Origin of the sequence: Gordonia hydrophobica NBRC 16057 (assembly GCF_001592365.1) — a bacterium.
Classification (GTDB): domain Bacteria; phylum Actinomycetota; class Actinomycetes; order Mycobacteriales; family Mycobacteriaceae; genus Gordonia; species Gordonia hydrophobica.
Genome location: NZ_BCWU01000001.1, coordinates 1 through 115,343, shown reverse-complemented (window position 1 = coordinate 115,343; position 115,343 = coordinate 1). Strand labels below are relative to the sequence as shown.

Genomic DNA, 115,343 nt, shown 5'->3' with positions numbered 1-115,343 from the left:
GATGTAGTCGCCGTTGCGGGCAGCCACCTGCATCACCAGATCGCTGCGGAACAAGGAGCCGACGAGCTGTTCGAAGACGATGTTCGTCACGAACAACAGTTGGCACCAATCGCCGATCGCGGTGAGGCGCTCGACGGCTTCACGCGTCGGCTGCCATTCGACGGCGTTCTGCCACACCTCTTTGTGCGCCGCGCCGTCGAAGTCCGGCATTTCGTCGGCCAGGTCCAGATTGAACAAGGCGAGGTCTTGCGCAAACCGCATCTTGTGTGCCGCGTTGACGGCCACCGCCGTGTTGATCATGTTCGTCGGTCCGGACCGCTGGATCGAGGTGAACACGTGCAACGCGAGACCGTTCTCGGCGTGCATCCAGGCACCGAGGTTGCGTTCGATGAACTTCAGCCACGGCCGGTTCCAGCCACCGTAGGCATGGGCGCGTTTGGCGTTGCGCAGACACAGCTCCACCTGATGAACGACTGCCGAGTTGTTCCGGTAGATGGTCTGGTCCCACTCCTCGTTGGGGTCGAGGAATTCGTGCCAGTTGCTCGAGCGCGCCTGCGTCCACTCGTGGGGGTATCCCCCGGGTCCGGTGCCGAATCCGTAGATCCAGCCCTGCGTCAGGTGGCGGGCCGGGTCTGGCTGAACGTCGACGGTGACTTCCTCATACATCGTCGCGCGCTTCTTCGATGGTTCGAAGTAGCTGAACTTTCGGCTCTTCGAGCTCGGAAATTCCAGGGCGCCGGCTTCAGCATCCGTGAATTCGATGCTCGGGAAGCTTCTTTCCCGTGGTGCGCTTGGTGCGGACATGCTGGGTGTTCCTCTCTGCAGCGGCCAGGTCGGCCTGTACAAGGGCTGGGTAGCTCAGCGGCGTGGACGATCAGTCGAACGCCGGGCTGGTGAACTTGTCGTAGAAGACTTGGTCCTTCGGGACGAGCTTGGAGTCGGCGAGCGCGAGCGCGGCGTCGACCATCGGCGGCGGGCCGCAGAGATACACCTCGGTGCGGCCGAGTTCGGCTTCGTTCCGGTCGACGACGTCGGTGACGTTGCCCTGCTCCACTCGAACTCCCGCGGGCAGGTCGTCGAGCGACTCCGAGAGACAGGCGATGAACTCGAAATCGGCGAGTTGTGCACCGAGAGCGGCGATCTCGTCGAGGTAGAACAGATCCGACGCCGTACGCGCTCCGTAGTAGAAGCGCATCGGACGTTCCAGTCCGATTTCGCTGGCGTGCCGAAGCAGCGAGAGCACGGGGGCCATGCCTGCGCCGCCACCGACCAGAATGATCGGCAAGACCCGTCCGTCTTTGATGGTGAACGACCCATAGGGCCCGGTGAGGTCGAGATCGGCGCCGACCTCGAGCCCGTCGTCCAGCAGCCCTGCGAAAAGACCGCCGGGATACTTCTTGATGAGGAATTCGAAATGTTTCGGGTCAGCCTGGGTGGTTGCCAACGAGAACGATCTCGTGACGCCTTCATGGCCGGGCACGTGAATGTCCACGAACTGTCCCGATTTGAATTCGAATTCAGCCGGCTCCACCGCTTCCAATTGCAGGGAGACGATGTCGGCAGTCTTCGGCTCGATCGCGACGATCTTCGTCCGAATGTCTTGAATCGGCGCTCCTCCGAGAAGTTCGTCTTCGTCGAAGTTCAACAGTTCGATCTCGCAGTCGTCATACGCCCACGTCCGACAGAGAAGGACATAGCCCTCCTCGACTTCGGCATCGTTACACGCGAATGTCGAGTAATCGTCCATCTGGACGTCGCCGTCGAGAACCATGGATTTGCACGCGGAGCAGCGTCCTTCACGACACCCGTGCATGAGGTGTATGCCTTGGCGGAACGCGGCGTCGAGGATCGTCTCGTCCTCGCCGACTTCCATCTCGATGTCCACGGGCACGAAGTTGATGCGGTGAGTGTCGGACACAATGACTCCTCGGTGAAGCAGAATGGTGAAGTTTAGGAAGGGTGGTGGACCGCCCCGACGATTCCGTCGGGGCGACCCACCGGTGATGACGAGTCAGTTGGCGGCGTAGTACGCCGCAGCAACCGTGTCTGCCCGGTAGTCGGCGAGATGCTTCTCGCGTTCGGCGTCAGACATCTCGTTCAACACCACATTGGGACTGTTGAACTGAATGCCGCGGACATCGTCGAGAGTCCACAGCTTCTTCGGGTCGTCGAGATGCAGGTGCGGCTGGCCGATCAACGTCTTACCGTCGTCGCGGACGTAGCCGAGGTTCTGCACGATGTCGGCGAGATCGCCGCCGTGATGCAACGTCTCCCACTCACGGAATCCGGTGAGACGCCCCATATTCGGCGTCTCGCGGCCCTCGTACTCACCGCGGAATGCGGTGACGTCGGTCCAGTGGCAGGTCTCCGAGCAGTAGGTACGCCACTGTCCGTCGACCTTGTCGTCGACCATGTCCTCACGGATGAGGCACGGAACCATGCACGTCCAGCAACGGTGCGGATACTGGTATCCGACCTCCTCGAACGCGATCGGCTTGTTCCGACCCGGGTAGGCCAGACGGTTGTAGTTCTCCCACCACTTGCCGAACTTGTTGTACCAACCGGGGTACTTCTCTTCGAACCATTCGAAGTCGGTGTCGGTCATCGCATCGATGCGCCAGTAGTTGACCGGCCAACCGGTGGCGAAGAACCGTGCGACCTCGTGCACGTAGTGCTTGTCGACGATGCGCTTCCAGGCTTCCTCGACCAGGTCGTGCGGAATCGTCAGACCGTACTTCTCCAGCGGGAGCAGGTAGCTGCGGTAGTAGTCGTCGTAGATCCACCGACGCCACATCTCGGCGTAGCTCTCGCGATCCTTCCGACGGTCCTTGGTCCCGTACTCGATGAAGGTGCCGATCGCCGCGTCCACCACGCAGTGGTTGTTCCACCAGGCGTAACGCAGGTCCCGTTCCAGCAACGGCCGGTTGCGTTCATCGGCGAGTGCCATCAAGAGAATGGAGTAGCCGTTCGAGATGTGGCGCGACTCGTCCGACTGCACCGAGTGGAAGACCGTCGGCAACAGGTAGTCGCCATTGGCCGCCGCCTCGTCCGGCATGGCGACGAACAAGGTGTTCGTGAAGGCGGTCTCCGCGACCACGGTCAAATAGATGTTGGCCGCGGTGATCGCGTCACCGGTGATGAATCCCTCGCCGAACTGGCGGCCGATCGTGCCCGCGTAGTTGTTCGCGAACGCCTTCTCCGTGATGTCGAAGCCGGCCGGGTCGATGTAGTTGTTCATGTACAGCTTCTTCAGATTCATCTGAATCGTCGAGTGCCGTACTTCGTCGATCATCTGTACCGCGAGTCCGTTGTGAATCTCGGGGTTCGGCACCGCGTCGATCGCCATCGGCATGGCGCGGGCCGCGGAGATCTCCGGGAAGGGAATGATCGACAGAAACAGCTTTTGCCATTCGAGCCACCGCTCCTGAACCTGTCGGAACATGTTGCCGCGAATGGCGCCGTCCATCGCGCCGTAGACGCGGTTGTCCTTCTCCTCCTCCATGGGGAAATACGACCGCATGATCTGCTTGAGCGGATCCTTCTTGGGAGCCTTCTCAAACGTGTAGTCGGTACCGAACCGAGTCGCCGGAGTGGCGAATGTTGGTTCCCACGACAATTCCGTGATCTTTGCATGCGCCTTGGTAAGGCTCTGCCTACTCAAAATTTGCCTCCTAGTCGGAGAGTCGGCTGTGTGTCGACTCTTGGCTGACGTGGTAGAAGCAATTCAAGTGCGCTCAGCGCGATGCGACCGTCTCACTATGAGATACGGATCACATTGTCCTTGCAGTGAGATGGAAGACGCATTCGACGTGTGTGCGGACAGGATGCAAAAATCTGCCCGAGCAGCACTCTCCGACGGAACATTGCCGACGGAGAGTGCTGCTCGGGCAGATCTTTTCGCTAAGCGGACGGAGGCGGGGACCCGGCGGCGCGGATCTACCTCGGGAACGCGGGCCGCAGCCAGCGAGGCGGTGTGAACGGCGTGAGTCGGCCCGCGGGTTGGGCGAGTCGATCGGCGACGCCCCACACGGCCGCCAGATTGTGCCCGAATCCGAGGTGCGAGCTCACGACCTCGATGTTCTCGCTGAGCTCAGTCGGCTGGTCGCGACATGTCTGCCAGGCGACGACCCCGTCGTACCGGCTGTAGAAAGCGGTCGACGGCATCGCCAGCGGCGGCGCGTCGGCCTCCAGCGGGACGCCGAGCGGCCGAGCGTGAAACGGCGACATCAGATCGAACGCAGGCTTCGCGCGGCTCTGCTCCTCCGTCTCCATCCGGAACGGACTGCCGAGGGTGATCACCTGCCGCACCTTCTCCGGCGTCTCTCGCGCGAGCTCCCGAGCGAAGATGCCGCCCAGGCTCCACCCGACCAGGCTCACCGGCTGCCCGTGCTCGTCGTAGACTTCGTCGAGCCTGCGCCGCATGCCGCGCAGGATTCGTCGGCTCGGCCCGATGTTGACGCCCAGACCCCAGCCGTACGTCGGATAGCCGAGGGCCTTGAGCGTGGTGCGCAGCGGCAGCGTTGTCATATCCGGGGTGGTGAACCCGGGCAGCACCAGCACCGGCTGCGTATCGTCGCTGATCGGTGCGGACACCATCGTCGGCCACATCCATGCGTACGCGCCGAGCTCCCAGACGGCCCGCGTGAAGTCAGTCGATGTCAGAGCCAGACTCGGCTTGTGTGCGGGACGCCGGGTCACGGCGGTCGGGTCTGACCTCGTCGGGGCCGCGGTCATCAGTTCGTCAGCATTCCGCCGTCGACCGGGATGGTGAGCCCGGACATGTAACTGCTGGCGTCACTGGCGAGGAAGACGAGCGCCGAGTCGAGCTCCCCGGCGTTGCCGAGGCGACCGAACAGAGTCCGCGGCACCACGCGGCTCTCGAGCACGCCCTCGGCGAACTCGCCGGTCATCTCCGACTCGAAGTAGCCTGGCGCCAGCGCATTGACGCGGATCCCCTTGCGCGGAGTCCACTGCTGCGCCAGGTCGCGTGTGAGACCGATGACGGCCGACTTGCTGGCCGAATAGCCTGCCTGCGGCATCAGCACGCTCGTGATGCCCAGGATGCTGGCGATGTTGATGATCGCGCTTCCCGGCTGCATCACCCGCGCGCACGCCTGCGCCATCCAGTAGGTGCCGTTGAGGTTGACGTCCATCACCTTGCGGAACTCGTCGGGGTCCTGCCGCAGTGCGGGGACCGAGTCCGCGATGCCCGCGTTGTTGACGAGGACGTCGAGCCGCCCGAACTCGGCCATCGCCGCCTCCACGGCCGCCGTGCACTGGTCGGGATCGGCCACATCGGTGGTGACGGCGAGCGCACGACGACCCATCGCCTCGATCGCAGCTTTGGTGTCAGCGAGGCGATCGGTGCGCCGTGCCGCCAGCACGACGTCGGCGCCGACGTCGGCGAGGGCCTTCGCGAAGCCGACGCCGAGGCCGCTCGATGCACCGGTCACGAGCGCGACCTTGCCGTCGAGGCGAAAGGTGTCGAGGATTGTTGACATTTCTGTTGTATCTCCTGATCGAAAGTCTGAAGGGAACGGGTGAGGCAGGTCAGCCGAGGGCGTCGACGACGCCGATCGCCTCGAGCGTGTCGAGGCCCGCACGCGCGTAGTGCGCGAGGACGATGAGGTCGTGGAGCTCCCCGTCGCGGTCGCGGATGTGATCGCGGAGCAGGGCTTCACCGGTGAATCCGAGACTGGAGAACAACTCGATCACCCGCTCTTGACCGGCCGCGAGCTCGATGACGATCTTCTCCAGGCCCGCGCCGAAGCCGCCGCGGAGAGCCTGTTTGGTGAGGTCTCGGCCGAGGCCCGCGCCCCGGGCCTGCGGGACCACGACGATCCGCAGTTCACCGACGTGATTCGACCAGCCGGGGAGCCGATTGACCGTCGCCCAGCCGACGATGTCGTCACCGTCGACGACCACCCATCGCAGGTCGGGCGAGGCGGCCATCTCCGCGACGTGCTCGGGGTTCTGCAGATCCTCGCGGATCAGGGTCAGGTCCAGGTCCGAGAGCCGCCCGAACATGGCGTTCAGTCCAGCCACGTCGGAGGTGCTGAGACCTCGAATTTCAGCAGGCATGTGCTACTTCTCCTCGCTCTGCTTCTGGAGGAATTCGATGATGGTGGGAACCGTGGTCTTCGCGGCCGTGCGGCCGACGACCAGCCCGATGTGACCGCCTGTGAGCCGCAGTTCCGTCTTCTGTTCTGAGCCGATCAGGTCCAGGACGGGCGACGCCGCGTCGGCGGGCACGATGTGGTCCTTCTCCCCGAACACCGCCATGAAGGGCACGGTGATCGATTTCAGACTCACTCGGTCGCCGCCGAGGACCAGGTCGTCCTCGACGAATCCGTTCTTCTCGACGAGCATCGTCGAGATCTGCCGCGCGAGTTCGCCGGCCATGGGCACGTGATCCGACGCCCAACCGTTCATGGCCTGGTAGGCCTGCACGTAGTCGTCGTTCCACAGTTTCTCCAGGAGATCGACGTACCCGGTGATGTCGGCGGTCGGCTTCAGCGAACGGAACGCCGAGAAGACGACGTCGGCGGGGACGTTGCCGTCGTCGCCGAGGATGGTTTCCAGGTCGTCGCCGCCGGTCATCGCCAGCGCGAGCGGCATCCGGGCGTAGTCGACCGGGCACGCCATCACCGTGTGCGAGCGGATCGGCGCGTCCGGATGGTGGGCCCCGTGCAGCAGGGTGAGGACGCCGCCGAAGCAGTAGCCGATCAGGCTGACCTCGTCGACCTTCGACCGCTTGCAGACTTCCCGGACGGCGGCGGGGATCGCGCCGTCGACGTAGTACTCGAACCCGTTGCGGGCGTCGCGCTCGTCGGCCTCGCCCCACTCGAGGAGGTAGACGTCGAACCCGCCGGCGAGCAGGTGCTCGACGAAGCTGTTCCCGGGCGTGAGGTCCAGGATGTACGCCTTGGACACCACGCTGAACACGACCAACAGCGGCGGACGGTAGCGGACATCGTCGTTGCGGTAGCGATACAACGCTGCACGTCCGTTCTGCCAGACGCGATCGCGCGGAGTGAGTCCGGTCTGGACGCTGGAGATCCCAGCGGCCATCTTGATGCCGTTACGGGCGCGCAGTGCGTTGCGTTCCACCTCGCGGCGCACGCTCTCGACGATGCTCACTTCTCCGACTCCCGTTCGGCGTCACGCGCGGCCAACTCCAGACGCAACTGCCGGACCTCGTAGTCGAGTTCGCCGATCTGACGACGAAGCTTCTTCACATCGGTGCCTGCCGGCAGGTTCACCATGTGCAGCATTGATGCGACGACGCCTCCCACTCTGCGGCCCACCGCGCGCTGCACACCCCCGGCCACCTGATTCGCCGTTCTGAACTCCCCGGAGTGCACGACGTCCTCGACGACCGGCGTGACTCTTCGCTCGACGGCGTCGTACAGCGCGCGCAAGGACAGGTCCATCAACTCGCCTTCCGAAACGTTGCCGGATCGGCCGGTGCGCCGAGCATGGCTGCGCATGCTTGACGCACTTTGACCGCATCGGGCTCTTCGCCCGTGATGAGGTTCGCATACACGAAGGTCTCGGTGATTCGGACCAGAATCAATGCCAGATCGTCCAGCGGCAACGACGGAACAAGAGCGCCCGCCGTCACCTGCTCGGTGAGGAAGTCGCGAACTCGACCAACGATGCGCGGCTGCACTCCCCCGCTCCACGTGGTCATGATCTTGAATGCCCGCTCCGGTTCGTGCGCGAGGAAGCGGCGAAAGGCGACGTCCCGGTTCGAGATCGCCGCGAACTCGCCGAGCATCTCGGCGATCTTCACCGCGCCCACACCGGCAGCCCGTCGGTGGGCCGTATTGAGCGCAAGGTCGGCCATCGACCAGATGACCTCGGCCAACAGACCGTCACGGCCGTTGAACCGACGGTAGATTGTGCTTCGGTTGACCCCGACAGTTTGCGCGAGTTCACCCACTTCGATTCGACCGCGAGTGATGAACGTATCTCGAGCCGTATCCAGCACGGCGTCGTAGTCGATCATCTGATCAGGTCCTTTGCCAGTCGTGACTACCTGTAATTCTGCACCATTTCAGCAAAATGGTGCAGATTTGCCCGTAATCGGGAACACTATCTCAGTGGGTCCATGATGTGGCCCTCGTTTGAGAAATCCCGGTGGCACCTCACATGTGCGACGACTTCGAAGGAGAGAGCATGATCGAGACGACAATGCAGCACGGGGATATGCGTATCGCCGACCTAGTCGAGTACAGCCGCCGAGTGTTTCCGGAAGCGAAGATCGTCACGTGGACCGGCGAGGGCACACGAGAAGCGACCTTCGCGCAGATCGGCGACCAGGCCGCTCAGATCGCGAACGCCCTCGCGGGCCTCGGCGTGGCCGAAGGCGACCGGGTCGCGACCTTCATGTGGAACAACAACGAACATCAAGCCGTCTACGCGGGCGTGCCGTCGATGGGCGCCATCCTGCACACGCTGAACCTGCGACTGTCCCCCGAGCAGGCCGTCTTCATCATCAACCACGCCGACGACAAGGTGATCTTCGTCGACGCCACCGTCGCTGGGATGCTGTCCCAATACCTGACGGGGACGCCGAACGTGCAGCATGTCGTCGTCTGCAACGGCCCCGCCGACGCGATCACCGCGCCCGAGGGCGTCACCGTCCACACCTACGACGACCTGCTCGCCGGTCAGCCGACCACCTACGCCTGGCCGGAACTGGACGAGAACACCGCCGCCGTGATGTGTTACACCTCCGGCACCACCGGCGACCCGAAGGGCGTCGTCTATTCGCACCGCAGCATCTACCTGCACTCCACGATGGTCACCACCACGATGGGCATGGGCCTGTCGAACGCCGACTCGATGCTGGCGATCGTCCCCATGTTCCACGTCATGTCGTGGGGCATCCCCTACGCCGCGATGATGGCGGGCGCAACGTTGATCATGCCCGACCGCTTCCTGCAGCCGGAGCCGCTGCTGGCCATGATGGCCGAGACCCGGCCGACGCTCGCCGCGGCCGTCCCCACCATCTGGCAGGGCGTCTCGGCCCTCCTCGACGCCAAGCCGCAGGACATCACCCACCTGCGCAGTGTCGTCGTCGGCGGCGCCGCCGTTCCGCCGTCCATGATCAAGAAATTCGACGGTTACGGCGTCACCATCGTCCATGCCTGGGGCATGACCGAGACGTCGCCGTTGGGCAGCGTCGCACATCCACCGGCCGGACTCACCGACGAGGACGAGATCTTCTCCTACCGCGTCACCCAGGGCCGATTCCCCGCCATGGTCCGCGCCCGCATCATCGGCGACGACGGCGTGGAACAGCCGTGGGACGGCGAGTCGCGCGGCGAGCTCGAGGTCGCGGGTCCGTGGATCACCGCCTCGTACTTCCAGCCGGACGGCAACGTGACCGACCCCGGCAAGTTCGACGACGGGTGGCTGCGCACCGGCGACGTCGTCACCGTGACCCCGAACGGGTTCATGACGATCGTCGACCGTGCCAAGGACATCATCAAGACCGGTGGCGAGTGGATCTCATCGGTGGAGCTCGAGAACGTCATCGCGTCGAATCCCGCCATCGTCGAGGCCACCGTCATCGGCGTCCCGGACGCGAAATGGGATGAGCGCCCGTTCGTTCTCGCCGTGGTCCGCAGTGAGGACGACGCCGACGTCGACGCACACAAAGCGTACTTGGCCGAGCGTCTGCCGAAGTGGCAGATCCCCGAGCGCTGGTCGTTCGTGACCGAGGTGCCCAAGACCTCGGTCGGCAAGTTCGACAAGAAGCGCGTCCGCCAGTCGTATGCGGAAGGCGATTACACGGTCCTCGGGGCTCCCGAAGCCTGATCACCTCCGCTTCGCCGGGAAGGCCCGGTCGCCCCACGCGGGCGGCCGGGCCTTCGGCGATTCCGGTCGGTCGAGCGGTTTACACTCGCTGCGTGAGCCGCACGAAGAAACTGACGCTGGCTGCGCTGGGGGTGATCATCGCGCTGGTCATCGGCTCCACCGTGTGGATCCTCGTCGCCTCCGACTTCGGACTGCACGAAGAACGCGTCACGCTCGAAGGACCGCGCGGGGAGTTGAATGCGGTCCTCTCCACGCCGGCCGACGGCGACGGACCGTTCGGTCTCGTCGTCTTCGTCCACGGCGACGGTCCCGCCGACGCCGGCCGTGATGACACGTACAAGCCGCTGTGGAGCGCCTATGCGAAGGCCGGGTTCGCGACTCTCTCCTGGGACAAGCCCGGCGTGAACGGCGCCCCCGGCGATTGGCTCGACCAGTCCATGCACGACCGCACCGCCGAAGTCGAGTCCGCGATCTCGTGGGCTTACACCCGCCCCGACCTCGACACCACCCGCCTCGGGATCTGGGGCATCGGCCAGGCCGGCTGGGTGGTGCCCCGGGTCCTGGCCGCCCGCAACGACATCGGCTTCGCCGTCCTGGTGGGACCCGCGATCAATTGGCTGCGCCAGGAGGAGTTCCGTCTGCGCGCCGATCTCGCCGCCCGCAACGTCGCGCCGACAGACGTCGACGGCACACTCGATCGCCACGCGCGAGAGGTCTCACTCCTCGAGTCCGGTGCCGACTACGCCACCTACCTGAAGGCGCGGACCGATCCGCATCCGATGTCGAAGGAACGGTGGTCCTTCGTCGAACGGAATTGCCGATCAGATGCCACCGCCTCGCTCAGCCGAATCTCCACGCCGTTGCTCCTGGTCCTCGGCACCAGGGACCGGACCGTGGACGTCGACGAGACGGAGACGGTGTACCGGCAGAAGGTCCGGTCTGATCTGTTGACCGTCACCCGCTTCGACGACGCCACGCACCGCATCACCCGGAAGGACATCGAGTATCGCGACGACTTCCGGGTATCGGCCCGTGAGATCTTCGCGCCGTCGACCGTCTACGCACCCGGGTATCTGGACGCACTCCGGATCTTCGCGACACGCAATACTTAACGACCGGGTACGGTGGTTCACGTACCTCCCATTCAGTAGAGAAAGGTGGTTTCCCGATGGATTCTGCACTGTGGGCAACCCTGACCGACAACCCCCAGCTCTTCGAGCTTTTGAAGTCCGTGTTCTCGGGCGTCCAGTAGACCTCGACCGATGGCAGCGCCTCGCCCGATTCGGGCGAGGCGCTTTTCGTTGGTCGACGGGCGGCTCGGTCAACGCGCGCCGACCGGCTGCCGTCGGTAGTCGTCGGTCGACAGCGCGTTGACAGCCGATCGGTGCCACGCGCCGCGGTCGTGGCTCTTGGCCTCAAGCACCACCGGACCGTGGACCGCGACCCGATACGCCCAGTCTTTCGGGGTGTGCAACGCCTCTGCCGGATACCGCGCTGCGACACTCTGCAAGTATGCGTCGCCGGCCCGTGTCCGGCCGAAACGCGAGCGGAGGATGCCGGCGGCCAACAGCACCCCGACGATCAAGACGAGCGGCACCACGACGTCCACGCCCCCGCCGTCGAGCACAATCGCGATCGACACCACGATCAGCAAGGCAAGGACCACGCCGAGAGGCGCCAGCGCCAGCCGACGATCACGCGCGCTCGCGAGCAGATTGCGCCCGATCAGGTAGTCGGTCATCTCGGTGAGTCGGTCGTGGGTCGCCTCGCTCACCGCCGCGACGGTCGGGCTCGTCAGTACGCGCCCGCGGCGCGCCACGTAGGCGGTGTAGGCGTCGCCGCCCACCTCTTCGGCTGACCGATGACCGTGTTCGTCAGCCGACTCGTCGAGCCACAGCAGCGCGACGGCGACCGCGTAACGGTGCCCGAACAGTCCGCCGACCTCGGTCGGCGTCAGTTCGCGCCCCGGTGTCGGCACGCTCTTTCGCCACAGCAGAAACTGTCTCCACACAAACGTCATGCACACGATGAGCAACACCGCGATGTAGAGACGACTCAACGATTCTGGGTTCCCGACAAAGCCCATCGCACCAGCGTGTCATATCGCCCCATCAAACGACAGTGGTCTGCTCAGATCCTCAGGATCAGGGCGTGATGCCGTCGACGGCGCGCACGAAGTCACCGCTGACCTGCACAGCCGGGCTGGAGCTGTCTCCCCCGACGACGAGGGTCGCGAACGCGAGGTCGCCGACCACGCCGGTGAACCACCCGTGCGCGTGCTTGCCGTCGCCGAACTCCGCGGTGCCGGTCTTACCGCCGAGGCCGCGAACGTCGCGCAACGCGGTCGCGGTACCCGCCGTGACGGTCTCCCGCATCATCGAGCGCAGCGCGTCGACGACGTCGGCGGGAATGTCCTGCGGCGTCGCGTTCTCACCCGTGCTCTGCCCCTGGATCAGGGTGGGTGTCACGGTTCGCCGCGCGGCAAGGCTCGCCTCGACCATCGCCATGCCGAACGGTGACGCGGTGACCGTTCCCTGTCCGATGCCGTTCTCCACCTTCTGCGTCTCGCTCTTCGCCGCAGGCACCGATCCGGTGATCGTCGTGACGCCGGGGATCGTGTAGTCCACGCCGAGGCCGAACATCCGGGCGGTGTCCGTCAGTGCGGTGTCGTCGAGTCTGGTCGACAGCGCGGCCATGGTGGTGTTGCACGACCGCGCGAAGGCGGTGTGCAGCGGCACCGTGCCGAGGTCGAACTCGTCGTCGTTCGGAATCACCCGGTCGCCGAACCGCTGCTTGCCCGGGCAGGGCAGCATCGAGTCGGGTTTCGCGATGCCCTCGCGCAACGCCGCCGCGGTCGTGATGGTCTTGAACGTCGAGCCGGGCGGATACAGGCCGGTGAGCGCGATCGGTCCCTGCTTGTCAGCGGCCGAGTTCTGCGCGACGGCCAGGATTCCGCCGGTCGACGGCCGGATCGCCACGAGCATCGTCGGTCGCTTCTCCTTCGCGACCGCGGCGTCGGCGGCGCGCATCAGCGACACGTCGAGGGTGGTCTCGACCGTGGTGGGGGTGCGGCCGTCGAAGGTCTGCACCTGGCCCGTCGGCTTTCCCGCCGCGTCGACGAGGAGGACGGTCGCGCCCGCGGCGTCGTCGATCGAGGCGCGCCATTTCTCCTCCAGTCCCGACACGACCGGCGAGTTCAGGTCCTTGGTCGCTGTGAGGAGTCGTCCCTCGGTCCGCGTGGTGACGCCGGCGATACCGTCGAGCCGACCGACCTTCTTCGCGTCGGCCGCACGCAGCGAGACGACCGTGACGGGCGTCTTCGCATCCTGCAGGTCGGCGCGGATCGACGCCGCGGTGATCGACTGCGTCACCGGCGTCAGCTTCGCCGCCACCTCGCGCGCCGAATCAGCATGAGCGGGGTCCAGGGTGACGACGGTGACCTCCTGCCAGGTCATCACCGGCTTGCCCTTGCGGTCGACGACGGGCACGTCGTAGGTCTTGTCGTCGCTGTAGAGCAACCGTCCGCCTGCGGTCAGCTTCGGGTGGATCAGCGTCGGGCTCCAGCGGACCGCGCCGTCGGCTTCGGTGATCGATGTGTCGTATTCGACGGTCCGGTCGTGCGGCAGCTTCCAGGTCCACGACAGCCCGCTGTCTTCGTCGCCGGTGACGCTCACCTGCAGTTTCGCGTCGCCCATGCCGTCGAAGGTGCCGGTGAACGCCTTCGTCGCGGCGGTCGGATCGGAGGTGGCGTCCGCGGCCGCCGCGGCGTTTTTACTCGTCAGTGCCTCGGCGAGGCGCTGCGCCGGCGACGGCTCAGAGCCACAGGCGACGGCGACCGCCGCGAGGAGAACGAGCACGACGGCGAGGACGAGACGGCGCATGCCATCCAGTCAACCGATGCGGCGGCACGGCTGCAAACACCGGACGTCTGGATGCGGATCGGGAACCGAGACTGTCGTTCGGTGCCACCTGGTGACACCGAACGACAGTCGTCACCCGCTCGACAACGAAAAGGCCCCCTGCCGGTGTGGCAGGGGGCCTCAAGTGGAGCCGCCGGGAATTGAACCCGGGTCCTCCGTCACTTCAGCGGGGCTTCTCCGTGTGCAGTCCGCTCTGTCTCTACTTGGATCTCCCGGTCTCACGAACTAGCCGGGATGACGATCCCAGTCGCTGTTTGTTGTCCTGTCACCGCCCGCGACCGACGGTGACAGTAAGTTCCCTAGCTGATGCCGGCATCCGGTTCCGGGAACGGAGAACCGGGCCGACAGACTAGCTTCGCTGATTAGGCAGCGAGAGCGTAGTCGCGCTGATTGGTATCGGCGCTTAATTGTTTGCTACGACGCTTACGGTGGTCTCTAGCCTGCACCGACACGCTTCCCCCGCCTCGATGCACGTAGTCGAAACCGATCGGCCCCGAGGGGGTTGCCCACTGATTTCTCAGTGGACACCCTATTCTAACCAACCCGACCGACAGAATCATCCCAATAGTCGCGAGTACCGTGTCTCCGCAGGTCAGCCGATGCGCAGCAACGCGGTGTCCGCGGCGGGAACCCGGATCGTGAGGGCGCCGCCACTGGCCTTGATCCGTCGTCCGGTCCAGACATCCCGCGCGGGGACGAGGTCGTCGCCCGCAAGGCCGAGGTCGATGACGTGGACCGACATCTCCCGCGCCGCGCCGCCGCGGTTGACGAGCGAGACCAACAGCCCCTTCTCGCCGATCGCGCGGGAGAAGACGTCCGGCGCATCGAGGACCGGGGCGCCCGGTGCATCGCGGCTGTCGCGCACGAAGCCGGTCACCTCGGGGTTCGTCAACGCCGCGACCGTCGCGGGCGCGAGCGTCGCGAGGTCGGCCGAAGCCAGGAGCGGTTCGGCGTCGATCACGCGATGGGTCACCGCGGTCCGCACCTGCGCGGTGGTGCCGCGTGCCACGTCGATCGCCGCCGCTCGTTCGGCGGCGTCGGGGAAGTCGAGGTGGAGGCCGAGCTCGGCGAGGTGGTCAGAGAGCCGGTTGTCTGCGCGGTACCGGTGTCGGTCGGTGCCGTCGCAGTCGACGAAGACGGTCCGGAAGCCCGCATCGCGCAATCCGGTCTGCACCAGATGGTCGGCTTGCGCGCGGATCTGATCGGCGTCGGCCGCACACGGTGTCGCCGCCACCAGCCATCCGATCGCGGGCAGCGGCCGCGACTGCTCCGGTTCGGAGTCCACACACGCGGTCAGCACGGCAAGGCAAGCGACGACGGCCAGCGCCGTCGCCCCCAGCTTCCGCAGCACCGCCAACCGCTACATTCCCTTGACGCGTCGGCCGACGATCCGTTCCACTTCACGCTTCGCCGTCCGCTCGGCGATGTCGCGCCGCTTGTCGTGGGCCTGCTTGCCCTTGGCGAGCGCGAGTTCGACCTTCGCGTATCCGTCGGAGAAGTACATCGACAACGGAACCAGCGTCAGATTGCCGTCGCGCAGTTTGCCGATCAGACCGTCGATCTCCCGGCGGTGCATCAGCAGTTTGCGCTTACGGCGCGGCGGATGGTTGGTCCAGGTGCCGCTGCCGTACTCGGCGATGTGGACGGCATTGAGCCACACCTCGCCGTCGTCGACGGTGGCGAAGGCATCCACCAGCGAGGCCTTGCCCTCGCGCAACGCCTTGACCTCGGTCCCCTGCAGGACCATTCCGGCCTCGTACGTGTCGAGGATCGTGTAGTTGTGCCGAGCCTTGCGGTTCGTCGCGATCACCGACTTACCCTTCTCCCTGGGCACGGCAGACCTCCACATCTTCCCTATCAGCCAAGTCTTCTCTATCAGCCAAATCTTCTCTATCAGCACTGATTCTGTCGATCAGCGGCTGTCATTCACGAACATAGACGCGCAGCGTTCCGTACGCGGTGACGCCGGCGAGCACGATGCCCGACACCACCAGCCACGGCGAGACGAACCACACGTCCGCAGACGTGATGCGCGCCAAGATGTTCACACCGTAAAGGTCTTCGAGCGCTTTGTCGAAGAAGAATATCTTCGCCAGGAACAGGCCGCCGATCGCCAGTAGCGCGCCCACGACGGCAGCGATCACCGCCTCCAGGAGGAACGGCAACTGCGTGTACCACCGAGTGGCGCCGACCAGCCTCATGATCGACACCTCCGTGCGTCGTGTGTACGCCGCTATCTGCACCGTGTTGACGATCAGCAGGATCGCGGCCACAGCGAGCACCGCGGCGATCGCGAATGCCGCGTTGCGGGCGCCGTCGAGCACGCTGAAGATCCGTTTCACCAGTTCGCGTTGATCCAGGACGCCGTCGACGCCCTCGGCGCGCGAGAACTTGTCGAGCACCGCGCCGAACCGGTCCGGGTCGGCCATCCGGACGCGCAGCGCGCCCTGGTAGGCCTCCTTGCGAATGAAGTCCGCCAGCTCGGGCGACTCCTTCTCCCATGACTGCTTGGCGGTCTCGAAGGCCTGCTCCTGGCTGATGAACGTCACCGAGGCGACGCCCTGCTCGGACTCCAGGTCGCTGCGCAGCGTGGTGCACGGCGCTTCCAGGCAGTTGGGATCCTTCGCGGTGACCGCGTCGTTGATGAAGAACTGCATCTCGACGCGGTCGAGGAAGATCTTCTGGCTCTTGTCCGCCATCTGAATGACGAGGAGACCGCCGCCGAGCATGCCGAGGGTGATCGCCGTGGTGAGCACCATCGCGACGGTCATGGTGATGTTGCGGCGGAAGCCGTTGAGGACTTCGCCGAGAATGAAGTTCAGACGCATGAGGTGCTTTCAGCCGATTCCGTAGACGCCGTGCTCGTCGTTGCGCACGAGCTTCCCGTTGTCGAATTCCAAGACGCGTCGGCGCATGGCGTCGACGATGTGGCGGTCGTGCGTAGCCATGACCACCGTGGTGCCGCCGCGGTTCACTCGGTCGAGGACTTCGACGATCTCCTCGCTGGTGTCCGGGTCGAGGTTGCCGGTGGGCTCGTCGGCCAGCAGCAGCGCCGGGCGATTGACGACGGCGCGGGCGATCGCGACGCGCTGCATCTCGCCGCCGGACAACTCATGCGGCATGCGGTCGGCCTTGCCGGACAGCCCCACGTACTCCAGGGTCTGCGGAACGGCTTCGCGGATGGTCGACGCCGGTTTGCCGATCACCTCGAGCGCGAACGCCACGTTGTCGGCGACTGTCTTCTGCTGCAGCAGCCGGAAGTCCTGGAACACGCAGCCGATGGACTGCCGCAGTTTCGGGACGTCGCGATTACGCAGGGCGTTGACGTGGAAGGCACCCACGTGGACCTCGCCCTTCGTGGGCTTGTCCTCTTTCAGTAGCAGCCGGAAGAACGTCGACTTGCCCGAGCCCGAAGGCCCGATCAGGAAGGCGAACTCCTCCTTCTCGACTTCGAGGGACAGCTCGTCGAGCGCGGGTCGCGAAGACGCCGCATACTGCATCGTCACGTTCGTCAGCTTGATCACGACGACCCAGTGTACTGACGAGTCGGGGTCACGGTCGGTTGCTGGAGCCGGGTGTCTGGGTCTGTTCGATCGTCGTCTCCGCAGTCGGAATCCGCTGCTCGAACACATTCGGGGGAGTCGAGGACTGTGAGGGCTCTGTCGTCTCCACGCCGGTTTGCGGCGTTCCGGTGTCGGTCGACGTCGGCGTCTCGTCGGTGGTCTGTGGCTCTTCGGTCGTCGGTTCCTGATACGTGGTCGACGGCTGCCGGGTCTGTTGCACCTTGGTGACGGTGGTGTTCTCGTCCGGCGAGTAGTGCTGCGAGGTGAAGCTGTACAGGACCCAGAGGCCCAGGAAGGCGACGATCAGCACCACCGTCGTGGTCCGCACGCGCGTCTTGTAGATGTGCCGCATTCGGTGCGCCAGTGTGAGCAGCGCCGAACGCTCGGGAACCTCGGACTCCTGATCGTCGCGGGGTGTCGGCTCGGTATTCACGATTCACTCCGCTCAGACTGCTCGCCCACTGCTGCTTCGCCCACGGTGGTGCCGGTGTTCCGCGGCACGGCTTGGACGAAGATGCCGTGACGTGCGAGACCGTAGACCACGTCGCCGCGCAGGGCCCGACCGACCTCGAACTGCTGACCGGGAAGGGTCCGGGCCACCACCCGCACGGTCGCCGAGTCGAGTTCGAGACTGGTGATGCCCAACGGCGTGGGGGCGTCGAGCAGCAGTCGCTTCCACTTCGGGTTGTCGTAGAACGACTGCCCCACTTCCCGCAGCGCCGCGTTGACCTCGTTGATGTCGGCGTCGAGCGGGATCGGCACGTCGACGACGGCACGCGCCCAGTCCTTGGACAGGTTGGTGGCCTTGATCATCTGCCCGTTCGGGACGATGATCAGCTCGCCCTCACTGTTGCGCAGCCGCGTGACACGCAGGGTCACGTCTTCGACGGTGCCTTCGGCCTCCAGGCCGCCGGTCACCGACAGGTTCACCACGTCGCCGTACCCGTACTGGTGCTCAGCGATGATGAAAAAGCCGGCGAGCAGATCCTGGACCACGCGCTGAGCACCGAAACCGAGTGCGGCGCCGACCACCGCGGTGAGCCCGACCAGACTGCTGCGCGGAACCCACAGACTCAACAGGTGCAGCACGACGATCGCCGCGGTGAGGGCGATCAACGACCAGGTCACCACCTCGACCAGCGCACGCCGGTGCTTCATGTTCTCGGACTGAACGATCTCGTCGCTCGACTCGAACTGTCGCAGCACGCGCGTGCTGTACCGCGTCGCTCCCCATCGGAGCAGACGGGCCACCAGCATGCCGCCGATGACCCACATCAGGATGCTGACGAAGTCGACGGCGAGCCACGCCTCCACCGGCCGCAGGAACGACGGCAGCCCGAGGTCGTCGACCAGGTAGGTCACGTCCATCGCGGTGCGGTCACTGATCCTCGTCCATGCGCCAGCGGATGCCCGCCTCGATGAACTGATCCAGGTCGCCGTCGAGGACCGCCGACGGGTTGTTGCTCTCGACGTTGGTACGCAGGTCCTTGACCATCTGATACGGGTGCAGAACGTACGAGCGCATCTGGTTTCCCCAGCTCGCGCCGGTATCGCTCTTGAGCGCATCCATCTGCGCGCGCTCCTCGATCCGCTTGCGTTCCAGCAGTTTGGCCTGCAGCACGCGCATCGCGGAGACCTTGTTCTGCAGCTGACTCTTCTCGTTCTGACAGGTCACGACGATGCCGGTCGGGACGTGCGTCAGCCGGACCGCCGAGTCGGTGGTGTTGACCGACTGTCCGCCCGGACCGGACGAGCGGTACACGTCCACCTTGAGGTCGTTCTCATCGATGTCGATGTGGTCGGTGGTCTCGACGACCGGCAGCACCTCCACCTCGGCGAACGAGGTCTGGCGGCGTCCCTGGTTGTCGAACGGGCTGATCCGCACCAGGCGGTGGGTGCCCTGCTCCACCGAGAGAGTGCCGTACATATAGGGCGCCTTGACCGCGAACGTCGCGGACTTGAGGCCCGCCTCTTCCGCGTACGAGGTGTCGTAGATCTCCACCTTGTGGTCGTGGTGCTCGGCCCAGCGGACGTACATGCGCATCAGCATCTGCGCCCAGTCGGCGGCGTCCACACCGCCCGCTCCGGACCGGATGTTGACGAGCGCTTCGCGCTGGTCGTATTCGCCCGCGAGCATCGTCTTGACTTCCATCGCCTCGATGTCGCGACGGAGCTCCTCGCGCTCGGCGTCCGCATCGGCGGCGGCGGAGACCGCGGCGTCGCCCTCCTCGGCCTCGACGAGCTCGTACAGCACCGGCAGGTCGTCGAGCCGCGAACGCAACGCCGTCACGCGGCGCAGCTCGGACTGCGCGTGCGACAACTCCGAGGTCACCTGCTGCGCGTGATCCTGGTCGTTCCACAGGTCGGGGTCGGACGCCTGCATCTCGAGCTCGTCGATCCGACGACGGAGCTCGTCGAGGTCCATCACCTTCTCCACGGTCGTCAGAGTGGCGTCGAGCGATTCGAGGTCGGCGGAAACTTCAGGCTGCACGGAATACGAGGTTACCCGAGGGCGCCGAACCGCCAGGACGACTCCACCTTGCCGGGCCGGTAGACGACCGGGAGATCAGTGCCGACGCCGGGCGAGGGTTCCGTCGCACCGAGGACCAGATGACCGTAGACGTCGGTCGGCGCGGTCTGCGGACCGAGGATGGTGCCGGAGACAGTGCAGTAGCGTCGCCCGTCCTTGTCGGCCGCGCCCTCGGCGCCCACGCCCGTGACGGTCAGCGTGCCGTCGACGAAACCCGAGGCCGCGTCGATGCTGCCGAATCCGCGACCGCCACCGCGCCGCATCAGGATCGCGACGATGGACGTCACTACGAGCAGGACGAACACCACGGTGATCCAGACAGGCATGGCAGGAGTCTACCTGGCGAATATCTTCCCCATCCTTGGACTTTCGACGTCACCGCCGCCGGGCGGTAACCTCGTGGTTCGTGGCTACTGACTCCGACGCCGGACGCGGCACCGATCTGCAACTGGCCCTCGCTCTGGCCGACGCCGCCGACCGCCTCACGACCAGCCGCTTCGGAGCGGTGGACCTGGTCGTCGACTCGAAACCCGACCTCACCCCGGTGTCCGACGCCGACCTCGCGTGCGAGCGACTGCTGCGCTCCACGATCGCGCAGGCGCATCCCGACGACGCCGTGCTCGGCGAGGAGTTCGGCGGCGACCCGGTCCTGACGGGCAGACAGTGGGTGATCGATCCGATCGACGGCACCAAGAACTTCGTCCGCGGCGTGCCGGTCTGGGCCACGCTGATCGCGCTGTTGGAGGACGGCGTCCCGGTCGTCGGTGTGGTGAGCGCACCCGCGCTCGACCGCCGCTGGTGGGCCGCCGACGGGATGGGCGCCTTCGCCTCGCATCGCGGCGCCGACGTCCGACCGATCACGGTGTCGAAGGTCGACGAACTCGGTTCGGCGTCCTTGGCCTTCTCCAGTCTGTCCGGCTGGGCCGACCGCGGCATCCGGGACCAGTTCATCGGCCTGACCGACGACGTGTGGCGCGTCCGGGGATACGGTGACTTCTACAACTACTGCCTGGTGGCCGAAGGCGCCGTCGACATCGCCGCCGAACCGGAGGTCTCGCTGTGGGATCTCGCCGCCCTCGACATCGTGGTTCGCGAGGCGGGCGGGCAGTTCACCGGACTCGACGGAGCGGCCGGTCCCGGTCGCGGCAGTGCCGTCGCGACCAACGGGCTCCTGCACCGCGACGTCCTGAACGCGCTGCAACCCTGACCGACCGCGACAACCCTGACGGCCCAACGACGTCAGGCACGATTCGCGACGCCTGACACACCCCGCGAGTAGTGTCCGTTTCGGGTACGACCACCGGGTCGTCGACTCAGATGCGGAGAAGTCAATGAGCAATGAAGTGAAGATGATCGTCCTGTCGACGGACAACCTCGACGAGTCGATCGAGTTCTACAGCGGGACGCTCGGCATGGCGTTGAAGTTCCGCGACGGAGCCCATTTCGCCGCCCTCGACGGCGGGAATATCACCGTGGCCCTCGCCACGTCCGTCGACCACCCGATCCACGGCCAGGTGGTCGTCGGAGTCAAGACGGACGACGTCGACGCCGCGGCGAAAGCCGTGGAGGCGAGCGGTGGCGGCATCGTCACGCAGGCCTACAACGACGCGCACGAGCGCCGCGCCGTCGTCTACGACAACAAGGGCAACGGCCTGGTCTTCTACAGTCCGCTCCCGAAGTAGAAGTAGGCGCCTACAACTCCGTCGCGACTCCCTCCTGAAGGACCGTGAACGACGTCCCCTCGGGCTTCATCTCGTCGAGCCGCGCATTGTGGATGGCGCGCCCGGACGGGGATTGGATGGCCTGATGGATGGGGAACGCGACGCGGGGCGCCACTGACCGCAGATAGTCGACGGGTTCACTGAGTTTGAGCCACGGCGCCGCCGCCGGAATCGCCAAGACGTCGATGCGCTCGAACGGAATGTAGAGACTGTCGCCGGGATGCATGAACGCACCGACGCGGTCGGCGGTGTCGACGACGTACGAGATGTTGTCGACCACGGGCAGGTCCGGGTGGATCACCGCGTGTCGGCCGCCGGTCCCGCGGACGGTCAGCGTCCCGATCGTCACCTTCTCGCCCGGCCCCATCACCGCCCACGTGCCCGCATCACCGCGGTCGGCGAGTTGCGCCGCCGTCTGCGGATCGGCGTAGCGGACCGCGTCGGGGTTGGCGGCGACCAGCGCGGGCAGCGTCGCCGGATCGGCGTGATCGGCATGCTGATGAGTGATCAGGACGGCGTCGAGGCCGGTCAGCGATTCGAAGCCGGACGACAGATTTCCCGGGTCGAAGAGGATCCGAGAGCCGTCGTGCTCGATCAGTACGCACGAGTGTCCGAAGTGTGTGATGCGCATGTCTTCACGTTAGTTGAGCCACATGCGTGACAACGTTCTTACCGAGGAGTAAGGTTCATTCTTACTACGGAGTAAGAACTCCTCCGATCCCTTCCGCTTCGAGAATCTGGTGAGGACATGACCACGAACACCGAACCCCGCGACACCTCTTCCATCGGCGCACAGCCGCACAAGCGAAGCGCGATCGGCACCGCGATGCGCCTGCTGACCACTATCACCGGCTCGGACATCGCCGAGAAGTACAACCTACGCGAGCCGATCAACCGCGTCGCCTACGAAGCCACCAAGACCGGTTTCAAGACGCTCGGCGCTGCGAACCGCGCCTTCTCGCAGGTCGCTGGAAGCGGCACGCCGCAGCGACCGGCGACCGCGTCGAAGGGCTACTTCAACCTGAACCCCGACGAGGAGCAGGAGATGATCGCGGAGACCGTCCGCGACTTCTCCACCGAGATCCTGCGCCCCGCCGCGTACGACGCCGACCACGCCGCGTCGACGCCCGAGGACATCCGGAAACGCTCCGCCGAACTCGGGATCACCATGATCAATGTGCCGGAGGCCTTCGACGGCGCCGCCTCCGAACGCGGCGTCGTCACCAACGCGCTGGTCGCTGAAGCGATGGCCTACGGCGACATGGGCTTGGCCCTGCCACTGTTGGCGCCGAGCGGCGTCGCCACCACGCTCACCAATTTCGGCAGCGACAGTCAGCAGCGCACCTACCTCCCCGACTACGCCGGCGAGAACGTTCCCACCTCGTCGGTCGTCATCGCCGAGCCCCGTCCGCTGTTCGACGCCTTCAACCTGCAGACCAAGGCCACGCGCGTGCCGAGCGGATACCGTCTCACCGGCGTGAAGTCGTTCGTCCCCGCCGCAGGCAGCTCCGAACTGTTCATCGTCGGCGCCCAGCTCGACGGCCGCCCCGCACTGTTCATCGTCGAGTCCGACACCCGTGGCCTCGTCGTCGAGGCCGACCCGGGCATGGGGCTGCGCGCGGCGGGTATGGGCCGCCTACTGCTCGAGAACGTCTCGGTCCCTGCGTCGGCGCTGCTCGGCGAGGTGGACGGCGACGGCGCGGGCGGGCTGAACGACGACGCCGCGGCCGCCTACCGCGACGTGGTTCGCCTGTCGCGTCTGGGCTGGTCGGCGCTCGCCGCGGGCACCGGCAAGGCGATGCTCGACTACGTGATCCCCTATGTGAACGAACGTGAGGCGTTCGGCGAGCCGATCTCGAACCGCCAGGCCGTCGCGTTCATGGTCGCCAACATGGCGACCGAGCTCGACGGACTGCGGCTGGTGACCTTGCGCGGCGCCTCGCGTGCCGAGCAGGGCCTCTCGTTCGCTCGCGAAGCCGCCCTGGCTCGCAAACTGACCATCGACAAGGGCTTGCAGATCGGCCTCGACGGCGTGCAACTGCTCGGCGGACACGGGTTCACCAAGGAGCATCCGGTGGAGCGGTGGTACCGCGATCTGCGCGGTGCGGGCATCGGCGAAGGCATCGTCGTCCTCTAAGGGGAGACGACGAGTTTCAGGAGAAGCACCATGGCTATCAATCTCGAACTGCCCAAGAAGCTGCACACGACGATCGATCAGGCGCGCGACGCCGCACTGGAGATCTTCCGTCCCATCTCGCGCAAGTACGACCTCGCCGAACACGAGTACCCGGTCGAGCTCGACACTCTCGCCTACCTCTACAACGGCCTCGCTGCCGCGGGGCAGGCCGGCGCGGGCGCCGCCGGCGGTCGTGGCGACGCCAACAAGGACCGCCCCGAGGGCTACAACGCCAACGGCGGCAACATGCAGTCGGTCCTCAACGCGATGTGGGCGTCGTACGGCGACGTCGGCCTCATGCTGTCGATCCCGTACCAGGGACTCGGCAACGCCGCGATCGCCGCCGTCGCCACCGACGAGCAGCTCGAGGCGATGGGCGGTGAGGTGTGGGCGTCCATGGCGATCACCGAGCCGAGTTTCGGCTCCGACTCGGCGGCCGTCACCACGACCGCGACACGCGACGGCGACGAGTACGTGATCAACGGCGAGAAGATCTTCGTGACCGCCGGGTCGCGTGCCAGCCACATCGTGGTGTGGGCCTCGGTGGACCGCAGCCTCGGCCGCGCGGCCATCAAGAGCTTCGTGGTCCCGCGTGAGCACCCGGGCGTGACGATCGTCCGTCTGGAGCACAAGCTCGGCATCAAGGCGTCCGACACCGCGGTCATCCGCTTCGAGGACTGCCGCATTCCGGCGACGTTCCTACTCGGCTCGCCGGAGGTCGACGTCCAGAAGGGCTTCGGCGGCGTGATGCAGACCTTCGACAACACGCGTCCGATGGTGGCCGCCATGGCCGTCGGCGTCACGCGTGCAGCGTTGGAGGAGTTGCGCACACTGCTCGAGAGCGCCGGATTGGAGATCGATTACGATCGACCTGCTGCAGACCAGCCCGCCGCCGTCGCCGAGTTCATCCGCATGGAATCGGATTACGAAGCCGCGTATCTGCTCGCGATCCGCGCGGCGTGGATGGCCGACAACAAGATGCCGAACTCGCTCGAGGCCTCGATGTCGAAGGCGAAGGCGGGCCGGACCGGCACCGACGTCACCAACAAGGCCGTCGAGCTGGCGTCGTCGTACGGCTACTCCGAGCGGTCGTTGCTCGAGAAGTGGGCTCGTGACTCCAAGATCCTCGACATCTTCGAGGGCACGCAGCAGATTCAGCAGCTGATCATCGCCCGCCGCGTGCTCGGCAAGAGCAGCGCCGAATTGAAGTAGGCGCCGGGCGATAGCCTGGATGTGTGACTGAACCGAGGACGTATCGAGGCCGATCGGTGCAGGACCGTCGTCGTGACCGACGGCGACGGTTCTGCGAATCCGGCATCGAGCTCTTCGGCACGCGCGGATATGCGGCGACGTCGGTCGCTGCGGTCTGCAAGCATGCGGCACTCTCGTCGCGGCAGTTCTACGAGGAGTTCGAGGATCGCGAGCACCTGCTGCGCACGATCTACGACGAGGCCGAGGACGCCGCGTCCGCCGCGGTGGTTCAGGCCGTGGGCGAGGCGTTCCCGGTCGCGTCGAGCATCGACACCGTGCTGGAGGCGGGTATCGCGGCCTTCGTCGATCGCTTCAGCACCGATCCGCGCCTCACTCGGATCTGCTTCGTCGAAGCCGTCGGAGTGAGTCCCGCGTTCGAGAGGCATCGTGCGCAGCGACGGGTGCGGTGGGGCGAGTCGCTGGCCGGGATCGCGAGCGCGGGCATCGAGCGGGGGCTGATCTCCGCGGGCAGCGATCCCCTGTTGTGGACCGGGTTCATCGGGGCGGTGAACGCGGTGATCGTCGAACAGGTGAATTCCGACGTCCTGACGGCCAACGACACCCTGCGCGTGATGCGCGCACTCCTGCGGCACGGCGTCCTCGGCTGAGCCGACAGTCGCATTCATCGCACAAGCGACTCGAAACCTCCCTAAACTGGGCGAATGGCCCCCTCCCAGCGGTTGTGGCGCGCGCTGCTCGCCTGTGCCGCGATCGCACTCGGCGTTCTGCTCCTCCTCCGTCCCTTCGATTCGGTGCCGTGGGCGGCCGCGGCATTGGCGTTCGGCTTGATCATCGGCGGCGCCGCTGAACTGTTCGACGACGACGTCCGCGCCAGTCGTGCGCGCCTGGCCGTCGCAATCGTGATGCCGATCGTCGGCGTCGCGCTCCTGGTGTGGCGCGGTCTGTCGATCTTCGGGATCGCCGTCGCAGCCGCGGTGGCGCTCGTCGCGTGGGCGATCGGCCGCTGGGCGCACGCGGCGCAGCGTGGCCGCGGGTGGGTCGCGGACACCCTCCTCGGCATCGGCGCGGTCGCGGCCGCCGTACTCGCCGTCTCGTGGCCGGGGGTGAGTGTGTTCCTGGTGATGAGTGCGCTCGGCATCGCACTGATCTGGCGCGGTGTCGGATTCGGGCTGGCCCTGTTCCGCAGCCCCGACCGAGCCCCGCGTACGCACCTGACGCTGCGGACGATCGGAGCCGTCCTCGCCGTCGTCGTCACCATCCCGCTCGTCGTCGCCACCTTCGCGATGCGCGGCACCGCTCCCGAACCCGGCGACTTCTACGCTGCCGATCTGCCGCCCGACGCCGCACCGGGCACGCTGGTGAAGTTCGAACCCACCACCGAGGGTGTGCCCGACCACGCGCGGGCGTGGAAGATCCTCTACACCACGATCCGCGACGACCGCCCCGCCTTGGCCAGCGGCGTCGTCCTGGCTCCCACGGCGCCCGCCGCCGCTCCCCGTCCGGTGATCGCGTGGGCGCACGGCACCAGCGGCATCGCCGAGAACTGTGCGCCGTCGATGAACTCCACTCCCTTCGCACACATTCCGGGTTTGACCCAGGTGGTGGCCAACGGGTGGGTGCTGGTCGCGACCGACTACGTCGGCATGGGCACTCCCGGGCCGTCGCCGTATGTGATCGGCGACGGCGAAGCCCGCTCCGTGCTGGACTCGATTCGCGCCGCGCGGCGCCTTCCCGGCATCGAGATGGGGACGCAGACCGTGGTGTGGGGTCATTCTCAGGGCGGGCACGCCGCCCTGTGGACCGAATTGCTCGCACCGTCGTACGCGCCGGACACCGGCGTGATCGCGACCGCCGCTCTGGCTCCGGCCTCCGATCTGAGCGCCCTCGCCACCAGCCTCGAGACGATGCCCGCTGGAGCGCTGCTCGCGGCGTACGTCCTGGACGCGTACGTCGCGGCGTACCCCGACGTGCACTACGACGAGTACGTGAAACTCCAGGCGCGACTGCCGATCCGCGGCATCGCCGCGCGCTGTCTGTGGTCGCGCGCCGTCCCGGTCTCGCTCACCGAGGCGCTGATCCTCGGGACCGATTTCTATCGGCAGGATCCGACGGCCGGGCCGCTCGGCGAACGACTCGCCCAGAACACGCCGACCGACCGCCTCCCGGTCCCCACGTTCATCGCCCAGGGGCTCGCCGACGACGTCATCGCACCGTCGTCCCAGGACGCCTACGCCGCTCGGCAATGCGGCACCGGCAGCACCCTGGACTATCAGACATATCCGGGGCTCGGTCACATGACGCTGATCGACGACGACTCCCCGGCGGTGTCCACGCTGCTGTCGTGGACCACGGCCCGGTTCGCAGGTGGGGCGCCCACCCAGACCTGCACGGGCTGAGGGTCCTCCGATCAGCCGACGGTCCGGCATGTCGACCGGCATCCATCCGGCGAACATCTAAAATCGGCGAATGTCGCCATTCCGCCTCAGTCGCGCAATTCTCGCGGCGGGCGCAGTCGTCGTGGGTGCGGTCCTGATCCTTCGCCCGTTCGCCACGCCCACCTCGCTCGCCGTGACGCTCGGCGTCGGTCTCGCCCTCGTGGGCCTCGGCGAGATCCTGCGAGCACAAGAGCATTCCAGTCGTGTCGCGAGCATTGCGGGCTGCCTGATCCTCGCCGCCGCGATGATCACCGCGGCATGGCCAGGCCTGCCGCTGCCATCGGTCGGCATCGTCGTCGCCGCAGGCCTGGCGGTGTTCGGCATCGCCCGCATCGTCGACGCCGTCCGCGCGAGCGGCGCCGGCCGCGTCGCCGATCTGCTCGTCGGCGTCGCGGGAGTGAGCCTGGCGGTGATCGCCGCGGCCGATCCCGACCTCAGTCTGTTCACCGTGTGCCTGCTGCTCGGCGCGACGCTGGTCTGGTCCGGTGTCGCCGGACTGTTCTATGCGATCGGTCGACGGGCCGGAGTCGACCGCCCGCGGGCGCCGCGCATCGTCGGCGGCGTGATCGCGGTGGTCATCAGCGTCCCGCTGGCGGTCTTCGCGGTCGAGGCGTATCCGACCGCCCCGACCCCGGACGCCTTCTACCAGGCGTCCGCCGACGGCGAGCCCGGCACGCTGCTGCGCGTCGAACCGCACACCGCGGGCGTCCCCGCTGGGGCACGCGCCTGGCGAATCCTCTACACCACGGAGAACGAGGCGGGCCGCCCCGCCGTGGCCGGCGGCCTGGTGGTGGCGGCCGCACAGCAGTCGACGACACCCGTCCCGGTGATCGCCTGGGCGCATGCGACGACCGGGGTGGCGCAAGGCTGCGCGCCCTCCCTGATGCGCGATCCGTTCGGCGCGGACAGCATGCCCGCGCTGTCCCGCGCGCTGGCCGCCGGATGGGCGGTCGTCGCCCCCGACTACATCGGCCTCGGCACCGCGGGGCCGCACCCGTATCTGATCGGCCGCAGCGAAGCGCGATCCGTGCTCGACGCCGTGCGCGCGGCCCGGTCCGTCGACCAACTCAACCTCTCGCATCAGACGGTCCTCTGGGGTCGATCGCAGGGCGGACACGCCGCACTGTGGGCCGACGTCGTCGGAGCGCAGTACGCGCCGGACGTTCCGCTGGCCGGGGTCGCTGCCGCGGCGCCGACCGCCGACCTGCGTGCACTGGCCGAGACGCTCGACTCGTCGTCGGGCGATCCGACGATGGGCGCCTATCTCCTCGACGCCTACACGTCCGTGTACTCCGACGTCCACGCCGACGACTACGTCCGACTGCAGGCTCGGCTGCCGATGCAGCGACTGGCCCACCGGTGCCGTGCCGACACCGGCCACGGGTACGGCCTGATCCGTGCGCTGGCCGTGGGGACCGACCCGTTCCAGACCGCGCTGAACAGCGGCGCTCTGGGACGACGACTGTCGGAGAACACCCCGATCGGCGCCACGGCGACGCCGCTGCTGGTGATGCAGGGCGACGACGACCGCGTGGCCGTCCCCGCCGCCCAGACCGGTTATGTGGAACGCCGTCGCGCCCTGGGCGCCAACGTGGAGTACCGCACGTACCCGGGGCGCGACCACGACTCGCTGCTCGCCGACGGCTCCCCCGCCGTCGACGAACTCCTCACCTGGACCCGCGATCGATTGAGCTGATCGCGAGTCCGGGCGGCTCCGGGTCAGTGGCCGAGTTGTTCCACCAGCGCTTCCAACACCGCCATGTCCTCGATCGTCGAGGGCACCGAGTACTCCTCGCCATCGACGATCTGCCGCATCGTCTTGCGGAGGATCTTGCCCGACCGCGTCTTCGGCAGCGCCTCGACGACGGTCACGTCGCGGAAGGTCGCCACGGCGCCGATCGCCTCGCGCACCATCGCCACCAGGTCGGCGCGGAGCTGATCCTCCTCGATCTGCGCACCCGACTTCAACACCACGTAGCCGCTGGGCCGCTGTCCCTTGAGGTCGTCGTGGATCCCGACGACGGCGCATTCGGCGACGTCCGGGTGGGCCGCGACCACCGCCTCGATGCTGCCGGTGGACAGTCGGTGGCCCGCCACGTTGATCACATCGTCGGAGCGCCCCAGGATGAAGACGTAGCCGTCGCCGTCGATGTAGCCCGAGTCGCCGGTCAGGTAGAAGCCGGGGAACGCGTTCAGGTACGACGACCGGAAGCGCTCCTCGTCCTGCCAGAGACCTGCGAGCGTGCCGGGCGGCATCGGCAGCCGGACGACGATGTTGCCTTCGGCGTCGGCGCCCAACCGGGTGCCCTCGGCGTCGACCACCTGCACGTCGTAGCCGGGAACGGGCACGGTCGCGGTACCGGGCTTGAGCGGCATCGGCTCGAGGCCTCGGAGGTTGGCGACGATCGCCCATCCGGTCTCGGTCTGCCACCAGTGGTCGACCACCGGCACGCCGAGCTTCTCGCCCGCCCAGGCGAAGGTGTCGGGGTCCAGTCGCTCGCCTGCGGCGAACAGGGTGGAGAAACTCGACATGTCGTACTTGGCGAGTTCCGCGGCGTCCGGGTCCGCCTTGCGGATGGCGCGGATGGCGGTCGGCGCCGTGAACAGCGCTGACGCCCCGTGCTCGGAGATGACCCGCCAGAAGGCGCCGGCGTCGGGGGTGCCGACCGGTTTGCCCTCGTACATGATCGTCGTCGCACCGAGCAGCAGCGGTCCGTAGACGATGTACGAGTGGCCCACAACCCAGCCCACATCGGACGCCGTCCACCAGACGTCGTCGGGGTCGACGCCGTAGACGTTCCGCATGGACCACACCAGCGCGACCGCGTGCCCGCCGTTGTCGCGGACCACGCCCTTCGGCTTTCCAGTGGTGCCGGAGGTGTAGAGGATGTACAGCGGATCGGTCGCGGCGACCGGCACCGGGCCCACGGGCTCTGCTGCGGCGATCTGTCGGTCCCAGTCCAGCCACCCGTAGTCGGCGGCCGAGCCAGGCACCTGCGCGCGGTCCTTGACGATCACGGTCTCGGGGGCCGACGCCGCCAGGGCGAGAGCGTCGCGGACCATCGGCAGATACTCCACCGTGCGGCCCGGTTCCAGACCGCCCGACGCGGTGACGACCGCGACCGGCTGCGCGTCGTCGATCCGGGTGGCGAGTTCGGGCGCCGCGAATCCGCCGAACACCACCGAGTGCACCGCGCCGATGCGTGCACACGCGAGCATCGCGATCGCGGCCTCGGGGATCATCGGCATGTAGATGATGACGCGATCCCCCTTCGTCACCCCCTGCGCGGTGAGCACTCCGGCGAATCGCGCCACCTCGTCGAGCAGTTGCGCATAGGTGTAGGTCCGCTTCTCGTCGGCCATCGCCGAGTCCCAGATCAGGGCCGCGCGGTCGCCCCGTCCGGCGGCCACGTGGCGATCGAGGGCGTTGGCCGAGGTATTGAGCGAGGCGTCGGGGAACCATCGGTAGATCGGAGCCGCGGAGTCGTCGAGCGCACGGGTCGGCGGGGTGATCCAGTCGATCGCCTCGGCGGCTTGGAGCCAGAAACCGTCGGGATCAGCGATGCTGCGTGCGAACACGTCTGCGTAGGTGGCCATACCGGTAACGCTAGCGACGAGAGGGGTGACGGACGCCACTTTTCGCACGTGGCTCCGCTCACAATTCGCATATTTTTGATCACGGAAAGATAACGGCAAGATTAACACTCTCACCTGCAAATTCTCTGTGAATTACACGCTTGCAAGAGTCGGCACAGTGTGTCGGCGGCCACTTTTCCCGGCGTGACCTTTGGTTTTAGGACCCGTAGTGTCGCTCCAGTCCACGAACGCAGTCCCGGATACGAGGGTCTGCGCCCAAGGAGGAAACAGCTTTATGAGCATCAAGAAGCTCGCCACCCGCGCCGCCATCGTCGGTGCACTGTCCATCGCCCCGCTGAGCATCGCTGCCGGCGTCGCCTCGGCCGACACCGGCCACAACTGGGACGCTGTCGCACAGTGCGAGAGCGGCGGCAACTGGGCCATCAACACCGGCAACGGCTACTACGGCGGTCTGCAGTTCTCGCAGTCCACCTGGGAGGCCAACGGCGGTACCGGAATCGCTTCCAACGCCACCCGCGAAGAGCAGATCCGCGTCGCCGAGAACGTGCTCGTGACCCAGGGTCCCGGCGCGTGGCCGGTCTGCGGCGCGTACCTGTAATACGCCCCGCTTCCCGTCCGGGAATCGTGCTTCGAGTGAGGCCGGTCGCTGACTCAGCGACCGGCCTCACTCGCATTCGGCGACCCCGTGACCCGAATCCGTCTTAGTGTCGACAGGTAACGACTAAGGAAGCGGAGTCACATGTCGACCCTTTCGTTCACCAGCCTCGGTGCGGCGGGCACGGTCACCGGGTCCAAACATCTGCTGGAACGCGACGGCCGCACGATCCTCGTCGACTGCGGACTGTTCCAAGGCATCAAGAATCTCCGCGAGGCCAACTGGCGGCCGTTGCCGATCGACCCGGCGGCGCTCGACGCCGTGGTCCTCACGCACGCTCATCTCGATCACACCGGGTACCTGCCGCGGTTGATCCGTGACGGCTTCCGCGGCCCGATCTACGCCACCCCGGCGACGCGCGACGTCGCCGAGATCATTCTCCGCGACTCCGCTCATCTTCAGGAACGCGAAGCCGCCCTCGCCAACAAGCGTCGATCGTCGCGCCACGATCCCGCACGACCGCTCTACGACGTGGTCGATGTGGAACAGACGCTCGACCAGTTTCGCACCAGTCGTACCGGCAAATGGTTCTCACCGACGCACGGCGCTCGCGCGCTGTACCGCGGCGCAGGCCACATCCTCGGCGCGGCCACGGTCGAGATCGACTGGGACGGGACCACCGTCGCCTTCACCGGCGATCTGGGCCGCTACGACGACCCGTTGATGTACGACCCCGAGCCGATCCCCCGCGCCGACTATCTGATCTCCGAATCGACCTACGGCGATCGGGTGCGCGAGCACGCCGACCCGGCGGCCGAACTGCTCCGCATCATCACCAGCACCGTCGAGCGAGGCGGCACCGTCGTCATCCCCGCGTTCGCCGTCGGCCGCACTCAGGCGATTCTGTATCACCTCTGGACGTTGAAGCGCGACGGACTGCTCCCCGACGTCCCGATCTACGTCGACAGCCCCATGGCGATCAACGCCGGCGAACTCATGCGCGCCCACCCTGCCGCGCATCGGCTCGACGCGGCGCGCACCGACGAGATGTTCGCGGTTGCGGAGTACGTGCGAGAAGCCGAGGCGTCCAAGGCCGTGTCGGCCGATCGGCGACCCAAGATCGTGCTGTCGGCCAGCGGAATGGCGACCGGGGGACGGATCCTGCACCACTTGGCGGCCTTCGCGCCCGGCGCCCAGAACACCATCGTGTTGGTCGGCTATCAGGCCGTCGGGACGCGCGGCCGCTCCCTGGGCGACGGCGCCCGTCACCTCAAACTGTTCGGCGAGTGGGTCCCGGTCCAGGCGCGGGTGGAGAACTTGCACATGCTGTCCGCTCACGCCGACGCCGACGAGTTGATCCGCTGGATGCAGGGCTTCCAGGAGGCGCCGCGCCGCGTCTTCCTGGTGCACGGCGAGCCGAATGCGGCGGAATCGCTGCGGCACCGGATCGACCACGACCTCGGATGGCGCGCGGTGATCCCGACACAGAACCAGACGTTCGACCTGAGCTGAGCGTCGGCTCAACCCCAGCTTCCGGCTTGTTCGACGACGAACCCGGCGATGATCACCGCGCTGCCACCCACTTCGCCGACGATGAGCGCGACCATCGCCGCCGTCAACGCGCCCGTCGCCGGGTGGAACTGATTGGTGGTGTCGCGGAGCGCTCCGTGCAGACAGTACGAGGCGATGGCTCCGACGAAGAAGGCGACCACGATCCCCACCGCGATCACGTTCACCGCCGTCGACCACGCGCTGAACTGAACGAAGGCGGCCAGCAACGCCGTCGCAAACGAGTACATCAGGGCGGCCCGGTGGGCGATGTCGACGTAGACGTGCGCCTGCCCGTTCTCGCTGCGCATGATCTGCGCGTACTTCCACACCCCGAGCAGCAGCGCCCAGAGGAAGATGATGCCCGCCGCGATCAGTGCGACCTGGGCGGCCACGGTGAGGTTCATGACTCAACTCTGACATAGTCCCGTGTCCGATCACGCTCGGGGCCGTCGCGCGATCACCGGTTCCAGCGGCGAGCGAGTCGCCACCCACTCCCCGGCGATCGGATGCACCCACGTCGCGAGTTCGACGGCCGCACGCAGATCGGCAGACAGATCTCGGCGATGGATCGGCTCGTGATGCGCGACCCGATTCCGCACGATCGTCAGCGCGGCCAGTCGTCGTTCCACGGCCCGCCGCCGTTCCCGGACGTCGCGATAGCCGTGCGGAAAGGCCTTGCCGAGCGCGGGCACCCACAGCGAGGTCAAGTAGCGCTGGGCAGCCAGGTACCGCCAGAAGCCGAGCCCGAGCTCCGCGACCACGTGGTCATGGAATTGCGCCGACACCCCGCGCACCTCCACTGCCTTCTGTGCTCGGTCGAGGTCGTCGAGTCCCCGCGATTCCAGCGGGATCGTCTCCAACCAGGAGTCCTCGCCACGCCGATCCGCCCACAGCGTGAGCTGTGTGTCCATCGCATTGCGCACCACCACCTCGACCATCGCCACCGTCGCCAGCACAGCCGCCGAGACGACGGTGTTCCAGTCGTACAGCCGCAGTGCCGCGGGGAGGTCGCCGCGAGTCGCTGCCAGATACGACCGCAGCCGCGTGACAGTCAGCAGGCTGCCCAGCACCGCCGAGTCGCTGTTCGTTGACATCGCTCGTCACCCCCGTATCCTTGGTCGAGGAAGACCCCGGAACGATCCCTGGCGCACGCCACATCGCCGGGGTTTCGCCGTTCAGTTGGTGCCGCCCCTGTTCTGCACCGCCTCCTCGATCCGTGCTGCCGCCCAAGGTAGCCCACGCCTACGACAGTGACGTCCTTCACTTCCGCGCGGTCGTGGCGCAGCATAGAGACATGACTGGACCGGAGATCGACCTCGACATGCTGGCAGACGCGATGCACGACCAGAACGAGGTGTCGTACTTCAGCCCGAAGACATTCAAGGTCTACCCGGAGTTCCTGCTGGACGACGCGTCGGGGAGTCTGGAACAGTTCGGCGAGGACGCGGACGCCCACGACCATCTGCTCCTCGTCGACACCGTGCCGGGATCCACCTCCCACATCGACATGGAGCGCTTCGCCCTCTTGGTCCCCGATGAGGATGTCCGTGACCGGATGGAGAGCGCGATGTCCGGCCGCGGCGGCTTCCGCCGATTCCGCGACCTCGTCGACGAGGGTCCCCCGGAGCTCGCACCGCTCTGGCGCCGCTTCGAAACGTGCCGTCGCCACCGCCGCGCCGCGGAGTGGTTGCGCGATGTCGACGCGATCGACGACACGACCGCCGACGCCCTCGTCGCGCAGTGCGATGCGGAGTACGACGCCGTCGACGCGGAGTTGGCCGCTCGTCAGAACGCCGACCTGGCTACGGTGATCGCGCTCGAACGCGAACTGTCGACGCCCGCGGTCCGTTCCGATCGCGTTCGCCTGGCGGAGCTCGTCCACGAGGACTTCGTCGAGATCAACGCCGGCGGAGTGATTCGTGACCGCGCCAAGACCATCACGGCCATCCTGAACGACGACGTGCGGTCAGAACCCAGGATCATGCACGAGGAGGTCGCGACCCGACTCGCCGACGATCTGATCGAGATCCGGTGGCGATCCGAGCGGGCGGGACAGAGCTCGATGCGCACGTCCCTGTGGCGACGCGGCCCGAACGGCTGGCAGAACCTGCGTCACCAGGGCACACCGATCAAGTAGCGCGCCCGCTGATCGAGTGCCACCCGCATCCCAACACGGGCCGACAGCGACTCCTCCACGCTGATCGAGTGCCACCCCGGACCGACAGCGGCTCCTCCCCACGCTGATCGAGTGCCACCTGCGAGCGCAGCGAGCAAGTGGTAATCGAGATCACGGCGACTGACGCTGGGCGCCAACCGATTTCGTGTCCTGCGTTCCAGCGGTACGCACGTGGTCTCGATAACCGCATGCTCGCTCCGCTCGCAGGCGGAACTCGACCGACTTGAAAGGCACGCGCCGCTCGCACGCGGCGATCAACCACGCTGAGGGCACCCCTCCCCGGAGATCAAACAGCTAGCTGCTCGACTCCGTGTGCTGCTGCCGGGTCGCGGCCCAGGTTCCGAGCAGTCGGAGTCCGTCGGCCGTCGGCGTGTCGGGGTCCGCGGTGTAGACGTTCAGGCGCAGCTCGGCGTCGGACGAGAGCTCCATGGCCTCGAAGTTGAGGTCGAGTTCGCCGACGGCCGGATGGCGGAGGCGTTTGCGGCCGCTGCGGTGGAACTTGACGTTGTTGGCCGCCCAGTTCTTTCGGAACAGTTCGCTCCGAGTCGACAGTTCGCCCACCAGCGCGTGCAGTTCGGCGTCGCGAGGATTGCGGCCGGCCTCGAGACGCAGCATGGCCGCAGCGTCTTGAGCCATGCGGTCGTACTCGATGAAGTAGTCCTGCGCCGCCGGATCGAGGTACATGAACCGGGTGGTGTTGGCCGGGTGCCGCTCACTGACTCTGGCGACCTGCGATTCGAGGATCGGTGAGTACAACGCTGCGGCAAGAGGATTCGTCGCAAGAATGTCGTGGCGAGCATTGCGGATCCACGCCGGTCCGCCGGTGATGGCGTCCAGGACCTGCTGGACGGCGGGACGTACTGCCGTCGCCGACGGGCGGACACGACGAGACGGAGGACCGGCCGCCCGGGCGAGGGCGAACAGGTGCTCACGCTCGGCGTCGTCGAGTTGCAGCGCGTCGGCGACACCGTCGAGCACCGCCTCGGACGCGCCTGCCAGATTGCCGCGTTCCATCCGCACGTAGTAGTCGACAGACACGCCGGCCAGCAGCGCGACCTCCTCGCGGCGCAGTCCTTTGACTCGCCGGTTGCTGCCGCCGTAGGCGGGAAGGCCTGCCTTCTCCGGTGTGATCCGCTCGCGGCGGGACAGGAGGAAGGCGCGCACCTGCGCTCGGTGGTCCGACTTGCGCTCGTCCCTGTTCACGATCTCCACGATAAGACCCGGCGTGGTGGGCAGGGAGGTACTGGCATTACCCGGAAGAGCAGACACTGCCGCCCGGGCTCGGGCCGGAGTGTTCTGGAGAAGTCCCACACGGATCCAGAAGGCGAGGACATGTCCACAACCCGATCTGCGACACAACGACCGACCCAGTTCGGCACCGCACCCGACCCGGACACCGTGACGTCGCGTCACCAGACGGCGATCCTAGCGATCGTCTGCATCAGCTACTTCATGGTGATCCTCGACAACTCCATCATCTTCACCGGGCTGCCCAGCATCCAGGCCGCGATGGACCTCTCGCCGACCGGATTGACCTGGGTGCAAGACGCCTACACCCTGGTGTTCGGCGGTCTGCTGCTGATCAGCGCTCGGGCCGGTGACATCGTCGGCCGACGCCGGATGTTCATGATCGGTCTGGTGCTGTTCGGCGCGGCGTCGTTCCTGGTGGGCATCGCGCCGTTCTCGTGGTGGTTGATCGCCGCCCGCGCGGTCCAGGGCATCGGTGCGGCCATCCTCGCGACGTCCTCCTTGGCGCTGCTCACCGCATCGTTCGCCGACGGCAGAGAGCGGGCGCGTGCGGTCGCCGCGTACGGCGCCGTCGCAGGCATCGGAGCCAGTGCCGGACTGGTCGTCGGCGGCGTCCTGGCCGACCTCATCTCCTGGCGAGCGGGCTTCCTCCTCAACGTGCCGATCGGCATCGTCATGCTGCTGGCGAGTCGTCGCTATCTCGTCGGGCGGGAACTGACCGAGCGTGGTCGGTTCGACGTACCGGGCGCGATCCTCGCCACCCTCGGCATGACAGGTCTGGTCTATGCGGTCATCGAGTCGGCCGAATCGAGCTGGACGAGCCCGACCACCATCGTGCCGCTGCTCGTCGGCGTCGTTCTACTGGCGGCTTTCGTCGTCAACGAGTCGCGCGTCGCGCAACCGATCATGCCGCTGCGGCTGTTCGCCGACCGTCGACGCACCGGCGCCTATCTGGTCCGGATGCTCTACCTCGGCGCGATGATCGGCTTCTTCTTCTTCACCACCCAGTATCTGCAGGACGCTCTCGGCTTCAGCCCCTTGCAGGCCGGGTTCGCGTTCCTGCCGATGAGCGGCGTCAACTTCATGGTCGCGGTGTTGGTGAACCGTGTCATCGGCCGGTTCGGGACCACCGCGACGCTCATCGCAGGCGTGGCGTTCACGCTGGTCGGGATGGCGTGGTTGAGCCAGATCACCGCGTCGAGCAGTTATGTGGGCGCGGTCGCGCTGCCCATGGTGCTCATCGGGATCGGGCAGGGTCTGGCCTTTGCGCCGATGACCTCGGCAGGCATCGCTGGAGTGGCAGCCGGAGACGCCGGGGCGGCCTCGGGCGTCATCAACACGTTCCACCAGCTCGGCAGCGCGCTGGGTCTGAGCGTGGTCACCGCCGTCGGCGTCGCGGTCACCCCGAGCGGTGCGTCCGGTGCCACCGCCGTCGTCGCCCGCGCCGGTGGCGCTCTCGCCGCAGGCAGCGGCCTGCTGGTCCTCGCCTTGATCCTGGTGGTCGTGCTGATCGCGCGGCGACCAGCGGCCTGAGCACCTCCTTCGTGGGGAAGACATGCCGGACGGTCCCCCAGACGCAGCCCGCATGGTTGAATTCAGTCACCGACTGACTTGCTGTGGTGGGGGTTGATCATGAGCGCTACTGATGTGGTGGTGGTCGGAGCAGGCCTTGCCGGTCTCAGTGCGGCGCGACGATTGGCGGACGAGGGCGATCGGTCACCGTGCTGGAGGCCCGAGACCGCGTCGGCGGCCGGACGCAGGGCGGGGTGCTCGAAGGCGCACCCGTGGAGCTCGGTGGCACCTGGATCGGTGAGGGGCACAGCGAGATGTACGCGCTGGTCGCTGAGCTCGGGTTAGAGACGTTCCCCACCTGGAACGACGCGGGCTCACTGCTCCTCGATCTGGGCGGCAAACAGTCCTCGCTCGCCAGTACCAAGGGCGCCACTCCCCGACTCAACCCGATCGCGATGGCAGATCTGGCTCAGGGCGTGGCCCGTTTCGAGAAGCTGGCGCGCAGTATCGATCCGGCGCGGCCGTGGGCGCACCCGAAGGCGACGGTGCTCGACGGGCAGACGTACGAGTCGTGGGTGCGACGCAACCTGCGCACACCGACGGGGCGAAGCTACTTCCGCGTGCTGGCGGAGGCCGTCTACGCAGACGACGGCGCCGACATGTCGTTGCTGCACACGCTGTTCTACACCGCCAGCAACGGCGATCTCGAGACCTTGGCCTCGACCGACCGCGGGGCGCAGAAGGATCGCGTGGTCGGCGGTTCGGTAATGGTGGCGGGGCGATTGGCCGCGGGGCTCGACGTGCACTTCGACTCCCCTGTTCACACCGTCAGTCAGGACGAGGATCGGGTCGTCGCGACGACACGCGACGGCCGAGCGTTCCAGGCGAGTCACGTCATCATCGCGATTCCTCCGACGCTGGCCGGCCGGCTCACCTACCAACCGATCCTGCCCGCGTGGCGGGACCAGCTGACGCAGCGCATGCCGGCAGGCACTGTTATCAAGTGCTTCGCGGCCTACCCCACCCCGTTCTGGCGCGACGCGGGGTGGAACGGACAGGCGGTCTCGGACCGTGGGCCGGTCAAGGTGACCTTCGACGTCTCGCCGCCCGACGCCGAGATCGGACTCCTGCTCGGGTTCGTCGAAGGCAGTGAGGCCCGCCGTTGGCAGCGATGGGACGAGACGCAACGGCGTCGCGCGGTTCTCGACTGCTTCGAGCGCTACTTCGGTCCGTCGGCGGCCCACCCCACGTCCTATCTGGAGAAGGACTGGAGTGCCGAGGAATTCACACGAGGCTGTTATGGAGCACACTTCACGCCCGGCGTCTGGACCAGCTACGGCGATGTGCTGCGTGAACCGGTCGGACGCATCCACTGGGCCGGCGCCGAGTACGCCGTCGAATGGAACGGATACATGGAAGGGGCGATCCGTTCGGGTCGCGTGACCGCTGATGAGACGTTGCGGGTGCTGCCGTGACCACCTCGGATACGACGTTGACCCGACACGACGCAAGAAGACCCGCACCGTGAGGTGCGGGTCTTCTTGTTTAGTAGCGGGGGCAGGATTCGAACCTACGACCTCTGGGTTATGAGCCCAGCGAGCTACCGAGCTGCTCCACCCCGCGTTGCACCGATAACGTTACACAGCGGTGAACCCGCGTGCAAATCGCAGGAGCACCAACGTGATCGAGGACACTGAGGCCACGTTCAGCGTGCGGGGCGCACACCCATCAGCGCCGCCAACTGGGTGGCGAGCGGGTTCAGGTCGAGCCTGTCCGCGTCCTTCTTCGGCGTGTTGTCCCACGGCTGGGCCACATCGGGATTGCCCAGCGCAGCACGCGGCCCGCCGCGGACGCCGGTCGGGCTGCCGACGGGAGCCTCGCAGCTCGCGTCGGTGTTGAACGGGAAGTCGTCGTAGTTGATGTCGAAGTCCGGATTCTTGCGCTTGATGTCGTCGATCATCGTCTGCGTCGACTCGTAGCCGCGCGTGCAGCTCGGCGGGTTGCCGGTCTCCAGCACGATGCCGAACCGGATCGAGCCGTCGGGCGATGCCGTCGAATGGCTGCTCGCCGCCAGGACCGACAGCATCGCAAAGGTCATGCCGGTGGCGTACGACGCAGGGGCGGCCGTGCGGGCGGTCTCGCCGAGCTGGCCGATCAGCGTCGTCGCGTCGGCGCCGTTGTCGTCGAGAAAGTTCGACAGCGCGGACGCCGCGCGCGGCCCCTCACGGAGGATGCGCCTGATCGCCGGATCCGACGACGCGAGTTGCGCGGTCAATCGGTCCAGATCACGCGACCACCGGAGGATCTCGTCGGACTGGTCGGCTTGCGTACCGAGGACGACGTTCGAGTTCGTGATCAACTCGATGGTGTCGTCCAGGCTGCGGAGCCCCTCGTCCGACAGGGTGTCGAGGGAGTCGACCAACGTGCTCAGGTCCTGTCCCTTGCCGTTGAACGCCCGGCCGAGTTCTTGGACGACGGTTCGCAACGAGTCGACGGGCACAGTCTTCGTCAGGTCGATGGTCGACGCGATGACGTCCTGGATCGCCGGCGGGAGCTCGACTGTCGAGATCTCCGAGCCGTCCCGCAGGAACGGTCCGACGTCCGATTTCGGCTGCAGGTCCAGGAACTGTTCGCCGATGGCCGAGCGATTCGCGATCACCGCGACCACCGACGCCGGGATGTCGGCGCGGCCGCTCTCCAAGGTCAGTTCGACGTCGACGCCACCCGGAACCAGCGTCATGTCGCTGACCCGCCCGGCAGCCACCCCACGGTAGGTCACCTGCGCGCCGGGAAAGATCCCGCCGCTGGAATCCATATGCACCACGACCCGGTAACCACTGATCCCGAGAGCCTGGTCCATCCGCGCATACCGCACCCCGGCGTAGAGCGAGGCGACGAGACCGAGAACCAGTACGACTGCCAGTTGCGTCTTCACCAGTCGGCTGAGTGGCGGCATATCGCGAACCTCCTACGCATTCCGCGGATCCCCGACGATCCGCCCCTGGGGAGCGTAAGACGACTGACGCGGCAGGTCACTACCCGAAATGCGATATGTGACAAACCGATTAGTCAGATTGGCCGTGTGAGATTAATCACCGCGTGGAGTACGGTGAGGTTACACCGAAAGGTGGCCCTACCAGGCAGGTCGCCAACGATCAGCAGTTCTGAGGAGGAGTCATGGCGAATCACACGGTCAAACGAGAGAGTCACGGCAATCATTGGATGGGGCTCATCGCCTTCATCCTGCTGCTGGCGGGCGGCGCGTTCTCCGCACTCTGGCTCATCACTCTGGCGGATCTCCCGGCCAACAAGCCGATGAACATCACCTACGGTGTTCTCGCGCTGGGCGGACTGGTGGCGTCGACGATGATCTTCGCGACACTGGTGCGCGAACTCCGGCACTCCCCCGTGATGCCGGACAACACCCGCGCCGAGATCAGCCGCTACCTCGCCAAGGTGCGCCCGTAACCCCGCACCCGTAACTCAACCCCCGCGCACCTCGCTGAGTACAAGAACGGGACCGGCCGAGCAGATGGTCTGCTCGGCCGGTCCCGTTCTTGTGTAGGTCAGCGACCTCGGGATCAGTTCCCCGTGGACTCGTAGGCCTTGATCGCCTTGTCCAGGCGGTCGAGTGCCTCGCCGTAGGCGGTGAAGTCGCCGCTGGACTGCGCCTTGCGGACGTTCTCCAAGGCCTCGCCCAACTCCTTGACCGCCGCGTCACGGGCCGGGCTGTCGCCGTTCGACGACGGCTTGTCCGGTTCCTGCGTCGGAGTCTGCGGCTGCGTCGGGGTGGACGGCGTGCCGCCGTCGTTCTCCGGCGCGGTCGCCGCCGTCGGCGAGATGCCGACCTGAGCGAGTGCCTCGGCGACGGTCGCTGCGTACCCGACGTTCGCGGCATCGGCACCGGATGCGGCGTTGTAGTAGGTCAGGACGCGGTACAGCTTCGGGATCGCCGAGTTGCCCGACTTGGCCTCGGTGTACATCGGCTGCACGTACAACAGTCCGTCGCCACCGACCGGGAGCGCCAGGAGGTTGCCGTAGGTGACCTTGGTGGTCTCCTCGACCAGCTTGCGGTCCGCGGCAACGCTGCCGTTGGACTTCATGTTCTCCGCCGCCTGCTGCGGACCCATCGCCTGCTTGGCCGTCGGCAGCACCTTCACGGTGATCTGACCGAAGCCTTCGGGATCAGAGCCGACCGTCATGTACGCGGCCAGGTTGGGCCGGTTCAGCGCGGTGACGACGCTGGTCAGCTGGTACTCGGCGCCAGTGCCCGTGGGACGTGCGGCGGTGAAGTAGTACGGCGGCTGCTTCAGCCGGTTCTCGTCGGTGGTCGGATCGTTCGGCACCGTCCAGAAGTTGTTCGAGCGGTAGAACGTCGCCGAGTCCGAGACGTGGTACTTCGTCAACAGCGCGCGTTGCAGCTTGAACAGGTCCTCCGGGTAGCGGACGTGCTGCAGCAGATCCGGCTTCTTGTCCAGTTCCGAGCGCGGCTTGACCGTGCCGGGGAACACCTTCATCCAGGTCTTGAGAACCGGGTCGGTGGTGTCGAACTGGTAGAGGGTCACGTCGCCGGTGTACGCGTCGACGGTGGCCTTCACCGAGTTCCGCACATACGAGACGTCCTTGTCCTCCTGCGTGCGGGCGGTCTGGCCCGCGTTCGCCTCACGCGAGTCGGCCGTCGCGTCGGCCAACGACATCCGCTGTGCGTACGGGTAGTTCTTCAGGGTGGTGTACCCGTCGACGATCCACTTGATGGAACCGTCGGCCATGACCGCCGGGTAGGTCTTCGCATCCAACGTCAGCCAGGGGGCCACCTTCTGCACGCGGTCCCGCGGATCACGGTTGTACAGCAGCTTGGAGTTGTCGTTGATCTGGTCCGACAGCAGGAAGTTCCGCTCGCCGTACTTCAGCGCGTACAGCAGGCGGGTGCCCATGTTGCTCAGCGCGACGCCGCTCTTGCCGGTGTACGTGTAGGTCTCGTCGTCGCCGTCGTACTCGCGCTTCTGGCCGTCACCCGACCCGACGATCGCGTAGTCCGGGTCTACCTTGGCGATCAACTCACCGAAGTAGATACGCGGCTGCTTCACCTGAATCGGTGCGTTCCGGTACTCGGGAGTGCCGATGGTGTTGGAGTCCGAGACCAGGAAGACCGGCTGACCGCCCTTGTCCGAGCGCGTGTCGTTGCCGCTGGCCTCGTCGACCTTGTTCGCCTGCGCGGCGATGAAGCCGTTGCCGTGCGTGTAGACGGTGTGCTTATTGATCCAGTTGTTCTGGTTGTCGTCGTACTTCGACGGATCCAATTCGCGGGCGGCGACGACGAAGTCGCGCTGCCGCTCAACGGTCCGGTCAGTGCCCTCGACCGGCTCCTTGACCGTGTACCGGTCCAGCGCCAGCTCCTTCGGGAAGCCGTAGAAGTTCTTCAGCTGCTGCCGCTGGTCGAACGCCTTCGAGATCACCAGCGGATCTAGAATGCGGATGTTCGACAGCGTGGACTCGTCGGAGTTCACCTTGGCCGGGTCGGCGGCTCGGCTGGCCCAGTTCTGCTCGTACTTGACGTCCGTGCCGGAGCGGATCCGGTAGGCATCGGTCGTCGCGTTGATGTTGCGCTCGATGTACTCGGCTTCCTTGGTGACCGCGCTCGGCTTCACCGAGAACTGCTCCATCGCGGCAGGCCACACGACGCCGATGATCAGCGCCGACAGCAGCATCAAGACCGCAGCGAGGGCGGGGATCCGCAGATCCCGCAAGGCGATCGCAGCGAAGAAGGCGACGGCGCACACCAGGGCGATCGCCATCAGAATCAACTTAGACGGCAACACGAAGTTGATGTCGGTGTAGCTGGCGCCGGTGAAGATGTCTCCGCGTCGACCATTGCTGAGGAGGTCGTAGCGGTCGAACCAGTAACCGACGGCCTTCGCCAGCATGAACAGTCCCGCGATCACCGCCAGCTGGATCCGCGCCGCCCGCGTCAGCCCGCCGCGTCGACCGCCGCCGCCGAGGCGCAGCCCACCGAAGACGTAATGGGTGACCAGGTTGCCGATGAAGGCGATCACCAGCGAGATGAACAGGATGTCGAGCACCATGCGCAGGAACGGCAGCGTGAACGCGTAGAACCCGATGTCGAGACCGAACTGCGGATCGGTCTCGCCGAACGACTCACGGTTCAGGAACATCTGGACCGTCGACCACGACCCCTGCGCGATCAGGCCGGCCATGATGCCGATGAAGGCGGACGGCGCGAGCATCGCCAGCTTGGGGCGCATCCCGATCGCGGTGCGATACCGCGCCAACGGGTCGGTGGGGCTCGCGAGCATGACGAAGTCCGGCCGTACCCGGAACGCGGCGTAGAGCGCACCGAAGACGATCGCGCCGACGATGATCCCGACCACCGCGAACAGCAGCAACCGGGTGACGAGCATCGTCGACAGGACACTCGAGAAGCCCACGTCGGAGTACCACAGCCAGTCGGTCGACAGCGCCACCGCTTGCGGACCGACGAGGACCAGGATCAGAATTCCGACACCGATTCCGATTAGGATCTTGGCCCGACGCGACAAGGTCGGCCTGCCGGTCGATCCGGTCATACTCACCACTTGCACAGCTCCTGAATTCGTCTCTGCTCACGCGCATGCGACAGCAATGACGACCACCTTACCGATTAGTCCAACTCGGCTCCCTGCGCGACGGATCCGGGGGCCCTGCACAATGGGGCCGTGATGACATCGCCTGAACCAGCCGCAGCCGCGTTCTCCCAGGCCGACCTGGGCAATGCACTCGCCCAATGCCTCGCCTACACAGCTGAGCTCCCGTGGGGTTCGCAGCCGACGCTGTTCGGGCTGGTTCCGACTGGGGTCCTCGCCGAGCAGGCACCCGGCCTCGTCGACCCGGACGACGACTCCGCCCTCAGCCCGGTGGTGCAGGAGACCGACACCGCCGAACTCGAGCAGTTGCTGACCACCGTCTCCTGGCCCGCGGCGGTCGTGGGATGCGCGCTGGTCAGCGAGATCACGCTGTTGCCGCCCGACGCCGAGGCCGATCTCGACGCCGCACTCGAGCCGCTCCTCGCGGATCCGGTCGCGGCCGACGAAGCTGCCAGACAGGCCGCGCACGCTCACCCGGGGCGACAGACCGCGCGTCTGGCCGCCGGTGTGCTGCGCAACGGCAAGCGGGTCGCACTCCTCGCCTTGCGTGAGGGCGACGGTCAGTCAGGCGACCTGCAGACCCACCCGAATCTGGCGCCAAATGTGCTCGACGCACTGGCGCAGACGTTCCACGGCTAAGGCGTGTCCAGGAACCACCTCTAGCCCGGCAGTCAGCAGTGCGGGCGCGGCTTATCGGTGCCGAGAGTCGCGAGGGCGTCCATGGCGTCGGTCAGGGTCGAGACCTTGACCAATTCGATGCCGTCGGGGGCTCCGTCGGAGGCGGCCGCACAATTGCCCGCGGGCACCAGGAAGACGGTGGCGCCGGCCTCGCTGGCGGCCTTGATCTTGTGCGGAATGCCACCGATCTCCCCGACCTTGCCTTCGGGGTCGATGGTGCCGGTTCCTGCGACGAACTTTCCGCCCGACAGGTTGCCGGGGGTCATCTCATCGATCACCGACAGCGTCAACATCAGACCGGCCGACGGTCCGCCGATGTCGCCGACGTTGAATCTGATGTTGATGTTCGGGTCTTCGGCGACCATCGTCGGCGTGATGCCGAACAGCGGGCGCGCGGGGTCGTCTGGACGGGTGCCCAAGGTGACCTGTTCGGTCAGTCGTTGCGCACCACGCTGGACGGTCACGGCGATCTCGTCGCCCGGCTTGTGCCGCTTGAGAACGTCCAGCAGCGCCTGCGGGGTGGCGACGGCGGTTCCATCGACGGTGCTGATCCGATCGTCGACCTTCAACTTGCCGTCGGCGGGCCCCTTCGCTGCTACGGCGCCCACCCCCAGCACGATCGGCTTGCGCAGATAGTTCAGGGCCGCCATCGATGCGTTCATCTCCGAACTCGACATCTGCGCCGTGTTCTCCTGCTGCACCTGTTCGACCGTCTGGTCAGGCGGAAAGTACAGGTCGCGCGGTTGCAGTTCGTACGTGCCCGACATCCACATGCCGATCCCCTGGAACAGCGACAGGCCGTCGCGCAGCGAGACGGTGGTCAAGTTCAGATGACCCTCCGGGTGCGGGTCGACAGCACCCGTCACCGAAACCACCGGCTTGCCCTCGACGTCTCCGAGCGTGTTCACCGTCGGCCCGGGTCCGAGCGCGACATAGGGCACCCGCAGCGTTGACCCGGCGATGATGAAGGCGAGCAGCAGCACCACGCCTACGACGAGTGTGGCGATGCGCCGATGTGCTGGCTTGATGGTCACTCGGCCCAGGGTAATGCAGCAGCCTGAGCAGAGCCCGCACGCACGGACCCGAGACCGGTACCGTTGACGGTATGAATGATCTGCCCTTCGGATTCTCGTCCTCGGACGACCGGGATAAAGACGACCGGAACAGCGGCAAAGACAACGGCCCCGGCAACGGCGGCCCCGATCCGGCGAACCCGTTCGGCTTCGCTTTCGGCGACGGCGGCGCCGTCGACCCCTCCCAGCTGGGCCAGCTGTTCAGTCAACTCGGCAACATGTTCAGCGGCATGGGATCCGGCATGGCGGGCGGCGGCTCCGGCCCGGTGAACTACGACGTCGCGACCAACCTCGCGCGCCAGCAGATCGGCAGTTTCACCCCGATGCTCGACAAAGAGCACCAGGCTGTCGCCGACGCCGTCCGGCTGGCCGAGGTGTGGCTCGACGAGCAGACGACGTTGCCCGCCGGGATCACCACCACCGCGGCCTGGACGCCGGTGGACTGGTTGGAGAACACCCTTCCGACGTGGAAGACGCTGTGCGACCCGATCGCCGAGCAGATGTCGAAGACGATGGACACCGGCCTGCCCGAGGAGGCCCAAGCGTTCGCGGGCCCGATGATGGCGATGATCGGACAGCTGAGCGGCACCATGTACGGCACGCAGCTCGGGCAGGGACTCGGGCAGCTCGCCGGCGGCGTCCTGACCTCCACCGACATCGGCCTGCCGTTGGCGCCGGACCGGGTGGGCGTGCTCCTGCCGGAGGCGATCGCGAAGTTTGCCGAGGGCTTGGATCTGCCCGCGCAGGAGATCGTCGTGTTCCTCGCCGCCCGTGAGGCGGCGCACGTGCGCCTCTTCAGTCACGTCCCGTGGCTCAAGCAGCGTCTGCTCGCCACCGTCGAAGAGTATGCGCGCGGCATCCGCATCGATCTGGGCGGACTGCAGAACCTGGCGACCGAGATCGACCCTCAGGAACTGTTCACCAACCCGGGCAAGCTCGAAGAACTCATGGGCTCGGCCGCCTCGTTCGAGCCGCAGACCACGCCCGAACAGCAGGCGGCGCTCACTCGCCTCGAAACCCTCCTCGCACTGGTCGAAGGATGGGTGGAGCAGGTGGTCTCGAGCGCGCTCGGCGACCGTATCCCCAGCACCGCGGCGCTCACCGAGACCATGCGCAGGCGACGCGCGTCGGGCGGTCCCGCCGAGCAGACCTTCGCCACCCTCATCGGCATGGACCTGCGACCCCGCAAGCTCCGCGAAGCGGCGACGCTGTGGCGGTCGCTGGCCGAGGCCTCCGACATCACCGCGCGTGACAACGTCTGGGGCCATCCGGATCTGCTGCCCGACGCCGACGACCTCGACAACCCGGCGGGTTTCATCGACCGCGTGATCGGTGGCGACACGTCGGGCATCGACGACGCGATCGCCGAGTTGGAGCGGCAGTTCGCGGAGAACGACGCCAAGGACGACGACTCCGACAGCGACGGCGACGGATCGCCCACCGACGGAAAGAAGCCCGACCAGGACTGATGCGGTGTCGTCGCAGATCTGTGGAATTCAGATTCGCGACAAATGCCGCAAGCTGCCAGCGTGGACCCATGGCAGCGCGCAACACCCTTCCGGTACTGAATCCCGGCACCCCGGTGCTGGCCAGGCCCGACCACCGGGTGCACGTCGGGTCCGACCCGCGCACCGCGCTGGTCCTTGAGATCGCCCCGACGGTCACGATCAACACGCTCGTCGCCGTTCTCCAACGACTGCGCACTCCGCAGCGCTTCATGCATGTGCGACGGGCCGTCCGCGCGTCCGGGCTCACCGTCACCGCTTTCTGGGCGATCGTCGACCGGCTGGTGGACGCGGGCAAGGCGGTCGAGCCGCCGACGACTCGGCCTCGGCCATTCCACGTCGGAGTGACCGGGCACGGAGAACTGGCAGGGCTCCTGCTCACCGAACTGCCACGCAACGGGCATCGGGCGTTTCCGTTCGACCCCGCGATGCTCTTCCGCTCGGGCGGACCACGCCCCCATCTGGTGGTGTTGAGCGACCAACCGGTGGCCGACCCAGCACTCTGGGAGCCCCTCGTCGCAGCGTCCGTCCCGCACCTGACGGTTCACGTCGACAACGACATCGGCACCGTCGGCCCGCTGGTGCTGCCCGGACTGTCGAGTTGCCTGCACTGCCTCGACCTGCACCGCGCCGATCTGGATCCGCACTGGCCGCTGCTCGCGGCCACGCTGCACGGAGTCTCCGGCGCGGGCAGTCCCGCCACGCGGCAGGCGACGGCGGCGGTCGCCGCGGCGCAGATCACCGAGATCACCGACCGGCTTCGCGCCCGGACGGCGGATCCGCCGTCGATCACCGGTCGCATCCTGGAGTTCCGCCCGTCGCCGAGCACGGTGACGTCGCTGCCCGCCCCAGTGCATCTGCGGTGCGTCTGCCGCTCGACGGACGGCGAGGCGCACGGACTGCAGCCGTCCACTATTCTCGACCATGCGGCGAAAGGACTGAATTGAGCGAGATCACACGTGGCCAGGGGCGGCGCAACGCGAAGCTGGCCTCTCTTCCGCTGGGGATGGCCGGGCGTGCAGCCGCAGGCCTCGGTCGACGCATCGCGGGCGCGAGCAAGGAAGAAGTCAGCGCGGACCTGATGAACAAGACCGCCGAGCAGCTCTTCGCCGTGCTCGGCGAGCTCAAGGGCGGCGCGATGAAGGTCGGGCAGGCGCTGTCGATCATGGAGGCCGCGATCCCGGACGAGTTCGGGGAACCGTTCCGTGAAGCGCTCACCAAATTGCAGGCCGAAGCGCCCCCGCTCCCGGCGTCCGCAGTCCACAAAGTCCTCGATCACCAACTCGGCACCCGGTGGCATGAGCGGTTCCGCGAGTTCAGCGATGAGCCCGCCGCGTCGGCCAGCATCGGTCAGGTCCACAAGGCGGTGTGGGCCGACGGGCGCACGGTGGCCGTGAAAGTGCAGTATCCCGGCGCCGATCACGCGTTGAAGGCCGACCTGAAGACCCTGAGCCGCATGTCCGGGTTGATTCAGAAGCTCTCCCCCGGCACCGATGTGAAGGGCATGGTCGACGAGTTGATCGACCGCACCGAGGACGAACTCGACTACATCGCCGAAGCCGACAATCAGCGCGCCTTCGCCCGCGCCTTCGACGGCGACCCCGACTTCGTGGTCCCGAAAGTCGTCGCCAGCTCGCCGAAGGTGATGGTGTCGGAGTGGATCGACGGCGTCCGGCTGTCGAAGCTGATCACCGACGGCACCCAGGAACAACGCAACGACGCCGCCGCCAAGATGACGACGTTCGAGATCTCCTCGCCCGCACGCGTCGGCCTGCTGCACGGAGATCCGCATCCCGGCAACTTCTACATTCTCGATGACGGCCGGTTCGGCATTCTCGACTTCGGCGCCATCGGACACTACCCAGACGGTCTCCCGGAGAAGACCGGCCCGATCCTGGCACTGGCGCGCGACAAGAAGTACGACGAGCTCCGCGAACTGATGGTGGAGGCCAACTTCATTCAGGCCTCACACGCCGATCGGGTCAGCGCGGACGATCTCGCCAAGTACCTGCAGCCGTACGTGGATCCGCTGTACAGCGACACCTTCCACTTCAGTCGCAAATGGCTGCAACGAGCGGCGGGCCAGGCCACCGACTTCAACGGCGACGTCTACAAGACGTCGCGGAACCTCAACGTGCCGCGGGAGTACGTGATGGTGTTCCGCGTACTGATCGGCTGCGTCGGCATCGCCGCCCAACTCGATGCCGAAGCTCCCTATCGAGCGATTCTGAGCGAATGGATGCCCGGCATCGACGGGTGAGGAAAGGCGCGGGTTCCAGCACAACTCACGGAGGCGCGTGCTCACCTCGCATCGGCGGCCCGCTTGGGCGGGCGGCCGCGTGGACGCTTCTTCGCGATGATGACGCCGCGGTCCAGGATCTCACCGCCCCAGACGCCCCACGGCTCCTCTCGTTCGAGCGCGGCCTCCAGGCACGCGGACTGCAGGGGGCATTCACGGCACAGCGTCTTCGCTTCCTCCAGCAGGCTCGGCTGATCCGCGAACCACAGATCGGCGTCGTTCTCGGTGCTCTGACAGGGCAGTTCTATTCGGGGAATGGTCAAGGTAGACAAAACAAGTCGGCTTTCTCGTCGCAGATGCTCTTCGGGTGAACCCGGGCCGCGTGCAGGAAAGCAAAAGACCACGGGTTCGCTGTCGCGATTCGCCGTGGCCTAGATGGTTCCGCTGGTCTCTACGGTTGAGACCTTCTGAAGGACGTCGTACCGCCGTCCATGCGGGCCACGGGGAATCGCCGGCGCTCTCGCGCCAGGTGTGCTGCGGGTGCAGCGGTATGTACGGCCTGCCACTTCATTGGTCGACTCCCTTCTTGTTGTCGGCTCGCTGTCACATGTCGTCGTCACGGCACAGGGCTAGCCCGTGCGGCTCTGACGTACTCCTCGTACTTTAGGCGGGCGAGGAAAAGTCCACAACCTATTTTCTACCTGCGGTTTTACACCCCGAGCCCGCACTGTTGCGCGCCGCCGCACGACGTCCGTCACGACTTCCCGGGCAGTGCGGCGTCGACGACGGCGATGATCGCAGCACCGAACTCGTCGGTCCGCGCCTGACCGAAGCCCCGCACCTTGGCCAGATCGGCGAGTGTCGTCGGAACAGCCGTCGCGATGGTCCGCACCATCGTCTTGCTCATCACGTTCGACTCCATGATCTCGTGCTCGTCGGCGAACGCCTTGCGCCAGGCGGTCAGCGCGACGAGGACGTCGGGATCGGGCTCGGTCCGCTCCGGCAGTGGTTCGAAGTCCATTCCGCTCGGCGTCGCGGGCACCAGCGCTTCCAGGAACCGGGAACGACGACGCTTGGCGCCGCGCCCCTCCCCACGTGCGAGGCTCCATGACAGATGCAGGTGTTCGCGAGCGCGGGTGATGCCGACGTAGAAGAGCCTGCGCTCCTCCTCAACGTCGTCGGTGGTCTTGGACGCCCGGCCCAGCGGCATGGACCCCTCGTGAAGGCCGGTCAGGAACACCGCGTCCCACTCCAGTCCCTTGGCTGCATGCATCGACGACAGCGTGACGCCCGCACCGATGGGCGCATGCCGCATCTTGGATCGTTCCTCGAGTTTGCCGACGACGCCGGCGAAGTCGAGGCCGGGATCCTCAGCGGCGATCGACTCGACGATCTCGACGAGCCGCAGCAATTGCTGCCAACGCGCACGGGCGTTGGCGCCCTTCGGCTCCGACTCGGTGAGTCCCACCTGGTGAAGCGCGTGCCGGACGGCGTCGACCGGCGGCATGGGCGGCGGCGGTCCCCCGGCGAGCGAGGTGAGGCGGCGCATCGACGCCACGATCTCAGGACGCTCGAAGAAGGTCTGCGCACCCCGGACCTGGTAGTCGATCCCGGCTTCCGAGAGCGCCTCCTCGTAGGCTTCGGACTGCGCGTTGACGCGGTAGAGGACGGCGATCTCCGATGCCGGCACCCCAGCCCGGATCCGCTTGCGGATCTGCGCCACCACCCCCACGACTTCGGAGATCTCGTCGTCGTAGCCGGCGAAGACGGGTTCGGGTCCGGCTTCGCGCTGCCCGACCAACTGCAGGCGCGTTCCCGCAATCCGGCCGCGTGCCTTGCCGATCGCCGCGTTCGCGAGGTGCACCACTTGCGGGGTGGAACGGTAGTCGCGCTGCAGGCGGACCAGCGTGGCATCGGGGAATCGTCGAGTGAAGTCCAACAGGTACGACGGGGTGGCTCCGGTGAAGCTGTAGATGGTCTGGTTGGCGTCACCGACGACGGTGAGGTCGTCGCGGCCCCCGAGCCACGCGTCGAGCAGGTTCTGCTGGATCGGGGTGACGTCCTGGTACTCGTCGACGACGAAACTGCGGTAGCGCGAACGGAACTCCTCGGCGATCGAGGGATCGGACTGCAGGATCATCGTGGTGTAGATCAGGAGATCCTCGAAGTCGAGCAGCCGGTCGCCGTTGGGAGCCACCTTCGCAGCCTCGTACGCGGCGAAGACCTGCGTGACGGTCCGCGGGTCCGTCGGCACATCGCGGTGCGCGCGAGCGGCCGCATCCGCGTACTGATCGGGTCCGATCGCCGACGACTTCGCCCACTCGATCTCCGACGCGAGATCGCGCAGCAGGTCGCGGTCGGCGGCGTCGACACCGACCTTGCGCGCCACGCGTGCGACCATCCGGAACTTGTGCTCAAGCAGTTCCCACCGCACGTCGCCGAACGCCATCGGCCAGAAGTACCGGAGCTGGCGCAGAGCGGCGGCGTGAAACGTCTGGGCAGCCACCGAGTTCCCCGGTCCGGACACCCCGAGGGCGGCGAGCCGCTCGCGCATCTCTGCCGCCGCGCGAGCGGTGAAGGTGACGGCCAGCACCTGGCTGGGGTTGACCTGACCCGAGTCGACGAGATGCGCGATCCGACGGGTGATGGTCCGGGTCTTCCCCGTCCCCGCGCCGGCGAGCACACAGACGGGCCCGCGGGGAGCAAGAACGGCTTGGAGCTGTTCGGGGTCCAGTCCCGCCGTCGCTCCGCCTTCCGTCCGAGTCCGTTCCGCCGTCGTCATGACCACTACGTTCTCACGCCCCTCTGACAATCCGCCGTTCGTCGAGGTCATGGGTGTGCGGTTCTCGCGCGCGAGGCAGATCAGGGTGCTCCGGTTTGTCAGACCCTGCGCCTATCATCGAACGTGAGTTCTAGATCAGGGTTGCGTTGGTTTCGTTGGCTGGGGAGGGTGTCATGGCTGTGGTGACGATGGGTCCGGCAGGTCGGACGGGTGTGGTGGGTGCGTCGGTGGAGGTCACCGATGAGGTGATCGTGATGTGTGTGCCGCGGCCGGAGACGGTCGGGAGGCCGCGGTCCGATGACGCTGCGGCGTTGTTGTTCGCCGCGCACGCGGAGTCGGTCGGTGGACTGTTGCGGTGGTATCGGTATCAGGCGGTGTACGGGCTGCTCGGGAAGCGGATGGCGCAGGCCGATGCCACCGGCGCGACCGATGTGTTCACGCGGGTGTACGACCCGTTGTGTCAGGTCGCCGCGTCGTACGCCACGGTCGCCGGAGTCCGGCAGTGCACCGCCGAACGGTTCGTCGAAGCCGCCCAAGCCTGCTTCGAACGCATCCCGGCGGTCGGGCGGCTGCTGCGGGACGGGGTGATCACGGCGGCGTGGTTTCAGCGGGTGGTGGAGCAGACCGCCCTGGTCGACGATGCGGAGTTGTTGGCGTTCATCGACGCGGAGATCGCACACAGGTTGACGACGATGGGTGGGTTGTCGGCGCGGCGCGTCGAGGACGCGGTGGCTGCGATCGTCGCCGAGCATGATCGGGATGCGGTGACCGTGACCCGCGAGCAGGCCAAGGCCGCCAAGAAGATGGTGATCAACCCGCTCAACGACACCGCCTCGGAGGTCATCGTCACCACCACGCCCGAGGATGCACTCCTGTGCAAAGACGCGATCGACGCCGTGATCGCCGGCGTCTGCCGTCACGATCCGCGGACGCGTGGCCAGTTGCGTGCGGATGCGGCCGTCGCGCGGATGGCTGGTGTGCCGTTCGCGTGCGAATGTCAGCGTGATGATTGTGGAGCGGAGTTGTCGGAAGCGCAGGTGGCGGCGCGGTGCGCGAGGATCGTGGTGCATGTGGTGGCCCGGCAGGAGACTCTTGACGGGGTGTCGGCGGTGCCGGCGGTGATGGATGGGCACGGCCCGATCTCGGCGGCCCATGTTCGGGATCTCGTGGCCCGTCCGGATGCGGTGTGCCGCCCGCTGAATGTGGCTGACCTGGCTGATCGGATGTGCCAGCCCGGGAATCGGTATCGGCCGACGGCCGTGTTGGACACGGCGGTCCGCGGATTGTTCGGCACCTGCTCGTGGGCCGGCTGTGATCGTCCGGCGTGGCGGTGCGAGCTCGATCATGTCACCGAGTTCGACCACACCGCCCCCGCCACTGGTGGTCCGACCTGCCTGTGCAACCTGAATCCAAAGTGCACGTTCCATCACGGTTTGAAAACCCACGCCGACGGTTGGCTCGATGATCAGATCGTCGACGCCAACGGTGTGATCTGGACCGAGGTCACCACCCCGGAGGGCGTGACCGTCCGCCAGCAGGCGGCCAACACATGGCTGCTCCCCGAACTCGGGCTGATTCCGTGCTCACACCCCGACCCCACCGCCTCGGGTGCGACACGCGCGGGAATCGGACACGCCGAGCAAGCACCAGAACGATCTTCATCGCGGGTGCAGGCCAAGCACCGCTACCGGATGCAGCGGCGGGCCGCGAACCGCCGCGCCCGCGAAGCGGAGGCCGCGGCGATGGCGGCTGCGGACGGGCAACCCCCGTTCTGATTGCCGGTCAGCGCACCCGGCACGCCTCGCGGCGGGTGCGCTCAGTTGTTTCCGAGTTTGGCGAGCACCTCGTCGACCGACGGTCCGAAGTGCACGTTCCATCTCGGCTTGAAGACTCACGCCAACGGTTGGCTCGATGATCAGATCGTCGACGCCAACGGCGTCGTCTGGACCGAGGTCACCACCCCGGAGGGCGTGACCGTCCGGCAGCAGGCGGCCAACACATGGCTGCTCCCCGAACTCGGGCTGATTCCGTGCTCACACCCCGACCCCACCGCACCCTCGGCGACACGCCCGGAAATCGGACACGCCGAGCAGGCACCAGAACAAACTTCATCGCGGCTGCAGGCCAAGCACCGCTACCGCATGCAACGCCGGGCAGCCAACCGCCGCGCCCGCGAAGCACAGGCCGCGGCAATGGCAATTGCCGACGGCCAACCCCCGTTCTGATTGCCGGTCGGCACTCCGCCACGCCTCGCGACGGGCGCACTCAATTCTTTCCGAGTTTGGCAAGCACCTCGTCGACCGACGGGTTCGTGGCCGTCGAACCGTCAGCGTAGAGCGCGGTCGGCACAACATGGTTGCCGCCGTTGACGCTGCCGACGAACTCGGCGGCGTCCGGGGTCTCCTCGATGTCGATCTCGGTGAACTCCAGTCCGGCGCGCGACAGACCGGTCTTGAGCCGGATACAGAACGGGCACCACGAGGTGGTGTACAGAGTCAGTTCCGGAGCCGCGGCCGCATCAGTCATAACGCCATTTCAACACATCGCCGGGCCGCACCTCTAACCACGCGCCCATCCGGTGACGAGACTGCGGGCGATGGAGATGGAGCCGGGAAGCTTGAGCGGTGCATCGGAATCGTCGCCGCCCCAGTCACCGCGGTCCAGTGCCGCCAGAACGTCGTCGCGATGGAACCAGCGGGCGTCCCCGAGTTCGCCGTCCCGCAGCACGAGCGGATCGGCGGGGTCGCCGACCGCCTCGAAACCGAGCATCAACGACCGCGGGAACGGCCACGGCTGCGAGCCGAGGTACCGCGGTGAGTGGACGTGGATGCCCGCCTCCTCGAACACCTCGCGACGCACGCACTGCTCCAGTGACTCGCCCGGTTCGACGAAGCCCGCGAGCGTAGAGAACCAGCGGTCGGGCCACACGGTCTGCCTGCCGAGCAGGATCTGGTCACCGCCGTCGTGGATCACCATGATGACGGCGGGATCGGTGCGCGGGTACTCCTCCGCGCCGGTCGCGGGGTCGCGACGCAGCCAGCCGCCCTGGACCAGATCGAGCGGCTTGCCGTCGATCGGCGAGAACCCGGTGGTGCGATGCCAGTTGAGCAGCCCCAGCGCGGTCACGAGGAATCCGGCGTCGTCGGCCGAGAGTCGATCCGAGCCGGAACGCGGTTCCGCGATCGGCTCGGTGACCTCATCGACGCGCAGCGCCCACCGGTCGACGTCGGTGACGCCGAGCAGCACGGCGCCGGCGGGCGGCGCGATGCCGAGATCGGCGGCCGGGAGCCAACGCAGCGCTCCCTCCTCGGTGACCGGGAACTGCCCCCGGTGATCCACCAGCAGGACCTGTGCCGTCGGCCAGCCGTCGAGCAGTCGGTCGGGGTCCTTCCGGGCCAGCGCCGCACGGTCGAACTCAGCGCGCGACAGCAGCGGCGGCTCAAGGAACTCGAATCCCGCCATCAGGCCGGTCCTCCCTGTCGCACGTACAGCAGTCGATCGCCCGCTTCGATCTCCTCCACCTCTTCGTCGCCCACTCGATACAGCTTGCCGTTCCGGACCACCCCCAGCACCAGGTCCTTGGTGTGCGCAGGCGAGCCTCCCGTCTCCGACGGCTCCACCTCGCGCTCGGCGATCGCGTACCCCTCCTCGGGGCTGAGCAGGTCCTCCACCACCTCGACCACCGACGGTGTGATGGTGGCGATGCCCAACAGCCGGCCCGCGGTCTCCGACGACACCACCACCGAGTCGGCGCCGGACTGACGCATCAGATGGGTGTTCTCCGACTCGTTGATCGCGGCGACGATCTTCGCGCGATCGTTGATCTCGCGGGCGGTCAGGGTGGCGAGCACCGCGGTGTCGTCTCGATTGGCGGCCACGACGATCGCGGCCGCATGCTGCACGCCGGCCAGCCGCAGGACGTCGGACTTGGTGGCGTCGCCGCGCACGGTGACCAGGCCGTGCGTGTTGGCGACGTCGAGCGCCCCCTGATCCTTGTCGACGACGACGATCTCCGCGGGCTTACCGCCGTCGGCGATCACCGCGTCCACCGCGGTGCGGCCCTTGGTGCCGTACCCGATGACGATGGTGTGGTTGCGCACCCGGTTCCTCCAGTTCTGGATCTTCATCGCCTGGCGCGAGCGTTCGGTCAACACTTCGAGGGTCGTACCGATGAGCACGATCAGGAAGAGGACGCGAAGCGGAGTGATGAAGATGATGTTGACCAGTCGTGCCGATTCAGTGATCGGCGTGACGTCTCCGTAGCCCGTGGTCGAGAGCGTGACGGACGTGTAATAGAGCGCGTCGATGTAGGTCATCGGCGCCTCGCGGGCGTCGCGGTAGCCGTCGCGATCGAGGTAGACGATGATCGAGCAGACGAACAATGCCAGCAACGCCCACAGCACGCGGCGGCCGATGGCCCGGGCCGGGCTCTTCTCGCTCTCGGGGATCCGGACGACGCCGACGAGAGCGTAGTCCGGTTCGTCTACCAGCCCGCCGCCCTTGCGGCGGCGCAATCGCTTACGCACGATTGGGAGGCTACTGCATCCGGTCGGTCAGCATTCGCGCAAGCGCGTCCGGACCGGGCAGATCGACGGGTTCGAGGGTGAAGTCGTGCCGGACATACACGAACGCCGCGCGCACCTTCTCGAGCGGGATGCCCGACAGCTGCGACCACGCGACCCGGTAGGCAGCGAGCTGAATGAACAGGGCCTTCCGTTTCGCCGGTTCGGGAACCGCCCCGGTCTTCCAGTCCACCACCAGTGCGCCGTCGCCGTCGGCGAAGACCGCGTCCATGCGACCTCGCACGACGGTGGCGCCGATGACGGTCTCGAACCCGACTTCCACCTCTTGCGGCGTGCGGTCGGCCCACTCCGAGGCCAGGAACTTGCTGCGCAGCAGGTCCAGATCGTCTTCGACGGCGCCCGCTGCGGCATCGGCGGCACCGGGAAGCTCGTCGACGTCCAGAAGTCGAGTGGCGCCGAACCGTCGTTCCACCCAGGCGTGAAAGGCGGTGCCGCGGCGCGCCATCGGATTGGGACGGTATGGGACCGGGCGACGGAGCCGGGCCGCGAATGCCTCCTCGTCGGAATCGAGTTCCACCAGTTGACTCACCGACAGGTGTCCGGGGAGCTCCACGTCGACGACCGGGTCGAGGGTCTGCGCCTTCTCGTCCAGCAGGACCGCTACTTCCCGCTGCCAGTCTCGCGCGTCCGGGTCGACGGGTTCGACGTCCGCGACGGCGAACAACGCGCGTTCAGCCCGCGCCGCATCGACGAGCTCCGCGGCCGCGACCATCGGCGCACGCCGATCACCGAGAAGATCGACCGGCCACGCGACGCTGATCTGTTGTTCGGTGAGGGGATTCGTCGCGTCCGGATCCGGCGGCGGCGCGTCGACGTCGATGGCCAGGCCGCTCGGGTCAGCGACCGTTCCCGCGGCGCCCGCCACGCCGTCGGCGACGAGCGCGGCGAGCTCGGTGTAGAACTCCGAGCCGCCACGCGGCTTGTCGCCGGTCTCCGACCAATGGTGCGCGGAGACCAACAGCGTGTGCTTGGCGCGCGTCAGCGCCACGTACAACAGCCGACGATCCTCTTCCAGCCGCCGTTCCCCGATCGCCGCCTTGTGGTCGTCGATGGCCTGCTCGAGTTCTTTGCGGTCGGCGATCTCGGTGAGGTCCAACGGCGGGAACCCCTCGTCGCCGTCGCGCGACAGATCACCACGCAGCTGTGCGGGCAGCTCTTTCGAGGATCCGAGCCACGTGGTCTCCGCTTTGCCGCTCGGGAAGATCCGGTCGGCGACGTGTGGCAGCGCGACGACGTCCCACTCCAGCCCTTTCGCTGCGTGCACGGTGAGGATCTGCACGCGCTGCTGCGCCACCTCCACCTGTCCTGCCTCTAGTCCTTTCTCCACCACTTCGGCGGTCTCCAGGAACGAGAGCAGCCCGGGCAGCGTGGCACCGGAGCGTTCGGCGTAATGGGTCACGTACTCGGCGAAGGCATCGAGGTGTTCGCGCCCCGTCACCTCACCGCGCATCCGGCGAGCACGGATCTGCGCTTCGACGGCGACGCCGATCGTCTGTTCGACGTCGGCGACCAGCTCCGGCAGCGGCTGCCCGATACGCCGTCGCAGCCCCTCCAACTGGGCGCCGAACGTGGTGATCCGTTCGTACCCGGCGGCGCTGTACCGGGCGGCGTCACCCGGGTCCGCGAGCGCGTCGCACAGTCCGGCGGAGTCGACGGCTTCCCCGGGGAGCGCCGAGTCGAGCGCGTCGTCGAGCGCCTCGCGGCTGGTGACCGCGCCGGTCGTGGGAGTCCCCGTGCCGGCGGTGAGTTCGCGGGCCCGACGCCAGAGCGCAGCGAGATCGGCGGCGCCGAGCTGCCAGCGAGCGCCGGTCAACAGCCGCACCGCCGCGGTGCCCGCCATCGGATCCGCCATCAGCCGCAGCGTGGCGACGATGTCGGTGATCTCTGGGACGTGCAGCAGACCCCCGATGCCGACCACCTCGGCGGGGATGCCGCGACGCTCCAGCTCCGCGGCCAGCGGCGCGGAATCCTCGTTGCGGCGCACCAGGATCGCGGTGGTCGGCGGCACGGTCTGGTCGCGTTCCGCGGTGCGGTAGTAGTCCTCGATACGGTCCGCGATCCACTCGCGTTCGTCGACCACAGTCTCGGTCAACGCCAACCGCACGGTGCCCGCGGGGGCGTCCGGGCGAGCGCGGAGCACGCTGACCGGCACGCCGCGCCGGCGCAGTTCCGCCGAACTCTCGTTGGCCAGATACAGGGCGTTCACGCAGTTGCGCCAGCTGGTGAGCAGTTCACGACGCGGTGCGTCCCGGCTGTCGGCGCGCGGGAAGTCACGCGCGAAACGCGGCAGATTGGCCGCCGACGCACCACGCCACCCGTAGATCGACTGGATGGGATCTCCGACGGCCGTCACCGCGATCGGGCGACGACCCGCGACCGCATGTCCGCCGAACAACGACGACAGCAGGATGCGCTGCGAGTGCCCGGTGTCCTGGTATTCGTCGAGCAGCACGGCCCGGATGCTCGCACGTTCGGCGTCGACCACCTCCGGATGCGTGGACACCAGCCGCGCCGCGAGGGACATCTGACTGCCGAAGTCCAGCGCGCCCTGTGCCGACATGGTCTCCCGCAGGGCGATCACCAGCGGGATCAACTCCCGGCGTTCGTCCATCACGGCCTGGATACCGCGCAGTTTCTGGCTCGGCTCGGCGCGCTGCCCCTTCCCCTTCGGGAGGGTGTCGATCATCCGGTACAGATCGTCGCCCGCAGTACGCAGATCGTCGATGTCGACGAGGTGTTCGGCCATCTCCGAATACAGCCGCAGCACCGCCTCGGTGACCGACGACGGCACCTTGCTCGTAGTCAGTGCCCCCGGCCAGGTGGTGACGACCGAGAACGCCAGCTGCCACAGTTCGGTCTCGCTGAGCAGGGTGGCCGTCGGCTCCACCGGCAGCAGCAGACCGTAATCGGCGATCAACCTGCCCGCGTAGGCGTGGTAGGTGCTGACTTCGGCGTCGGCACTGCGCAGCCGACTCGCGAGCTCACCGTCCGGGTCCCACTCCAGCAGCGCCGGACTGCCCGCGAGCATCGACAACCTCCGGCGGATGCGCGCCGCCAGTTCGCTCGCCGCCTTGCGGGTGAAGGTGAGCCCGAGGATCTCCTCCGGACCGACGAGCCGGTTGGCCACCAGCCACACCACACGCGACGCCATCGTCTCGGTCTTGCCCGCACCGGCGCCCGCGACCACCAGCATCGGCTCCAACGGCGCCTCGATCACCTCGATCTGCTCGTCCGTGGGTGGCGGAAGTCCCAAGGCCGCAGCCAGTGAGCGCGCGCCGATCACCGGTCGGCTCCGCGCACTGTCGTGATCAGTCATCGATGACTGCCTTCCCCCGCAGTTGCGCCGGGCACGACTGCACCAGCGAACAGTGTCCGCATCCGCTGTTGGGCGTCGCGGTGAACACCGGACCGATGCTCGCACGCGCGGCGTCGCGCACCACGTCGGTCCATTCCTGGATCTGCTCCGGAGTCAGCGGGGACTGTGTTCGTTCGGCGGAGCCGGTCTTCTTGTTCGAGCTCGCGACGTAGACCAGGCGTCCGCCGCCCGGCTGCTCGCCGTGCAGGGTCAGCGCCAGCTGGTACGTCGCGAGCTGGGGATGCTCCTGGGCGTCGACCGCGCGGACCGGATTCTTGCCGGTCTTCACGTCGACGACGACCGGTCTTCCCTGACTGTCGGTCTCCAAGCGGTCGATGCGACCGATCAACCGGACCGGCAGCAGCGCATTGCCGTCCTCGTCGACACCGGTCGGCAACGTAGCGTCGACCTCCACCTCCACCCCCGCTTCGGTGAGATCCGCGCGCGAGATCCGCAGCCAGTCACGGAAGTTCGTGAGCATGCCCTCGGCGCGTTCGAGCTCCCGGTCGCTATACCACTGGGCGGGGGATGCGACCCGCTCCCACACCTCGTGCAGCGCGGCGTTCACCTCGGTCCGATCGAGTCGACCCGCGACCGCCTGCACCAAGGTGTGCACCAGGGTCCCGGTGACGGCTTGTTCGGCGTCGCCGTCCCGCCCGCCGTTGCGTTCCAGCATCCATCGCAGAGAGCAGCGCGTCAGCGCGTCCACATTCGACGGCGACAGGGTCCTTGGCCCGTTCTCCGGCGTCCACAGCGGCGCACCGGTGCTCGGTCCCATCAACCCGAACCAGTCGGCCGGAGCAGCCCCCGGCACTCCGGCCTGTGCGAGGTCGGCCAGGAGCGACGCGGCGACGCGCGTCCGCTCGTCGGGCCCGCCCTCGGCGTCGGCGCCCGCCACGGCGACCGCACGCAACTCGGCGACCAGGGACGGCAGCGACAGCACCCGGCGCACCCCGGAATCGAGCGGCACCTCATCGTCGGCGTCCGCGGATTGATCGCCGTCGGCGCCGTACCCGCCGATCGCCTCGGCGATCTCCGGGACGAAGCGGGACGGCGAGGCGTCGCCGCTGCCGTCTTCGATCGCCGTCACCATGAGCCGGCTGCGTGCCCGTGTACACGCGACCAGCAGCAGTCGTCGCTCGTCGGCCAGCATCACCGAGCCGCGGGCGATGGTGTCGACGGCGTCGGCGCCCACGCCGTCGAGCAGGTCGATCAACGCGGGCGTCCCGAGGATGCTGCCGCGGCTGCGCAACGACGGCCACAGCCCGTCCAGCACACCCGGCACCGCGACGACCTCCCATTCCCTTCCGGCCGCCGCATGCGCGGACACCACCGCGACCGACTCCGCGTCGGCGACCGCGATGCGCGACTCACGCGGAATCTGCAGCTGCCCGAGGTAATCGATGAACCCGAGCGCTCCCGCCGCGGGCAGATTGTCGGCGAAGGTGCCCGCCGCCTCGAACATGGCGAGCATCGCATCCAGATCGCGGTCGGCTTGGTCGCCGCCACGACCGCCGCGCAACGACTGCGCCGTCCAGCGGCGTTCCAACCCGCTGGCCCGCCACGCCCGCCAGAGCATCTCCTCCACGCCGACGCCGGTGGCATGCGCTCCGCGCGCTGCGTCGATCACCTTCCGCAGATGTGTGAGGGACAGCGACTCGAAGTCGGTGAGCCCGGACAGCAGCTGATCCATGCGTTCGGGGTCGGACAGCGCGGCGGCCAGCGAGGTCAGTGAGTCGACGTCGCGGTCGGGTCCCTCGTCGGCGCGGCGTACCCCGCGCCGCAGTCGGCGCAGCATGGTGGGGTCCGCCGTGCCGATCGGTCCGCCCAGCAGCGCGATCACCTCGTCGCCGTCGAGCGGAGTGCCGCCCGCCGCGATCCGCAGGATCAGGGTGAACGCCTCCACCGCGCGCTGCCGGTGGATCGGGATGTCGCTGGCGGGGGTCGCCATCGGGACGCCCGCCGACGAGAACGCGCGCCGCAGAGCGGGCAGGGCCCGCGGCACGGACCTGACGATCACCGCCATCTGCGACCACGGGACACCGTCGAACAGGTGCGCCCGTCGCATCATGTCGGCGACGGCGGTCGCCTCCTTGGCTGCGGACGAGAACACCTGCACGCCGGCGCGGCCTGCGCCCGCCGCGGTGCCGTCACCGTCGTCGACCGCCGGCTCCGGATACGGGTGCGGGCGCGCTCCGGGGAGCCGGACGGCGAGGGCACGACCGACCGCGGTGACCGCGGGACTGGTACGGAACCCGACGCGCAGCGGCACATCGCGATCGGGATCGTCGTCGGCGACGGACTCGGCGAATCGGGGATCCGCGCCGCGGAAGCCGAACACCGACTGGTCGGTGTCGGAGGCGATCACCGCGGAATCGGCGCCCGTGCCGAGCAACCGGACGAGGGAAGCGGCCTGCGGGTCGAGGTGCTGGGCGTCGTCGACAAGCAGGTGACGAATCCGCTGCCGCTGCCCGCGCAAGACGTCCGGGTCGGTCGCGAACGCCGACAGCGCCGAGCCGATCAGCTCGGCGGCGTCGACGGCGCTCACGCTGGCCTCGGGCGCATCGAGCCCGACGGCGCCGCGCAGCAGCATCCCCTCCTCGTACTGGCGGAACGCGTGGCCGGCGGCGACCCATTCCGGACGGTTGTGCGTCCGCCCGAGGTCGGCGAGATCGTCCGGTCCCAGGCCGCGTTCGGCAGCGCGCATCATCAGGTCGCGCAACGCCTGCGCGAAGCCGTCGGTGGTCAGCGCCGGGCGCAGGGACGGCGGCCAGTACTCGGCGCCGTCCTCCACGTCGCCCGCGAGGAGCTCGCGCAAAATCACGTCCTGTTCGGATCCGGTGATCAGCCGTGGCGGCGGGTTGCCGTGCGCGGACGCCTGCAGACGCAGCACGGCGAACGCATACGAGTGAACGGTCCGCACCAGCGGCTCGCGCAGTGCGCCGCCGAGGCTCCCGCCCGCCGACAGCACCCGCCGCGTGATCTCCGACCGCAGCTGCGTCGCCGCACGCCGATTGGCGGCGAGGACGAGCACCGACTGCGGATCCACGTCGGGGTGCAGCAGGCGGGCGACCGCGGCGTCGACGATCAACGACGTCTTTCCCGTTCCGGGTCCGCCGTGGACGTGCCACGGGCGCCACGGACGCTCGAGATCGGCGCGGTGATCCCCGGCGATCACCGCCGTCGCAGCGTCCGGCCACCGACGGATCACGTCCGTCGGTGCAGGCGCCGCAGTGAGGCGAGTACCGGGTCGGGTCATGCACCTATGGAAGCACGCCCCTCTGACACGATAAGCCGCCGATTATGGTTGAGGCATGCCAGGTTCCACCGCGGGTGCTCGCGACCTCCACGTCCACCTGTTCGGCCCCGACGACCCGAGCGCCCCGCACGTCCTGGCGGTCCACGGGCTCACCGGGCACGGCCTCCGGTGGGGACGCCTGGCCGATGAGCATCTGCCCGGTGTCCGCGTGGTCGCCCCCGATCTGCTGGGGCACGGCCACAGTCCGTGGGAGCCGCCGTGGACAATCGATGACAACGCCGACGCCCTCTCGGCGGTCGTCGACCGTCACATCGCTGCGCAGGCCCGCCCGGTGGTGATCGTGGCGCACTCGTTCGGCAGCGCGATCAGCCTCGAACTCGCGGCGCGGCGTCCCTCCGACATCGCGGGCCTGGTCCTCCTCGATCCCGCCCAGGGGCTCGACGCCCAGTTCGCTCGCACCATCGCCGAGTCCGCGATGATGCACTGGGGCAACGCCGACGCCGAGGATGCGAAGGCCGCCAAACGCATGGAGGGGTGGGGTGCGGTACCGGCACACGTCCTCGACGCCGAAGTGCAGCAGCATCTGGTGTCGACCCCGGACGGTCGCGTGGCGTGGCGGGTGTCGGCGCCCGCTGTCGCGACGGCCTGGAGTGAGATGACGCGGCGGTTCCGGTTGCCGCCGAGTGGCGTCCCGACGCACGTGGTGATCGCTGATCGGGTGGATCCGCCGTTCGCTCGGCCGGCCTTCCTCGACGCCTGCGCCGCCGAACGCGCCGACTCGGTCACCGTCCACCACGTCGACACAGAGCACATGGTGCCGTTCCTGGCCCCGGAGTTGTGCGCCGAACTCGTCACGAGTCTGCTGTAGCGAAGGCGGGTGGCGATGGCGAAGGTGACCGAAGACCAGGTGGAGCAGGTCCGCGCACTGATCGCGGCCATCCCACCGGGCATGGTCAGCACGTACGGCGATCTCGCGAGCGTCGTCGGACTGTCGAGCCCACGGATCGTCGGGTGGATCATGCGGACCGACGCCGCCGACCTCCCCTGGCATCGCGTGGTCCCCGTGTCGGGGCGGCCTGCGGCCGGTCTGCGTGCACGACAACTCGCGCGGCTCCGCGACGAGGGCGTGCACATCGACGACGACCGCATCGACATGAAGACGCACCGCGTGCAGTGGTGACCGGCGGCTACACCATCATCCGGACCAGGTCCACCACACGCAGCAGCCCCGGCAGCGCACCCGCCGTGGAGCGGGGGTGCATGCCGTGGACGGCGAGCCGGAACATGACCGCGCGCAGCAGCATCTGCGGCCACTCGGGATGGTTGGACCACCGCTCGATGAGGTCCTCGCTGGCGCCGCCCCAGGCGATGGCGTCGACGACGACCACCGCGGCCGCCCACGACGCGGGACGCCAGTACGGGACGATGTCGGTGATCGCGGGCGCCGCGGCACCGGCGAACAGCACCGTGCCGAACAGATCGCCGTGCACCACCTGCGACGGCAGGTCGACCGGCCTGCGCAGACCGCCGAGGATCTTCATCTCCGCGATGCTCCGCTGACCGTCCTCGCTGGTCGGCTCCCCCATGCCCGCGGCGCGCGCACTGCGCAGCGGCGTCTCCTCCCAGGCCGCCCGATCGGCGGCGACGAAGACGTCGACGTCGTTGAACGGCGGGGCGGGCGGCTGCAGCAGAAACCGCGGACGCTCGAACTTGGCGGTCTCGGCGTGCAGTCGGTCCGCGAGTGCGACCACCTCGTCGTGCCGCGGCTCCGGACTGCCCGCGACGTAGGTGTCGGCGCGCCAACCGGACACCACGTACCGACCGTCCGACGCCCGGATGGGACGGGCGATCCGCATGCCCTCGACGTAGAGGTGCTCGCGTGCGGTCGCCGACCAGGCGGCGCGCGCATGGTCGGGGACCAGCGTCAGCACCACTTCACCCACGCGCCAGGCCGCGACGTCCATCGCGATCGGCGGATGCGCGGTGAGACCGAAGGTGGTCAACACCTGCTCGGGTGGCTCGATAATGCTGGTCACGTCGCCAGATTACCCAGGACAGTGCGGGTTTCCCGGCAGCGACACCGACGTATCGGTCAGGTCACCGGCGCGCCGATCAGTAGACCGCCATCTCCGGGTCCAGTTGGGCGGCCCAGGCCACGATGCCGCCCTGCATGTGCGTGGCGTCCTCGAAACCGTTCTTCTTCAACGTGGCGAGAGCCTCCGCCGAGCGGACGCCGGTCTTGCAGTACAGCACGATCGGCCTGTCGTGCGGCAGATCGCCGAGTGCTCGACCGGACAGGATGTCGCCCTTCGGGATCAGCCGGGCGCCGTCGATGCGGTTGATCTCGAACTCGACGGGCTCGCGGACGTCGATCAGTGCGGGCGGCGTCGACGAGTGCAGGGCGCCGTCGACCTCCGCGGGCGTCAGCGTGGAGCCGACCGCCGCGGCGGCGGCCTCATCGGACACCACGCCGCAGAACTCCTCGTAGTCGATCAACTCGGTGACCTCGGCTCCGGCCGGGTCCTTCCGGATCCTGACCGTGCGATAGTTCATCTCCAGCGCGTCGTACACCATGAGTCGGCCGAGCAGGGAGTCGCCGATGCCGCAGATCAGCTTGATGGCCTCGGTGCCCATGATCGATCCGATCGACGAGCACAGGATGCCGAGCACCCCGCCCTCCGAACACGACGGCACCATCCCGGGCGGCGGCGCCTGCGGGTAGAGGTCGCGGTAGTTGATGCCGCGGCCGTCCGGCGCGCCCTCCCAGAACACCGAGACCTGGCCCTCGAAACGGAAGATGGACCCCCACACGTACGGTTTGCCCGCGAGGACGGCGGCGTCGTTGACCAGGTAGCGCGTCGCGAAGTTGTCGGTGCCGTCCAGGATCAGGTCGTACTGGGAGAACAGGTCGACGGCGTTCTCCGGCTCCAACCGGAAGTTGTGCAGACGCACGTCGACGAACGGGTTGATCTGCGCGATCGTGTCGCGGGCGCTCTCGGTCTTGAGCCGCCCGACGTCGTCGATGCCGTGAATCACCTGACGTTGCAGGTTGGACGTGTCGACCACATCGAAGTCGACGATGCCGATGGTCCCGACGCCCGCGGCGGCGAGGTACATCAGGGTCGGCGCACCGAGCCCGCCGGCGCCCATCACCAGGACCTTCGCGTTCTTCAACCGTTTCTGGCCGGTCATCCCGACATCGGGGATGATCAGGTGGCGGCTGTAACGCTCCACCTCGTCACGGGTGAGTTCGGCTGCTGGTTCTACCAGGGGCGGCAACGACGACATCTCAGGTACCTCCGAGTGCAAGTGTCCACCGAGTGCAACCGGCCGCGGGCGCACGAATATTCCCGAACCCGACCGGGCAGGCGTCATTTGGTGGGGTACGGCCAAGCGTTGGGTTTGCAGACCAGGCTGCGGTCGACATCCTTCATCTCCGGATCGAGCGCCATGATCTGCGAGTTCGCCGTACCGAAGGTCTGCTGCATCATGATCGGGGCCAGCGCACCGTTCTGTTTGCACGGCTGATGCTTCTCGTATCCGATGCCGTGACCCACCTCGTGGTTGATGAGGTACTGCCGGTAGGTCAGGTCGTCGCCTTCGAAGGCCTGGGCGCCGCGGACCCAGCGAGCCTCGTTGAGCACCACCCGCGCATCCGGCGGGTAGTAGCAGGAGGTCTCCAGCTTGATCTGATACCCGCACAGCTCGCGGGCGGTGTCCGTCGACGACAGCGAGATCCGCAAGTCCGGTTCTCCGGAGTCGACGCGGCGGAACGAGACCTTCCCGTCACCGATCCAGCTCTTCGGGTTCGCCAGCGTCGCGTCGACGAGTTTCGCGAACGTGCGATCGCCGCCGTACTGCTGCGTGTCGATCCCGCGCTCCACCTCGACGCTGTAGGTGTACACCTGGTTGCCGGTGCCGAGCTTCTCCCCGGTGCCCCGGACGGTGCGGTACACCTTCTCACCCTTCCTGGTGTACGCGCCGCCGTCCGGCAGCGCGCCCGCGGGGAGCGCCTCCTCCTGGATGTCGCCGGTGGGGGCGCCGATCGGCGTCGTCTCCTCCTGCACGTGCGTGTTGCGGACGTCGTCGCCTGCCGCGGTCGTCTCAGCGGTCGGCTGATCGCCGTTCCGGACCGTCAGCACCAGTAGGACGACGGTCAGGATCGCGAGCACCGGGATCGCGTACGCCCGCCATCCATAAGCACTGACGAACCGAGCGACGGCGCTGCGCTTGCGGCGTTCGACCCGCTCGGAACGGGGACGTCCACTGTCGGCGGTCGGATCCCAGCGAGCGCGCAGCGGCTGATCTGGCCGCGGACGGCGGGGGCGCTGCGGCCCAGGCTGTGGAGTTCCGGTCACGCGAACCACTTTCTCACAGATGTCTCAGCGGACGGTGCATCCACCCGTCGAGGCGATCCGAATGGCTGTGATCCAGCACGCTCCGAGTAGGGTTTAAGAATGTCGTCTCCCACTCCCCAGGCCTCGACCTCGACCGGATCCGGTCGCGGAGGCACCCGCCTTCCGCGCAGCGCACGACGCCGTCAACTCCTCGATGCGGCCAGCGAGATCTTCGTCGAGCGGGGCTACCACTCTGCCGGGATGGACGAGATCGCCATCCATGCGGGAGTCAGCAAGCCGGTGCTCTACCAGCACTTTCCGTCGAAGTTGGATCTCTACATCGCGGTGGTCGACTCGCATGCCGAGAAGCTCGTCGCCGATGTCAATCGCGCCCTGTTGACCACCAGCGACAACCGCATGCGCGTGCAGGCCGCCGTGGCAGCGTTCTTCGATTTCATCGACGACGACAACTCCGGGTATCGGTTGATCTTCGCCTCGGACGCGCTGGACCCGGCCGTCATCCGGCGTGTCGAGGGCGCCACCGAAGCCTGCGTCGACGCCGTTTACGGTCTCGTGCTGCAGGATTCGGGCATGGACCCGTACCGCGCCCGCATGCTCGCCGCCGGACTGGTCGGCGCGAGCGTGGTGAACGCCCGCTACTGGGTGGACGCCAGCCGGCCGGTCGACAAGGCCAGTGCCGTCGACACCACCGCCGCGCTCCTGTGGGGCGGGCTGGCCGGGGTGCCGAAACTGCAGGGGGAGACCGCCGACGCCGAGTAGCGTCACCGCACGCGTGTCACCGCAGCGCGCGGTACGCCTGGGCCTCGAACTCCTGCGCCGCGGCCCACGTCACCGGATCCGCGAACGGCAGCACCTGTGTGGCCCAGACTCCGGCCAGGTCCGCCGAGCGATCGATCCAGAAGTACACATTGGCCAGTCCGGCCCACCCGAGCGAGCCGGCGCTCCGTCCGGTCGGCGCGGTCTCGTCGTTCACCAGGAACGTGTACGCCCACGACGTCGACTGCCCCGGAAAGAACTCGGCGTCGTGGGTGATCGCCGGGTCGACGCCCTGCAGCGCGGTGGCGTGGACGCCGTCGGCGAGCCCGTTGCGGGCCGCCCACTCGACGGTGTCGGCGCGCAGCACCCGGCCGTGGTCGCCGTCACCGTCGCGCAGCCACATCCGCAGGAAGCGCGCGTAATCGGAGACGGTGGAGTACACACCCTGTCCACCCATCTGGACTTCGGGCTGCTGCGGCATCACGATGCGGGTCGGCTTCAGCGCGTCGCCGCGACGCAGGTGCACCGAGGCGCGCCGGGCCGCCATGTCGTCGGTCAGCAGGAATCCGGAACTGGCCATCCCGAGCGGCGCGAACAGCCGATCGGTGAGCACCTGCTCCAACGACGCTCCGCGCACGGCCTCGACGACGCGGCCCGCCCAGTCCATGTTGGATCCGTAGTTCCAGCGACTGCCGGGCTCGAAGAGCACCGGGGTCATCAACGACGCCTTCGTCGCCGTGACGACGTCCGGGTAGTGACCTTCGGCGACCAGTCTCCGGTATTGCTCATCGAAGAACGGGTAGGCGAAGCCCGCGGTGTGCAGCAACAGCATCCGCGTGGTGATCGGCGTTCGCACCGGCCGGGTCTGCGGGACGCCGTCCGCGCCGAAACCCTCCAGCACCCCCACCTCGCCGATCTCCGGGACGTAGTCGGCAGCGGGTGCGTCCAAGTCCAGCAGTCCGTCGTCGACGCACTGCAGGACCGCGGTTCCGGTGAGCGGCTTGGACGCCGAATACAGGGCGATGACGGTGTCGGCGGTCATCGCCTCCGCCGATCCGAGTGCACGCGCGCCCGCCGCCCCCGAGTATTCGACTCCCCGCGACCGCACGACCGCGGCGACCCCGGGAACCCGGGCGTTGTCGTCGCCGTCGACGATCGCCGCCAACAGGGCGTCGAACCCGCCCATCAGGTCGGCTCCGATCAGGCCGCGCCGAAGCCGACGCGGCGGTTCTCTGCGCTGCCGACCTCGACGTAGGCGATCTTCGCGGAGGGCACCAGCACGCGGGCGCCCTTGTCGTCGGTCAGGGCCAGTACCGAGTCGGTTCCGTCGAGCGCCCGCTGCGCTGCGGCGTACACCTCGTCGGCCTTCTCGCCGGTGGCGAAAGCCAGTTCGCGGGGGCTGTTCTCGATACCGATCTTGACATCAACGCTCATGCGTCGAATCCTACCGTCACGCCAGCGACAGGTCCGCCATGCGCTGTGAATGACGCTCGGCCATGTTGTCGAAGAAGCCCGCCGCGTTGTTGAGGGTCGCGGTGCCGTCGAACAGCAGCGTCATCACGTCCTCCTCTTCGGCGAGGACCCACTGCATGTGGGTGATCGCCTCGCCCAGCAGTCGTCGACCCCACAGCACCAGTGCCGACGCGATCGCCGGGTCGGCGGCGACGGCCGCGCGCACCTGGTCGACGGCGAACTGCGACGACCCCGTCTCGGCCATCACCGACTTCATGGTCGGGCGCACCTCCGCGGGGAAGACGTCGGCCGTCTCCGCGTAGAAGTCGGCGGCCAGTCCGTCGCCGACGTGCATCTTGACCAAGACTTCGAGCCACGAGGTCGGCATCGTGACGCGGTGGTACTCGTCGAAGACCTTGGCGTGCGACGCGACTGCCGCATCCGGGTCTCCGCCGGCCGCGCGGATCTGTTCCGCGAGGACTTCGAAGTGCCCCATCTCCGCGGCGATCAGCCGCGCGATGGCCACCCGGTCGGCCGTCGTGGGCGCCATGGCCGATTCCTCGATGAGGCGATAGCAGGCGGCGAACTCGCCGGCGAGAAGGACTTCGTAGAGCTTGGTGACGGCGGCAGAGTTGTTCGACATGCAAGTCAGAGTAGGCAAGGCGCTACACTGTCCACTAGGCGTGTCGCCTTTCTGCCCGACGAAGTCACACTTCTCGGTCCCCGCGGGAGCACCGCGGAGGAGTCTGCGAGCGATATGTCAGACCTTGAGCGCGCACCTGCGATCGGCTCGGAGAGCCCGGTCCGCCCGAGGGTTCTGCTTTGTTCGGGACCCCGCGGATCCTCTTGTGTGCGTGCACGAACACCGCGAGAGGCTTGAAAAGAAGATGACCACGAATCAGACCGTGGACGAATCCGCCGGAGGCGACGACGTCCAGACCACGATCGTCGAGGAGGGGCATGCGGCCCCGACGTTCGCCGAGCTCGGCGTGCACCCGGCGATCGTCGCGGCGCTCGACGCCGACGGCAAGACCCATACGTTCGCGATCCAGGAGTTGACCCTCCCCCTCGCGCTCGGCGGATCCGATCTCATCGGCCAGGCCCGGACCGGCATGGGCAAGACGTACGGGTTCGGCGTGCCGCTGATGCACCGACTGGTGACGGCGCCCGAGTCCGGCCTGCGCGCGTTGGACAACACCCCGCGCGCCCTCATCATCGTCCCGACCCGCGAACTCTGCGTGCAGGTGACCGAGGACCTCGAGACCGCCGCCAAGGGCGTCGACGTGGAACTCGCGCCGGAAGCATCGCCGACGGGCGAACCGAACGCCGCCGGTGGCACGCAGCGACCGCTGAAGATCACCTCGATCTACGGCGGCCGCCCTTACGAGCACCAGATCGAGGAGTTGCAGAGTGGCGTCGACATCGTCGTCGGCACTCCCGGTCGGCTCCTCGACCTCGCCCAACAGGGTCACCTGGTCCTCGGCAAGGTCGGCATCCTGGTCCTCGACGAGGCCGACGAGATGCTCGACCTCGGCTTCCTCCCCGACATCGAGCGGATCATGGGCGCACTGCCCACCGCACGCCAGACCATGCTGTTCTCGGCGACCATGCCCGGGCCCATCGTCACCCTCGCGCGCACGTTCCTGAACCGGCCGACGCACATCCGCGCCGAGCACGCCAACGACTCCGCCGTGCACGAGCGCACCACGCAGTACGTCTACCGCGCCCACGCGCTCGACAAGGCGGAGCTGGTCGCTCGCGTGCTGCAGGCGCAGGGTCGCGGCGCGACGATGATCTTCACCCGCACCAAGCGGACCGCGCAGAAAGTCGCCGACGATCTCGCCGAGCGCGGCTTCTCGGTCGGCGCCGTCCACGGCGACCTCGGTCAGATCGCTCGGGAGAAGGCCCTCAACAAGTTCCGCGAAGGCAAGATCGACGTGCTGGTCGCCACCGATGTCGCCGCCCGCGGCATCGACGTCGACGACGTCACCCATGTCATCAACTACCAGTGCCCGGACGACGAGAAGACGTACGTCCACCGCATCGGCCGCACCGGCCGCGCCGGCCGCACCGGTATCGCGATCACCCTCGTCGACTGGGACGAACTGCACCGCTGGGGTCTGATCGACAAGGCTCTCGACCTCGGGATGCCCGAGCCCGCCGAAACCTACTCCACGTCCGACCATCTGCGTGAGGATCTCGGCATCCCCGAGGACGCCACCGGCCGTGTCGGAGCCCCCGCCCGCAGTTCCGAAGGTCGCCGCGAACCGCGTGAACCGCGCCCCGACCGCCCGAAGCGCACGCGTCGTCGTACGCGCGGCGGCAAGACCGTCGACGGCGGCGAGAAGTCCGCGAACACCGCATCGGGCGCCGCGGACGGCATCGAGGGCGACACGAGCACCGACGGCGACGCAGCCGCTTCCCGACCGCGTCGTCGCAGGCGGCGACGCAGCGGCGGCCGGGCGAGCGGTGGCGCAGCCTCCGCCGCCAGCGCAGCCGACTAGTCTTCGCCTATTCTCGCGAGAATGGGACGGATCAAACCGGAACGGCGCACCCGCACCGACCTCATCGTGACGGCACTGATCGTCGTCGCGGTGGTCGTGGCGGGTGTCGCCGTCTGGTGGACCAGCAGCGCACGCCACAGCGATCTGCAGACAGCGACCGAACGCGCGCCGGTGCAGTTGCCCGCGGAGAACGTTCCGCGCACGTTGGCGGTGAAGTGGTCGGCGAAATCGGACGTCACCTCGGTCCCGCAGATCACCCGGGACTCGGTGATGTCCGCCGCCGACGGCACGGTCACCGCGCACCGCGCCGACAACGGCGCCCAGGTGTGGCGCTATCACCGCGACCTGCCGCTGTGCGCGGCGGCCGCGGGCTGGCAGGGCGGCGACAACAGCGTCGTGACCGTCTACCGCAACGACCGCGGATGCAGCGAGGTGACCGCACTGCGCGGCGTGGACGGCGGCCGCCACGGCGCCCGGACCAGCGACGCCGACGACAGCGTCGACCTCTCGATCGGCGCCGACTACGCCCTGCTCTACGGGCCGACCCGCCTCGAGACCTGGGGATCGAACCTGGTCCGCGGCATCGAGTACGGTCGCGTCGACGCCCCGGTCAACCCCGACGTCGGTCCCGGCCGCACCGGCTGCCGGCTCTACTCCGCGTTGAGCGGCGCCGATCGAGTCGCGCTCGTCGAGCGCTGCGACGGCGACCACGGCTACCGCCTGTCCGTCTTCAGCGCCGACCAGACCAGCGACGAGAAGATCCGCCAGTGGGGCACCACGATGATCACCACGTCCGCGAAGGGGCCCGCGCCCCGCGTCATCGCCGCGACCGACTCGACGATCGCTGTCTACGACGGCGGCGTGGACCCGACCGGGACCGTCGGGGGTCCCACCGGTCCCCGGATCCGCTTGTTCACGGCACAGGCGGAGTCTGCGGGCGAGCATCCCGTCGCCGGCGACCCCGGCGCACCCGAACGCAGCCGTCCGATCGTCGACCAGGGCGTGATCTCGTTCTGGACCGGCAAGGCCACCGTGGTGCTGAACGCGAACAACGGCAGCCCGCTGTTCCAGGTCGCGGATGCGATCGGCCCCGGCGCGGTCATGGCGGGGCAACTGCTGGTTCCCATGCCCGGGGTCATCAGCGTGCGCCGCGCCTACGACGGCCACGAGGAGTTCACCATCCCCGTCGACCGCGGAGATCAGGTGAGACCGGTGTCGCTGCGGGTGCTCGGCGACACGATCATCGAACAGCGCGGCACCGACGTCGTGGCGTTGGGCGCCGCCGACTGATCGTCGTCCCCACGCTGGTCGAGTGCTGCCTGCGAGCGGAGCGAGCACGCAGTTCATCGAGACCGTCGTGAGTTCCGTCAAGGGGCTTTGCGCTGCGGTCGTGTGGTGATCTCGGCAGTGTTCCGACGGATCGTGAGCCGCAACCGCCTCCCTGTCAAGCGGTGGCCGTCGGTGAAGCCTCGTCCGACTGATCCCGGCTGAGAACTGCCCGCTCAGGTGCTTCCGACGGAATATTGCCGCCGGAGGGTGCTGAGGACGCAGTTCTCAGCACCATGTGACAGTAGGCGGCGCATGGCGCGGCGACATCAGATCGAATGCAGGCCTCACGCGACGCTGCGTCAGGTCGTTTTAGTTTCATAGGCTCTCGTGACTGCACCGTCGAGACCCCCAACGGGATGTGCCGGACGCCCTAGACTCGCTGCATGCAGAGCGATCTCGATCCGCGACCGAACCCCGGCCTGGTGACCCGTCCAGAGACTGACTGGGACGCGATCGCCGCGTGGACCGATGCGAAGTATATGCGGTTCGACGTGCGGCCCGTCGGCCGCAGGATCACGCCTGCGTCGACGATGTTCTCGGTCGAGATCGGCGAGATGACCATGACCCACTTCTCCTATGGGACGCAGGTCGCCCTCGGCGACTTCGACCAGGAGGCGGGCAACATCCTGGTCCTGACCACCCTGCGCGGCTGGACCAGACACGCCATCGGCCGCGACTCGAGCGCAGAGCTGACCACCGGACAGACGTACGTTGCGGACTGCAGTCGAACGGACTATCGGCTCGACGCCGACATCGATCATCTGCAGCTGAACCTGACGGTGCCGCACCGGCTCCTCGCCGACCTGGCTCTGCGCTGGTGGGGCCGCGTTCCGGACGACTCGCTCTGGTCACGTGGGTGCGTCGTCGGCGGTCCCGGCAGCCCGTGGCTGAGTCTCCTCCGGTACGCCACCAGGACCGCGGCGGTCGCGCCCGACCAGGTCTCGACCGGACAGATCGGACGGAACCTGCAGGAGATGATCGCCGCTCAACTCATCGCCGACTGGGCGCAGCGGGCTGGCGTCGACCTGGACCGCGGCCCCGCCGTCGCCGCCCCGGCGTATGTCCGGACCGCCGTGCACTACATCGACGAGAACGTGCAGAATCTGCCGACGGTGACCGAGATCGCCGCGGCCGCGGGCGTGAGCGCGCGGTCGTTGAGCGGCGCGTTCACCCGCTATCTCGGGACGTCGGTGCGGTCGTACTTGATCGAGCAGCGAATGCAAGGCGTCTACCGCGAACTCCGGACCTCCGCCGCCTCGGTGACGACGAGCGCCAACAACTGGGGTTACGTCAATCTCGGGGTCTTCGCCGGGGCGTACCGCAAACGGTTCGGCGAGAGCCCGTCCGAGACGCTTTCCCGCGCGCGCCACTGAGTTCTCCCCCAACGGCGCGCTCATTCCGCGCGCAGGCGGAATCCGACAGACCTGAGAAGTGACGGCCATCAGGACACTAAGTGCCGATCGGAGACATCGCCTGCCGACGGGAGACGGTCGCCTGCACCGGGTGCCGACATGATCGCTGTGTCATGTCCCACACCCAGGAGAAGCAGATGTCCTTCGACACCCTTGATCGGATTCTGAACCGCGTCGTCACAGCGGACGCCGCCGCCGAGCGCGTGCCCGGCGTCGTCGCGACCGTCACCCGCAGCAGCGGTGACGTCTACACCGGCGCCGCGGGAGTCGCGTCGGTGGGCGACCCCACTCCGATGAGCGCCGACACCGTGTTCGCTGTCTTCTCGTGCACCAAGGCGTTCACGGCGACCACGGTGCTGCAGTGCGTCGAGGAAGGGCTGATCGACCTCGACGCCCCGGCGTCCGAGTACGTGCCCGAGATCGGCGAGCTCGAGGTCCTCGAGGGGTTCGCGGCCGACGGTTCACAGATCCTCCGCGCGCCCACGACCCCGATCACCACGCGCATGCTGATGCTCCACACCGCCGGATTCTCGTACTCGTTCTTCTCCCCCGAGTACGGCCGGCTGCTGGCCGAGACGGGGCAGCCCGACATCCTGAGCGCCTCGCGGGCGGCGCTCCGGTCGCCGCTGCTGTTCGACCCCGGGACGCGGTGGAGTTACGGAACGAACATCGACTGGGCCGGCCAGGTCGTCGAGTCGGTCCGCGGCGAGCGACTCTCCACCGTGATGGACCGCCGGGTGTTCGCGCCGCTCGGCATGGCCGACTCCGGGTTCGTGATGAGCGAGTCGATGAGCGCCCGTCGTGCCGAAGTCCACCAGCGCGTCGAGGACGGTTCCCTGGTCCCGACCGGTCTGGTACTCGACCAGGACGCCGAGGTCGACATGGGCGGCCACGGCGTCTACTCGACGATCCCCGACTACACCAAGTTCCTTCGGATGTGGCTGCGCGACGGCGAAGGAGAGCACGGACGTGTTCTCACCGCAGAGACGGTCCGTACCGCGTCCGTCAACGGGCTCGGCGATCTGAAGGTCGGCATGTTGGAGACCAGCGCACCGGAACTCTCGCACGACGCCGAGTTCTTCCCCGGTCAGAGCAAGTCGTGGGCCTACTCGTTCATGGTGAACGACGAGACCGCTCCCACGGGTCGGTCAGCAGGGTCCCTCGCGTGGGCGGGCCTGGCCAATCTCTACTACTGGATCGACCGGGAGGCCGACGTCGCAGGCATGTGGGGCACCCAGATCCTGCCGTTCGCCGACCCCGCGTCGGTCGGCGGCTTCCTGGACTTCGAGACCGCGGTGTACGACGCGCTCGCCTGACACCGGCCGGCGACCGCCTGCTGCCGCTACACGACCTCGAGTTCGTACGTCTTGATCGCTGCGCCGTTCCACGACTCCCAGAGGTTGTCGGCCAGCTCGCGGTAGGCGGTCGCCCCCTTATTCTTGCGGCCACGCATCACCGAGGCCCCCGAGGCGGACGCCTCGGCGAAGCGGACGGTACGCGGGATCGGCGGTGCGAGGACCGGAATCGAGTACCGGTCGGTGACGTCGGACAGCACATCCCGGCTGTGCGTGGTCCGCGCGTCGAACAGAGTGGCGACCGCGCCGACCATCTCCAGGTCGGGATTGGTGATCTGCTGCACCTCGGTGACCGTGCGGAGCAACTGGCCGACGCCGCGATGCGCGAGCGTCTCGCACTGCAACGGCACCACCACCTGGTCGGCGGCCGTCAGTCCGTTCAGTGTCAGCACACCGAGCGAGGGCGGGCAGTCGATGATCACCACGTCGTAGTCCTGGGAAACCTCGGCGAGCGCCCGCTTGAGCGCGTACTCGCGGCCGGGACGCATCAACAGCAGCGCCTCGGCGCCCGCCAGGTCGATCGTCGCGGGCAGCAGGGTGACGTTGTCCTCCGTGTCGAGCAGCACGTCGGCGATGTCTTCGGCACCGATGAGCACGTCGTGCACCGATTTCGTCAGCTGGTCGGGATCGTGGCCCAGTGAGAAGGTGAGACTGCCCTGCGGATCGAGGTCGACGACCAGGACCGATACGTCCTTGTCGGCGAGTGCGGCGCCGACCGACGCTGTGGTGGTGGTTTTCGCCACCCCACCTTTCTGATTCGCGATGGCAAGGGTGCGCGTCATGGCCACCACCTTACGATGACGTTCCACACGTCACCGGTCAGGCGTGCCCTCACGCGTCCGGAGGGAGATCATCGGCCTCCAGCCACGACAGCGAGGCGGGTGCGAACAGGAGAACGAGCAGTCCCAGCGCCAGCACCCCGACGGGCACGCCGATCCACGGCAACCCGCTGCCGGTGATGAGTGAGTAGCTGACCGGCAGCAGCAGGATCTGCGCCATCATCGAGATCCCGCGTCCCCACCGCTTGCCGTGGGTCAGCGCGATGCCGCCTGCGAGGACGGCGCCGCCGATCACCGCGAACCAGATCGCGGTGCCGTAACCGCTGATCGCGGCTTCGTGGTGCCCGGCCAACTCGCGGACCACCAGGACCACCGCGACGATCAGTCCCAGCGCACCCTGCGCTGCGGTTCCCAGGCCGGCCCAGCGAAGGGTCTTCGGAATGCTCGGGACACGTCGATCAGGATCGGTGCTGCTCACTACTCCAGAGTATGGCCGGACACCCCCGACTCGTGAATCGGGGCCGGGACCGATATCGTGATGCCTCGTGCGCGTCATGCTCATCACGAATCCGTTCGCCACCTTCACCACGCCTGAAGGCCGTGACGCGCTGGCCAATACCCTCGATTCCCGCTTCAAGGTGGACGTGGAACACACCACCCACCGCGGTCACGCCGGCGAACTCGGCGCCCGCGCCGCAGAAGAGGGCTACGACGCCGTCGTGGTCCACGGCGGCGACGGATCGGTCAACGAGGCCGCCAACGGCATTCTCGGCAGTCCGAGCGCGCCGCGCCGTGATCCGTCGCACCTGCCCGCCCTGGGCGTGGTGCCCGGCGGCAGTGCGAACGTCTTCGCCCGCGCTCTCGGAATCGACCGCGACCCGCTGACGGCGACGGCGCAGTTGATGTCCCTGCTCGATGCGGGCTCACGCAGGTCGATCAGCCTCGGGCACACCCTGGATCGCTGGTTCCTGTTCAACGCGGGGATGGGCATGGACGCCATCGTGGTGCGGCGCATGGAAGAACTCAGGAACAAGGGGCGCAAAGCCACCGCGGGCCGCTACTTCCGCACCACCGTCGGATCGTTCTTCAAGCGGTCGGTCGTGAACCCGACGTTCACCGTCGAGGTCCCCGATCACGAACCGATCGACGGCGTGAAGTTCGGCTTCGTCAGCAACACCGGCCCGTGGACCTACTTCGGCACCCGCGAGATCCGCACCAATCCGGGCACTGACTTCGAGCACGGACTCGGCATCTTCGCCGCCACCTCGGTGTCGGTCCCGCGCAACATCGTGCTCGGCAGCCGCCTGCTCTCCGGCACCGAGCCGAAGGCCGCGCATCTGTTCCGCGACGACGATGTGGAATGGGTTCGTTTCCGTTCGCCGGAGCCCGCCGATGTCCAGATGGACGGCGACTACCTGGGCGTTTACCAGAATCTGGAGTTCGGATATGCGCGCGCGGTGCTCGATGTCGCTGCCGCGCCGAAGGCCGATTAACCTGAGCGCTACTGGCCGGTAAGCATGAGTTGGTCATATTGCCAACCCCTTGTGATGTATCCGGCATTCACTTCAGAACTATAGCCAAAGGTCTGTACACAGTAGTACAACAGATATCGACGCAATCACCCACCCCTGCCAAGCAGCGTCCAGCGCCCCAAGCCAGGTGAATTCGGAAATTGCAACTCAAGTCGAAACTGACCGTGATGCAAGTGCGTGCTGTGTACGCCGTAGAGCTTTGAAGGAGTTTAGTAATGGATTGGCGCCATAAGGCCATCTGCCGCGACGAGGACCCGGAGCTGTTCTTCCCGGTCGGTACGTCCGGCCCTGCCATTGCGCAGGTCGCCGACGCCAAGCTCGTCTGCCAGCGTTGCCCGGTGACCGCCGACTGTCTGGCATGGGCCCTCGAGACCGGCCAGGACGCAGGCGTCTGGGGCGGCATGAGCGAGGACGAGCGTCGCGCACTCAAGCGCCGCAACGCGCGCACCCGCGCCCGCAGCGCGGTCTAAGCCTCAACTTCTTCCGACAGAGCCCCGATCAGCTGATCGGGGCTCTGTCGGTGTCTGGGGCCCTGTCGGTGTCTGGGCGTCTGGGATGTCAGCGCAGCGGGATGTCGAGCTGAGCGAGCGTCCCGACACCGCTCGGCGCACCGACCAGCGCGATCACGCCGCCGAGATCGTTCGACACCAACGTGTTGACGATTTGGAGGCCGAGGTGGTTCGAGGTCCGCAGATCGAACCCGTCGGGCAGCCCCTGGCCGTTATCGGTCACGGTGACCCGCAATGCGCGGACGTCGCGCTGCGCGCCGATGACGATCTCAGCGCCATCCTGCCCCGGGGTGAAGCCGTGTTCGATTGAATTCTGGATCACTTCGGTCAGCACCATCACGAGCGGCATCGCCAGATCGGCGGGCAGCACGCCCAGGCGGCTGTCGCGGCGCACCGTGACTCGTGTGCCGCCGTCGGGTAGCCAGACGTCCACCAGGGACGACGCCAGGCGATCGATCACCGCGTCCAGGTCCACTTCTTCGTCGACGCTGCCCGAGAGCATCTCGTGGACCAGCGCGATCGACGATACTCGGCGGACCGCCTCGTTCAGCGCCGCGACGGTCTCCGGCTGTCCCGACCGTCGGGCCTGCAGTCGCAGCAGCGCTGACACGCTCTGGAGGTTGTTCTTGACGCGATGGTGGATCTCCCGGATCGTCGCGTCCTTGCTGATGAGCGCGAGGTCGCGCCGACGCACTTCGGTGACGTCGCGGATCAACAAGATGGCGCCGCGCGACTGGCCCGCAGACCGCAGCGGCACCGCGCGCAGCAGCACCGTCGCACGACGGGCGTCGAGTTCCATGCGCAGCGCCATGTCGGCGGGCGGCAGAGTGCCGTCGCCGAGGCTGCCCGCAGCCGCGACGACCATCGCGCCCGCATCCGCCGACTCGAACGGGTCGGTGAGCAGCGCCGCCAGCACCTCGTCGACGCGGGAGCCACCGAGGTCGGTGGACCAGCCCATCCGATGCACCGCGGACAGCGCATTGGGGCTGGCGTAGGTGACGTTGCCGCCCGCGGCGATGCGGATGAAGCCGTCACCCGCTCGCGGCGTCGAGAGCCCGAGGGTGTTGGCCTCGTCGAGCGGGAAACTGCCCTCCACCACCATGCGGCAGAGTGCCTCTGAGGCGTCCCGATACGCCGATTCCAGAGGCGACGGCGGCCGGGAGTCCGAAGCGTCGCCTGCGCGGCCCAGCACAGCGATCACCTCGCCGTCGAACGACACCGGCACCGCCACCCGTTCGATCAGCAGATGCCCGAACCGACTGGCGATGCCCTCCCGTTCTATCGCTCCAGACGCCAGGGCCGCTGACATCAATGGGTTGGCGCCCTGAATGCTCGCCGGTTGGTCCACCCGGTGTCCGACCTCGTCGCGAGGGAACACGGTCGACGCGGTGTTGGGACGCACCTGCGCCACGTAAACGATGGATCCGGACGTGCCGGGCACGGCGAGAAGATAATCCGCGAACGAGAGGTCCGCGAGAAGTTGCCATTCGGCGACTAGCCGCTGGAGGTGTTCCGCGGCCGGCGCCGACAGTGTGGTGTGTTCTGCGAGCAGGTCGGTCAGCGTTGCCATGCGCCGCGCTACACCTCTCTATCCGCGCTGCTCGCCGCGCAAACTCAGTCCTGCTTATAGGTGGCGATGATCTCGCCGGCCTGGATGACGTCGCCGACGTTGACCTTGATCTCGGCCAGCACGCCCGGATCCTCGGCCAGCACCGGAATCTCCATCTTCATCGACTCGAGGAGCACCAGGGTGTCGCCCACCTCGACGCGCTGTCCGGCCTCTGCCGAGACCTCCAGAACTGTCGCAACGATTTCATTGACCACGTCTTCCGCCATGAGAAACATGGTAGCCGAGCCCGCGCAGCGCGCCATCGCTCGTCTACGTGATTAACGTCGACGCGCAGGCTCGTGAAATAATCATCGGTGCACGTGATACGTCACGATCGAAGGAGATCCCGTCATGAGCAAGCGCGGACGTAAGAGGCGCAGTCGTAAGAAGAACGCAGCCAACCACGGCAAGCGGCCTAACGCCTGACACCTCGCACTCAGCGAGACGAAGCGGCCCGGACTCCCCAAGGGGAATCCGGGCCGCTTCGCGTGGTCGTTGCGATGGTCTGCGGCTGCTGCGGCGTCCGGCTATTGCGGTTCGATGCGGTAGCTGGTCTGTCGGATCGTCACTGAGCGGCGGATCTCGACGCGCAGGCGCTCACGCAGTCCCTCAGGAGCGTGCTCGCCGCCGCACTTGCGGCCGATGAGCGCCTTGATCTGCTGCTGGACGCCGTAGTGCTCCAGGCACGACGGGCACCCGTTGACGTGGCTCTCCAGGCGGGAGCGTGCGCCGGCGTCGCACTCGTTGTCGAGCAGGAGATAGATGTCGGCGAGGACCGCTGAGCAGTCCAGGTTCTCGAATTCGCGGTCGCGCGCGGGGCTCATTTCGCTACCTCGCTGGTGCGTCCGAAGCCACGCTCACGGGCGACGTCCGCGAGGAGGTCACGGAGCTGACGGCGGCCGCGGTGCAGCCGCGACATGACGGTGCCGATGGGGGTGTCCATGATTTCGGCGATCTCCTTGTACGGCAGTCCTTCGACGTCGGCGTAGTAGACCGCCATGCGGAAGTCTTCAGGCAGCTTGCCCAACGCGTCCTTGATCTCATCGTCCGGCAGGCCTTCGAGCGCTTCGATCTCGGCCGACTTGAGACCGGTCGACGAGTGCTCTGCCGTCGCCGCGAGCTGCCAGTCGGTGATCTCGTCGGTCGGGTACTGCGCGGGCTGCCGCTGCTTCTTTCGGTACGAGTTGATGTAGGTGTTCGTCAGGATCCGGTACAACCACGCCTTGAGGTTGGTTCCCGCACGGAACGACGCGAAGGCCGAGAAGGCCTTGATGTAGGTCTCCTGCACCAGGTCTTCGGCGTCGGCCGGGTTGCGCGTCATGCGCAGCGCGGCGCCGTACATCTGGTCGAGGAGCGGCAGCGCGTCTCGCTCGAAGCGCTCGGTGAGCTGCTCGGGCGTCTCGGTCGGGCCTGGACTCTCGGAGGACACGTACTTCCCTTCGCTGGAAATGTGCTCTATCAAGTCTAGCGATCCTCGCGGCGAGCGTGGGTCTCCTGGTCGACCCGTCATCGTCGTGCGGCGATCCAGAACTGTTGCGGGCACGTGCGAGGCACCTCCTTGCGTACCGATCCCGGTGGAATCTTCGATCATCGCCTCGGTCAACAACGCTCTGACACCATTTGTTCCTCAGCGATGAGGTGTCGGCGGCGCAAACATGCCAGCATGGAGTCCATGTGCGGGCGCTACGCGGTGACCACCGACCCGGCGAGACTGGCCGCCGAGATCGACGCCGTCAACGAGATCCCCGACGAGACCGTCCGGGAGTCGTACAACGTCGCCCCCACGACGACGGTGATGACCGTCGTCACGCGCCACGAGCACGGATCCCCCGACGATGCCGCGGTTCGCCGCGTGCGCGCGATGCGGTGGGGCCTGGTGCCGTCGTGGACCAAGGAACTCGGCAAGGGACCACTCCTGTTCAACGCGCGCGCCGAGACCCTCGCCGACAAACCCGCGTTCCGCGGATCCCTGCCGGGCAAGCGAGCCCTGATTCCGATGGACGGCTGGTACGAGTGGAAGCCCGGCCCGCCCGGCGCCAACGGCAAGCCGACGAAGATTCCGTTCTACATGTCTCCTGCCGACGGGACCCGCCTGTTCATGGGCGGCCTGTGGGCGGCCTGGCGACCGGCGCAGGCCCGGGCCGCCGGCGACGACTCGCAGTGGGTGTCGAGCACCACGATCATCACCACCGACGCCGTCGGGCCGTTACAGGACGTCCACCATCGGATGCCGCTGATCATGCCGGTCGAGTACTGGGACGCCTGGCTTGATCCCGACCACGCCGTCGACCCGGCACTGCTGGCGCCGCCGGATCTCGCGCTTGCCGAGGCCATCGAGATTCGCGAGGTGTCGCCGTTAGTGAATCGCGTCGCAAACAACGGTCCAGAACTTCTCGAACCCGCAATTAACATGAGATAATCCATGTTTATGAGCACAGAAGGCCCTGGCCCGCTCCAGAAAGTCGGCTACCTGCTCGGGCGACCCCTCCCCGAGTCGATGCGCGAATGGGTCAAAGAAGATCTCACCGGCCCCGGACACGTCCGTCGCTACTTCATTCGCGGCCTCATCCCAGTGATCCCGCTGTTCATCGTCTTCTTGCTGATCCCCGGGACGCCGTACATGAAGTTCGGCATGATCGTCCTGCTGCTGATCCCCTTCGTCTACTTCCAGGTGGCGTTGAGCAGCGTCTACCGTCGACACCTGCTGACCAACAACGGCCTTGATCCCAGCTTGGCGGCCAAGGTCAAGGTCCAGCGTGCCGACGCGGTGCGCGACGAGTACAACCAGCGCCACGGCCGGTAGCCGCGTCGCACCGGGTGGTCGTCGCCACCGCGCTGTCGTCGGCTACGCGTACTCGTAGTCGTCGAGCGGGAAGCTCGCCTGTTCGCGCAGGCTCGTCAGCGTCGACTCGGGGCGCAGCAGCGTCGCCTCACCGTGCTGGTTGAAGTAGTAGCTGCGTGATCCGGAGCAGTCTCCCGCATAGAACACCGACGACGCCAGGTTCTTGGTCACGCGATCCAGGAAGTCGGCGTTCGCGCGCTCGGTGACCTCGAACCGACGGGTCCCGCGGCGTCGCATCTCGCCGAACAGACGACCGATGTGCTTCATCTGGCCCTCGATGGTGGTGAAGTACGACAGCCCGCTGTACGAATACGGACTGTTCAGCGTCAAGAAGTTCGGGAAGCGCGGCACGGTGATTCCCTCGTACGCCTGGAATCGGCCGTCGCGCCACCACTGCCCCAGGTCGCGGCCGTCGCGCCCGACGATCTGGAAGGCCGGGAAGTTGACGTCCCACAGATTGAAGCCGGTGGCCAGCACCAACGTGTCGGCGAGGATCTTGGTGCCGTCGGCGGTGACGATGCCGTCGGGCTCGATGTGGTCGATCGTCCCGGTCTCGAGTGCCACGTTCTGCTGGTTGAAGACCCGGAAGTATGAGTTGGAGAAGGTCGGCCGCTTGCACCCGAAGTCGTAGTGCGGGGTCAGCGCCTTACGGGTCTCGCGGTCGCGGACCTGCAGCCGCAGGTGCGTCTTCGCCAGCAGTGCCGCGACCTGGTTCCCGGGCTTGGCCTGCTGGTAGCGCAGGACGCCGAACACCATCAGCATCTCCAGCAGCGAGGTGTTCACGGCACGCGCCGCCTTCTGCGCGAGCGGAACCTTGGCGAACAGGTGCTGCACCGGCCGGGGGATCGGGAAGTCGACCTTCGGCACCACCCAGATCGGCGTGCGCTGGAAGACCGTCAGGGCGCGTGCGCGCCGCGCGATCTCGGGAATGAGTTGAACGGCCGTCGCCCCGGTGCCAATGACCGCTGCTCGACGGCCGCCGAAGTCGTAGCCGTCGCGCCAGTCGGTGGTGTGGATGATGTCGCCGGCGAAGCTGTCGATGCCGGGGAAGTCGGGAGTGTGCGGCTGCGACAGGAAGCCCGTCGCCGTCACCAGGTAGCGCGCAGTGTGCGTCCGTCCGTCGTGCGTGCGGACCGTCCAGAACTCGCCGTCGTCGTCCCAGACGGCCTGTTCGACGATCACTCCGAACTCCATCCGCCGCCGGAGGTCGTACTTGTCGGCGATGTGTGCGGCGTACTTCTTCAGTTCGGCGCCGGGCGCGAAGAGCCGCGACCAGTACGGGTTGGGCTCGAACGAGTAGGAGTAGGTCACCGACGCGATGTCGACGGCCAACCCCGGGTAGTGGTTCACGTGCCAGGTGCCCCCGAGGTCGTCCTCGCGCTCCAGGATCAGGAAGTCCTCGATTCCCAGCCGGGTGAACTCGATGGCCGCTCCCATGCCGCCGAAGCCCGCGCCGACGATCAGTGCTTCGTGATCTATCCGCCGATCGTTCATCGCTCGATCTCCATCTCGCAGCAGTTACTGTGACCTTCAGTTCACAGTAACCTGCGGGACGGCCGGTGAACAGGGTTGCGCCTCCCTGCGCCGCACGGCCGGGATACTGATCGCTCCGCCCGGCGTCCGGCGCGGAAGTTGGCATGATGGGCGGGGACAGATCAACCTGACGCGTCGACACAGAGGACTGGTGCGAGAACACATGGCCAAGAAGATCATCGCTGCCGCATACGGAGACCCCACCGAAGTGCTGGAGATCGTCGAGGTCGAGATCCCGAAGCCGGGTCGCGAGCAGGTGGTCGTGCGGGTGCGCGCGGCAGGGCTCAATCCGTTCGACGTCAAGGTGGTCAGCGGCACGCTGGGCCGCAGCTCCGACAAACTGCCGCTCTCCCCCGGCGCCGAAGCCGCCGGCGTGGTGCACGCGGCAGGCGCCGCCTCCGGATTCGCCGTCGGCGACGAGGTGGTGGTTTACCCCGCGACGGCCGCGTTCGCCGAGTACGTGCTGGCTCCCGCGGCGAGCGTTCATCGCAAGCCCGCCGATCTCGGGTTCGCCGAAGCCGCGTCGCTGCTGCTGGCGGGTGTCACCGCCGTCGACACGCTCGCCACTCTGCGCGTCGACGGCGACGACGTGGTGCTGGTGCACGGCGGCTCGGGCGCCGTCGGCTCGATCGTGGTGACCGAGGCGGTTGCCGCGGGCGCCACCGTGATCGCCACGGCCTCGCCCCGCAATCACGAGCACCTTCGCGAACTCGGCGCCGTTCCGGTGTCGCACGGCGACGGCCTGGCCGCAGCGATCGACGAGGCGCGCGGCGATCAGCGCATCACCGCCGTCATCGACACCGTCGGCACCGACGAGGCCATCGACGTCTCACTCGAGCTGGTGGCTCCGCATCGCATCGTCAGCATCGCCGCGTGGGGTCGAGCCGACGACGGCATCGTCATCGTCGACGGCAGCAGCGAGCAGAGCCGACATCACCGCCGCGAAGCCGTGGAGCCGTTGCTCGCCGACGCCGCGGACGGGCGGATCGGCGTCGAGGTGGCCCGCACGTTCTCCTTCGACGACGCAGGCACGGCATTCGCCGAACTCGGCGGCGCGCATCCGCGCGGCAAGTTCGTCTTCGAGCCGAAGTAACCGCCGCCGCGATCGGGTGTCGGGTGTCGGGTGTAGGACGCTAAGACTTCTTGCTGAAGAACAGCGCACCGGCGCCGACGATGGCGAGACCGATCAGCGCCAGCCAGAAGAAGGCCTTCAGCAACGGACCGATGATCGACAACGCGATCAGGACGGCGATGACGATCAGCACGATCTTCCAAATGGACGCGCCGCTGGACTTGTGGGGTTCGAGTTGTGTGCTCATGACTCCACCGTGGCCCTTCTGCGACGCGAAGTCACCCCTGGAACCCGGAAACCGGGGAAACTTCAGGGTGCTCCCCTACTGGTGAAACCAAGCGCACCATTTCCCGTTGAGTCGCACCACCTGTGGTTCCCGCACTTGGTCGCGACCGAGTGCGGGAACGAGAAGTGGTGCGACTCGACGCGAAGTGGTGCACCTAAGTGTCCTGCGTCGGAAATTGCTTTCGTGTTGCTGTGGATCCGCGTGGGCGGCTGGCAAGGCGAAGGAGGGAGGCATAGCGGTAGGTATGTCGACCACGACAACGCAGCCGCACGTTCACCGGGCCACAGCAACCGCAAGCGAATTTCCGGCGCAGGACACTAGTTCACCGCTCTTGTGAGACCTACTGCGCGACCGCCACTATCGCCGGTCACCTGAAATCCACCATCTAGGGTGCAGGTATGAAGTTCTCGCGCCGCGCCGAAGCGGTCACGCCGTTCTACGCCATGGAGTTCGGCAAGCACGCCGCAGCGCTCGAGGCCTCCGGCGTGCACGTGGTGAAGCTGAACATCGGCGAGCCGGACTTCGGGGCACCACCGGCCTTCCTCCGCGAGATTCAGCGCATCAGCGACGGCCGATCACTGGCCTACACGGGTGCGCTCGGGCTCGATGAACTCCGGAGCGCCATCGCGACGTTCACGGCCGATGCCTTCGGTGCGCAGGTGGCGCCGGAGCGCGTCGTCGTCACCACGGGTGCGTCGGCGGCTCTGCTCCTCTCCTGTGCAGCGCTGATCGATCCGGGCGACGAGGTGCTGGTCGCCGACCCGTCGTATCCGTGCAACCGGCGCTTCGCCGAGAGCTTCGGCGGCCGAGTGCGCCTGGTCCCGACCTCACCGCAGTCCCGTTTTCAACTCGATGCCGCCACCGTCGCGGACGCGTGGTCGGACGCCACTCGCGGCGTCATGGTGGCGACGCCGTCGAATCCCACCGGCACCTCGCTGCCCTGCGACGAACTGACCGCGCTCTGCGCGACGGTCGCCGACCGCGGCGGCTGGCGGATCGTCGACGAGATCTACCTCGGACTGGCCGACGACGGACCCGACGGACGGCCGCGCAGCATCGCCGCCGACGACCCCGGCGCCATCGTCATCAACAGCTTCTCGAAGTATTTCGGAATGACCGGGTGGCGTCTGGGCTGGGCGATCGTGCCCGACGCGATGGTTCCCGTCGCCGAACGCCTCGCGCAGAACTACTACATCTGTCCTCCGACGCCGTCGCAGATCGCCGCGCTGACGTGCTTCGAGCCGGAGACGCTCGCCGTCGCCGAGGATCGGCGCGCGCAGCTCCGACGACGCCGTCGGCTGGTCCTCGACGGGTTGGCGCGCATCGGACTCGACGTTCCCGTCGCCCCGGACGGCGCCTTCTACGTCTACGTCGACGTCGCGGCCACCGGACTCACCTCGACCGAGTTCTGCGAGACCGCCCTGCAGCAGGCCCACGTCGCCCTGACCCCGGGCAAGGACTTCGGGGACGCAGGCGCCGAGCAGTTCGTCCGTCTGAGTTACGCCGCGTCCGAAGACGACCTCGCTCTCGCCATCGACCGACTGGGCGAGTTCCTCAACCGTTTGTGACAAGCGGGTCGCGGCGGACTTCGGCACGCCGTGCCGGAGAACGTGGGCGGGCCGTCTCAGTCCGGCGGCAACCGGTCCAGGAACGCCGCCTGCGCCTCGTTGAGCTTCTCCCGCGCCTGTGCGAGCGAGAACCACTGCCCGCGATCCACTTCCGGAAAGGACTGCCGCTTCCCCGAGCGCGGCGGCCACGGGATCTCGAACGTGTTGCTCACGATCGTCGCGACGTCGAGGTCGCCTTCGAGCGCGAAGCCGACAACGTGCTTGCCGCTGCGCAGCCGCACCTCGCCGAGTTCGATCGCCTCGCCGTTCGGCGCCGGATGGCCGGTCTCCTCGGCGAATTCACGTCGTGCCGCGACGAGCACGTCCTCGCCCGGATCCACCATTCCCTTCGGGATCGACCAGGCGCCGGCGTCCTTGCGCGCGAAATACGGACCGCCGGGATGCACCAGCAGGACCTCGAGTCCCGCCGCCGCACGGCGATACAGCAGAATGCCTGCACTCGTCTGCGCCTTCGCCATATGACGAGGGTAGACGCACAACCCGATACCGTTGAGGCCATGGAGATCCTGTCGAGCCGTTCCCTGCTGATCTCAGCCGACCCAGCCGCGCTGACCGCGTTCTACCGCGACCGCCTCGGGCTCGCCGTCGCGCGCGAGTATCCGGGCGGCACCGTCTTCCACGCGGGCACCGGCCTCATCGAGATCCCGGCCCACCTGTCCGACGACGCCGTCGCCCGACCCACGGACACCCTCTGGCTGCAGGTGCGCGACATCGCCGCCGCCCACCGCGAACTCCGCGACGCGAACGTGCCGATCATCGCTGAACCGGAGACCAAGCCGTGGGGCCTGATCGAGATGACGATCGCCGACCCGGACGGTCGCCGACTGATCGTCGTCGAAGTGCCCGCCGACCATCCCCTACGCCGTGACGTGCGGTAATGGCTTCGTGAGAGACTTGTCGGCATGAGCAATTGGGCCGCCCCCTGTCCGTCCACTCCCGTCGACGCCACCGTCGACCTTCCCGGCTCCAAGTCCATCACCAACCGCGCGCTGATCCTCGCCGCACTGGCCGACGGCCCGTCGCGCATCACCGGCACGCTCCGGTCCCGCGACACCGATCTGATGCTCGACGGCCTCGCCGCACTCGGGGCCGACATCACCTACGGCGCCGACCCGACGACCGTCACCGTGGCGCCGCATCCCCTCCACGGAGCTGCTGTGGACTGCGGCCTGGCGGGCACCGTCATGCGCTTCCTGCCCGCCGTCGCCGCCTTGGCGACCGGCGACGTGGCCTTCGACGGCGACGAGCAGGCACGCAGCCGCCCGCTCGACACCGTCTTGGACGCCCTCCGCGCGCTCGGCGCGGACATCGACGGGACCGGGCTGCCGTTCGTCGTCCACGGCACCGGCGCGGTGCGCGGCGGCACGGTCACGATCGACGCGTCGGCGTCGTCGCAGTTCGTCTCGGGCCTGCTCCTATCCGCCGCACGATTCACCGACGGCGTCGAGATCACGCACAGCGGCGCCCCGGTTCCGTCGATGCCGCACATCGACATGACCATCGACATGCTCCAGACCGTCGGCGTCACCGTCGACGTCGACCCGGCGGCCACGCGCTGGACGGTTGCTCCCGGCCCGGTTCGCGCCGTCGACTGGAGCATCGAACCCGATCTCTCCAACGCCGCGGCGTTCCTCGCCGCCGCACCCGCGACCGCCGGCCGGGTCAGCGTCCCCCGCTGGCCGGTCACCACCACCCAGCCGGGCGCGGCGATCGTCGACGTCTTCCAGCAGATGGGGGCGACCACCGACCATGCGGCCGACGGGCTCCTGACCGTCCGCGGGCCCGCGACGCTGACCGCGATCGACGCGGACCTGCACGACATCGGCGAGCTGACCCCGACCATCGCGGCGCTCTGCGCCCTGGCCGAGGGAACCTCGACGCTGCGCGGCATCGCCCACCTGCGCGGCCACGAGACCGATCGCCTGCAGGCGCTGAGCACCGAGATCAACCGTGTCGGCGGCGACTGTCGCGAGACCGACGACGGTCTGATCATCGTCGGGGACAGCGGTGCCGCACTCCGCCCCGACCGCTGGCGCACGTACGCCGACCACCGGATGGCCACCGCGGGCGCCATTCTGGGCCTCCGCATTCCGGGGCTGACGATCGAGAACATTGAGACGACCGCCAAGACGATGCCCGACTTCGTGTCGATGTGGGAAGCGATGGCGGGTATCGCGTCTTGAGTCGCAACACCGCACGGAACCCGCGCCGTTCGTACGACGAATCGGACGTGCGGATCCGTCCGGGCAAGGGCAGCAGGCCGCGGACCAAAACGCGCCCTGCGCACTCCGACGCCGAGACCGCCATGGTCGTGTCGGTGGACCGCGGCCGCTGGGGTTGTGTGCTCGACGGCGATCCGGACCGACGCCTCGTGACCATGAGAGCACGCGAGTTGGGCCGCACTCCGATCGTCGTCGGCGACCGGGTGGGCGTGGTCGGCGACCTCTCCGGGCGGCCCGACACCCTCGCGCGAATCGTGCGCGTCGAGGATCGGACCACGGTCCTGCGACGCACCGCCGACGACAACGATCCGTACGAGCGCATCGTCGTCGCCAACGCCGATCGCCTCCTGATCGTGACGGCGCTCGCCGATCCGCCGCCGCGCACCGGCTTCGTCGAACGGGCTCTCGCCGCCGCATATGCGGGCGGACTGACCCCGGTCCTGTGCCTGACGAAGTCCGATCTCGCCGCTCCCGACGAGTTCGCCGCCAATTTCGCCGATCTGGATCTTCCGGTGGTGACGGCGGGCCGCGACGACGACCTCGACGCGGTGTGGGCGATCCTGGACGGTCACCTCACCGCGCTGATCGGACACAGCGGGGTCGGCAAGTCGACCCTGGTGAATCGTCTTGTGCCCGACGCAGATCGGGCTACCGGCATCGTCTCCGGCGTCGGCAAGGGCAGACACACGTCGACGCAGTCGGTGGCGCTGCCGCTCCCCGGACGCACCCCGGAATCCGCACCGCGCGGGTGGGTGGTCGATACACCGGGAATCCGTTCTTTCGGTCTGGCGCACGTGACGCCGGATCAGATCATCGACGCCTTCGACGACTTGCGCGACGCGATCGACGACTGCCCTCGCGGCTGTACCCACGTCGGCCCGCCGGCCGATCCCGAGTGCGCGCTGGACGCGCTCACCGGAGCCTCGCATCGCCGCGCGATGGCCGTCCGGGAACTGCTCGTCTCGGTCGGCTCGTCGCCGTCACCCGACGAGTCGCCGCAGCTCGATTGATGACGGTCGTCCCACGTTGGTCGAGTGCTGCCTGCGAGCGGAGCGAGCAGGCAGTGTGAGAACTGCTCTCTCAGACGGTTCCGACGGAACATTGCCGGCGGAGGGTGCTGAGCGGACAGTTTTCAGCACTCGTCGATCAGCGGCGCCGTCGCCCCCGTCGTCGTTCCCGCAGCTGCGCGAGAGCGGTCTTCAGCCCGCCTTTGCTCGGGGGCAGACCGTCGAACCGTCGCTCGGACGCGGTCTCCGGTGCATCGTCGACGGTGTCGATCAGCAGGCTGTCGGGCAGCGCCAGTTTGTTGATGGTCCGCAGGGTCCGCAGATACTGCATGGTGAACGAGCCGGTGTTGTACGGGAGGTCGTACTTCTCGCAGAGTTCGCGCACGCGCACCGAGACCGCGGCAAGCCGGTTGCTCGGCATGTCCGGGTACAGGTGGTGCTCGATCTGGTAGCAGAGGTTGCCGCTCATGAACGCCAGCGCCGGGCCGGCCTCGAAGTTGGCGGTGCCGAGCATCTGACGCAGATACCACTGACCGTGCGTCTCGTCCTCGAGCGTCGCGACGGTGAACTTCTCCGCGCCGTCCGGGAAGTGACCGCAGAAGATCACCGCGTACGCCCACAGGTTGCGAATGAAGTTCGCCGTCAGATTCGCGGTCAACGTATGACGAAAGTTGGGTCCGGTGAGTGCCGGGAACAGCAGGTAGTCTTTCCCGACCTGCCGTGCGATCTTACGAAGGAACAGCTTGATCTCCGGTCGCGCCTGCTCCATCGGCTTGCGGCCGGCGATCACCTCTTTGAGTTCCAGGTCGTGCAGCCCGATGCCCCACTCGAAGGTCGCGGCCAGCATCACGTTGAAGAAGGGCTGGAACGCGCGACGCGGCTCCCAGGCCTCGTCGCGGGTCACCCGCAGGATCTTGTAGCCCACGTCGTGATCCATACCGATCACGTTGGTGTACTTGTGGTGGATGTAGTTGTGCGAATGCTTCCAATGCGGCGACGCGCACACCATGTCCCACTCCCACGTCGTGGAGTGCACCTCGGGATCGTTCATCCAATCCCACTGCCCGTGCATCACATTGTGGCCGAGCTCCATGTTCTCGATGATCTTGGCCACCGACAGCGCGCCGACGCCCAGTAGCCACAGCGGGCGACGGTGACTGCCGAGCAGTGCGGCGCGACCGAGGACCTCCAGACCTCGTTGCGCATAGATGGTCCGCCGCAGGTAGCGGCGGTCCTTCTCGCCCAGGCTCGACTCCACTTCACGGCGCAGAGTATCGAGTTCAGCACCCAGCGCCTCGACGTCGGCGTCGGTCAGGTGCGCGTACTCATTGATATCTGAAATGGCCATCGATCACATTATGCCCGTGCCGGCGACCGACGGCTCGCCCGACGCTCCTTGAGCCCGACGATCGCGGTCTTGAGTCCCTTCCGGCGACCCGTCACCGGGTCGACGGTCGACACCAGATGCACCTCGGGCGACGACTTGAACCGCTGCTCGGACGCGGTCTCGGGGGCGTCGTCGACGGTATCGGTCAGGTACTTGTTCGGCAGTGACAGCTTGGCGATGGTCCGCCACGACTTGGCGTACTGCACCGGCAGCGAACCGGTGGTGTACGGGATGTCGTACTTGGCGCACAGCGCCTGCACGCGCACCGAGATCTCCGGCAGCCGGTTGCTCGGCAGGTCCGGGAAGATGTGGTGCTCGATCTGGTACGAGAGATTGCCGCTCATGAAGCCCAGCACCGGACCCGAGCGGAAGTTGGCGCTGCCGAGCATCTGCCGCAGGTACCACTCGCCCCGCGTCTCGCTGTCGACGTCCTGCTTCGTGAACTTCTCGGCGCCGTCGGGGAAGTGACCGCAGAAGATCACCGCGTTGGTCCACACGTTGCGGATGACGTTCGCCATCAGGTTGGCGGTGAGCGCCTTGCGTGCCGCCGTGCGGGATCGGGTCAGCAGACCGATGCCGACGGGGAAGGCGAAATAGTCCTTGTGCGTCTGGCGGGCGATCTTGGTTCCCACGTCGCGCAGATCCTGGTGGAACTGATCCTTCTGGGCCTGCGTCTTGCGCTTCTTGCCCAGTTCGAGGTGCTGCGCCGCGACGCCGTACTCGAAGCCGAGCGACAGCAGCGTGTTGTAGACGACGTTGCCGAGGTTGAACGGCCGCCAGCGCTGATCACGTGTGACGCGGAGCAGGCCGTAGCCCACGTCGTCGTCCATGCCGAGCACGTTGGTGTACTTGTGATGGATGTAGTTGTGGGTGTGCTTCCAGTGCGCGCTGGGACCGGTGTTGTCCCACTCCCACGTGGTGGAGTGCACCTCCGGGTCGTTCATCCAGTCCCACTGGCCGTGCATCACATTGTGGCCGAGTTCCATGTTCTCGACGATCTTCGCGATGCCGAGCGTGGTGGCGCCTGCCCACCACAGTCGCCGGTCACGGGCGCCGACGGTCAGTACGCGCCCGGTGATCTCCATCGACCGTTGGAACCGGATCGTGTTGCGGATGTAGCGCGCGTCGCGCTCTCCGCGGTCGGCCTCGATGTCGGCGCGGATCTGGTCCAGCTCCGCACCGAGCGCTTCGACGTCCGCGTCGGTCAGATGGGCGTATTCGGGGATGTCAGAGATCGCCATGCCACTTCCTGAAGTTGGGGGACTTTCTAACTTACGCAATCGTAGGTTACGGTTCCGTAGGCTGTCCACCCCCACCTAGAGTGTCCCGCATCATAGATGCGAAGAACAGCCTCTGACGAGGTCAGACGTCGAGCGTGCAGTCGCCTGCGGCCGCGCTCACACACGTCTGAATGCGCTCGCCTTCAACGTGCTCGACGCCGGTCCGCAGGTCGCGAACGCACCCCTTGTCGAGCATCACCACGCAGCTCTGGCAGATGCCCATACGGCAGCCGAACGGCATCAGCACGCCCGCCTGCTCCCCCGCCTCGAGCAGGGTGGTGGCACCGTCGACCTCGAGTTGCCGGTCCGGCGTACCGAAGGTGACGACACCGCCCTCGGCGCCGACCGCGCCGCGTTCGAGCGCGAACCGCTCGATGTGCAGCTTCTCCGCAGCGCCCGCCTCGTCGAACTGCTCACTGAGCATGTCCAGGAAACCGCCCGGTCCGCACGCCCAGGTCTCGCGCTGCGCCCAGTCCGGACACAGGGCGCGCAACTGCGCGGGCGTCACCTTGCCGTCGACGCGGGTGAGCTGCACGTGCAGGGTGATGAGCCCCTCGTCCGCCATCGCCCGCAGTTCATCGCCGAACATGAGATCCGCCTCGGTCGGCACCGAGTGCAGGACGGTTACGTCCGCGCGCTGCTCTCGACGGCGCATGGCGCGCAGCATCGAGATGATCGGCGTCAGACCGCTGCCCGCGGTGGCGAACAGCAGTCGTTCCGGCAGCGGGTCCGGCAACACGAATTCGCCCGCGGGCGCCGCCAGCCGCACCACTGAACCGGGCTCGAGGCCGTTCACCAGGTGCGAGGAGAGGAACCCCTCGGGCATCGCCTTGACCGTGATCGACACCGTCCGGTCGGCGCGCGACGACGCGGGCACCGACGTCAGCGAGTACGACCGCCACGTCCACCGCCCGTCGACGAGCACGCCGATTCCGATGTACTGGCCGGGGTGGTAATCGAAGGAGAAGCCCCAGCCCGGCTGGATGACGATGGTCGCGCTGTCGGCCGTCTCCGGCCGCACTTCGACGATCTTGCCACGCAGTTCGCGCGCCGACCACAGCGGATTCGCCAGATGCAGGTAGTCGTCGGGCAGCAAGGGGGTCGTCACCCGCGCCACCGCGGCGCGCAGCCAGGTGGATCGTCTCCGGCGAGCCGCGACATCGGCCGCCGGTGCTTCGAATCGTTCGCGCCACGCCATCTGCAGTCTCCTCCATCGGTCTCGAGTCGCCCCGAAACTACTAAGTTACGATTCCGTAGGTTAGCGTTTCGGGGCGCTCGACGCCAGATGAGCGGGCTCGGACGAGATCACGCCAACAGCGTGCCGGGCTTCGCCGCGTACGGGGTGAAGAAGTCGTTCGCCGGAGCGCCGGCGAGCGACATCTCCAGCGCCGGGACCGACATCCCGTCGATCTGTTCGCGAATGATGTCCGCGTGCCCTGCGTGCCGGGCGTACTCCTCCACCTGATGCGCCAGGTAGTACCGAGTCTTCATCGGCCGGGAGTCGTAGACGCCGGCCCACGGCGCGGGCTGCGCCATCGCGTCGGCGTCGGGATCACTGCCGCGCATCGCCTCGAGGAACGCGGCGCGGGCGGCGTCGAACTGCTCGACGATTTCGGCGGCCGTCTCGGAGTCGGTGAGGGTGAAGCTACCCAGATACTCCGCGTACGCGGCCTCGTCGAGCACCAGCGTCTCGGCGCGGCCCGTCAATTCCGCGACTGCGCCGCGCATACCGCGCGTGACGTGCTTGAGGATGCCGCCGACGGACAGCGCGCTGCGGCACGGAGTCTCCCGCGCCTGGTGGTCGGTGAGCCCGTACGCTGACGCGCGCAGTGCCGCGAGCTGCTGGTCGGCGTAGTTGGTGAGGCTGGTCAGTTCGTCGTCGCGGGCGGGTGCGTACATGAGGTCCTCCGTGGGTCGGCTGCTGTTGCCCCTCCATGTTCTCGACCCAACCGGTCAGTTTCTGTCCGCTATCAAGATTTCTCTACAGGAGTTCCAGCAGGAACGGGAGCTCCTGCGTCGCGTACCACCCCAGGTCGTGATCTTCGACGTCGCCGACGGCGAGTTCGCCGTCCTCATCGCCCAGATCTGCCGCGTCGATCAACTCGACCGCTTTGACCACCGCCGACTCCGCCTCGGCGCCGTCCACATGCACCGCGACGATCGCCGAGTGCGGCACGGGCGCGGCCACCTTCACCACGGCGTCGTCGAGGTCCGGCCGGACCGCCGCGTCGGCATCGGCGACCACCACCACGCGTCGTACCGGCAGGTCGGAGTCGTCCGCGGACAGGAGCCGAAGCGACGCCCGTGCGGCCTCGCGCAACGCGACCTCTTCCAGCTCTTCGTCGTCGCCCGCCACATACGCTTCACGCAACGCGGGGGTGAGCGCGAAACCGGTCCCGCCGACCGGCGCGAACGGGGTGTCCGGCGCCGCCATCAGCGCCTGGATCATCGTGAGTGTTGCGGGCAGATAGACGCGCATGTAGTCCCTTTCTGGAGATGGACGAATCGGGTCAACGATCGCTTCCGGCAGGTGCCGGGCCGGTGAGAAGTTCGTCGAGCGACTCCGTCACGTAGCCGGGCATCGCAGGCAGGTCGCCGACCACCGATCGATCCGCGATGAACGCGATCTGCACCTGGTTGGCGTACTCGTTGACGCTGATGCCGAGGGCGCGCTGGGTCGCGAGGGTGGGGATGGTGAAGATGCCGGTGATCGGAATGCCGCCGACGTATTTGCGGCCGATCCGCTCCGAACTCATCGAGATCGGAATGTTGTAGGCCCGCTGGAAGATGCCTGCGAACGCGCGCGTCGATCGATCCGAGAACGGCACCAGGCCGAGTTCGGGCAGGATCGGGCGGAGTCCCTGCGACATCCGCCGCGTGGACTGCGAGTATCGGTCCGCCAAGCCCGCGACCTGCATCAGTCGCACCGACGGTGCGTCCTCGCCGACGGGCAGATCGGTGACGAACTCGGTGCCGCCGATCACGATCCAGGCGCCCGACGCCTCCCCCTCCACGGTGTCCGGGTCCCGGGCGGACAGCGGCATGGTGGCGCGCACGGTCTCGCCGTGACTCACCGAGTCCTTGACCGACATCAACCAGCGGCGCAGCGCACCGGTGAGGATCGCGAGCACCACATCGTTCAGGGTGCACTCGTACTTCGCGACGACGGCTTCCAGATCGCGGCGCGCCAGGGAGGAGAACGCGAACAGTCGCGACGACGTGGTGACCGCGTTCAGCGGACTGTCGGGAGCCGCGTTGACCATCTGGCTCACCACGCCGCTGACCACACGCGCCGACTTGTCCGCGACCGACCACAGATCGGCGACCGGGCCGTTGCCGCGCAGCAACGAGTCGACCACCTCGCCGGGCCTGGCCAACGCCTCAGCGAGCGCACCCGCCGTCAACGACGCCGATCTCGGTGGCCGCCGAGGCATCCACAAGTCGTCCTCGAGCGGCTCCCGGTCGGCGACGTCGTCGCACAGCACTTCACTCAACTCCGGGTGCTCGGGGCTTCCGAGCATGCACCGGTGCGTTTTGGTGAGAATCACCGAACGGTTGTCGTACAGGCCCTCGATCAGATACATCTCCCACAGCGGGCGGGTGCGATCGAGCGGCCGCGACATGACGCGGGCGATCAACTCCTGGAGTTGTTCGACGGTGCCGGGCTGCGGGAGCGCCGAGAGCCGGACGTGGAAGTTGATGTCGAACTCTCGATCGTCGACCCACACCGGCCGAGCCAGTCCGAAGGTGATCTCGGCGACGATCTGGCGGTACCGCGGTGCCGTCTGCAGTCGATTCTCGACCAGGGAGACCAGCGCGTTGTAGTCGACCTCGGCGCCCGGGTGCTTGGTCTTCTTGTGCGGATCCAGGATCAGCAGGGCACCCAGATGCGCCGACGTGCCCGACCCGTCGAGGAAGTAGAACATCGCCTCATCCGGCGACAACCGATTCACCATGATGTCGTCGAGTTTAAGCCCGATCGGGCAGTCGGGCCGCATCGCCGTCAGACGATGGTCAGTTCGACGATCGTCCAGGACGGACGGGAGCGCCCGCCGGTCGCCGGAACGGCCGGCGGGCGCTCCGCGCGCACGATACGGCCGGCCACGGCGCGGACTCGCGTCCCCCGCTGCAGCGTGCCGAAGTAGTCTGCGCAGTCCCGTCCGTGCATCTGCAGATGCACACGGATCAGGCGCCCGGCTTCGGCGCTCGCATCCGGCGACGGCCGCCGCAGTCGGCTGCTCAACTCCTCGACGACGTCCGCCGCGACCCATCGACTCAGATGGGCGGCGGCCCGTCTCCCGTCGAGCACCTCGAGCAGATGCTGCAACGCCCGAACGGTCGCGGACCGCGCAGACCGCGCCGCGTCCACGTCGTCCTCGATCGCCTCGCGGGCGATCGCCTTGTCAACGACCCCCGAACCGATAAGTGTGTTCACCGTCATACAAGTCAGACGCAACAGCGCACGGTTCGGTTCCACGACACGCCGACCAGTCGCGAAAGACAGCGGAAACGCAGGGGGCGAGGCGCTCCGGTTAGCGCTTCTTCCGACGCGACTTCGCGGGCTTGTTCGCCGGCTTGGTGGACGCGCGCGCCGCCGCTCGACGCTCCTTCCGGCTGCCGATCACCTCGGACGGCGTTCCCGAGGCGTACTCCTCGACGTCCGACGACTGCTCGGGCGCCCCCGACTCATCGGGCCCGCTGTAAGTCATCGGCGCGTCCGCGGCGGGCTCCTGGCCGCCGAACGCGGCGCCCGCGAGCATGTCGCTCACTGACGTCCCCAGCTGCGGTTCGGGGGCCTGGGTCTCGACCTGCGCGTTGAAGATGTAGGTGACGGCCTCTTCCTTCATCGCCTCGAGCATGCGGGTGAACATGTCGAAGCCCTCGCGCTGGTACTCGACGACCGGGTCGCGCTGCGCCACCGACCGCAGGTGGATGCCCTCGCGGAGGTAATCCATCTCGTAGAGGTGATCGCGCCATTTCCGGTCCATCACCGTCAGCAGGATCGACCGCTCCAACTGGCGCATCGCCCCGTCGCCCGCGATCGCGGCCAGCTCGCTCTCGCGGCGGTCGTAGGCCTCCAGCGCATCCGCGACGAGCGTCTCGCGCAGTTCCGCCGACGAGATGTCGTCACGCTCGCCGTACTCGTTCTCGCCGACGGCCTTCTTGGCGTCGAGTGTGATCGGGTACAGCTTGCCGAGCGCCTCCCACAGGGTGTCGAGGTCCCAGTCCTCGGCGTAGCCGAGCTCGGTCGCGCTGTCGCTGTACGCGCCGACCACAGAGCTGACCATGTCGCGGACCTGCTCGTGGTGGTCCTCGCCCTCGAGGATCTCGCGGCGCTCGCCGTAGATGACCTTGCGCTGCTCGTTCATCACCTCGTCGTATTTGAGGACGTTCTTGCGGATCTCGAAGTTCTGCTCTTCCACCTGCGTCTGCGCGCTGCGGATGGCGCGGGTCACCATCTTGGCATCGATCGGGACGTCGTCCGGCAGGTTGAGCCGCATCATGATGGTCTCGAGCGCGGCGCCGTTGAAGCGTCGCATGAGCTCGTCCCCGAGCGACAGGTAGAACCGCGACTCGCCGGGGTCGCCCTGACGGCCGGAGCGGCCGCGCAGCTGGTTGTCGATGCGGCGCGATTCGTGACGTTCGGTGCCGAGCACGTAGAGGCCGCCGACCTCACGGACCTCGTCCGCCTCCTTCGCGGCGTCGGCGCGGGCGATCTCGATCGCCTCGTCCCATCCCGACTCGTACTCCTCCGGCGTGTTGACCGGATCGAGTCCGGCCTTGCGGAGTCGGGTGTCGGCGATGACGTCGGGGTTGCCGCCCAGCACGACGTCGGTGCCGCGACCGGCCATGTTGGTGGCGACCGTGACCGCACCGAGCGTGCCCGCCTCGGCGACGATCTGTGCCTCCTGCTCGTGGAACTTCGCGTTCAGCACCGAGTGCGCGATGTCGCGCTTGGTCAACAGGTTCGACAGGTACTCCGAGCGCTCGACGCTGGTGGTACCGATCAAGACCGGTTGGCCCTTCTCGTGCCGTTCGGCGATGTCGTCGGCGACGGCGTCGAACTTGGCCTCTTCGGTCTTGTAGATGAGGTCGGTCTTGTCCATGCGGATCAGCGGCTTGTTGGTGGGAATGGGCACCACGCCGAGCTTGTAGATCTGCTGGAACTCGGCCGCCTCGGTGTCGGCGGTGCCGGTCATGCCCGCCAGCTTCTTGTAGAGGCGGAAGTAGTTCTGCAGTGTGATCGTGGCGAGAGTCTGGTTCTCCGCCTTGATCTCGACGCCTTCCTTGGCCTCGATCGCCTGGTGCAGCCCCTCGTTGAAGCGGCGGCCGTCGAGCACGCGTCCGGTGAACTCGTCGACGATCATGACCTCACCCTTGCGGACGATGTAGTCCTTGTCCTTGTGGAAGAGTTCCTTGACCTTGATCGCGTTGTTCAAGTACCCGACGAGTTGGGAGTTCTCCGGCTCGTACAGGTTGTCGATCCCGAGTCGGTCTTCGACGAAGGCGACGCCTGCCTCGTGGACGCCGACGGTCTTCTTCTTGATGTCGACCTCGTAGTGGACGTCCTTGTCGAGCAGCGGCGCGATGCGCGCGAACTCGGAGTACCACTTGCTCGACGAATCCGCCGGACCCGAGATGATGAGCGGGGTGCGGGCCTCGTCGATCAGGATGGAGTCGACCTCGTCGACGATGGCGAAGGCATGCTCGCGCTGCACCAGTTCTTCGATGCTGTGCGCCATGTTGTCGCGCAGGTAGTCGAAGCCGAACTCGTTGTTGGTGCCGTAGGTGATGTCGGCGGCATAGGCCTCACGACGCTGATCGGGCGACATGCCGGTCAGAATCACCGCGGTCTCCAGCCCCAGGAAGCGATGGACGCGCCCCATCCACTCGGCGTCGCGCTTGGCGAGATAGTCGTTGACGGTGATGACGTGGACGCCCTTGCCGTTCAGCGCATTGAGGTACGCGGGGAGCACACACGTCAGCGTCTTGCCCTCACCGGTCTTCATCTCGGCGATGTTGCCGAAATGCAGTGCTGCGCCGCCCATGATCTGGACGTGGAAGTGCTTCTGCTGCAGGACGCGCATCGCCGCCTCGCGGGCGACGGCGAAGGCCTCGAGCAGGAGGTCGTCGAGGGTCTCGTCCTTCTCGAGTCGCTCGCGGAACTCGACTGTCTTGGCGCGCAACTCGTCGTCGGAGAGGTTCTCCATCTCGTCGGAGAGCGCCTCGACGCTCGTCGCGATCGCGTCCAGTCGCTTGACCATGCGACCTTCGCCCAGTCTGAGCAGCTTGTTGAGCACCGGCAATCCTCTGAGTTCTGTGTGTCTGTATCCCCCGCCGCACCACAGCACCTCGACTGCGACCGGCAGAACTCGGTCCATGGTACGGGTCCACACGGACTGATGCCCCATGCAGGGACGATCGGGGTCTCCCACCACCAGCGATTCCGCCGCACGGTGGTCGGCGCCGCCGCCCGCTGACCCCGCTCACGAGCGTGACCGCCGCCCCGGTTCGGGACGACGGCCACGGTGTCTCTCTGGAACTCAGGCCAGCCGGATGAGGCCGTAGTCGAAGGCGTGGCGACGGTAGACCACAGACGCCTTGTCGGTTTCACTGTCGTGGAAGAGGTAGAAGTCGTGCCCCACCAACTCCATCTCGTACAGGGCTTCGTCCACCGACATCGGTGAGGACGGGTGGTCCTTGGTGCGGACCACCTGGCCCGGCTGGTAATCCTCAACGCTGTTCTCGAAGGGATCCGCCGGTGCGGCTGTTTCGGTCGGCAGCAGGTGCGGAGCGTCTGCCGCAGCCTCGGCCAACGAGGTGGGACGGTGCATTCCGTCCTTGCGAATCCGCTTACGGCTCTTGGCCCGGCGGAGTCTCTTGTGCAGCTTCTCGAACGCGAGCTCACTCGCCGCGTAGAAGTTCTCGCCCGCCGCCTGTGCGCGAACCACCGGTCCCTTGCCGCGGCCGGTGATCTCCACGATCTCCGCGCTCTTGGCCTGACGAGGGTTCGGCTCGTGGTACAGGATCACCTCGAAACGGAAGATCGAGTTGTCGAAGTGCTCGAATCGAGCGAGCTTGCTGCTCATGTAGACGCGGAAGTGATCCGGAATCTCCACGTTGCGCCCACTCAAGGTGAGGTCTGCCTGGAGTTCGGATGCGGACGACGTGTCTACCGTCGACGGCACTTCGAACGCGGCTTTGAGGTCGAGGCGTTCCACGGGCGCAGCTTTCGATTCGCGCTGACCCTTACGATGAACGACCGTCATATCGACATCCTCCTCAGGTTGCTCTCGCGTCGGATCCTGGCGTCCGACCGAGGTACCAATTCGCTTGTCGCACAACCACACTGAAGTCGGTGGTTCGATGCGAAGACAGTGACCCGCAGCAGAATAAGCGGATCGTCCACGTCGCGCACAGGAAGGCATCGGCGCGGTGGAAAAGGTTCTGTCACCTCCCGGCACTCGATGTTCATCACTGCCACTTCCGAAGGTATCCGCAAACTCGCCGTCCGGCCACGTTTTGCCGATCATGCACCTGACAGAACGACGACCGCGGCGACCTGAGCACCGCCGCGGTGCAGTGCTGCGACCGCGTGTGCCGCGGTCGCACCGGTCGTGAGGACGTCGTCGACCAGCACCACGGGGACGCCCGCGTCGGCCCCGCGGCCGAGGACGGCGGGCGGAAGCGCATGACGCAGTCGCACCGCTCCGGCGAGATTCGCACTGCGCGCCCCGGCGCCGAGACCCGCGGAGTCGCGCGTCAGGGCCGCGGTCGCCAGCACGGGAGCCACGCGAACGCCTGCGCCGAGCCGTTCCGCCGCCGCCCGCGCGACGGCCGTCACCGTGTCACCGCCCCGACTGCGCGCGGCGAGCAGCCGCGTCGGCGCAGGCACCAGCACCAGACGCCCCGACGAGGGCAGTTCGTCCCACCGAGCCAGGTCCACCAGGCCGGAGGCCAGGATCGCTCCGAGGACCGGTGCCAGGTCGCGTCGTCGATGTTCCTTGAGGTTCACGATCGCCGAGGCCATCGGACCGCCGTACCGCGCCATCGCCCAGACCGGGACACCCGGATCGATGCGCGGCGCCAACTGCCGGGGCACATCGGACAATCGGTGGGCGCACGCGTCACACCAGGGCGTGTTCGGCCGACCGCAGCCGCCGCACTCCTGCGGCACCACGAGATCGGCCAGCGCCGCCAGAACAGCGCGGGCACCACCTCGATCCCCCGCCATGCCTGCCGATTGTAGGAGACGTCACGGCCGCATGGTCCGCACTCAGCGGCCGGGGACCACGGGTACGGTTCCATGGCCCGCCTCCGGGCCGACTGCGGTCCAGTACTGATCGGGGCGGACCTGACCGGTGCCGATCTGCTGCACGCCGCGGTTGTCGCCTACGTACACCGTCGTTCCCGATGCCGCGATGTCGACGACCGGCGGCTTGAGGTTGCCGCTGACCAGCCCGTACGACTGCGTCCCCGCAATCGACGCGCGCCAGACGGGCGTGTCCTCGCCACGTCGGGTGATGTACAGGATCTCGGCGGTGGACCACGCGACGCCGACGGCCTCCCCCACCAGATCCGGCGTCAGCTCGTACACGCCGGTGAGCGACGGGACGCCGCGATCGTTGACCGAGATGACCGCCATCAGCACGCGCCCGCCGACGATGAGCGCGACGCGCACGCCGTCCGGCGACACCTGCATCGCGGTGATCGGCCCCGGGGCGATGGCGGTGACTGCACTCGCATCCAGGGGACCCGACCGCGCCGATCCGGTGGCCGGATCGTAGATCCATTGGTACGGGCGGCCATCGACCGCCACGTACCCGGTGTCCGTCGCGGCGCCGTACGAGGGTTTCGTCATCGTCGCACCGTCGGCCGCCTCGACGGCCCGGCCGTCGTAGGGGCCCACCATCAGTGCGCTGCGGCCGTCCCGCTGGACGACGACCGCCGCCTGGCTCAGATCCGAGGAGATTCCCGCCGCGGTGATGTCGCGCATGCCGCCGAAGTCGCCGCCCACCGGAACTGCGCGGTTGCCCGTGAGGCGCGTCAGCACGCCGTCGCGCACCAGGTGCAGCGGGGCCTGATCCCGCTTGGGCTCGGGTTCGAACGAGCTCACGTCGGCGCTCCGCCAGCCCTCGGATCGGCCGGCGACCAGTGCGGCCCCGTCCGCCATGATCCGGTAGGTGCCGGAGATGCCCGCGTCGTCGAGGGTCCAGATGATCTGGGCGGCGAGCGCCGTCCGACTCTTCGCATCCGCGTCGGACACATCACCGAGCGGGACCACGATGCTGTTGCCCGTGGTGGTCACCGGCCCCAGCAACGACACCCCGCGCACGGTGCCGTCGGCGACGGCGCCCTCGAGCATGCTGTCCGGCCCCGCGAGCAGGCGGTTGACGACCGCCGACGGATCCGGTTCCGCGCCGAACAACCAGCGCGGATCGGCGACGAGCCGGGTCATTGTCCGATCCGGGTAGAACAGGTCCACCTGGCGGTAGGCGGTGAGGAACTGCGAGGCGTCCGTGACGGTCCCCGAGGGCACGTCGCCGTTGATGCGCCACGCGCCGTCGATCCGCGCCAGCGACACCGCGAGAACGATCGACCCCGCGGCCGACCGGAGCGCGCCCGACGACGTCAGTTCGCCCGTCCGTTCGCCGGTGATCCGCAGTCGGACGGCGTTCTCGGTGCGCTCGTCGATGGTGATCTCGACGTTCCGCATCACGGTCATGTCGCCCTGGTCGTCCCACCCCTGACTCGCCTGCGGCGTCAGGAACTTGCGGGCGGCGCGATGCCCGCCGGTGGGATCCGACATCGCCTTCACGAAGTTCCGCGCCATGGTCTCGGGGTCGTCGTCCGGCCGCGGCGACGGCACCACGTTGGTGGGGCGCTTCCGGTCGAAGGCGTGGATGGGCTGCGGCGAGGACGATTCGGGAATGTCGACGCAGCCGGTCAACACCATCGCGGCGGTGAGCAGCAGACTCAGCGCCGCCACCAGTCGTCTCATCGGCCGGCCTCGATCGGCCGCAGCGGCAGCGGACTCCCGAGCAGTTTGTGTCCGCGCACCAGCGGCAGGGTGAGGCGGAAGCACGACCCTTCGCCGGGTTCACCCCACGCTTCGAGTCGCCCCTGGTGCAGGCGTGCGTCCTCGATGCTGATCGCCAGGCCCAGTCCGGTGCCGCCGGACCGACGCACTCGTGACGGGTCGGACCGCCAGAAGCGGTTGAACACCAACTTCTCCTCTCCCGGACGGAGGCCGATGCCCTGGTCGCGGACGGTGATGGCGACAGCATCGCCGTCGGACCGCATCGTCAGGGTCACCGGCTTGTGCTCGCCGTGGTCGATGGCGTTCGCCAACAGATTACGCAGAACGCGCTCGATGCGACGCGGGTCGATCTCCGCGAGCACCGGCTCGGCGGGAAGATCCAGCACCAGGTCGCTCCCGGACTCGGCGGCCAGATGCGAGACGGTCGCGACGGCTGCATCGATCGGGACCGCCATGTCCATCCGTTCGGCGGCGAGTTCGGCCATGCCCGCGTCGTGCCGGGAGATCTCCAGCAACTCGGTCAGGAGCGTCTCGAATCGGTTCAGTTCCTTGTCGAGGAGTTCCACCGAGCGCCGTTGGACCGGGTCGAGGTCTTCGCGGCCGTCGTAGAGCAGATCAGCCGCCATTCGCACGGTGGTCAGCGGCGTCCGCAGTTCGTGGCTGACGTCCGAGGTGAACTGACGCTGCAGGCCGCCGAACTCCTCGAGGTGCGAGATCTGGCGGGACAGGCTCTCGGCCATGTCGTTGAACGAGACCGCCAGTCGCGCGAACTCGTCCTCGCCGTACACCGGCATCCGCTCGGAGAGTCGACCGTCGGCGAAGCGCACCGCGATCCGCGACGCCGACCGCAGCGGCGCGATGACCTGCCGGGTCACCAGCCAGGCGATCGCGGCGAGGAGTCCGAGCAGCACGAGTCCGCCGGTGAGCAGAGTTCCGCGCACCAGCGACACCGTGTTCTGTTCGCTGGCCAACGGAAACACCAGATACAGTTCCAAGCCCTGGATGGGGCTCTCCACCGGCGACCCGATCACGAGTGCCGAGACCGCGCCACCGCCCTGTTGGATCGTCGTGTACTGGTAGGCCACCTGCCCGCCCGCGACCATCTTGCGCAGGGCCGACGGCACGTCGTCGACCGGTCCGACGGCGATCTCCTGGGCGGGCCGGGTCTCTTCGCGCACCACCAGCACGCTGTCGAAGGAGCCTGCGACGGCCGCACTCTGCGCGGTGCCCGGGTCCTGATCGGTCATCAGGGAACGCGCCCGCGCCAGCCGGTTCTGCACGGCGGAGTTGGCTTCGGCGCTGCCCAGGACGCGTTCGACGACCGACCGCATCCTGCCGATCTCCTCGGTCGCGACTTCTTGCTTCGCGTCGAGGAGGCGACCGGTGATCTGGCTGACCAGCACGAATCCGAGGATCAGCAGCACCACGAAAGACAGGATCAGCGTCGAGACGATCACTCGGGTCTGCACGGACCGGCGCCAGATCTGCCCGGTGGTCCGTCCGACGCCCGCGATGGCGCGCCGGATCAGTGCGAGGAGTCGGTCGATCGGCCCCCGGTTGATCCGGCGGCCCCCGATCACGGCGGCCCGGCCTTGTAGCCGACCCCTCTCACGGTGAGCACGATCTCCGGATTCTCCGGATCAGTCTCGACCTTGGCGCGCAGCCGCTGGACGTGCACGTTCACCAGGCGAGTATCGGCCGGGTGGCGATAGCCCCACACCTGTTCCAGCAGCACGTCGCGGGTGAAGACCTGGCGCGGCTTGCGCGCCAGCGCGACGAGGAGGTCGAACTCCAGCGGTGTCAGCGAGATCGGCACACCGTCGCGGGTGACCTTGTGTGCGGGCACGTCGATCTCGACGGGGCCGATGGCGAGCAGTTCTGCCGGGTCGTCCTCGTTGCGGCGCAGGCGGGCGCGGATCCGGGCGACGAGTTCTTTCGGCTTGAACGGCTTCACCATGTAGTCGTCGGCGCCGGACTCCAGGCCGAGCACCACATCCACGGTGTCGGATTTGGCGGTCAGCATCACGATCGGCACATTGGAGTCGGACCGGAGGACGCGGCAGACGTCGATGCCGTTCATCCCGGGGAGCATGAGATCCAAGAGCACCAGGTCGGGGCGGACTTCGCGGACCGCGGTCAGCGCCTGCGTGCCGTCGCCGACGGTGAACGGCTCGAAGCCTTCGTTCTTGAGGACGATCGTGAGCATCTCGGCGAGGGCGGCGTCGTCGTCAACAACCAAGATGCGTGGCTTCATGCCTGCCATGGTGTCACTTCGCCCGCGGATTGGTCGCTGCGACACGCCCGCGCCGCCCCGCGGCGGCGCGCCTGGGTGGCGACCTGGCCCACACTGCCTAGACTGTCCGGCGTGGGCATTCTCGTGGCTGTTGAAGGCCTGGACGGCGCAGGCAAACGCACGACTGTCGCGCGGATCGAGAAGGCCGCCGCGGCGCGCGGGGCCTCGGTCAGTTCCATCGCCTTTCCCCGGTACGGCGAGTCGATCACCGCCGACCTGGCCTCGGAGGCGTTGCACGGCAGGCACGGCGACCTGCGCGACAGCGTCTATGCGATGGGGCTGCTGTTCGCGCTCGACCGCGCCGCCGCCCGCCCGCTGCTGCGCGGCGCGCTCGCCGAACACGACCTCGTCCTCTGCGACCGTTACACGGCGTCGAACGCCGCCTACAACGCCGCGCGTCTGGGCGAGGGTGCGGAGTCCGACGTGGTCTCGTGGGTCGCCGATCTCGAGTTCGGCCGCTTCGCGCTGCCGGTCCCCGACCACCAGCTCCTCCTCGGCGTTCCGCCCGAGGTCGCGATGACCCGTGCCGTCGGCCGCGCCGAGGCCGACGCCGACCGCCCCGTCGACGCCTATGAGCGCGACACCGACCTGCAACAGCGCGTCTACCGCGTCTACGGCGAGTTGGTCGAGACCGACTGGATGTCGACCTGGTCTTGGGCCGACGGCGACGACGCCGTCGAAGCGGTCTTGGCCCAACTGAACTGAGCCGGGCCGCACAGCGCAAGCGAGCCCGCCGGCCTCCGACAAAGAACCGCCGCACCGGAGCGATACCTCCCGGTGCGGCGGAACAGGAACCGAAGGAATCAGTACCGGTAGTGCTCCGGCTTGTACGGCCCCTCCACATCCACGCCGATGTACTCGGCCTGGTCCTTGCTGAGCTTGGTCAGCTGACCGCCGAGCGCCTCAACGTGGATCCGCGCGACCTTCTCGTCGAGATGCTTCGGAAGGCGGTAGACCTCGTTGTCGTACTCGTCGCCCTTGGTCCACAGCTCGATCTGCGCAATGACCTGGTTGGCGAAGCTGTTGCTCATCACGAACGACGGGTGGCCGGTGGCGTTGCCGAGGTTGAGCAGACGTCCTTCGGACAGCACGATGATGCTGTGGCCGTCCGGGAACACCCACTGGTCCACTTGCGGCTTGATGTTGATCCGGGTCATGCCCTCGGCGGCTTCGAGGCCCGCCATGTCGATCTCGTTGTCGAAGTGACCGATGTTGCCGAGCACGGCCTGGTTCTTCATCTGCAACATGTGCTCGTACGAGATGATGCCGAGGTTGCCGGTCGCGGTGATGACGATGTCGGCATTGCCGATGGCGTCGTCGACCGTGACGACGTCGAAGCCGTCCATCAGCGCCTGGAGGGCGTTGATCGGGTCGATCTCGGTGACCTGAACGCGGGCGCCCTGGCCTGCGAGCGACTCGGCGCAGCCCTTGCCGACGTCACCGTAGCCGCAGACGAGGACCTTCTTGCCGCCGATCAGCACGTCGGTGCCGCGGTTGATGCCGTCGACGAGCGAGTGGCGGGTGCCGTACTTGTTGTCGAACTTGCTCTTGGTGACCGAGTCGTTGACGTTGATCGCCGGGAAGTCCAGCTCGCCTGCTGCGGCGAACTGGTACAGACGGAGCACACCGGTGGTGGTCTCCTCGGTGACGCCCTGGACCGACTGGGAGACCGCGGTCCACTTGTTCGGGTCCTTGGCGAGCGACCCGCGCAGCAGTTCCAGGAACACCTTGTATTCGGCCGGGTGGCTCGCGTCGGCCGGGGGCACGACGCCCGCCTTTTCGAACTCCGAGCCGCGCAGCACCAGCATGGTGGCATCGCCGCCGTCGTCGAGAATCATGTTCGCCGGCTCGTCGGGCCAGGTGAGCATCTGCTCGGCGGCCCACCAGTACTCTTCCAGCGTCTCGCCCTTCCAGGCGAACACCGGGACGCCCTTGGGCTCGTCGATGGTGCCGTACGGCCCCACGACGACGGCGGCGGCAGCATGATCCTGAGTGGAGAAGATGTTGCACGACGCCCACCGGACTTCGGCCCCGAGGTCGACCAGCGTCTCGATCAGGACCGCGGTCTGCACGGTCATGTGCAGCGAGCCGGAGATGCGCGCTCCCTTGAGCGGCTTCACATCGGCGTATTCGCGGCGCAGTTCCATCAGGCCGGGCATCTCGTGCTCGGCCAGCCGGATCTCCTTGCGGCCGAACTCGGCCTCGGAGAGGTCGGCGACCTTGAACTCGACGCCGTTGCGGGTTTCGGTGGTCAGAGCGCTGTCAGGCGCGGTCATCTGGTCCCTCTCGATTGGAAAGTCGGTGATCATGAACGACGGTACCGGCCGCCTGTCGGCGACCGGTACCGTGTCATGGCCTCTCTACGCTAGCGCGCTCAGGTCTTGTCTCCCGGACCGCCGTCCCCGGCGGGTTCCGGTTCCGCCTGCGGGTAGCCCGGCAGTTCCTTGCGCTCGCGCATGCCCAGCACGGAGTGTCTGGCTCCGTAGGCCAAATAGACGACGATGCCGATCATCATCCACACCACGAATCGGATCCAGGTCTCGATCGACAGGTTGATCATCAGCCAGAAGCAGGCGAGGACCGCGAGGATCGGCACCAGCGGGACGAACGGCACCCGGAATCCGCGTTTGAGGTCGGGGCGGGTGCGACGCAGAACGACGACACCGACGCAGACCAGCACGAATGCGAACAACGTGCCGATGTTGACCATCTCTTCCAGGGTCCCCATCGGAAAGATGAACGCAAGGAGACCGGAGACCACGCCGACGATCACGGTGATGCGAACCGGGGTGCCCCGGCTGCCGGTCTTGGCCAGGCCGCGCGGCAGCAGACCGTCGCGCGCCATCGCGAATCCGACGCGGGTCTGGCCGAGGAGCATCACCATGACGACCGTCGTCAAGCCGGCGAGCGCGCCGATGTTGACCGCCCATCGGACCCAGTCCACGCCGTTGATCTTGAACGCGGTCGCGAGAGTGGCGCTGTCGCCGGACAGTTCGGTGTACTTCACCATGCCGGTGAGGACGAGCGAGACGCCGACGTAGAGGACGGTGACGATCGCCAGCGAACCGAGGATGCCGCGCGGCAGCGCCTTCTGCGGGTTCTTGGTCTCCTCTGCGGTCGTCGCGACGACGTCGAAGCCGATGAACGCGAAGAACACGAGCGACGCCGCGGCCAGCAGGCCGTACCAACCGAAGTTGCTGCCGTCGCTGCCGGTCATCCACGAGAACAGGGTCTGGTGGATCCCCGACTTCGACTCCGTCGGCGTCTCAGCGGGCGGGATGAACGGCGAGTAGTTCTCCTTCTTGATGTAGAACGCACCCGCGACGATCACCAGAACCACGACGCCGACCTTGATGGCGGTGATGACCAACGACACCCGAGACGAGAGCTTGGTCCCCGAGATCAGCAGGACGGTCAGCACGGCGATCAACAGGAGCGCGCCCCAGTCGAAGTCGTGCCCGCCGATGGTAATGATGTTGTTGCCCTCACCGATGATGTTGCCGAGGTACAGCGACCATCCCTTCCCGACCACCGAGGCGGCGAGCGCGAACTCCAGAATGAGGTCCCAGCCGATGATCCAGGCGATGAACTCGCCGAAGGTCGCGTACGAGAAGGTGTACGCCGAACCAGCCACCGGCACCGTCGACGCGAACTCCGCGTAGCAGAGCGCGGCCAGGCAGCAGGCGATGGCCGCGAGCACGAAGGCCAGCGAGACGGCCGGTCCCGCGACGTTGCCCGCGGTGCGCGCGGTCAGCGTGAAGATGCCTGCGCCGACGACCACCGCGACGCCGAACACCGTGAGGTCCCATGCGGTCAGATCTTTTCTGAGTTTGGTGTCGGGCTCGTCGGTGTCGGCCATCGATTGCTCGACCGACTTGACCCGAAATAATGGATTGCTCACGATGTCTCCTCGTCAATTCGTGCATGACAGGGCGCCGGCCCTCCGGCGCTGATCGAGTACTCCATTCCTGGTCAGGTGTCACGAGTTGGATGCGGCTGCGAGGCGCGGACGACGTCCTCCGCCTTCATGACCGCATCCTCGTCGGCGAGATCGGTGACCTCGGGGTGGGTGGTCAGGAACACGATGCTGGCGATCAGCCCGCCCCACACGATGACGGCGGCGACCAGCAGCAGAACGATGGCGGTGGCGGTCATCGGATCGCCTCCTTGTTCGTCGAGGACGTCGCGTTCTCCGCGGCCGAGCCGTCGACGGGCGGCCACGGGGTGAAGGTCGGATCGTCGCGGCCGTTCCATTTGATCGAGGTGAAGACTGCGGCGAGGACGACGAGCAGCACGACGGTTCCCCATCCGAACACGCCGACGTACCACGTCGGGTACCCCTCGTATCCGTTCTTGACGAGGTCGTAGACCTTCTGGACCAGCATGATCCCGAGGAAGATCGGCGCGTACAGGCCGATGACCGGGATCCACCACTTGCCCACCGTGAACGTCGAGACTGCGTTCAAGTGCCCGCGCAGGGTCTCGATGGTGCGGGCGAGCCAGACGACGACCACGCACATCGCGATCGCCGAGACGACGATGCCGATGTTGTTGGCGAACTGGTCGACAGTGTCGAGGGCGATCAGCCCGGTGGTGGTGGCGAACAGCCCGAACGACACGATCGCCGAGACGATGCCGACACTGACCGCCGCCGTCGTCTTCGAGAGTCCGAACTTCTCTTGGAAGGCCACCGAGACGCCCAGGACCAGCGAGATCAGCGACGTGAATCCGGCGATCGCGAGCGATCCGAAGAACAGTGCGCCGAACAGCGCGCTGCCGGGCATCTGCGCGATCACGGTCGGGAACGTGATGAACGAGAGTGTCGGACCGGTGATGCCCTCGAGTTCGCCGACGGTGACGCTCTGCTGATGCGCCAGGAAGCCGAGCGTCGAGAAGACACCGATGCCTGCGAGGAGCTCGAACGACGAGTTCGCGAAACCCACGACCAGTCCGGACGAGGTCATGTTCGCCTTGCGTCGTTGGAACGACGCGTAGGAGATCATGATGCCGAAGGCGATGGACATCGAGAAGAAGATCTGGCTGTAGGCCGCGATCCACACGTTGAGGTCGGTCAGCGCGCCCCAGTCGGGCGTGAACAACGCGTTCAGTCCGTCGGAGGCGCCCGGCAGCGTCAGCGCCTTGATCACCAGCGCAGAGAAGCCGAGGACGAGCAGCGGCAGGCCGATGACGTTCAGTTTCTCGACGCCCTTGGCCACGCCGAGCGCCAGGATCACGATGATCGCCGCCCAGACCGCGATGAGGGGCCAGGCGACGCCGCCGACGATCTCCGTCGACACCCCGGGATCGCCGAGGTGCAGATAGTCGCCGGTGAAGAACGCTGCAGCGTCGTCGCCCCAGGAGAGGTCGAACGAGAAGTAGAAGTAGCTGAGCGACCACGCGATGATCACCGCGTAGTAGGTGGAGATGACGAACAGGATGGCGGTCTGGAACCAGCCGAGCGCCTCGGCTTTGCGCCACATGCGGCGGAAAGCGAGCGGGGCGGCCGCGCGGAAGCGGTGGCCTACCGCGTAGTCGAGGAACAGGATGGGAATGCCTGCGGTCACGAGGGCGATGAGATACGGGATCAGGAAGGCACCGCCGCCTCCCTCATAGGCAACGCCTGGGAATCGCCAGATGTTGCCCAGTCCCGCAGCGGACCCGATCGCGGCAAGGATGAAGCCGCGGTTACTGGTCCACGTCTCCCGCCCTTCTGGGGCCGGGGACACAGATGTGGTCACGAAGTGACTCCTTTCACACTTTGATCGGTGCGTGTCGGAGGGTAGCGCATGGAGTCGTTCGCCGAGGTCGCATCCGACGTAATCGAGATCAGGACGTTTCTCCGCGATCGATGTCCGGCTCGAGGTAGATCACGCGTGCCTGCGGCACTCTCGCGCGGACGCGGGCCTCGGCGCCGTCGATCGCCCGGGCGATCTCGACCGCGCTCAGTCGCGGCGCGATGGCGATCTTGGCGGCGACCAGGAGTTCGTCGGGCCCCAGGTACTGGGTCTTCATGTGGATGACGCGGTCGACGTCCGAGCCGGGCAGCGCGGCCCGGATCGCGACGTCCTCCTCGTCGGTGGCGCCCTCACCGATCAGCAGACTCTTCATCTCGATGATCAGCAGGACGGCGATGAAGCCGAGCAGGATGCCGATCGACAAGGTGCCGATGCCGTCCCAGACCGCGTTGCCGGTGATCATCGTCAGGCCGACGCCCGCGAGCGCGAGGATCAGGCCGATGAGGGCCCCTGCGTCCTCGAGTAGCACCACGGGCAGTTCCGGACTGCGCGAGGAGCGGATGAACCGCCACCACGACGCGTCGCCCTTGAGCGGCCGCGACTCCTTCTGTGCGGTGTGGAAGCTGTAGCCCTCGAGGCAGATCGCGACGACGAGGATGGCGACGGCCACGAGCGGCGAGTCGAGTCCGTGGTCGCCCGCGTGCCGAATCTTCTCGACGCCCTCGTAGAGCGCGAACATGGATCCGAGCGTGAAGATGACGAGCGCGACGACGAAGGAGTAGAAGTACCGGTTCCGGCCGTAGCCGAACGGGTGCAGTCGGTCGGCTTCCCGCTTGGCCGCCCGCTGCCCCAGCAGGAGCAGGCCCTGATTGGACGTATCGGCCACCGAGTGCACGCCCTCGGCGAGCATGGACGACGATCCGGTGACGGCGAAGCCCACGAACTTGGCCACCGCGATCCCGGCATTCGCGGCGAGCGCCGCGATGATCGCCCGCGTCGATCCCTCTGTTGACATCTTCCAACCCCTCGCTGGACGTTCCGTGTGTCGAAAACGATAGCCGCACAAGGCACGACGCACGCACGATGCGCCACCCGCAAGTCGGTCGAGCGCCCTCCCCAAGCCGGTTGAGTGGCACCTGCGAGCGAAGCCCACGCCGGTCGAGTGGCGCCTGCGAGCGAAGCGAGCACGCCCCCCCCCCAAGCTGGTCGAGTGGCGCCTGCGAGCGTAGCGAGCACGCGTCGT

Annotated in this window: 106 protein-coding genes, 1 tRNA gene, 1 other RNA gene and 1 pseudogene (1 of these 109 running past the window's edge); 40 read left to right on the top strand and 69 right to left on the bottom strand. The window is 67.4% G+C overall.

What is annotated here, in order from left to right; translation table 11 throughout:
• From GH2_RS00535 to GH2_RS00495, 9 genes are all read right to left on the bottom strand, one after another.
• Positions 1-804, bottom strand: partial view of an aromatic/alkene monooxygenase hydroxylase subunit beta gene (locus GH2_RS00535; protein WP_066161684.1) — the 5' portion only. It extends 303 nt beyond the left edge of the window; the window shows 804 of its 1,107 coding nt (coding positions 1-804); its start codon is at positions 802-804; the stop codon falls past the left edge of the window.
• Between the two features lie 70 nt (positions 805-874).
• The gene (locus tag GH2_RS00530) at positions 875-1,918 is read right to left on the bottom strand and encodes a 2Fe-2S iron-sulfur cluster-binding protein (protein ID WP_066161681.1); all 1,044 of its coding nucleotides are present in this window, start codon (positions 1,916-1,918) and stop codon (positions 875-877) included.
• Positions 1,919-2,011: 93 nt separating this feature from the next.
• Positions 2,012-3,661: an aromatic/alkene/methane monooxygenase hydroxylase/oxygenase subunit alpha gene (locus GH2_RS00525; RefSeq protein WP_066161679.1), complete on the bottom strand. Its 1,650-nt coding sequence runs from the start codon at positions 3,659-3,661 to the stop codon at positions 2,012-2,014.
• 275 nt (positions 3,662-3,936) lie between these two features.
• Entirely contained in the window at positions 3,937-4,734 is a 798-nt protein-coding gene (locus GH2_RS00520) for an alpha/beta fold hydrolase (protein WP_372434416.1), read from the bottom strand.
• Entirely contained in the window at positions 4,734-5,501 is a 768-nt protein-coding gene (locus tag GH2_RS00515; protein ID WP_066161678.1) for an SDR family NAD(P)-dependent oxidoreductase, read from the bottom strand. The genes GH2_RS00520 and GH2_RS00515 overlap by 1 nt, the downstream gene beginning before the upstream one ends.
• 49 nt (positions 5,502-5,550) lie before the next feature.
• Positions 5,551-6,081 (bottom strand): GNAT family N-acetyltransferase, encoded by a 531-nt coding sequence (locus tag GH2_RS00510; RefSeq protein WP_066161676.1) that lies wholly within the window; start codon positions 6,079-6,081, stop codon positions 5,551-5,553.
• Positions 6,082-6,084: 3 nt separating this feature from the next.
• On the bottom strand, positions 6,085-7,140 hold the full coding sequence (locus GH2_RS00505) for an alpha/beta fold hydrolase (protein WP_204700952.1): 1,056 nt from the start codon (positions 7,138-7,140) through the stop codon (positions 6,085-6,087).
• On the bottom strand, positions 7,137-7,433 hold the full coding sequence (locus GH2_RS00500; RefSeq protein ID WP_066161674.1) for a hypothetical protein: 297 nt from the start codon (positions 7,431-7,433) through the stop codon (positions 7,137-7,139). Before GH2_RS00500 ends, GH2_RS00505 begins: the two co-directional genes overlap by 4 nt.
• Positions 7,433-8,011 carry a TetR/AcrR family transcriptional regulator gene (locus GH2_RS00495; RefSeq protein ID WP_066161672.1) on the bottom strand — a complete coding sequence of 193 codons (579 nt, stop codon included), beginning with the start codon at positions 8,009-8,011 and terminating at the stop codon, positions 7,433-7,435. The genes GH2_RS00500 and GH2_RS00495 overlap by 1 nt, the downstream gene beginning before the upstream one ends.
• Positions 8,012-8,181: 170 nt before the next feature.
• On the opposite strand from GH2_RS00495, the gene GH2_RS00490 reads away from it, so the two are divergent.
• Both GH2_RS00490 and GH2_RS00485 read left to right on the top strand, forming a co-directional pair.
• Positions 8,182-9,828, top strand: a complete 1,647-nt coding sequence (locus tag GH2_RS00490) for a long-chain fatty acid--CoA ligase (RefSeq protein ID WP_066163189.1) — start codon at positions 8,182-8,184, stop codon at positions 9,826-9,828.
• 92 nt (positions 9,829-9,920) lie between these two features.
• Positions 9,921-10,940 (top strand): alpha/beta hydrolase family protein, encoded by a 1,020-nt coding sequence (locus GH2_RS00485; RefSeq protein WP_084247215.1) that lies wholly within the window; start codon positions 9,921-9,923, stop codon positions 10,938-10,940.
• Between the two features lie 209 nt (positions 10,941-11,149).
• Here GH2_RS00485 and GH2_RS00480 read toward each other — a convergent pair whose 3' ends face one another.
• The 11 genes from GH2_RS00480 to GH2_RS00430 all read right to left on the bottom strand — a co-directional run bounded on the left by GH2_RS00480 (position 11,150) and on the right by GH2_RS00430 (position 20,167).
• Complete coding sequence (locus tag GH2_RS00480) at positions 11,150-11,914, bottom strand: TIGR04222 domain-containing membrane protein (RefSeq protein ID WP_066161670.1); 765 nt, start codon at positions 11,912-11,914, stop codon at positions 11,150-11,152.
• A gap of 58 nt (positions 11,915-11,972) precedes the next feature.
• Positions 11,973-13,709 (bottom strand): penicillin-binding transpeptidase domain-containing protein, encoded by a 1,737-nt coding sequence (locus tag GH2_RS00475; RefSeq protein WP_066161668.1) that lies wholly within the window; start codon positions 13,707-13,709, stop codon positions 11,973-11,975.
• A 161-nt stretch (positions 13,710-13,870) separates the two neighbouring features.
• Positions 13,871-14,243: a transfer-messenger RNA gene (gene ssrA / locus GH2_RS00470) on the bottom strand.
• Between the two features lie 97 nt (positions 14,244-14,340).
• Positions 14,341-15,099: an alpha-galactosidase gene (locus GH2_RS00465; protein WP_066161666.1), complete on the bottom strand. Its 759-nt coding sequence runs from the start codon at positions 15,097-15,099 to the stop codon at positions 14,341-14,343.
• Positions 15,100-15,108: 9 nt separating this feature from the next.
• Positions 15,109-15,582 carry an SsrA-binding protein SmpB gene (smpB, locus tag GH2_RS00460; RefSeq protein WP_062393608.1) on the bottom strand — a complete coding sequence of 158 codons (474 nt, stop codon included), beginning with the start codon at positions 15,580-15,582 and terminating at the stop codon, positions 15,109-15,111.
• Positions 15,583-15,670: 88 nt separating this feature from the next.
• The gene (gene ftsX / locus GH2_RS00455) at positions 15,671-16,576 is read right to left on the bottom strand and encodes a permease-like cell division protein FtsX (protein WP_066161664.1); all 906 of its coding nucleotides are present in this window, start codon (positions 16,574-16,576) and stop codon (positions 15,671-15,673) included.
• Between the two features lie 9 nt (positions 16,577-16,585).
• Entirely contained in the window at positions 16,586-17,272 is a 687-nt protein-coding gene (ftsE, locus tag GH2_RS00450) for a cell division ATP-binding protein FtsE (RefSeq protein ID WP_066161662.1), read from the bottom strand.
• Positions 17,273-17,300: 28 nt separating this feature from the next.
• A complete protein-coding gene (locus GH2_RS00445; protein ID WP_066161660.1) occupies positions 17,301-17,744 on the bottom strand; it encodes an Rv3103c transmembrane domain-containing protein in 444 nt (147 codons plus the stop codon).
• Positions 17,741-18,679 (bottom strand): mechanosensitive ion channel family protein, encoded by a 939-nt coding sequence (locus GH2_RS00440; protein ID WP_084247214.1) that lies wholly within the window; start codon positions 18,677-18,679, stop codon positions 17,741-17,743. The genes GH2_RS00445 and GH2_RS00440 overlap by 4 nt, the downstream gene beginning before the upstream one ends.
• Positions 18,680-18,689: 10 nt before the next feature.
• Complete coding sequence (gene prfB / locus GH2_RS00435; RefSeq protein WP_066161658.1) at positions 18,690-19,802, bottom strand: peptide chain release factor 2; 1,113 nt, start codon at positions 19,800-19,802, stop codon at positions 18,690-18,692.
• A gap of 11 nt (positions 19,803-19,813) precedes the next feature.
• Positions 19,814-20,167, bottom strand: a complete 354-nt coding sequence (locus tag GH2_RS00430; RefSeq protein ID WP_066161656.1) for a hypothetical protein — start codon at positions 20,165-20,167, stop codon at positions 19,814-19,816.
• A gap of 80 nt (positions 20,168-20,247) precedes the next feature.
• Between GH2_RS00430 and hisN the strand changes: the two genes are divergently transcribed.
• Positions 20,248-21,048, top strand: coding sequence for a histidinol-phosphatase (hisN, locus tag GH2_RS00425; protein ID WP_066161654.1), 801 nt, complete (start codon positions 20,248-20,250; stop codon positions 21,046-21,048).
• Positions 21,049-21,172: 124 nt separating this feature from the next.
• The gene (locus GH2_RS00420; RefSeq protein ID WP_066161652.1) at positions 21,173-21,523 is read left to right on the top strand and encodes a VOC family protein; all 351 of its coding nucleotides are present in this window, start codon (positions 21,173-21,175) and stop codon (positions 21,521-21,523) included.
• Between the two features lie 10 nt (positions 21,524-21,533).
• Here GH2_RS00420 and GH2_RS00415 read toward each other — a convergent pair whose 3' ends face one another.
• On the bottom strand, positions 21,534-22,193 hold the full coding sequence (locus GH2_RS00415) for an MBL fold metallo-hydrolase (RefSeq protein WP_066161651.1): 660 nt from the start codon (positions 22,191-22,193) through the stop codon (positions 21,534-21,536).
• 117 nt (positions 22,194-22,310) lie between these two features.
• Here GH2_RS00415 and GH2_RS00410 point away from each other — a divergent pair, with 117 nt between their 5' ends.
• The 5 genes from GH2_RS00410 (at position 22,311) to GH2_RS00390 (ending at position 29,081) form a co-directional block, all read left to right on the top strand.
• Positions 22,311-23,699 (top strand): acyl-CoA dehydrogenase family protein, encoded by a 1,389-nt coding sequence (locus GH2_RS00410; RefSeq protein WP_066161649.1) that lies wholly within the window; start codon positions 22,311-22,313, stop codon positions 23,697-23,699.
• A 30-nt stretch (positions 23,700-23,729) separates the two neighbouring features.
• A complete protein-coding gene (locus GH2_RS00405) occupies positions 23,730-24,950 on the top strand; it encodes an acyl-CoA dehydrogenase family protein (protein ID WP_066161647.1) in 1,221 nt (406 codons plus the stop codon).
• Between the two features lie 23 nt (positions 24,951-24,973).
• Positions 24,974-25,597, top strand: a complete 624-nt coding sequence (locus tag GH2_RS00400; protein ID WP_066161645.1) for a TetR/AcrR family transcriptional regulator — start codon at positions 24,974-24,976, stop codon at positions 25,595-25,597.
• Positions 25,598-25,651: 54 nt separating this feature from the next.
• Entirely contained in the window at positions 25,652-27,346 is a 1,695-nt protein-coding gene (locus GH2_RS00395; protein ID WP_066161643.1) for a lipase family protein, read from the top strand.
• 70 nt (positions 27,347-27,416) lie between these two features.
• Positions 27,417-29,081 (top strand): lipase family protein, encoded by a 1,665-nt coding sequence (locus GH2_RS00390; RefSeq protein WP_066161641.1) that lies wholly within the window; start codon positions 27,417-27,419, stop codon positions 29,079-29,081.
• A 23-nt stretch (positions 29,082-29,104) separates the two neighbouring features.
• Here the strand turns inward: GH2_RS00390 and GH2_RS00385 are convergent, their stop codons facing one another.
• Positions 29,105-30,982: a propionyl-CoA synthetase gene (locus tag GH2_RS00385; RefSeq protein WP_066161639.1), complete on the bottom strand. Its 1,878-nt coding sequence runs from the start codon at positions 30,980-30,982 to the stop codon at positions 29,105-29,107.
• Between the two features lie 274 nt (positions 30,983-31,256).
• Between GH2_RS00385 and GH2_RS00380 the strand changes: the two genes are divergently transcribed.
• Both GH2_RS00380 and GH2_RS00375 read left to right on the top strand, forming a co-directional pair.
• Complete coding sequence (locus GH2_RS00380) at positions 31,257-31,580, top strand: transglycosylase family protein (RefSeq protein ID WP_066161636.1); 324 nt, start codon at positions 31,257-31,259, stop codon at positions 31,578-31,580.
• A gap of 141 nt (positions 31,581-31,721) precedes the next feature.
• Positions 31,722-33,089: an MBL fold metallo-hydrolase RNA specificity domain-containing protein gene (locus GH2_RS00375; protein ID WP_066161634.1), complete on the top strand. Its 1,368-nt coding sequence runs from the start codon at positions 31,722-31,724 to the stop codon at positions 33,087-33,089.
• 8 nt (positions 33,090-33,097) lie between these two features.
• On the opposite strand, the gene GH2_RS00370 is transcribed toward GH2_RS00375, so the two are convergent.
• Both GH2_RS00370 and GH2_RS00365 read right to left on the bottom strand, forming a co-directional pair.
• A complete protein-coding gene (locus tag GH2_RS00370) occupies positions 33,098-33,532 on the bottom strand; it encodes a hypothetical protein (protein WP_066161633.1) in 435 nt (144 codons plus the stop codon).
• 30 nt (positions 33,533-33,562) lie between these two features.
• Complete coding sequence (locus GH2_RS00365) at positions 33,563-34,222, bottom strand: hypothetical protein (RefSeq protein WP_066161631.1); 660 nt, start codon at positions 34,220-34,222, stop codon at positions 33,563-33,565.
• Positions 34,223-34,422: 200 nt separating this feature from the next.
• Between GH2_RS00365 and GH2_RS00360 the strand changes: the two genes are divergently transcribed.
• The gene (locus tag GH2_RS00360) at positions 34,423-35,265 is read left to right on the top strand and encodes a nuclear transport factor 2 family protein (protein ID WP_157085948.1); all 843 of its coding nucleotides are present in this window, start codon (positions 34,423-34,425) and stop codon (positions 35,263-35,265) included.
• A 333-nt stretch (positions 35,266-35,598) separates the two neighbouring features.
• Here GH2_RS00360 and GH2_RS00355 read toward each other — a convergent pair whose 3' ends face one another.
• On the bottom strand, positions 35,599-36,507 hold the full coding sequence (locus tag GH2_RS00355) for a helix-turn-helix transcriptional regulator (protein WP_066161627.1): 909 nt from the start codon (positions 36,505-36,507) through the stop codon (positions 35,599-35,601).
• A gap of 129 nt (positions 36,508-36,636) precedes the next feature.
• Here GH2_RS00355 and GH2_RS00350 point away from each other — a divergent pair, with 129 nt between their 5' ends.
• The 3 genes and pseudogenes from GH2_RS00350 to GH2_RS00345 all read left to right on the top strand — a co-directional run bounded on the left by GH2_RS00350 (position 36,637) and on the right by GH2_RS00345 (position 39,539).
• A complete protein-coding gene (locus GH2_RS00350; protein WP_084247213.1) occupies positions 36,637-38,085 on the top strand; it encodes an MFS transporter in 1,449 nt (482 codons plus the stop codon).
• A 99-nt stretch (positions 38,086-38,184) separates the two neighbouring features.
• Positions 38,185-38,235 (top strand): annotated as a pseudogene (locus GH2_RS22160) (hypothetical protein); the annotation flags it as partial.
• 38 nt (positions 38,236-38,273) lie between these two features.
• Entirely contained in the window at positions 38,274-39,539 is a 1,266-nt protein-coding gene (locus GH2_RS00345) for a flavin monoamine oxidase family protein (protein ID WP_244885282.1), read from the top strand.
• A 74-nt stretch (positions 39,540-39,613) separates the two neighbouring features.
• On the opposite strand, the gene GH2_RS00340 is transcribed toward GH2_RS00345, so the two are convergent.
• Together GH2_RS00340 and GH2_RS00335 are read right to left on the bottom strand one after the other, a co-directional pair.
• Positions 39,614-39,687, bottom strand: a tRNA-Met gene (locus tag GH2_RS00340).
• A gap of 82 nt (positions 39,688-39,769) precedes the next feature.
• A complete protein-coding gene (locus GH2_RS00335) occupies positions 39,770-41,020 on the bottom strand; it encodes an MCE family protein (protein WP_066161625.1) in 1,251 nt (416 codons plus the stop codon).
• A gap of 221 nt (positions 41,021-41,241) precedes the next feature.
• On the opposite strand from GH2_RS00335, the gene GH2_RS00330 reads away from it, so the two are divergent.
• Positions 41,242-41,532, top strand: coding sequence for a hypothetical protein (locus tag GH2_RS00330; RefSeq protein WP_066161624.1), 291 nt, complete (start codon positions 41,242-41,244; stop codon positions 41,530-41,532).
• Positions 41,533-41,645: 113 nt separating this feature from the next.
• On the opposite strand, the gene GH2_RS00325 is transcribed toward GH2_RS00330, so the two are convergent.
• Entirely contained in the window at positions 41,646-44,648 is a 3,003-nt protein-coding gene (locus tag GH2_RS00325) for a UPF0182 family protein (protein ID WP_157085947.1), read from the bottom strand.
• A 132-nt stretch (positions 44,649-44,780) separates the two neighbouring features.
• On the opposite strand from GH2_RS00325, the gene GH2_RS00320 reads away from it, so the two are divergent.
• The gene (locus GH2_RS00320; protein ID WP_066161622.1) at positions 44,781-45,344 is read left to right on the top strand and encodes a PPA1309 family protein; all 564 of its coding nucleotides are present in this window, start codon (positions 44,781-44,783) and stop codon (positions 45,342-45,344) included.
• A 32-nt stretch (positions 45,345-45,376) separates the two neighbouring features.
• Here GH2_RS00320 and GH2_RS00315 read toward each other — a convergent pair whose 3' ends face one another.
• Positions 45,377-46,417, bottom strand: coding sequence for a YlbL family protein (locus GH2_RS00315; protein ID WP_204700950.1), 1,041 nt, complete (start codon positions 46,415-46,417; stop codon positions 45,377-45,379).
• Between the two features lie 71 nt (positions 46,418-46,488).
• Here GH2_RS00315 and GH2_RS00310 point away from each other — a divergent pair, with 71 nt between their 5' ends.
• The 3 genes from GH2_RS00310 (at position 46,489) to GH2_RS00300 (ending at position 50,221) form a co-directional block, all read left to right on the top strand.
• On the top strand, positions 46,489-47,925 hold the full coding sequence (locus tag GH2_RS00310; RefSeq protein WP_066161620.1) for a zinc-dependent metalloprotease: 1,437 nt from the start codon (positions 46,489-46,491) through the stop codon (positions 47,923-47,925).
• A 68-nt stretch (positions 47,926-47,993) separates the two neighbouring features.
• Positions 47,994-48,908 carry a hypothetical protein gene (locus GH2_RS00305; protein ID WP_066161618.1) on the top strand — a complete coding sequence of 305 codons (915 nt, stop codon included), beginning with the start codon at positions 47,994-47,996 and terminating at the stop codon, positions 48,906-48,908.
• Complete coding sequence (locus GH2_RS00300; protein ID WP_066161616.1) at positions 48,905-50,221, top strand: ABC1 kinase family protein; 1,317 nt, start codon at positions 48,905-48,907, stop codon at positions 50,219-50,221. The genes GH2_RS00305 and GH2_RS00300 overlap by 4 nt, the downstream gene beginning before the upstream one ends.
• Positions 50,222-50,262: 41 nt before the next feature.
• On the opposite strand, the gene GH2_RS00295 is transcribed toward GH2_RS00300, so the two are convergent.
• The gene (locus GH2_RS00295; protein WP_066161614.1) at positions 50,263-50,532 is read right to left on the bottom strand and encodes a WhiB family transcriptional regulator; all 270 of its coding nucleotides are present in this window, start codon (positions 50,530-50,532) and stop codon (positions 50,263-50,265) included.
• 422 nt (positions 50,533-50,954) lie between these two features.
• Positions 50,955-52,982 (bottom strand): ATP-dependent DNA helicase UvrD2, encoded by a 2,028-nt coding sequence (locus GH2_RS00290; RefSeq protein WP_066163175.1) that lies wholly within the window; start codon positions 52,980-52,982, stop codon positions 50,955-50,957.
• 173 nt (positions 52,983-53,155) lie between these two features.
• On the opposite strand from GH2_RS00290, the gene GH2_RS00285 reads away from it, so the two are divergent.
• Positions 53,156-54,757, top strand: a complete 1,602-nt coding sequence (locus GH2_RS00285) for a DUF222 domain-containing protein (RefSeq protein ID WP_066161612.1) — start codon at positions 53,156-53,158, stop codon at positions 54,755-54,757.
• A gap of 108 nt (positions 54,758-54,865) precedes the next feature.
• A complete protein-coding gene (locus tag GH2_RS00280) occupies positions 54,866-55,207 on the top strand; it encodes a hypothetical protein (RefSeq protein WP_372434410.1) in 342 nt (113 codons plus the stop codon).
• Positions 55,208-55,247: 40 nt separating this feature from the next.
• Here the strand turns inward: GH2_RS00280 and GH2_RS00275 are convergent, their stop codons facing one another.
• The 5 genes from GH2_RS00275 to GH2_RS00255 are packed head-to-tail and all read right to left on the bottom strand — an operon-like array spanning position 55,248 to position 64,179.
• A complete protein-coding gene (locus tag GH2_RS00275) occupies positions 55,248-55,508 on the bottom strand; it encodes a mycoredoxin (RefSeq protein WP_066161609.1) in 261 nt (86 codons plus the stop codon).
• 33 nt (positions 55,509-55,541) lie between these two features.
• Positions 55,542-56,444 (bottom strand): NAD(+) diphosphatase, encoded by a 903-nt coding sequence (gene nudC / locus GH2_RS00270; RefSeq protein WP_066161607.1) that lies wholly within the window; start codon positions 56,442-56,444, stop codon positions 55,542-55,544.
• The gene (locus GH2_RS00265; protein ID WP_066161606.1) at positions 56,444-57,508 is read right to left on the bottom strand and encodes a potassium channel family protein; all 1,065 of its coding nucleotides are present in this window, start codon (positions 57,506-57,508) and stop codon (positions 56,444-56,446) included. Before GH2_RS00265 ends, nudC begins: the two co-directional genes overlap by 1 nt.
• A gap of 10 nt (positions 57,509-57,518) precedes the next feature.
• Positions 57,519-60,881, bottom strand: a complete 3,363-nt coding sequence (locus tag GH2_RS00260) for an ATP-dependent helicase (RefSeq protein WP_066161604.1) — start codon at positions 60,879-60,881, stop codon at positions 57,519-57,521.
• Positions 60,874-64,179, bottom strand: a complete 3,306-nt coding sequence (locus tag GH2_RS00255) for an ATP-dependent helicase (RefSeq protein ID WP_066161602.1) — start codon at positions 64,177-64,179, stop codon at positions 60,874-60,876. Before GH2_RS00255 ends, GH2_RS00260 begins: the two co-directional genes overlap by 8 nt.
• Positions 64,180-64,234: 55 nt before the next feature.
• Here GH2_RS00255 and GH2_RS00250 point away from each other — a divergent pair, with 55 nt between their 5' ends.
• Positions 64,235-65,047 (top strand): alpha/beta hydrolase, encoded by an 813-nt coding sequence (locus GH2_RS00250; RefSeq protein WP_066161601.1) that lies wholly within the window; start codon positions 64,235-64,237, stop codon positions 65,045-65,047.
• A gap of 15 nt (positions 65,048-65,062) precedes the next feature.
• Positions 65,063-65,359, top strand: coding sequence for an MGMT family protein (locus tag GH2_RS00245; protein ID WP_066163174.1), 297 nt, complete (start codon positions 65,063-65,065; stop codon positions 65,357-65,359).
• A gap of 7 nt (positions 65,360-65,366) precedes the next feature.
• On the opposite strand, the gene GH2_RS00240 is transcribed toward GH2_RS00245, so the two are convergent.
• The 3 genes from GH2_RS00240 to GH2_RS00230 form a co-directional block, all read right to left on the bottom strand.
• On the bottom strand, positions 65,367-66,215 hold the full coding sequence (locus GH2_RS00240; RefSeq protein WP_066161600.1) for a TIGR02569 family protein: 849 nt from the start codon (positions 66,213-66,215) through the stop codon (positions 65,367-65,369).
• 76 nt (positions 66,216-66,291) lie between these two features.
• Positions 66,292-67,467, bottom strand: coding sequence for an adenylyltransferase/sulfurtransferase MoeZ (moeZ, locus tag GH2_RS00235; RefSeq protein ID WP_066161598.1), 1,176 nt, complete (start codon positions 67,465-67,467; stop codon positions 66,292-66,294).
• 83 nt (positions 67,468-67,550) lie between these two features.
• Positions 67,551-68,537, bottom strand: a complete 987-nt coding sequence (locus tag GH2_RS00230) for a DUF3152 domain-containing protein (protein ID WP_066163172.1) — start codon at positions 68,535-68,537, stop codon at positions 67,551-67,553.
• A 99-nt stretch (positions 68,538-68,636) separates the two neighbouring features.
• Between GH2_RS00230 and fasR the strand changes: the two genes are divergently transcribed.
• The gene (gene fasR / locus GH2_RS00225) at positions 68,637-69,296 is read left to right on the top strand and encodes an HTH-type transcriptional activator FasR (RefSeq protein WP_066161596.1); all 660 of its coding nucleotides are present in this window, start codon (positions 68,637-68,639) and stop codon (positions 69,294-69,296) included.
• Positions 69,297-69,312: 16 nt separating this feature from the next.
• Here the strand turns inward: fasR and GH2_RS00220 are convergent, their stop codons facing one another.
• The 3 genes from GH2_RS00220 to GH2_RS00210 are packed head-to-tail and all read right to left on the bottom strand — an operon-like array spanning position 69,313 to position 71,388.
• Positions 69,313-70,479, bottom strand: coding sequence for a serine hydrolase domain-containing protein (locus GH2_RS00220; RefSeq protein WP_066161594.1), 1,167 nt, complete (start codon positions 70,477-70,479; stop codon positions 69,313-69,315).
• A gap of 14 nt (positions 70,480-70,493) precedes the next feature.
• The gene (locus tag GH2_RS00215; RefSeq protein WP_066161592.1) at positions 70,494-70,727 is read right to left on the bottom strand and encodes a DUF3107 domain-containing protein; all 234 of its coding nucleotides are present in this window, start codon (positions 70,725-70,727) and stop codon (positions 70,494-70,496) included.
• 16 nt (positions 70,728-70,743) lie between these two features.
• Positions 70,744-71,388 (bottom strand): ferritin-like fold-containing protein, encoded by a 645-nt coding sequence (locus GH2_RS00210; protein ID WP_066161589.1) that lies wholly within the window; start codon positions 71,386-71,388, stop codon positions 70,744-70,746.
• Between the two features lie 244 nt (positions 71,389-71,632).
• On the opposite strand from GH2_RS00210, the gene GH2_RS00205 reads away from it, so the two are divergent.
• The 4 genes from GH2_RS00205 to acmB all read left to right on the top strand — a co-directional run bounded on the left by GH2_RS00205 (position 71,633) and on the right by acmB (position 77,306).
• Entirely contained in the window at positions 71,633-73,249 is a 1,617-nt protein-coding gene (locus GH2_RS00205) for a DEAD/DEAH box helicase (protein WP_066161587.1), read from the top strand.
• A gap of 21 nt (positions 73,250-73,270) precedes the next feature.
• Entirely contained in the window at positions 73,271-74,539 is a 1,269-nt protein-coding gene (locus GH2_RS00200) for an Rv3212 family protein (RefSeq protein ID WP_066161585.1), read from the top strand.
• A gap of 422 nt (positions 74,540-74,961) precedes the next feature.
• Positions 74,962-75,951: an AraC family transcriptional regulator gene (locus GH2_RS00195; protein WP_066161583.1), complete on the top strand. Its 990-nt coding sequence runs from the start codon at positions 74,962-74,964 to the stop codon at positions 75,949-75,951.
• A 176-nt stretch (positions 75,952-76,127) separates the two neighbouring features.
• A complete protein-coding gene (acmB, locus tag GH2_RS00190; protein WP_066163169.1) occupies positions 76,128-77,306 on the top strand; it encodes a methyl acetate hydrolase AcmB in 1,179 nt (392 codons plus the stop codon).
• A gap of 26 nt (positions 77,307-77,332) precedes the next feature.
• On the opposite strand, the gene GH2_RS00185 is transcribed toward acmB, so the two are convergent.
• Both GH2_RS00185 and GH2_RS00180 read right to left on the bottom strand, forming a co-directional pair.
• The gene (locus GH2_RS00185) at positions 77,333-78,127 is read right to left on the bottom strand and encodes a ParA family protein (RefSeq protein ID WP_066161581.1); all 795 of its coding nucleotides are present in this window, start codon (positions 78,125-78,127) and stop codon (positions 77,333-77,335) included.
• Positions 78,128-78,176: 49 nt separating this feature from the next.
• Positions 78,177-78,602 carry a hypothetical protein gene (locus GH2_RS00180; RefSeq protein WP_066161579.1) on the bottom strand — a complete coding sequence of 142 codons (426 nt, stop codon included), beginning with the start codon at positions 78,600-78,602 and terminating at the stop codon, positions 78,177-78,179.
• A 67-nt stretch (positions 78,603-78,669) separates the two neighbouring features.
• Here GH2_RS00180 and GH2_RS00175 point away from each other — a divergent pair, with 67 nt between their 5' ends.
• Both GH2_RS00175 and GH2_RS00170 read left to right on the top strand, forming a co-directional pair.
• On the top strand, positions 78,670-79,617 hold the full coding sequence (locus tag GH2_RS00175) for a diacylglycerol/lipid kinase family protein (protein WP_174545314.1): 948 nt from the start codon (positions 78,670-78,672) through the stop codon (positions 79,615-79,617).
• A gap of 254 nt (positions 79,618-79,871) precedes the next feature.
• On the top strand, positions 79,872-80,126 hold the full coding sequence (locus GH2_RS00170) for a WhiB family transcriptional regulator (protein ID WP_009679257.1): 255 nt from the start codon (positions 79,872-79,874) through the stop codon (positions 80,124-80,126).
• 88 nt (positions 80,127-80,214) lie between these two features.
• Here the strand turns inward: GH2_RS00170 and GH2_RS00165 are convergent, their stop codons facing one another.
• Together GH2_RS00165 and GH2_RS00160 are read right to left on the bottom strand one after the other, a co-directional pair.
• Positions 80,215-81,735: a sensor histidine kinase gene (locus tag GH2_RS00165; RefSeq protein ID WP_066161577.1), complete on the bottom strand. Its 1,521-nt coding sequence runs from the start codon at positions 81,733-81,735 to the stop codon at positions 80,215-80,217.
• Positions 81,736-81,779: 44 nt separating this feature from the next.
• Positions 81,780-82,001: a biotin/lipoyl-binding carrier protein gene (locus tag GH2_RS00160; RefSeq protein ID WP_066163165.1), complete on the bottom strand. Its 222-nt coding sequence runs from the start codon at positions 81,999-82,001 to the stop codon at positions 81,780-81,782.
• A gap of 124 nt (positions 82,002-82,125) precedes the next feature.
• On the opposite strand from GH2_RS00160, the gene GH2_RS22250 reads away from it, so the two are divergent.
• Positions 82,126-82,200 (top strand): 50S ribosomal protein bL37, encoded by a 75-nt coding sequence (locus GH2_RS22250; RefSeq protein ID WP_372434446.1) that lies wholly within the window; start codon positions 82,126-82,128, stop codon positions 82,198-82,200.
• A 101-nt stretch (positions 82,201-82,301) separates the two neighbouring features.
• Here GH2_RS22250 and rsrA read toward each other — a convergent pair whose 3' ends face one another.
• Both rsrA and GH2_RS00150 read right to left on the bottom strand, forming a co-directional pair.
• Positions 82,302-82,598: a mycothiol system anti-sigma-R factor gene (gene rsrA / locus GH2_RS00155; RefSeq protein ID WP_066161575.1), complete on the bottom strand. Its 297-nt coding sequence runs from the start codon at positions 82,596-82,598 to the stop codon at positions 82,302-82,304.
• Positions 82,595-83,365: a sigma-70 family RNA polymerase sigma factor gene (locus tag GH2_RS00150; RefSeq protein WP_066163162.1), complete on the bottom strand. Its 771-nt coding sequence runs from the start codon at positions 83,363-83,365 to the stop codon at positions 82,595-82,597. The genes rsrA and GH2_RS00150 overlap by 4 nt, the downstream gene beginning before the upstream one ends.
• 81 nt (positions 83,366-83,446) lie before the next feature.
• Between GH2_RS00150 and GH2_RS00145 the strand changes: the two genes are divergently transcribed.
• Both GH2_RS00145 and GH2_RS00140 read left to right on the top strand, forming a co-directional pair.
• The gene (locus GH2_RS00145; RefSeq protein WP_066163160.1) at positions 83,447-84,193 is read left to right on the top strand and encodes an SOS response-associated peptidase; all 747 of its coding nucleotides are present in this window, start codon (positions 83,447-83,449) and stop codon (positions 84,191-84,193) included.
• Between the two features lie 9 nt (positions 84,194-84,202).
• Positions 84,203-84,577: a DUF5313 family protein gene (locus tag GH2_RS00140; RefSeq protein ID WP_066161573.1), complete on the top strand. Its 375-nt coding sequence runs from the start codon at positions 84,203-84,205 to the stop codon at positions 84,575-84,577.
• 42 nt (positions 84,578-84,619) lie between these two features.
• On the opposite strand, the gene GH2_RS00135 is transcribed toward GH2_RS00140, so the two are convergent.
• Positions 84,620-86,110, bottom strand: coding sequence for a flavin-containing monooxygenase (locus GH2_RS00135; RefSeq protein WP_066161571.1), 1,491 nt, complete (start codon positions 86,108-86,110; stop codon positions 84,620-84,622).
• Between the two features lie 202 nt (positions 86,111-86,312).
• Here GH2_RS00135 and GH2_RS00130 point away from each other — a divergent pair, with 202 nt between their 5' ends.
• Positions 86,313-87,242, top strand: a complete 930-nt coding sequence (locus tag GH2_RS00130; RefSeq protein ID WP_066161569.1) for a quinone oxidoreductase family protein — start codon at positions 86,313-86,315, stop codon at positions 87,240-87,242.
• 40 nt (positions 87,243-87,282) lie between these two features.
• On the opposite strand, the gene GH2_RS00125 is transcribed toward GH2_RS00130, so the two are convergent.
• The gene (locus GH2_RS00125) at positions 87,283-87,468 is read right to left on the bottom strand and encodes a hypothetical protein (RefSeq protein WP_066161568.1); all 186 of its coding nucleotides are present in this window, start codon (positions 87,466-87,468) and stop codon (positions 87,283-87,285) included.
• Between the two features lie 437 nt (positions 87,469-87,905).
• On the opposite strand from GH2_RS00125, the gene GH2_RS00120 reads away from it, so the two are divergent.
• The gene (locus tag GH2_RS00120) at positions 87,906-89,075 is read left to right on the top strand and encodes an aminotransferase class I/II-fold pyridoxal phosphate-dependent enzyme (protein WP_066161565.1); all 1,170 of its coding nucleotides are present in this window, start codon (positions 87,906-87,908) and stop codon (positions 89,073-89,075) included.
• Between the two features lie 56 nt (positions 89,076-89,131).
• Here the strand turns inward: GH2_RS00120 and GH2_RS00115 are convergent, their stop codons facing one another.
• Positions 89,132-89,593: an NUDIX hydrolase gene (locus GH2_RS00115; protein WP_066161563.1), complete on the bottom strand. Its 462-nt coding sequence runs from the start codon at positions 89,591-89,593 to the stop codon at positions 89,132-89,134.
• 39 nt (positions 89,594-89,632) lie between these two features.
• Here GH2_RS00115 and GH2_RS00110 point away from each other — a divergent pair, with 39 nt between their 5' ends.
• The 3 genes from GH2_RS00110 to rsgA are packed head-to-tail and all read left to right on the top strand — an operon-like array spanning position 89,633 to position 92,367.
• Positions 89,633-90,013: a VOC family protein gene (locus GH2_RS00110; protein ID WP_066161562.1), complete on the top strand. Its 381-nt coding sequence runs from the start codon at positions 89,633-89,635 to the stop codon at positions 90,011-90,013.
• A gap of 24 nt (positions 90,014-90,037) precedes the next feature.
• Complete coding sequence (gene aroA, locus GH2_RS00105) at positions 90,038-91,318, top strand: 3-phosphoshikimate 1-carboxyvinyltransferase (RefSeq protein WP_066161560.1); 1,281 nt, start codon at positions 90,038-90,040, stop codon at positions 91,316-91,318.
• On the top strand, positions 91,315-92,367 hold the full coding sequence (gene rsgA / locus GH2_RS00100; protein WP_066163159.1) for a ribosome small subunit-dependent GTPase A: 1,053 nt from the start codon (positions 91,315-91,317) through the stop codon (positions 92,365-92,367). The genes aroA and rsgA overlap by 4 nt, the downstream gene beginning before the upstream one ends.
• Before the next feature lie 136 nt (positions 92,368-92,503).
• On the opposite strand, the gene GH2_RS00095 is transcribed toward rsgA, so the two are convergent.
• The 13 genes from GH2_RS00095 to mtrA all read right to left on the bottom strand — a co-directional run bounded on the left by GH2_RS00095 (position 92,504) and on the right by mtrA (position 108,335).
• Positions 92,504-93,712 (bottom strand): fatty acid desaturase family protein, encoded by a 1,209-nt coding sequence (locus GH2_RS00095; RefSeq protein ID WP_066161558.1) that lies wholly within the window; start codon positions 93,710-93,712, stop codon positions 92,504-92,506.
• A gap of 8 nt (positions 93,713-93,720) precedes the next feature.
• Entirely contained in the window at positions 93,721-94,992 is a 1,272-nt protein-coding gene (locus GH2_RS00090; protein WP_066161556.1) for a fatty acid desaturase family protein, read from the bottom strand.
• A gap of 121 nt (positions 94,993-95,113) precedes the next feature.
• Positions 95,114-96,229 (bottom strand): ferredoxin reductase, encoded by a 1,116-nt coding sequence (locus tag GH2_RS00085; protein ID WP_066161554.1) that lies wholly within the window; start codon positions 96,227-96,229, stop codon positions 95,114-95,116.
• A gap of 107 nt (positions 96,230-96,336) precedes the next feature.
• The gene (locus tag GH2_RS00080) at positions 96,337-96,930 is read right to left on the bottom strand and encodes a mycothiol transferase (RefSeq protein WP_066161552.1); all 594 of its coding nucleotides are present in this window, start codon (positions 96,928-96,930) and stop codon (positions 96,337-96,339) included.
• An 82-nt stretch (positions 96,931-97,012) separates the two neighbouring features.
• The gene (locus GH2_RS00075) at positions 97,013-97,510 is read right to left on the bottom strand and encodes a DUF6912 family protein (protein ID WP_066161550.1); all 498 of its coding nucleotides are present in this window, start codon (positions 97,508-97,510) and stop codon (positions 97,013-97,015) included.
• Positions 97,511-97,541: 31 nt separating this feature from the next.
• Complete coding sequence (locus tag GH2_RS00070) at positions 97,542-98,987, bottom strand: wax ester/triacylglycerol synthase domain-containing protein (protein WP_066163157.1); 1,446 nt, start codon at positions 98,985-98,987, stop codon at positions 97,542-97,544.
• A gap of 47 nt (positions 98,988-99,034) precedes the next feature.
• The gene (locus tag GH2_RS00065; protein ID WP_372434405.1) at positions 99,035-99,466 is read right to left on the bottom strand and encodes an Rv3235 family protein; all 432 of its coding nucleotides are present in this window, start codon (positions 99,464-99,466) and stop codon (positions 99,035-99,037) included.
• A gap of 97 nt (positions 99,467-99,563) precedes the next feature.
• Positions 99,564-102,332 (bottom strand): preprotein translocase subunit SecA, encoded by a 2,769-nt coding sequence (gene secA / locus GH2_RS00060; RefSeq protein WP_066161549.1) that lies wholly within the window; start codon positions 102,330-102,332, stop codon positions 99,564-99,566.
• A 243-nt stretch (positions 102,333-102,575) separates the two neighbouring features.
• Positions 102,576-103,301 carry a ribosome hibernation-promoting factor, HPF/YfiA family gene (gene hpf, locus GH2_RS00055; RefSeq protein ID WP_066161547.1) on the bottom strand — a complete coding sequence of 242 codons (726 nt, stop codon included), beginning with the start codon at positions 103,299-103,301 and terminating at the stop codon, positions 102,576-102,578.
• A gap of 260 nt (positions 103,302-103,561) precedes the next feature.
• Positions 103,562-104,266, bottom strand: a complete 705-nt coding sequence (locus tag GH2_RS00050; RefSeq protein WP_066161545.1) for a ComF family protein — start codon at positions 104,264-104,266, stop codon at positions 103,562-103,564.
• 42 nt (positions 104,267-104,308) lie between these two features.
• Positions 104,309-106,033, bottom strand: a complete 1,725-nt coding sequence (locus tag GH2_RS00045) for an LpqB family beta-propeller domain-containing protein (protein ID WP_066161543.1) — start codon at positions 106,031-106,033, stop codon at positions 104,309-104,311.
• Positions 106,030-107,652 carry an MtrAB system histidine kinase MtrB gene (mtrB, locus tag GH2_RS00040; RefSeq protein WP_084247209.1) on the bottom strand — a complete coding sequence of 541 codons (1,623 nt, stop codon included), beginning with the start codon at positions 107,650-107,652 and terminating at the stop codon, positions 106,030-106,032. Before mtrB ends, GH2_RS00045 begins: the two co-directional genes overlap by 4 nt.
• Positions 107,649-108,335, bottom strand: a complete 687-nt coding sequence (mtrA, locus tag GH2_RS00035; RefSeq protein WP_084247208.1) for an MtrAB system response regulator MtrA — start codon at positions 108,333-108,335, stop codon at positions 107,649-107,651. The genes mtrB and mtrA overlap by 4 nt, the downstream gene beginning before the upstream one ends.
• A gap of 102 nt (positions 108,336-108,437) precedes the next feature.
• On the opposite strand from mtrA, the gene GH2_RS00030 reads away from it, so the two are divergent.
• The gene (locus GH2_RS00030) at positions 108,438-109,070 is read left to right on the top strand and encodes a dTMP kinase (protein ID WP_066161540.1); all 633 of its coding nucleotides are present in this window, start codon (positions 108,438-108,440) and stop codon (positions 109,068-109,070) included.
• Positions 109,071-109,168: 98 nt separating this feature from the next.
• On the opposite strand, the gene ahcY is transcribed toward GH2_RS00030, so the two are convergent.
• The 5 genes from ahcY to GH2_RS00005 all read right to left on the bottom strand — a co-directional run bounded on the left by ahcY (position 109,169) and on the right by GH2_RS00005 (position 115,115).
• Positions 109,169-110,641 carry an adenosylhomocysteinase gene (ahcY, locus tag GH2_RS00025; RefSeq protein WP_066163153.1) on the bottom strand — a complete coding sequence of 491 codons (1,473 nt, stop codon included), beginning with the start codon at positions 110,639-110,641 and terminating at the stop codon, positions 109,169-109,171.
• 98 nt (positions 110,642-110,739) lie between these two features.
• A complete protein-coding gene (locus tag GH2_RS00020; RefSeq protein ID WP_066161538.1) occupies positions 110,740-112,266 on the bottom strand; it encodes an amino acid permease in 1,527 nt (508 codons plus the stop codon).
• A gap of 71 nt (positions 112,267-112,337) precedes the next feature.
• On the bottom strand, positions 112,338-112,520 hold the full coding sequence (locus GH2_RS00015; protein ID WP_066161536.1) for a methionine/alanine import family NSS transporter small subunit: 183 nt from the start codon (positions 112,518-112,520) through the stop codon (positions 112,338-112,340).
• Positions 112,517-114,103 (bottom strand): sodium-dependent transporter, encoded by a 1,587-nt coding sequence (locus GH2_RS00010; protein WP_066161534.1) that lies wholly within the window; start codon positions 114,101-114,103, stop codon positions 112,517-112,519. Before GH2_RS00010 ends, GH2_RS00015 begins: the two co-directional genes overlap by 4 nt.
• Positions 114,104-114,191: 88 nt before the next feature.
• Positions 114,192-115,115, bottom strand: coding sequence for a cation diffusion facilitator family transporter (locus GH2_RS00005; RefSeq protein WP_066161532.1), 924 nt, complete (start codon positions 115,113-115,115; stop codon positions 114,192-114,194).
• Positions 115,116-115,343 lie beyond the last annotated feature (228 nt).

Bases quoted from the DNA above. Each gene is read 5' to 3' on its own strand.
- GH2_RS00520 (WP_372434416.1), bottom strand. From the start codon at position 4,734: ATGACCGCGGCCCCGACGAGGTCAGACCCGACCGCCGTGACCCGGCGT.
- GH2_RS00515 (WP_066161678.1), bottom strand. From the start codon at position 5,501: ATGTCAACAATCCTCGACACCTTTCGCCTCGACGGCAAGGTCGCGCTC.
- GH2_RS00510 (WP_066161676.1), bottom strand. From the start codon at position 6,081: ATGCCTGCTGAAATTCGAGGTCTCAGCACCTCCGACGTGGCTGGACTG.
- GH2_RS00500 (WP_066161674.1), bottom strand. From the start codon at position 7,433: ATGGACCTGTCCTTGCGCGCGCTGTACGACGCCGTCGAGCGAAGAGTC.
- GH2_RS00495 (WP_066161672.1), bottom strand. From the start codon at position 8,011: ATGATCGACTACGACGCCGTGCTGGATACGGCTCGAGATACGTTCATC.
- GH2_RS00490 (WP_066163189.1), top strand. From the start codon at position 8,182: ATGATCGAGACGACAATGCAGCACGGGGATATGCGTATCGCCGACCTA.
- GH2_RS00480 (WP_066161670.1), bottom strand. From the start codon at position 11,914: ATGGGCTTTGTCGGGAACCCAGAATCGTTGAGTCGTCTCTACATCGCG.
- GH2_RS00475 (WP_066161668.1), bottom strand. From the start codon at position 13,709: ATGCGCCGTCTCGTCCTCGCCGTCGTGCTCGTTCTCCTCGCGGCGGTC.
- ftsX (WP_066161664.1), bottom strand. From the start codon at position 16,576: ATGCGTCTGAACTTCATTCTCGGCGAAGTCCTCAACGGCTTCCGCCGC.
- GH2_RS00440 (WP_084247214.1), bottom strand. From the start codon at position 18,679: ATGGACGTGACCTACCTGGTCGACGACCTCGGGCTGCCGTCGTTCCTG.
- GH2_RS00430 (WP_066161656.1), bottom strand. From the start codon at position 20,167: ATGCCTGTCTGGATCACCGTGGTGTTCGTCCTGCTCGTAGTGACGTCC.
- GH2_RS00420 (WP_066161652.1), top strand. From the start codon at position 21,173: ATGAGCAATGAAGTGAAGATGATCGTCCTGTCGACGGACAACCTCGAC.
- GH2_RS00415 (WP_066161651.1), bottom strand. From the start codon at position 22,193: ATGCGCATCACACACTTCGGACACTCGTGCGTACTGATCGAGCACGAC.
- GH2_RS00410 (WP_066161649.1), top strand. From the start codon at position 22,311: ATGACCACGAACACCGAACCCCGCGACACCTCTTCCATCGGCGCACAG.
- GH2_RS00405 (WP_066161647.1), top strand. From the start codon at position 23,730: ATGGCTATCAATCTCGAACTGCCCAAGAAGCTGCACACGACGATCGAT.
- GH2_RS00395 (WP_066161643.1), top strand. From the start codon at position 25,652: ATGGCCCCCTCCCAGCGGTTGTGGCGCGCGCTGCTCGCCTGTGCCGCG.
- GH2_RS00390 (WP_066161641.1), top strand. From the start codon at position 27,417: ATGTCGCCATTCCGCCTCAGTCGCGCAATTCTCGCGGCGGGCGCAGTC.
- GH2_RS00385 (WP_066161639.1), bottom strand. From the start codon at position 30,982: ATGGCCACCTACGCAGACGTGTTCGCACGCAGCATCGCTGATCCCGAC.
- GH2_RS00380 (WP_066161636.1), top strand. From the start codon at position 31,257: ATGAGCATCAAGAAGCTCGCCACCCGCGCCGCCATCGTCGGTGCACTG.
- GH2_RS00375 (WP_066161634.1), top strand. From the start codon at position 31,722: ATGTCGACCCTTTCGTTCACCAGCCTCGGTGCGGCGGGCACGGTCACC.
- GH2_RS00370 (WP_066161633.1), bottom strand. From the start codon at position 33,532: ATGAACCTCACCGTGGCCGCCCAGGTCGCACTGATCGCGGCGGGCATC.
- GH2_RS00365 (WP_066161631.1), bottom strand. From the start codon at position 34,222: ATGTCAACGAACAGCGACTCGGCGGTGCTGGGCAGCCTGCTGACTGTC.
- GH2_RS00360 (WP_157085948.1), top strand. From the start codon at position 34,423: ATGACTGGACCGGAGATCGACCTCGACATGCTGGCAGACGCGATGCAC.
- GH2_RS00350 (WP_084247213.1), top strand. From the start codon at position 36,637: ATGTCCACAACCCGATCTGCGACACAACGACCGACCCAGTTCGGCACC.
- GH2_RS00335 (WP_066161625.1), bottom strand. From the start codon at position 41,020: ATGCCGCCACTCAGCCGACTGGTGAAGACGCAACTGGCAGTCGTACTG.
- GH2_RS00330 (WP_066161624.1), top strand. From the start codon at position 41,242: ATGGCGAATCACACGGTCAAACGAGAGAGTCACGGCAATCATTGGATG.
- GH2_RS00325 (WP_157085947.1), bottom strand. From the start codon at position 44,648: ATGACCGGATCGACCGGCAGGCCGACCTTGTCGCGTCGGGCCAAGATC.
- GH2_RS00320 (WP_066161622.1), top strand. From the start codon at position 44,781: ATGACATCGCCTGAACCAGCCGCAGCCGCGTTCTCCCAGGCCGACCTG.
- GH2_RS00310 (WP_066161620.1), top strand. From the start codon at position 46,489: ATGAATGATCTGCCCTTCGGATTCTCGTCCTCGGACGACCGGGATAAA.
- GH2_RS00305 (WP_066161618.1), top strand. From the start codon at position 47,994: ATGGCAGCGCGCAACACCCTTCCGGTACTGAATCCCGGCACCCCGGTG.
- GH2_RS00290 (WP_066163175.1), bottom strand. From the start codon at position 52,982: ATGACGACGGCGGAACGGACTCGGACGGAAGGCGGAGCGACGGCGGGA.
- GH2_RS00285 (WP_066161612.1), top strand. From the start codon at position 53,156: ATGGCTGTGGTGACGATGGGTCCGGCAGGTCGGACGGGTGTGGTGGGT.
- GH2_RS00275 (WP_066161609.1), bottom strand. From the start codon at position 55,508: ATGACTGATGCGGCCGCGGCTCCGGAACTGACTCTGTACACCACCTCG.
- nudC (WP_066161607.1), bottom strand. From the start codon at position 56,444: ATGGCGGGATTCGAGTTCCTTGAGCCGCCGCTGCTGTCGCGCGCTGAG.
- GH2_RS00260 (WP_066161604.1), bottom strand. From the start codon at position 60,881: ATGACTGATCACGACAGTGCGCGGAGCCGACCGGTGATCGGCGCGCGC.
- GH2_RS00255 (WP_066161602.1), bottom strand. From the start codon at position 64,179: ATGACCCGACCCGGTACTCGCCTCACTGCGGCGCCTGCACCGACGGAC.
- GH2_RS00250 (WP_066161601.1), top strand. From the start codon at position 64,235: ATGCCAGGTTCCACCGCGGGTGCTCGCGACCTCCACGTCCACCTGTTC.
- GH2_RS00245 (WP_066163174.1), top strand. From the start codon at position 65,063: ATGGCGAAGGTGACCGAAGACCAGGTGGAGCAGGTCCGCGCACTGATC.
- moeZ (WP_066161598.1), bottom strand. From the start codon at position 67,467: ATGTCGTCGTTGCCGCCCCTGGTAGAACCAGCAGCCGAACTCACCCGT.
- fasR (WP_066161596.1), top strand. From the start codon at position 68,637: ATGTCGTCTCCCACTCCCCAGGCCTCGACCTCGACCGGATCCGGTCGC.
- GH2_RS00220 (WP_066161594.1), bottom strand. From the start codon at position 70,479: ATGGGCGGGTTCGACGCCCTGTTGGCGGCGATCGTCGACGGCGACGAC.
- GH2_RS00215 (WP_066161592.1), bottom strand. From the start codon at position 70,727: ATGAGCGTTGATGTCAAGATCGGTATCGAGAACAGCCCCCGCGAACTG.
- GH2_RS00210 (WP_066161589.1), bottom strand. From the start codon at position 71,388: ATGTCGAACAACTCTGCCGCCGTCACCAAGCTCTACGAAGTCCTTCTC.
- GH2_RS00205 (WP_066161587.1), top strand. From the start codon at position 71,633: ATGACCACGAATCAGACCGTGGACGAATCCGCCGGAGGCGACGACGTC.
- GH2_RS00200 (WP_066161585.1), top strand. From the start codon at position 73,271: ATGGGACGGATCAAACCGGAACGGCGCACCCGCACCGACCTCATCGTG.
- GH2_RS00195 (WP_066161583.1), top strand. From the start codon at position 74,962: ATGCAGAGCGATCTCGATCCGCGACCGAACCCCGGCCTGGTGACCCGT.
- acmB (WP_066163169.1), top strand. From the start codon at position 76,128: ATGTCCTTCGACACCCTTGATCGGATTCTGAACCGCGTCGTCACAGCG.
- GH2_RS00185 (WP_066161581.1), bottom strand. From the start codon at position 78,127: ATGACGCGCACCCTTGCCATCGCGAATCAGAAAGGTGGGGTGGCGAAA.
- GH2_RS00170 (WP_009679257.1), top strand. From the start codon at position 79,872: ATGGATTGGCGCCATAAGGCCATCTGCCGCGACGAGGACCCGGAGCTG.
- GH2_RS00165 (WP_066161577.1), bottom strand. From the start codon at position 81,735: ATGGCAACGCTGACCGACCTGCTCGCAGAACACACCACACTGTCGGCG.
- GH2_RS00160 (WP_066163165.1), bottom strand. From the start codon at position 82,001: ATGGCGGAAGACGTGGTCAATGAAATCGTTGCGACAGTTCTGGAGGTC.
- rsrA (WP_066161575.1), bottom strand. From the start codon at position 82,598: ATGAGCCCCGCGCGCGACCGCGAATTCGAGAACCTGGACTGCTCAGCG.
- GH2_RS00150 (WP_066163162.1), bottom strand. From the start codon at position 83,365: ATGATCGAAGATTCCACCGGGATCGGTACGCAAGGAGGTGCCTCGCAC.
- GH2_RS00145 (WP_066163160.1), top strand. From the start codon at position 83,447: ATGTGCGGGCGCTACGCGGTGACCACCGACCCGGCGAGACTGGCCGCC.
- GH2_RS00140 (WP_066161573.1), top strand. From the start codon at position 84,203: ATGAGCACAGAAGGCCCTGGCCCGCTCCAGAAAGTCGGCTACCTGCTC.
- GH2_RS00135 (WP_066161571.1), bottom strand. From the start codon at position 86,110: ATGAACGATCGGCGGATAGATCACGAAGCACTGATCGTCGGCGCGGGC.
- GH2_RS00130 (WP_066161569.1), top strand. From the start codon at position 86,313: ATGGCCAAGAAGATCATCGCTGCCGCATACGGAGACCCCACCGAAGTG.
- GH2_RS00125 (WP_066161568.1), bottom strand. From the start codon at position 87,468: ATGAGCACACAACTCGAACCCCACAAGTCCAGCGGCGCGTCCATTTGG.
- GH2_RS00120 (WP_066161565.1), top strand. From the start codon at position 87,906: ATGAAGTTCTCGCGCCGCGCCGAAGCGGTCACGCCGTTCTACGCCATG.
- GH2_RS00115 (WP_066161563.1), bottom strand. From the start codon at position 89,593: ATGGCGAAGGCGCAGACGAGTGCAGGCATTCTGCTGTATCGCCGTGCG.
- GH2_RS00110 (WP_066161562.1), top strand. From the start codon at position 89,633: ATGGAGATCCTGTCGAGCCGTTCCCTGCTGATCTCAGCCGACCCAGCC.
- aroA (WP_066161560.1), top strand. From the start codon at position 90,038: ATGAGCAATTGGGCCGCCCCCTGTCCGTCCACTCCCGTCGACGCCACC.
- GH2_RS00095 (WP_066161558.1), bottom strand. From the start codon at position 93,712: ATGGCCATTTCAGATATCAATGAGTACGCGCACCTGACCGACGCCGAC.
- GH2_RS00090 (WP_066161556.1), bottom strand. From the start codon at position 94,992: ATGGCGATCTCTGACATCCCCGAATACGCCCATCTGACCGACGCGGAC.
- GH2_RS00085 (WP_066161554.1), bottom strand. From the start codon at position 96,229: ATGGCGTGGCGCGAACGATTCGAAGCACCGGCGGCCGATGTCGCGGCT.
- GH2_RS00080 (WP_066161552.1), bottom strand. From the start codon at position 96,930: ATGTACGCACCCGCCCGCGACGACGAACTGACCAGCCTCACCAACTAC.
- GH2_RS00075 (WP_066161550.1), bottom strand. From the start codon at position 97,510: ATGCGCGTCTATCTGCCCGCAACACTCACGATGATCCAGGCGCTGATG.
- GH2_RS00070 (WP_066163157.1), bottom strand. From the start codon at position 98,987: ATGGTGAATCGGTTGTCGCCGGATGAGGCGATGTTCTACTTCCTCGAC.
- hpf (WP_066161547.1), bottom strand. From the start codon at position 103,301: ATGACGGTCGTTCATCGTAAGGGTCAGCGCGAATCGAAAGCTGCGCCC.
- GH2_RS00050 (WP_066161545.1), bottom strand. From the start codon at position 104,266: ATGGCGGGGGATCGAGGTGGTGCCCGCGCTGTTCTGGCGGCGCTGGCC.
- GH2_RS00045 (WP_066161543.1), bottom strand. From the start codon at position 106,033: ATGAGACGACTGGTGGCGGCGCTGAGTCTGCTGCTCACCGCCGCGATG.
- mtrA (WP_084247208.1), bottom strand. From the start codon at position 108,335: ATGGCAGGCATGAAGCCACGCATCTTGGTTGTTGACGACGACGCCGCC.
- ahcY (WP_066163153.1), bottom strand. From the start codon at position 110,641: ATGACCGCGCCTGACAGCGCTCTGACCACCGAAACCCGCAACGGCGTC.
- GH2_RS00015 (WP_066161536.1), bottom strand. From the start codon at position 112,520: ATGACCGCCACCGCCATCGTTCTGCTGCTGGTCGCCGCCGTCATCGTG.
- GH2_RS00005 (WP_066161532.1), bottom strand. From the start codon at position 115,115: ATGTCAACAGAGGGATCGACGCGGGCGATCATCGCGGCGCTCGCCGCG.